The 112,635-nt window shown below is 68.4% G+C and carries 108 protein-coding genes (2 of these 108 only partly in view); 61 read left to right on the forward strand and 47 right to left on the reverse strand.

All coding sequences use genetic code 11. The features are described 5' to 3' along the window. A protein-coding gene (locus ABZX92_RS00530) for a hypothetical protein (RefSeq protein WP_355551740.1) crosses the window boundary here: on the reverse strand, window positions 1–243 show its start. The gene continues 969 nt to the left of window position 1, outside the view; the window shows 243 of its 1,212 coding nt (coding positions 1–243); its start codon is at window positions 241–243; the stop codon falls past the left edge of the window. Further along, a complete protein-coding gene (locus ABZX92_RS00535; RefSeq protein WP_045313131.1) occupies window positions 234–722 on the reverse strand; it encodes a SigE family RNA polymerase sigma factor in 489 nt (162 codons plus the stop codon). Before ABZX92_RS00535 ends, ABZX92_RS00530 begins: the two co-directional genes overlap by 10 nt. A gap of 106 nt (window positions 723–828) precedes the next feature. On the opposite strand from ABZX92_RS00535, the gene ABZX92_RS00540 reads away from it, so the two are divergent. Together ABZX92_RS00540 and ABZX92_RS00545 are read left to right on the forward strand one after the other, a co-directional pair. After that, the gene (locus tag ABZX92_RS00540; RefSeq protein ID WP_355551748.1) at window positions 829–1,194 is read left to right on the forward strand and encodes a F0F1 ATP synthase subunit epsilon; all 366 of its coding nucleotides are present in this window, start codon (window positions 829–831) and stop codon (window positions 1,192–1,194) included. Between the two features lie 22 nt (window positions 1,195–1,216). After that, window positions 1,217–1,648 carry a DUF2550 domain-containing protein gene (locus ABZX92_RS00545; RefSeq protein ID WP_355551751.1) on the forward strand — a complete coding sequence of 144 codons (432 nt, stop codon included), beginning with the start codon at window positions 1,217–1,219 and terminating at the stop codon, window positions 1,646–1,648. On the opposite strand, the gene ABZX92_RS00550 is transcribed toward ABZX92_RS00545, so the two are convergent. Together ABZX92_RS00550 and ABZX92_RS00555 are read right to left on the reverse strand one after the other, a co-directional pair. Beyond that, a complete protein-coding gene (locus tag ABZX92_RS00550) occupies window positions 1,645–2,217 on the reverse strand; it encodes a cob(I)yrinic acid a,c-diamide adenosyltransferase (protein ID WP_045313157.1) in 573 nt (190 codons plus the stop codon). The genes ABZX92_RS00545 and ABZX92_RS00550 overlap by 4 nt on opposite strands. Before the next feature lie 10 nt (window positions 2,218–2,227). Continuing rightward, window positions 2,228–3,043 carry an SDR family oxidoreductase gene (locus ABZX92_RS00555; protein WP_355551754.1) on the reverse strand — a complete coding sequence of 272 codons (816 nt, stop codon included), beginning with the start codon at window positions 3,041–3,043 and terminating at the stop codon, window positions 2,228–2,230. An 87-nt stretch (window positions 3,044–3,130) separates the two neighbouring features. Here ABZX92_RS00555 and ABZX92_RS00560 point away from each other — a divergent pair, with 87 nt between their 5' ends. Together ABZX92_RS00560 and murA are read left to right on the forward strand one after the other, a co-directional pair. Next, the gene (locus ABZX92_RS00560; RefSeq protein ID WP_355551757.1) at window positions 3,131–3,538 is read left to right on the forward strand and encodes a MarR family transcriptional regulator; all 408 of its coding nucleotides are present in this window, start codon (window positions 3,131–3,133) and stop codon (window positions 3,536–3,538) included. Between the two features lie 29 nt (window positions 3,539–3,567). Continuing rightward, on the forward strand, window positions 3,568–4,830 hold the full coding sequence (murA, locus tag ABZX92_RS00565) for a UDP-N-acetylglucosamine 1-carboxyvinyltransferase (RefSeq protein WP_355551760.1): 1,263 nt from the start codon (window positions 3,568–3,570) through the stop codon (window positions 4,828–4,830). On the opposite strand, the gene ABZX92_RS00570 is transcribed toward murA, so the two are convergent. Further along, entirely contained in the window at window positions 4,827–5,114 is a 288-nt protein-coding gene (locus ABZX92_RS00570; protein ID WP_355551763.1) for a hypothetical protein, read from the reverse strand. The two genes, murA and ABZX92_RS00570, sit on opposite strands and share 4 nt — an antisense overlap. Window positions 5,115–5,216: 102 nt before the next feature. Between ABZX92_RS00570 and ABZX92_RS00575 the strand changes: the two genes are divergently transcribed. The 4 genes from ABZX92_RS00575 to ABZX92_RS00590 all read left to right on the forward strand — a co-directional run bounded on the left by ABZX92_RS00575 (window position 5,217) and on the right by ABZX92_RS00590 (window position 13,052). Continuing rightward, window positions 5,217–7,211 carry a protein meaA gene (locus ABZX92_RS00575; RefSeq protein ID WP_355551766.1) on the forward strand — a complete coding sequence of 665 codons (1,995 nt, stop codon included), beginning with the start codon at window positions 5,217–5,219 and terminating at the stop codon, window positions 7,209–7,211. A 73-nt stretch (window positions 7,212–7,284) separates the two neighbouring features. Then, window positions 7,285–7,587 (forward strand): trypco2 family protein, encoded by a 303-nt coding sequence (locus ABZX92_RS00580; protein ID WP_355551769.1) that lies wholly within the window; start codon window positions 7,285–7,287, stop codon window positions 7,585–7,587. Beyond that, window positions 7,584–12,284, forward strand: a complete 4,701-nt coding sequence (locus ABZX92_RS00585; RefSeq protein WP_355551772.1) for a trypsin-like peptidase domain-containing protein — start codon at window positions 7,584–7,586, stop codon at window positions 12,282–12,284. Before ABZX92_RS00580 ends, ABZX92_RS00585 begins: the two co-directional genes overlap by 4 nt. Before the next feature lie 9 nt (window positions 12,285–12,293). Next, on the forward strand, window positions 12,294–13,052 hold the full coding sequence (locus ABZX92_RS00590; RefSeq protein ID WP_355551775.1) for an enoyl-CoA hydratase-related protein: 759 nt from the start codon (window positions 12,294–12,296) through the stop codon (window positions 13,050–13,052). Here the strand turns inward: ABZX92_RS00590 and ABZX92_RS00595 are convergent. Further along, a complete protein-coding gene (locus ABZX92_RS00595; RefSeq protein WP_355551778.1) occupies window positions 12,967–13,821 on the reverse strand; it encodes a helix-turn-helix transcriptional regulator in 855 nt (284 codons plus the stop codon). The genes ABZX92_RS00590 and ABZX92_RS00595 overlap by 86 nt on opposite strands. 102 nt (window positions 13,822–13,923) lie before the next feature. Here ABZX92_RS00595 and ABZX92_RS00600 point away from each other — a divergent pair, with 102 nt between their 5' ends. Then, window positions 13,924–14,622 carry an SDR family oxidoreductase gene (locus ABZX92_RS00600; protein ID WP_355551781.1) on the forward strand — a complete coding sequence of 233 codons (699 nt, stop codon included), beginning with the start codon at window positions 13,924–13,926 and terminating at the stop codon, window positions 14,620–14,622. A gap of 8 nt (window positions 14,623–14,630) precedes the next feature. On the opposite strand, the gene ABZX92_RS00605 is transcribed toward ABZX92_RS00600, so the two are convergent. Both ABZX92_RS00605 and ABZX92_RS00610 read right to left on the reverse strand, forming a co-directional pair. After that, window positions 14,631–15,038: a hypothetical protein gene (locus ABZX92_RS00605; protein WP_355551784.1), complete on the reverse strand. Its 408-nt coding sequence runs from the start codon at window positions 15,036–15,038 to the stop codon at window positions 14,631–14,633. Further along, window positions 15,035–15,625 carry a DJ-1/PfpI family protein gene (locus ABZX92_RS00610; RefSeq protein ID WP_355551787.1) on the reverse strand — a complete coding sequence of 197 codons (591 nt, stop codon included), beginning with the start codon at window positions 15,623–15,625 and terminating at the stop codon, window positions 15,035–15,037. Before ABZX92_RS00610 ends, ABZX92_RS00605 begins: the two co-directional genes overlap by 4 nt. 106 nt (window positions 15,626–15,731) lie before the next feature. Here ABZX92_RS00610 and ABZX92_RS00615 point away from each other — a divergent pair, with 106 nt between their 5' ends. After that, window positions 15,732–16,655 carry a helix-turn-helix domain-containing protein gene (locus ABZX92_RS00615; RefSeq protein ID WP_355551790.1) on the forward strand — a complete coding sequence of 308 codons (924 nt, stop codon included), beginning with the start codon at window positions 15,732–15,734 and terminating at the stop codon, window positions 16,653–16,655. On the opposite strand, the gene ABZX92_RS00620 is transcribed toward ABZX92_RS00615, so the two are convergent. Next, the gene (locus tag ABZX92_RS00620) at window positions 16,652–17,188 is read right to left on the reverse strand and encodes an NUDIX hydrolase (protein ID WP_355551793.1); all 537 of its coding nucleotides are present in this window, start codon (window positions 17,186–17,188) and stop codon (window positions 16,652–16,654) included. The two genes, ABZX92_RS00615 and ABZX92_RS00620, sit on opposite strands and share 4 nt — an antisense overlap. A gap of 54 nt (window positions 17,189–17,242) precedes the next feature. On the opposite strand from ABZX92_RS00620, the gene nucS reads away from it, so the two are divergent. After that, on the forward strand, window positions 17,243–17,902 hold the full coding sequence (gene nucS, locus ABZX92_RS00625; protein ID WP_355551796.1) for an endonuclease NucS: 660 nt from the start codon (window positions 17,243–17,245) through the stop codon (window positions 17,900–17,902). On the opposite strand, the gene ABZX92_RS00630 is transcribed toward nucS, so the two are convergent. Then, window positions 17,854–18,099 (reverse strand): hypothetical protein, encoded by a 246-nt coding sequence (locus ABZX92_RS00630; protein WP_355551798.1) that lies wholly within the window; start codon window positions 18,097–18,099, stop codon window positions 17,854–17,856. The genes nucS and ABZX92_RS00630 overlap by 49 nt on opposite strands. 49 nt (window positions 18,100–18,148) lie before the next feature. Further along, window positions 18,149–18,763 carry a TetR/AcrR family transcriptional regulator C-terminal domain-containing protein gene (locus ABZX92_RS00635; protein WP_355551801.1) on the reverse strand — a complete coding sequence of 205 codons (615 nt, stop codon included), beginning with the start codon at window positions 18,761–18,763 and terminating at the stop codon, window positions 18,149–18,151. Between the two features lie 83 nt (window positions 18,764–18,846). On the opposite strand from ABZX92_RS00635, the gene ABZX92_RS00640 reads away from it, so the two are divergent. From ABZX92_RS00640 to ABZX92_RS00660, 5 genes are all read left to right on the forward strand, one after another. Then, window positions 18,847–20,022 carry an MFS transporter gene (locus ABZX92_RS00640; protein WP_355551804.1) on the forward strand — a complete coding sequence of 392 codons (1,176 nt, stop codon included), beginning with the start codon at window positions 18,847–18,849 and terminating at the stop codon, window positions 20,020–20,022. Window positions 20,023–20,142: 120 nt separating this feature from the next. Then, on the forward strand, window positions 20,143–21,834 hold the full coding sequence (locus tag ABZX92_RS00645; protein WP_355551807.1) for a sodium:solute symporter family protein: 1,692 nt from the start codon (window positions 20,143–20,145) through the stop codon (window positions 21,832–21,834). A gap of 11 nt (window positions 21,835–21,845) precedes the next feature. After that, window positions 21,846–22,079 carry a hypothetical protein gene (locus ABZX92_RS00650; RefSeq protein ID WP_355551809.1) on the forward strand — a complete coding sequence of 78 codons (234 nt, stop codon included), beginning with the start codon at window positions 21,846–21,848 and terminating at the stop codon, window positions 22,077–22,079. 247 nt (window positions 22,080–22,326) lie between these two features. After that, window positions 22,327–23,346 (forward strand): hypothetical protein, encoded by a 1,020-nt coding sequence (locus tag ABZX92_RS00655; protein WP_355551812.1) that lies wholly within the window; start codon window positions 22,327–22,329, stop codon window positions 23,344–23,346. 78 nt (window positions 23,347–23,424) lie between these two features. Further along, window positions 23,425–24,930: an aldehyde dehydrogenase family protein gene (locus ABZX92_RS00660; RefSeq protein WP_355551815.1), complete on the forward strand. Its 1,506-nt coding sequence runs from the start codon at window positions 23,425–23,427 to the stop codon at window positions 24,928–24,930. Window positions 24,931–24,952: 22 nt separating this feature from the next. On the opposite strand, the gene ABZX92_RS00665 is transcribed toward ABZX92_RS00660, so the two are convergent. Beyond that, window positions 24,953–25,945, reverse strand: coding sequence for an iron-siderophore ABC transporter substrate-binding protein (locus ABZX92_RS00665; protein WP_355551818.1), 993 nt, complete (start codon window positions 25,943–25,945; stop codon window positions 24,953–24,955). Between the two features lie 144 nt (window positions 25,946–26,089). On the opposite strand from ABZX92_RS00665, the gene dhaK reads away from it, so the two are divergent. From dhaK to ABZX92_RS00695, 6 genes are all read left to right on the forward strand, one after another. Continuing rightward, on the forward strand, window positions 26,090–27,082 hold the full coding sequence (dhaK, locus tag ABZX92_RS00670; protein WP_355551821.1) for a dihydroxyacetone kinase subunit DhaK: 993 nt from the start codon (window positions 26,090–26,092) through the stop codon (window positions 27,080–27,082). A 1-nt stretch (window position 27,083) separates the two neighbouring features. Beyond that, entirely contained in the window at window positions 27,084–27,710 is a 627-nt protein-coding gene (gene dhaL / locus ABZX92_RS00675) for a dihydroxyacetone kinase subunit DhaL (RefSeq protein ID WP_355551824.1), read from the forward strand. Further along, entirely contained in the window at window positions 27,707–28,399 is a 693-nt protein-coding gene (gene dhaM / locus ABZX92_RS00680) for a dihydroxyacetone kinase phosphoryl donor subunit DhaM (protein WP_355551827.1), read from the forward strand. The genes dhaL and dhaM overlap by 4 nt, the downstream gene beginning before the upstream one ends. A 340-nt stretch (window positions 28,400–28,739) precedes the next feature. Further along, window positions 28,740–30,515: a 3-hydroxybutyryl-CoA dehydrogenase gene (locus ABZX92_RS00685; RefSeq protein ID WP_355551830.1), complete on the forward strand. Its 1,776-nt coding sequence runs from the start codon at window positions 28,740–28,742 to the stop codon at window positions 30,513–30,515. Between the two features lie 44 nt (window positions 30,516–30,559). Then, window positions 30,560–31,141 carry a DUF3558 family protein gene (locus ABZX92_RS00690; RefSeq protein WP_355551833.1) on the forward strand — a complete coding sequence of 194 codons (582 nt, stop codon included), beginning with the start codon at window positions 30,560–30,562 and terminating at the stop codon, window positions 31,139–31,141. A 37-nt stretch (window positions 31,142–31,178) separates the two neighbouring features. Continuing rightward, window positions 31,179–31,547, forward strand: coding sequence for a hypothetical protein (locus ABZX92_RS00695; protein ID WP_355551836.1), 369 nt, complete (start codon window positions 31,179–31,181; stop codon window positions 31,545–31,547). Here ABZX92_RS00695 and ABZX92_RS00700 read toward each other — a convergent pair. Beyond that, window positions 31,486–31,683 (reverse strand): zinc ribbon domain-containing protein, encoded by a 198-nt coding sequence (locus ABZX92_RS00700; RefSeq protein ID WP_355551839.1) that lies wholly within the window; start codon window positions 31,681–31,683, stop codon window positions 31,486–31,488. The two genes, ABZX92_RS00695 and ABZX92_RS00700, sit on opposite strands and share 62 nt — an antisense overlap. 32 nt (window positions 31,684–31,715) lie before the next feature. Between ABZX92_RS00700 and ABZX92_RS00705 the strand changes: the two genes are divergently transcribed. Beyond that, complete coding sequence (locus tag ABZX92_RS00705; RefSeq protein WP_082115413.1) at window positions 31,716–32,009, forward strand: hypothetical protein; 294 nt, start codon at window positions 31,716–31,718, stop codon at window positions 32,007–32,009. On the opposite strand, the gene ABZX92_RS00710 is transcribed toward ABZX92_RS00705, so the two are convergent. Next, window positions 31,990–32,667 carry an alpha/beta fold hydrolase gene (locus ABZX92_RS00710; protein ID WP_355551841.1) on the reverse strand — a complete coding sequence of 226 codons (678 nt, stop codon included), beginning with the start codon at window positions 32,665–32,667 and terminating at the stop codon, window positions 31,990–31,992. The two genes, ABZX92_RS00705 and ABZX92_RS00710, sit on opposite strands and share 20 nt — an antisense overlap. Beyond that, window positions 32,667–33,212: a GNAT family protein gene (locus ABZX92_RS00715; protein ID WP_355551844.1), complete on the reverse strand. Its 546-nt coding sequence runs from the start codon at window positions 33,210–33,212 to the stop codon at window positions 32,667–32,669. Before ABZX92_RS00715 ends, ABZX92_RS00710 begins: the two co-directional genes overlap by 1 nt. A gap of 40 nt (window positions 33,213–33,252) precedes the next feature. On the opposite strand from ABZX92_RS00715, the gene ABZX92_RS00720 reads away from it, so the two are divergent. Then, the gene (locus ABZX92_RS00720) at window positions 33,253–33,777 is read left to right on the forward strand and encodes a histidine phosphatase family protein (protein ID WP_355551846.1); all 525 of its coding nucleotides are present in this window, start codon (window positions 33,253–33,255) and stop codon (window positions 33,775–33,777) included. Here ABZX92_RS00720 and ABZX92_RS00725 read toward each other — a convergent pair. Continuing rightward, a complete protein-coding gene (locus ABZX92_RS00725) occupies window positions 33,749–34,960 on the reverse strand; it encodes a chromosome segregation protein (protein WP_355551849.1) in 1,212 nt (403 codons plus the stop codon). The genes ABZX92_RS00720 and ABZX92_RS00725 overlap by 29 nt on opposite strands. A 36-nt stretch (window positions 34,961–34,996) precedes the next feature. After that, window positions 34,997–36,310: a crotonyl-CoA carboxylase/reductase gene (gene ccrA / locus ABZX92_RS00730; RefSeq protein WP_355551852.1), complete on the reverse strand. Its 1,314-nt coding sequence runs from the start codon at window positions 36,308–36,310 to the stop codon at window positions 34,997–34,999. Between the two features lie 166 nt (window positions 36,311–36,476). Between ccrA and ABZX92_RS00735 the strand changes: the two genes are divergently transcribed. Together ABZX92_RS00735 and ABZX92_RS00740 are read left to right on the forward strand one after the other, a co-directional pair. Continuing rightward, window positions 36,477–36,836 (forward strand): SPW repeat protein, encoded by a 360-nt coding sequence (locus ABZX92_RS00735; protein ID WP_355551855.1) that lies wholly within the window; start codon window positions 36,477–36,479, stop codon window positions 36,834–36,836. A gap of 61 nt (window positions 36,837–36,897) precedes the next feature. Then, complete coding sequence (locus ABZX92_RS00740; protein WP_355551858.1) at window positions 36,898–37,464, forward strand: TetR family transcriptional regulator; 567 nt, start codon at window positions 36,898–36,900, stop codon at window positions 37,462–37,464. Here the strand turns inward: ABZX92_RS00740 and mce are convergent. Then, a complete protein-coding gene (gene mce / locus ABZX92_RS00745; RefSeq protein ID WP_355551861.1) occupies window positions 37,427–37,873 on the reverse strand; it encodes a methylmalonyl-CoA epimerase in 447 nt (148 codons plus the stop codon). The genes ABZX92_RS00740 and mce overlap by 38 nt on opposite strands. 123 nt (window positions 37,874–37,996) lie before the next feature. On the opposite strand from mce, the gene ABZX92_RS00750 reads away from it, so the two are divergent. The 5 genes from ABZX92_RS00750 (at window position 37,997) to ABZX92_RS00770 (ending at window position 43,092) form a co-directional block, all read left to right on the forward strand. After that, window positions 37,997–39,187, forward strand: a complete 1,191-nt coding sequence (locus ABZX92_RS00750; RefSeq protein WP_355551864.1) for an acetyl-CoA C-acetyltransferase — start codon at window positions 37,997–37,999, stop codon at window positions 39,185–39,187. An 11-nt stretch (window positions 39,188–39,198) separates the two neighbouring features. Beyond that, on the forward strand, window positions 39,199–40,149 hold the full coding sequence (gene meaB, locus ABZX92_RS00755; RefSeq protein ID WP_355551867.1) for a methylmalonyl Co-A mutase-associated GTPase MeaB: 951 nt from the start codon (window positions 39,199–39,201) through the stop codon (window positions 40,147–40,149). Continuing rightward, on the forward strand, window positions 40,146–40,754 hold the full coding sequence (locus ABZX92_RS00760; protein WP_355551870.1) for a hypothetical protein: 609 nt from the start codon (window positions 40,146–40,148) through the stop codon (window positions 40,752–40,754). Before meaB ends, ABZX92_RS00760 begins: the two co-directional genes overlap by 4 nt. A 203-nt stretch (window positions 40,755–40,957) precedes the next feature. Then, the gene (locus tag ABZX92_RS00765; RefSeq protein WP_355551872.1) at window positions 40,958–42,448 is read left to right on the forward strand and encodes a GAF domain-containing protein; all 1,491 of its coding nucleotides are present in this window, start codon (window positions 40,958–40,960) and stop codon (window positions 42,446–42,448) included. Further along, window positions 42,439–43,092 (forward strand): response regulator transcription factor, encoded by a 654-nt coding sequence (locus ABZX92_RS00770; RefSeq protein WP_355551874.1) that lies wholly within the window; start codon window positions 42,439–42,441, stop codon window positions 43,090–43,092. The genes ABZX92_RS00765 and ABZX92_RS00770 overlap by 10 nt, the downstream gene beginning before the upstream one ends. Here ABZX92_RS00770 and ABZX92_RS00775 read toward each other — a convergent pair. After that, on the reverse strand, window positions 43,089–44,408 hold the full coding sequence (locus ABZX92_RS00775; protein ID WP_355551877.1) for a glycosyltransferase family 2 protein: 1,320 nt from the start codon (window positions 44,406–44,408) through the stop codon (window positions 43,089–43,091). The genes ABZX92_RS00770 and ABZX92_RS00775 overlap by 4 nt on opposite strands. A gap of 353 nt (window positions 44,409–44,761) precedes the next feature. On the opposite strand from ABZX92_RS00775, the gene wecB reads away from it, so the two are divergent. Genes wecB through ABZX92_RS00790 form a run of 3 tightly spaced genes read left to right on the forward strand, consistent with a single transcriptional unit; the run spans window position 44,762 to window position 48,470 of the window. Next, window positions 44,762–46,018: a UDP-N-acetylglucosamine 2-epimerase (non-hydrolyzing) gene (gene wecB / locus ABZX92_RS00780; RefSeq protein ID WP_355551880.1), complete on the forward strand. Its 1,257-nt coding sequence runs from the start codon at window positions 44,762–44,764 to the stop codon at window positions 46,016–46,018. Beyond that, window positions 46,015–47,796, forward strand: a complete 1,782-nt coding sequence (locus tag ABZX92_RS00785; RefSeq protein WP_355551882.1) for a polysaccharide deacetylase family protein — start codon at window positions 46,015–46,017, stop codon at window positions 47,794–47,796. The genes wecB and ABZX92_RS00785 overlap by 4 nt, the downstream gene beginning before the upstream one ends. Window positions 47,797–47,852: 56 nt before the next feature. Beyond that, the gene (locus ABZX92_RS00790) at window positions 47,853–48,470 is read left to right on the forward strand and encodes a hypothetical protein (protein WP_355551885.1); all 618 of its coding nucleotides are present in this window, start codon (window positions 47,853–47,855) and stop codon (window positions 48,468–48,470) included. Here ABZX92_RS00790 and ABZX92_RS00795 read toward each other — a convergent pair. The 8 genes from ABZX92_RS00795 to ABZX92_RS00830 form a co-directional block, all read right to left on the reverse strand. Further along, complete coding sequence (locus ABZX92_RS00795; RefSeq protein WP_355551888.1) at window positions 48,455–49,963, reverse strand: alpha/beta hydrolase; 1,509 nt, start codon at window positions 49,961–49,963, stop codon at window positions 48,455–48,457. The two genes, ABZX92_RS00790 and ABZX92_RS00795, sit on opposite strands and share 16 nt — an antisense overlap. 124 nt (window positions 49,964–50,087) lie before the next feature. After that, window positions 50,088–51,059, reverse strand: coding sequence for an alpha/beta hydrolase (locus ABZX92_RS00800; RefSeq protein ID WP_355551890.1), 972 nt, complete (start codon window positions 51,057–51,059; stop codon window positions 50,088–50,090). A 552-nt stretch (window positions 51,060–51,611) separates the two neighbouring features. Next, window positions 51,612–53,123 carry an alpha/beta hydrolase gene (locus tag ABZX92_RS00805; protein WP_355551893.1) on the reverse strand — a complete coding sequence of 504 codons (1,512 nt, stop codon included), beginning with the start codon at window positions 53,121–53,123 and terminating at the stop codon, window positions 51,612–51,614. A 210-nt stretch (window positions 53,124–53,333) separates the two neighbouring features. Beyond that, the gene (locus ABZX92_RS00810) at window positions 53,334–54,308 is read right to left on the reverse strand and encodes an ABC transporter substrate-binding protein (protein WP_355551896.1); all 975 of its coding nucleotides are present in this window, start codon (window positions 54,306–54,308) and stop codon (window positions 53,334–53,336) included. Between the two features lie 17 nt (window positions 54,309–54,325). After that, on the reverse strand, window positions 54,326–55,363 hold the full coding sequence (locus tag ABZX92_RS00815) for an ABC transporter permease (protein WP_355551898.1): 1,038 nt from the start codon (window positions 55,361–55,363) through the stop codon (window positions 54,326–54,328). Further along, on the reverse strand, window positions 55,363–56,127 hold the full coding sequence (locus ABZX92_RS00820) for an ATP-binding cassette domain-containing protein (RefSeq protein ID WP_355551901.1): 765 nt from the start codon (window positions 56,125–56,127) through the stop codon (window positions 55,363–55,365). Before ABZX92_RS00820 ends, ABZX92_RS00815 begins: the two co-directional genes overlap by 1 nt. Continuing rightward, on the reverse strand, window positions 56,124–57,155 hold the full coding sequence (locus ABZX92_RS00825) for a class I mannose-6-phosphate isomerase (RefSeq protein WP_355551904.1): 1,032 nt from the start codon (window positions 57,153–57,155) through the stop codon (window positions 56,124–56,126). The genes ABZX92_RS00820 and ABZX92_RS00825 overlap by 4 nt, the downstream gene beginning before the upstream one ends. Beyond that, complete coding sequence (locus ABZX92_RS00830; protein WP_355552124.1) at window positions 57,152–58,135, reverse strand: LacI family DNA-binding transcriptional regulator; 984 nt, start codon at window positions 58,133–58,135, stop codon at window positions 57,152–57,154. Before ABZX92_RS00830 ends, ABZX92_RS00825 begins: the two co-directional genes overlap by 4 nt. A gap of 245 nt (window positions 58,136–58,380) precedes the next feature. Here ABZX92_RS00830 and ABZX92_RS00835 point away from each other — a divergent pair, with 245 nt between their 5' ends. The 8 genes from ABZX92_RS00835 to ABZX92_RS00870 all read left to right on the forward strand — a co-directional run bounded on the left by ABZX92_RS00835 (window position 58,381) and on the right by ABZX92_RS00870 (window position 69,780). Further along, entirely contained in the window at window positions 58,381–59,835 is a 1,455-nt protein-coding gene (locus ABZX92_RS00835) for a glycoside hydrolase family 47 protein (RefSeq protein ID WP_355551907.1), read from the forward strand. A 363-nt stretch (window positions 59,836–60,198) separates the two neighbouring features. Continuing rightward, window positions 60,199–61,446 (forward strand): DUF222 domain-containing protein, encoded by a 1,248-nt coding sequence (locus ABZX92_RS00840; protein ID WP_355551910.1) that lies wholly within the window; start codon window positions 60,199–60,201, stop codon window positions 61,444–61,446. Between the two features lie 523 nt (window positions 61,447–61,969). After that, the gene (locus ABZX92_RS00845; RefSeq protein ID WP_355551913.1) at window positions 61,970–64,180 is read left to right on the forward strand and encodes a GH92 family glycosyl hydrolase; all 2,211 of its coding nucleotides are present in this window, start codon (window positions 61,970–61,972) and stop codon (window positions 64,178–64,180) included. 28 nt (window positions 64,181–64,208) lie between these two features. After that, window positions 64,209–66,467, forward strand: a complete 2,259-nt coding sequence (locus ABZX92_RS00850) for a LuxR C-terminal-related transcriptional regulator (protein ID WP_355551916.1) — start codon at window positions 64,209–64,211, stop codon at window positions 66,465–66,467. 83 nt (window positions 66,468–66,550) lie between these two features. Then, window positions 66,551–67,345: a hypothetical protein gene (locus tag ABZX92_RS00855; protein ID WP_355551919.1), complete on the forward strand. Its 795-nt coding sequence runs from the start codon at window positions 66,551–66,553 to the stop codon at window positions 67,343–67,345. 79 nt (window positions 67,346–67,424) lie between these two features. Then, entirely contained in the window at window positions 67,425–68,336 is a 912-nt protein-coding gene (locus ABZX92_RS00860; RefSeq protein ID WP_355551922.1) for an ABC transporter ATP-binding protein, read from the forward strand. After that, entirely contained in the window at window positions 68,333–69,376 is a 1,044-nt protein-coding gene (locus tag ABZX92_RS00865) for an ABC transporter permease (RefSeq protein ID WP_355551925.1), read from the forward strand. The genes ABZX92_RS00860 and ABZX92_RS00865 overlap by 4 nt, the downstream gene beginning before the upstream one ends. Before the next feature lie 80 nt (window positions 69,377–69,456). Then, window positions 69,457–69,780, forward strand: coding sequence for a DUF3817 domain-containing protein (locus ABZX92_RS00870; protein ID WP_355551928.1), 324 nt, complete (start codon window positions 69,457–69,459; stop codon window positions 69,778–69,780). On the opposite strand, the gene ABZX92_RS00875 is transcribed toward ABZX92_RS00870, so the two are convergent. Genes ABZX92_RS00875 through ABZX92_RS00890 form a run of 4 tightly spaced genes read right to left on the reverse strand, consistent with a single transcriptional unit; the run spans window position 69,752 to window position 73,429 of the window. Continuing rightward, window positions 69,752–70,792, reverse strand: a complete 1,041-nt coding sequence (locus tag ABZX92_RS00875; protein WP_355551931.1) for a phosphotransferase — start codon at window positions 70,790–70,792, stop codon at window positions 69,752–69,754. The two genes, ABZX92_RS00870 and ABZX92_RS00875, sit on opposite strands and share 29 nt — an antisense overlap. After that, window positions 70,789–71,838, reverse strand: coding sequence for a phosphotransferase (locus tag ABZX92_RS00880; RefSeq protein WP_355551934.1), 1,050 nt, complete (start codon window positions 71,836–71,838; stop codon window positions 70,789–70,791). The genes ABZX92_RS00875 and ABZX92_RS00880 overlap by 4 nt, the downstream gene beginning before the upstream one ends. Beyond that, the gene (locus ABZX92_RS00885) at window positions 71,835–72,899 is read right to left on the reverse strand and encodes a phosphotransferase (protein ID WP_355551937.1); all 1,065 of its coding nucleotides are present in this window, start codon (window positions 72,897–72,899) and stop codon (window positions 71,835–71,837) included. The genes ABZX92_RS00880 and ABZX92_RS00885 overlap by 4 nt, the downstream gene beginning before the upstream one ends. 32 nt (window positions 72,900–72,931) lie before the next feature. Next, on the reverse strand, window positions 72,932–73,429 hold the full coding sequence (locus ABZX92_RS00890; protein WP_355551940.1) for a MarR family transcriptional regulator: 498 nt from the start codon (window positions 73,427–73,429) through the stop codon (window positions 72,932–72,934). Window positions 73,430–73,479: 50 nt separating this feature from the next. Here ABZX92_RS00890 and ABZX92_RS00895 point away from each other — a divergent pair, with 50 nt between their 5' ends. The 4 genes from ABZX92_RS00895 to ABZX92_RS00910 are packed head-to-tail and all read left to right on the forward strand — an operon-like array spanning window position 73,480 to window position 77,439. After that, window positions 73,480–73,785, forward strand: a complete 306-nt coding sequence (locus ABZX92_RS00895) for an MTH1187 family thiamine-binding protein (protein ID WP_045317373.1) — start codon at window positions 73,480–73,482, stop codon at window positions 73,783–73,785. Between the two features lie 57 nt (window positions 73,786–73,842). Further along, window positions 73,843–75,639 (forward strand): hypothetical protein, encoded by a 1,797-nt coding sequence (locus tag ABZX92_RS00900; RefSeq protein ID WP_355551944.1) that lies wholly within the window; start codon window positions 73,843–73,845, stop codon window positions 75,637–75,639. A 10-nt stretch (window positions 75,640–75,649) separates the two neighbouring features. Beyond that, window positions 75,650–76,474 carry a hypothetical protein gene (locus tag ABZX92_RS00905; RefSeq protein WP_355551947.1) on the forward strand — a complete coding sequence of 275 codons (825 nt, stop codon included), beginning with the start codon at window positions 75,650–75,652 and terminating at the stop codon, window positions 76,472–76,474. Beyond that, window positions 76,471–77,439 (forward strand): tetratricopeptide repeat protein, encoded by a 969-nt coding sequence (locus tag ABZX92_RS00910; RefSeq protein ID WP_355551950.1) that lies wholly within the window; start codon window positions 76,471–76,473, stop codon window positions 77,437–77,439. The genes ABZX92_RS00905 and ABZX92_RS00910 overlap by 4 nt, the downstream gene beginning before the upstream one ends. Window positions 77,440–77,459: 20 nt before the next feature. On the opposite strand, the gene ABZX92_RS00915 is transcribed toward ABZX92_RS00910, so the two are convergent. Beyond that, complete coding sequence (locus ABZX92_RS00915; protein WP_355551953.1) at window positions 77,460–78,107, reverse strand: response regulator transcription factor; 648 nt, start codon at window positions 78,105–78,107, stop codon at window positions 77,460–77,462. Next, window positions 78,095–79,309 (reverse strand): sensor histidine kinase, encoded by a 1,215-nt coding sequence (locus ABZX92_RS00920; protein ID WP_355551956.1) that lies wholly within the window; start codon window positions 79,307–79,309, stop codon window positions 78,095–78,097. Before ABZX92_RS00920 ends, ABZX92_RS00915 begins: the two co-directional genes overlap by 13 nt. A gap of 133 nt (window positions 79,310–79,442) precedes the next feature. On the opposite strand from ABZX92_RS00920, the gene ABZX92_RS00925 reads away from it, so the two are divergent. Further along, window positions 79,443–79,835 (forward strand): hypothetical protein, encoded by a 393-nt coding sequence (locus tag ABZX92_RS00925; protein ID WP_355551959.1) that lies wholly within the window; start codon window positions 79,443–79,445, stop codon window positions 79,833–79,835. Here ABZX92_RS00925 and ABZX92_RS00930 read toward each other — a convergent pair. Further along, window positions 79,812–80,606, reverse strand: a complete 795-nt coding sequence (locus ABZX92_RS00930; RefSeq protein ID WP_355551961.1) for a metalloregulator ArsR/SmtB family transcription factor — start codon at window positions 80,604–80,606, stop codon at window positions 79,812–79,814. The genes ABZX92_RS00925 and ABZX92_RS00930 overlap by 24 nt on opposite strands. A 33-nt stretch (window positions 80,607–80,639) precedes the next feature. Then, window positions 80,640–82,082: a neutral zinc metallopeptidase gene (locus tag ABZX92_RS00935; protein ID WP_355551964.1), complete on the reverse strand. Its 1,443-nt coding sequence runs from the start codon at window positions 82,080–82,082 to the stop codon at window positions 80,640–80,642. Window positions 82,083–82,264: 182 nt separating this feature from the next. Between ABZX92_RS00935 and ABZX92_RS00940 the strand changes: the two genes are divergently transcribed. From ABZX92_RS00940 to ABZX92_RS00955, 4 genes are all read left to right on the forward strand, one after another. After that, a complete protein-coding gene (locus tag ABZX92_RS00940; protein ID WP_355551967.1) occupies window positions 82,265–82,858 on the forward strand; it encodes a DUF6230 family protein in 594 nt (197 codons plus the stop codon). Then, window positions 82,849–83,271, forward strand: a complete 423-nt coding sequence (locus ABZX92_RS00945) for a DUF6114 domain-containing protein (protein ID WP_355551970.1) — start codon at window positions 82,849–82,851, stop codon at window positions 83,269–83,271. The genes ABZX92_RS00940 and ABZX92_RS00945 overlap by 10 nt, the downstream gene beginning before the upstream one ends. Continuing rightward, complete coding sequence (locus tag ABZX92_RS00950; protein WP_355551973.1) at window positions 83,268–83,993, forward strand: hypothetical protein; 726 nt, start codon at window positions 83,268–83,270, stop codon at window positions 83,991–83,993. The genes ABZX92_RS00945 and ABZX92_RS00950 overlap by 4 nt, the downstream gene beginning before the upstream one ends. Window positions 83,994–84,096: 103 nt before the next feature. Next, on the forward strand, window positions 84,097–85,293 hold the full coding sequence (locus tag ABZX92_RS00955) for a cytochrome P450 (RefSeq protein ID WP_355551976.1): 1,197 nt from the start codon (window positions 84,097–84,099) through the stop codon (window positions 85,291–85,293). A 219-nt stretch (window positions 85,294–85,512) separates the two neighbouring features. Here the strand turns inward: ABZX92_RS00955 and ABZX92_RS00960 are convergent, their stop codons facing one another. From ABZX92_RS00960 to ABZX92_RS00985, 6 genes are all read right to left on the reverse strand, one after another. Further along, window positions 85,513–86,886: a neutral zinc metallopeptidase gene (locus ABZX92_RS00960; protein WP_355551979.1), complete on the reverse strand. Its 1,374-nt coding sequence runs from the start codon at window positions 86,884–86,886 to the stop codon at window positions 85,513–85,515. Between the two features lie 534 nt (window positions 86,887–87,420). Next, window positions 87,421–87,573, reverse strand: coding sequence for a hypothetical protein (locus ABZX92_RS00965; RefSeq protein ID WP_355551982.1), 153 nt, complete (start codon window positions 87,571–87,573; stop codon window positions 87,421–87,423). A 61-nt stretch (window positions 87,574–87,634) separates the two neighbouring features. Then, window positions 87,635–89,890: a 1,4-alpha-glucan branching protein GlgB gene (gene glgB, locus ABZX92_RS00970; protein WP_355551985.1), complete on the reverse strand. Its 2,256-nt coding sequence runs from the start codon at window positions 89,888–89,890 to the stop codon at window positions 87,635–87,637. A gap of 4 nt (window positions 89,891–89,894) precedes the next feature. Then, the gene (locus tag ABZX92_RS00975; protein ID WP_355551988.1) at window positions 89,895–91,205 is read right to left on the reverse strand and encodes an aminoglycoside phosphotransferase; all 1,311 of its coding nucleotides are present in this window, start codon (window positions 91,203–91,205) and stop codon (window positions 89,895–89,897) included. Window positions 91,206–91,210: 5 nt separating this feature from the next. Beyond that, window positions 91,211–93,019, reverse strand: a complete 1,809-nt coding sequence (gene treS, locus ABZX92_RS00980) for a maltose alpha-D-glucosyltransferase (protein ID WP_355551991.1) — start codon at window positions 93,017–93,019, stop codon at window positions 91,211–91,213. 85 nt (window positions 93,020–93,104) lie between these two features. Further along, window positions 93,105–95,081, reverse strand: coding sequence for an alpha-1,4-glucan--maltose-1-phosphate maltosyltransferase (locus ABZX92_RS00985; RefSeq protein ID WP_355551994.1), 1,977 nt, complete (start codon window positions 95,079–95,081; stop codon window positions 93,105–93,107). Between the two features lie 240 nt (window positions 95,082–95,321). Here ABZX92_RS00985 and ABZX92_RS00990 point away from each other — a divergent pair, with 240 nt between their 5' ends. Next, window positions 95,322–96,887, forward strand: coding sequence for a protein kinase (locus ABZX92_RS00990; RefSeq protein WP_355551996.1), 1,566 nt, complete (start codon window positions 95,322–95,324; stop codon window positions 96,885–96,887). On the opposite strand, the gene ABZX92_RS00995 is transcribed toward ABZX92_RS00990, so the two are convergent. Further along, entirely contained in the window at window positions 96,862–97,215 is a 354-nt protein-coding gene (locus ABZX92_RS00995) for an Imm1 family immunity protein (protein ID WP_355551998.1), read from the reverse strand. The genes ABZX92_RS00990 and ABZX92_RS00995 overlap by 26 nt on opposite strands. A gap of 116 nt (window positions 97,216–97,331) precedes the next feature. On the opposite strand from ABZX92_RS00995, the gene glgP reads away from it, so the two are divergent. The 3 genes from glgP (at window position 97,332) to ABZX92_RS01010 (ending at window position 101,333) form a co-directional block, all read left to right on the forward strand. Next, window positions 97,332–99,917 (forward strand): alpha-glucan family phosphorylase, encoded by a 2,586-nt coding sequence (gene glgP, locus ABZX92_RS01000; protein WP_355552000.1) that lies wholly within the window; start codon window positions 97,332–97,334, stop codon window positions 99,915–99,917. A 302-nt stretch (window positions 99,918–100,219) separates the two neighbouring features. Next, window positions 100,220–100,768 carry a hypothetical protein gene (locus tag ABZX92_RS01005; RefSeq protein ID WP_355552003.1) on the forward strand — a complete coding sequence of 183 codons (549 nt, stop codon included), beginning with the start codon at window positions 100,220–100,222 and terminating at the stop codon, window positions 100,766–100,768. Between the two features lie 241 nt (window positions 100,769–101,009). Continuing rightward, a complete protein-coding gene (locus ABZX92_RS01010) occupies window positions 101,010–101,333 on the forward strand; it encodes a hypothetical protein (protein ID WP_355552006.1) in 324 nt (107 codons plus the stop codon). A gap of 327 nt (window positions 101,334–101,660) precedes the next feature. Here ABZX92_RS01010 and ABZX92_RS01015 read toward each other — a convergent pair whose 3' ends face one another. The 3 genes from ABZX92_RS01015 to ABZX92_RS01025 are packed head-to-tail and all read right to left on the reverse strand — an operon-like array spanning window position 101,661 to window position 103,807. Then, window positions 101,661–102,782: a hypothetical protein gene (locus ABZX92_RS01015; RefSeq protein ID WP_355552009.1), complete on the reverse strand. Its 1,122-nt coding sequence runs from the start codon at window positions 102,780–102,782 to the stop codon at window positions 101,661–101,663. 51 nt (window positions 102,783–102,833) lie between these two features. Continuing rightward, window positions 102,834–103,223: a rhodanese-like domain-containing protein gene (locus ABZX92_RS01020; RefSeq protein ID WP_355552011.1), complete on the reverse strand. Its 390-nt coding sequence runs from the start codon at window positions 103,221–103,223 to the stop codon at window positions 102,834–102,836. Further along, window positions 103,220–103,807 carry a cysteine dioxygenase family protein gene (locus tag ABZX92_RS01025; protein ID WP_355552014.1) on the reverse strand — a complete coding sequence of 196 codons (588 nt, stop codon included), beginning with the start codon at window positions 103,805–103,807 and terminating at the stop codon, window positions 103,220–103,222. Before ABZX92_RS01025 ends, ABZX92_RS01020 begins: the two co-directional genes overlap by 4 nt. A 263-nt stretch (window positions 103,808–104,070) precedes the next feature. On the opposite strand from ABZX92_RS01025, the gene ABZX92_RS01030 reads away from it, so the two are divergent. Further along, a complete protein-coding gene (locus tag ABZX92_RS01030) occupies window positions 104,071–104,883 on the forward strand; it encodes a PIG-L family deacetylase (protein ID WP_355552017.1) in 813 nt (270 codons plus the stop codon). Here ABZX92_RS01030 and ABZX92_RS01035 read toward each other — a convergent pair. Next, window positions 104,876–106,057, reverse strand: a complete 1,182-nt coding sequence (locus ABZX92_RS01035; protein ID WP_355552020.1) for an L-tyrosine/L-tryptophan isonitrile synthase family protein — start codon at window positions 106,055–106,057, stop codon at window positions 104,876–104,878. The two genes, ABZX92_RS01030 and ABZX92_RS01035, sit on opposite strands and share 8 nt — an antisense overlap. Before the next feature lie 120 nt (window positions 106,058–106,177). Between ABZX92_RS01035 and ABZX92_RS01040 the strand changes: the two genes are divergently transcribed. Next, window positions 106,178–107,056 carry a helix-turn-helix domain-containing protein gene (locus tag ABZX92_RS01040; protein ID WP_355552023.1) on the forward strand — a complete coding sequence of 293 codons (879 nt, stop codon included), beginning with the start codon at window positions 106,178–106,180 and terminating at the stop codon, window positions 107,054–107,056. 7 nt (window positions 107,057–107,063) lie between these two features. Here ABZX92_RS01040 and glgX read toward each other — a convergent pair whose 3' ends face one another. Then, on the reverse strand, window positions 107,064–109,178 hold the full coding sequence (glgX, locus tag ABZX92_RS01045; protein ID WP_355552026.1) for a glycogen debranching protein GlgX: 2,115 nt from the start codon (window positions 109,176–109,178) through the stop codon (window positions 107,064–107,066). Window positions 109,179–109,412: 234 nt separating this feature from the next. Here glgX and ABZX92_RS01050 point away from each other — a divergent pair, with 234 nt between their 5' ends. The 4 genes from ABZX92_RS01050 to ABZX92_RS01065 form a co-directional block, all read left to right on the forward strand. Next, window positions 109,413–110,180: an ABC transporter ATP-binding protein gene (locus ABZX92_RS01050; protein ID WP_231114787.1), complete on the forward strand. Its 768-nt coding sequence runs from the start codon at window positions 109,413–109,415 to the stop codon at window positions 110,178–110,180. Between the two features lie 189 nt (window positions 110,181–110,369). Further along, window positions 110,370–111,149: an enoyl-CoA hydratase-related protein gene (locus ABZX92_RS01055; protein ID WP_355552029.1), complete on the forward strand. Its 780-nt coding sequence runs from the start codon at window positions 110,370–110,372 to the stop codon at window positions 111,147–111,149. Next, a complete protein-coding gene (locus ABZX92_RS01060; RefSeq protein ID WP_355552032.1) occupies window positions 111,139–112,095 on the forward strand; it encodes a class I SAM-dependent methyltransferase in 957 nt (318 codons plus the stop codon). Before ABZX92_RS01055 ends, ABZX92_RS01060 begins: the two co-directional genes overlap by 11 nt. Window position 112,096: 1 nt before the next feature. Further along, a protein-coding gene (locus ABZX92_RS01065; RefSeq protein ID WP_355552035.1) for a class I SAM-dependent methyltransferase crosses the window boundary here: on the forward strand, window positions 112,097–112,635 show its start. 622 nt of this gene lie beyond the right edge of the window; 539 of the gene's 1,161 nt are visible here — the first part of the coding sequence; its start codon is at window positions 112,097–112,099; its stop codon lies beyond the right edge, outside the window.

The raw sequence follows: 112,635 nt of genomic DNA on the forward strand, positions 1-112,635 counted from the left end.
GCTGGACGCCAGGTCGCCTTTCGTGGCCGCGGTGAGCCGTTCGTCGCCCGTGTGCGGCGGGTCGGAGGGATGGCGAGTCAGCACCACCCCCGTGACGACGCCCGCGATCAACGCCAAGGCAGCGGTCACGGACAGGAGCTTGCGCGTGTGTCGTCGGCGCGCGCCGAGCATGACGTCCCCTACGAATCCCGGCCGCACGTCCAGGTCGGCGGTGGCGGCCTCCATTGCTTCCTTCAGTTCCACGTCAGCACCTGCTCACCCATCAGCTCCCGCATGCGGGCCAGACCGCGCGAGGTCTGGCTCTTCACCGTGCCGATGCCGCAGCCCAGCGTGCGGGCGGTCTCGGCCTCGCTGAGGTCGTCGAAGAACCGCAGCACCAGCACCGCGCGCATCTTCCGAGGCAGCTGCCCCAACGCGCGCACCACGCTGTCCGCGTCCACGACCTGTTGTTCGTGCCCCCGAGACGTGGGTACCGCCCCCAGTTCCAGCGGTGCCTCCGGTTTGCGGGACCGCCTGCGCCAGCGGTTCGCGGCGGCGTTGGCCAGTGCTGTGCGCGCGTAGGCTTCCGGCGAGGTCCTGATTCGGCGCCACTTGCCGTACATGCTCATGAGGACGTCCTGCAGAATGTCCTCAGCGGCGCCTTTGTCGCCGCCGCACAGCAGGTAGGCGGTGCGCAACAGAGCCTGTGAGCGCAACGCCACGAAGTCCTCGAAGTCCTGCATGTCCCCCCTTCGGCGGTTGTCGAAGGTACTGACACCGGGCGGGGCGGCAAGGTTGTCAGGCGACCGTTTAGACTCAGATCGACTCCAGACGACGAGGGAGATACGCGTGGCCGAGATGACCGTTGAACTGGTCGCCGTTGAACGCCGCCTGTGGTCCGGCAAGGCCACCTCAGTTTCGGCGCAGACGACCGAGGGCGAGATCGGCATCCTGCCCGGTCACGAGCCCGTTCTCGGTCAGCTCGTCGAGGGTGGTGTGGTCCGCATCCGCACGACGGACGGTGGCCTGGTCACCGCCGCGGTGCACGGGGGCTTCCTCTCCGTGACCGGCACCGGCGTATCGATTCTCGCCGAGGACGCCGAGCTCGCGGGTGAGATCGACGTGACCGCGGCGCGGACGGCGCTGCAGGACGCGGACGACGCAGAGCGCGCACGTGCGGCAGCGCGCGTGCGGGCCGTGGAACAGTCGGCCTGAGACCGGGCGCGAGGGCCCAGCCGTGTGGATCACCGAGATTGCCGGACTGATCCTGCTTGGCGTGGCGATCGTCATCGCCTACTTCGCCTGGCGCCGGATCCGGTTGCTGCGTGAAGGTGGCGTCCACGTGGCGCTGCGCAGTCAGTTCGACGATCGCGGCCGTGGCTGGCACCTGGGCGTGGGGCACTACCGGGGCGACTCGTTCGCCTGGTTCAGGGTGCTGTCGCTCGGGTCGAGGCCGGACCAGATGATCGCCAGAGATGGCCTCGAGATCGACGCACGCCGCGAGCCCACCGGCCCGGAGGCGTACGCGATGCCGACGGGCGCGACAGTGCTGCGCTGCCGGTCCGCCGGCGGTGAGATCGAGATAGCGATGGGCCCGGACGCGCTGACAGGATTCTTGTCCTGGTTGGAGTCAGCGCCTCCGGGCCGCACCATTCCCTGGGCTTCCTAAGCGTTCTCGCCCGGCTGCCAGAGGACGTCGCCGTCCGGGTTCGCCACGCGCGCCAGGATGAAGAGCAGGTCCGACAGCCGGTTCAGGTACTTCGCCGTGAGCACGTTGGTGTGCTCGGCGTCGGCCTCGATGAGCGACCACGCACGCCGTTCCGCGCGGCGGGCGATGGTGCGGGCCTGGTGCAGGAGAGCCGCTCCCGGGGTGCCGCCGTTCAGGATGAACGAGTCGAGCTTGCCCAGGCGTTCGTTGAACGTGTCGCAGTAGCCCTCCAGGCGGTCCACGTAGGCCTGGGTGATGCGCAGCGGCGGGTACTTCGGGTCCGGCACGATCGGCGTGCAGAGGTCCGCTCCGACGTCGAAGAGGTCGTTCTGCACCTTGCGCACGACCTCGAAGACGTCAGGAGCCAGCTGACCGAGCGCCAGCGCCACGCCGAGCGCCGCGTTGGTCTCGTCGACGTCCGCGTACGCCTCGATGCGAGGCGAGGTCTTGGGGACGCGCGAGAAGTCGCCGAGGCCGGTCGTGCCGTCGTCGCCGACCCGCGTGTAGATCTTCGTGAGATGTACCGCCATGAACCGAACTCTAGGAGATCCACCCCGAAGTCAGCTGCTGCACGGCCGAACCGTCGAGGTCGGCGAGCTTCACGCCGGTGAACTGCTTCGCCCAGTCGGACGTCTGCACGCGGAACGACGGCTGCTCGGCGGTGAGGGCTTCGAGGATCGTCGCTGCGGCCTCGTCGGACGTCTGCGCTCCGGAGAAGGACGCGCTCGTGCGGCCGACGTAGGCCTTGAGCTGCGGCGCGTACGGGCCGGCGTCGTCGAACATGGTCTCGCGGTTCACGCCCACGTTGGCCACGAACTCGCTGGCGACGGCGCCGGGCTCCACAACGGTGACGGTCACGCCGTGCTGCGCGGCGACCGGCGCGAGGCTCTCCATCATGCCCTCGACCGCGAACTTGGCCGCGCAGTAAGCCTCGTTGAACGGCTGGCCCACGACACCGCCGACGCTCGTCACGGTGATCAGGCGGCCGCGTGCAGCGCGCAGGTGCGGCATCGCGGCCTTGGTGACCTGCACCACGCCGAAGAAGTTGGTCTCCATGACCTTGCGGAAGTTGTCGACCGAGTCCGTCTCGACCGTGCCGAGGTGGCCGGCGCCCGCGTTGTTGACCACGGCGTCGAGACGGCCGTAGTCGCGGATCACGCCGTCGATGGCCGCGGTGACGGAGTCGCTGTCGGTCACGTCGAGCTGCCTGATGTCGATCTCCGGGCTCGCGGCGCGCAGGGCGTCGGCGCGGGAGGTGTCGCGCATCGTGGCCACGACCTGGTGACCGGCTTCGGCGGCCTGGACCGCGGCGGAGAGACCGATGCCGGACGACGTGCCGGTGATCAGGACGATCATGATGCTCCTCAGTTCATGTCCATAATAGTTATTGACATGAACTAGTGTGCCTCGAAATAGTTCATGACGTCAACTATGATGCTCGTCATGGACAAGGTCAGCTCGGAGGTCGTGTCGCTGCTCGCGCGGATCGTGCAGCGCTACACGAAGGAGTACGAGCAGGCCGCCGCCGCGCAGGAGCTGACGTCTGTTCAGGCGAAGGTGCTGGTGGCGCTGGACGAGCCGCAGCCGATGCACTGGATCGCCGACAAGCTCGGGTCCGAGCGGTCCAACGTCACCGGGATCATCGACCGGCTGCAGGCGCGCGGGCTGGTCGAACGGCGGCCCGGTGAGCAGGACCGGCGGGTGAAGTACATCGTCGCCACGGACGAGGGGCAGCGGCTGGCGCGCGAGTTCCAGGCGGCTCTGCAGTTCGCCGCCGAGCCGCTCGCCTCGCTGGGCGCGGCTGATCGTCGGCAACTCAGGGATCTGTTGCAGCGCATGCTGAGTGACTAGGTCTGTGCGCAGGTACGTAGGATTGCCGCGTGAGCGAGCATTTCCGAGTACACGGTGGCGCACGTCTGGTCGGCGAGGTTGATGTCGTCGGCGCCAAGAACAGCGTCCTCAAGCTGATGGCCGCAGCTCTGCTCGCCGAGGGCACAACAACTCTCACCAACTGCCCCGACATCCTCGACGTGCCGCTGATGGCGGACGCGTTGCGCAGCCTCGGGTGCGAGGTCGAGCTCGAAGGTGACGTGGCGCGCATCACGACGCCACAGGAGCTCAGCTACCACGCCGACTCCGAGGCGATGGGCAAGCTGCGGGCGTCGATCTGCGTGCTGGGGCCGCTGGTCGGCCGGTGCAAGCGCGCGGTCGTGGCGCTGCCGGGCGGCGACGCGATCGGCTCGCGGCCGCTCGACATGCACCAGAGCGGGCTGGAGAAGCTCGGCGCCAAGACGTGGATCGAGCACGGCTGCATCGTCGCCGAGGCCGAGGGGCTGCACGGCGCGCAGATCTGGCTCGACTTCCCGAGCATGGGCGCCACCGAGAACATCCTGATGGCGGCCGTGCTGGCCAACGGCACGACGGTCATCGACAACGCCGCGCGCGAGCCCGAGATCGTCGACCTCTGCCTGATGCTCACGCAGATGGGCGCGCGGATCGAGGGCGCGGGCACGTCCACGCTGACCGTGCACGGTGTCACTGAGCTCAAGCCGACCGAGCACCGCGTGATCGGTGACCGGATCGTCGGTGCCACCTGGGGTTTCGCCGCCGTCATGACGCGCGGCGACGTGCGGGTGCGCGGGGTGAACCCGCACCACCTCGACCTGGTGCTGGAGAAGCTGCGCATGGCGGGCGCCGAGGTGACCGTCTACGAGGGTGAGGACGAGGGCTTCCGGGTCGTCATGGAGGGGCGGCCCAAGGCGGTCGACTTCGTGACGCTGCCGTATCCCGGTTTCGCCACGGACAACCAGCCGTTCGCGATCGCGCTGTCGGCGGTGTCCGAGGGCACGTCGATGATCACGGAGAACCTGTTCGAGGCGCGGTTCCGGTTCATCGACGAGATGACCCGGCTCGGGGCCGACGCGCGCACGGACGGTCACCACGCGGTGATCCGCGGCGTCGAGCAGCTGTCGAGCGCACCGGTCTGGGCTTCGGACATCCGCGCTGGTGCCGGGCTCGTGCTGGCCGGTCTGTGCGCGGACGGCGCCACCGAGGTCTACGAGATCTTCCACATCGAGCGCGGTTACCCTGGGTTCGTGGAAAACCTCCGCAAGCTCGGGGCCGACGTGGAGCGCGTCTCCTAGGTCTTGAGCACCAGCTTCGCGTTCGCGACGTCCGCCGGGAACACCATCACCTGGTAGGGCGCGTTGCGTGAACGCGTGGCGCGCACCCCGTTCGCCTTCAGCTTCCGCACGAGGACGTTCGCCGCCTCTTCCGTCGGCACGACCGCCACCTCGCTCAACAACCCGAAGTCCGTGCCGTCCCAGTCCGGCACGGGCCGCTTGTCGTTGCCCACGAAGTACCTCAACGCCAGAGCCAGCAGTCCGAGCACCCCGAACACGATCGCCGTCTGGTAAATCGCCGTCACCTCTTCATCATGCTCTTGCGGTCACGATTCAGTGAGCAAGCGCACGCGCAGCAATGGTTACCGGCCAGTACGCTCCGATGAACGACGATGTGGGAGGTTGCTGTGCCGTACCCAGCTGACCGCGAACGCGACCGCCCCTGGGTGATGCGCACGTACGCGGGTCACTCCTCGGCCGCGGCTTCCAACGCGCTCTACCGCCGGAACCTCGCGAAGGGCCAGACGGGGTTGTCGGTGGCGTTCGACCTGCCGACGCAGACCGGTTACGACCCGGATGACGAGCTCGCGAAGGGCGAGGTCGGCAAGGTCGGTGTGCCGATCAGCCACATCGGCGACATGCGGCAGCTCTTCGACCAGATCCCGCTCGCCGAGGCCAACACGTCGATGACGATCAACGCGACGGCCATGTGGCTGCTCGCCATGTACGTCACCGTGGCGGAGGAGCAGGGCGCGGATCCTTCGGCGCTGGCCGGCACCACGCAGAACGACATCATCAAGGAGTACCTGTCCCGCGGCACTTACGTGTTCCCGCCGGGACCGTCGCTGCGGCTGATCACGGACATGGTCGCGTGGACCGTGTCGAACGTGCCGAAGTGGAACCCGATCAACATCTGCAGCTACCACCTCCAGGAGGTCGGCGCGACGCCGGCGCAGGAGGTCGCGTACGCGATGTGCACGGCGATCGCGGTCCTCGACTCGGTGCGCGACTCCGGCCAGGTGCCGCAGGAGAAGTTCGGTGAGGTCGTCGCCCGCATCTCCTTCTTCGTGAACGCCGGTGTGCGGTTCATCGAGGAGATGTGCAAGATGCGCGCGTTCGCCCAGCTGTGGGACGAGATCACGCTGGAGCGCTACGGCGTCGAGAACCCGAAGCACCGCCGGTTCCGCTACGGCGTGCAGGTCAACTCCCTCGGCTTGACCGAGGCCCAGCCGGAGAACAACGTCCAGCGCATCGTGCTGGAGATGCTCGCGGTTTCCTTGTCCCGCAACGCTCGTGCCCGCGCGATCCAGCTGCCGGCGTGGAACGAGGCGCTGGGTCTGCCGCGTCCGTGGGACCAGCAGTGGGCTCTGCGCATGCAGCAGGTGCTGGCTTACGAGACGGACTTGCTGGAGTACGAGGACATCTTCGACGGTTCGCCGGTGATCGAGGCCAAGGTCGACGAGATCCTGGCCGGTGCGCGCGAGGAGATCGACCGCGTGCAGGCGATGGGCGGTGCGGTCGCGGCCGTCGAGTCCGGCTACATGAAGTCGAACCTGGTGTCGTCACTCGCAGATCGCCGCCGCCGGGTCGAAGCGGGCGAGGACATCGTCGTCGGCGTCAACAAGTTCGACACCACCGAGCCGTCGCCGCTGCAGGCCGAGGGCGCCAACGCGATCGAGACCATCGACCCGATCGTCGAGATGCACGCGGTCGAGGCGATCCAGCAGTGGCGCGCTTCCCGGGACAACGCCGCGGTCGCTGAGGCCTTGGACGCACTGCGTGAGGCCGCCAAGACCGACCAGAACCTCGTCGAGGTGACGCTGGGCTGTGCGCGCGCCGGCGTGACAACGGGCGAGTGGTCGCAGGCGTTGCGTGAGACGTTCGGCGAATACCGTGCGCCCACAGGCGTTTCCGGTGCTTCAGCGTCGGGTGAAGCGGGCTCGGAGATCGCCCGCGTGCGGGACCGGGTGCGCGGAACCGGCGAGGAGATCGGCGAGCGGCTGCGCATGCTGGTCGGCAAGCCGGGTCTCGACGGCCACTCCAACGGCGCCGAGCAGGTCGCCGTGCGCGCCCGCGACGTCGGCTTCGAGGTCGTCTACCAGGGCATCCGCCTCACGCCGTCGCAGATCGTGTCCGCCGCCGTGCAGGAGGACGTGCACGTCGTCGGCCTCTCGATCCTGTCCGGCTCGCACCTCGAAGTCGTGCCCGCGGTGGTCGACGGGCTGCGCGCGGCCGGTGCCGGGGACATCCCGGTGATCGTCGGCGGCATCATCCCGCCGGACGACGCCGCCAAGCTGCGCGAGCGGGGCGTGGCGCGGGTGTTCACGCCCAAGGACTACGAGCTGACCGAGATCATGGACGAGATCGTCACCGTGATCCGCGAGGTGCACTCGCTGGGCTGATCGGCTCGTAACGTCCGTCCGGCCGGTGTAGAAACTCCCCGTAGATCGTGTTCACGCGGGGAGGGGAACTGGCATGGCGGTGGAGCTCGCCGACCTGATCGGTCAGCTGCGTTCCGAGCTGACCGAGGCGATGCAGGCGGGGGAGAACGAGGACCTGCGCTTCGAACTGGGCCCGGTCGAGCTGGAGCTGACGGTCGCGGTCACCAAGGAGGCCAAGCCCGGCGCGAAGGTCAAGTTCTGGGTCGTCGAGCTGGGCACCGACGCCACCCTCTCGTCGGCCACGACGCAGAAGATCAAGCTCACGCTCGATCCGCGCCGCCGCGGCCAGACCGGCAAGGTCGAGATCTCCGGTGCCGAGACGGCTGACGAGAAATGACCGGTGCGCCGCTCGACCGGCCGCGGGTGGCGGAGCTGATCGTCACCCGCGCTGGTGAGCGGCAGCGCGGCTCCGGTTACCGGGTGCGTGCGGACGCGGTGCTGACCGCGGCGCACGTCGTCGTCGGCGCTTCTTCCGTGCGCGTCCGGTTCGAACCCGACCTGCCCGGCGAGCGGGTCTTCGACGCGGTGTCGTGGTGGGCCGACCCGGTGTCGGACATCGCGGTGGTGACGATCGCACCGCACCCCGGGGAGACCGTCACCCCGGTGCGGTTCGGGCGCATCGAGGACCGCGCGGCAGTGCTGTCCGTCGAGGCGGTCGGGTTTCCGCTGTGGAAGATGCGCACGGACGCGGAAGGCAAGCGGTACCGCGACTCCGTGCACGCCCACGGCACCGTCGCGGTGTTGTCCAACTGGCGCGAGGGCACGCTGGAGGTCGTCGTCGAACCCGCGACCGCAGAGGCCGTGCAAGCCTCGCCGTGGCAGGGGATGTCGGGCGCGGCGTTGTGGGCCAACGGGTGCGTCGTCGGCGTGATCGCGAAACACCATCCCGGTGACGGGCTCGGCCGCCTCACCGCGTCCAGAGTGGACCTCGCGCTCGACCGCGCCGATCCTTCTTCCGGCGCACCGTTGCGGGATGCGCTCGGCGTTGTCGCGCCGTTGGCCGACGTGCTGCCTCCGGCTCGCACCGCCCTGACTACCAGTGCCTACCAGGCGTTGATCGCCGAGGTCGCGCCAGAGCACCTGCACGGCCGCGAACGGGAGCTCGGCGAGCTGGCCAGGTTCTGCGCAGGCGACGAGCCGTACCTGTGGTGGCAGGCCGGTCCGTGGGCGGGCAAGTCCGCGCTGCTCGCGTGGTTCGCGCTGCACCCGCCGGACGGTGTCGACGTGGTGTCCTTCTTCATCACCGGCCGGTGGGCGGGCCAGTCCGACAGCGACGCCTTCACCGAGGCCCTGCTCGACCAGCTCACCGCTCTCGTCGGCGAACCGCCGGAGCTCACCGCGGACACCCGCGCACGCCGGGGGCACCTGCTGCGCCTGCTCGACACCGCCGCCGTGAGGAGCTCGGAGTCCGGTCGCACGCTGCTGCTCGTGGTCGACGGACTCGACGAGGACACGGGCGCCGTCGGCCGGTCGAGCATCGCGAACCTGCTGCCCCGGCGCCCGCCACCGGGCCTGCGCGTCCTCGTGGCCAGTCGGCCCCACCCGGACCTGCCGGACGACGTCGCCTGGAACCATCCACTTCGGACGGTCGTGCCCCGCCTGCTCTCCGCGTCGCCCCACGCGAGGAACCTGGAGGGCGAGGCGAAGCACGAACTCACGACGCTACTCGGCACCCCCGGTCCGCAACGCGACGTGCTCGGCCTGATCACCGCGTCCGGCGGTGGCCTCACCCAGGCCGACCTGGGGGAGCTGACCGGCCGTCCGCCCTACGAGCTGGACGCGCTCTTCAGCGGCGGGCTCGGCCGCAGCGTGGCGGTCACGGCCTCCGAACGCGTCTGCCTCTTCACCCACGACACCTTGCGCGAGCAAGCCGAACGTGCTTACGGCTCCGGTCTCGTGGCCTATCGCGCGAAACTCCACGAGTGGGCGGACAGTCACCGTGCGGCCGGCTGGACCGAGCACACACCGACCTACCTCCTGCGCGGATATCCCAAGCTGCTCGCCGCTCTCGGCGACGTGCGGCGGCTGGTGGCCTGCGCGCTCGACCGTCCGCGCCACGACAGGATGCTGGCCTCGACCGGCGCGGATGCGTTGGCGCTGAACGAGAACCTGTCGGCGGCCGGCCTGCTCGCCCTCGCCCCGGAACCGGATCTCCTGGCACTGCTGAGGATCGCCGTCGCCCGCTCCGAGCTCGGCGAGCGCAACGTCCACATCCCTTCGGTGCTGCCCGGCGTCTGGGCGCGGCTCGGCGAGGTCGACCGGGCCGTCGCATTGGCCAACAGCCTTGCGGAGGACCTCTCGCGCGCCATGGCACTGACCGAGGTCGTCAAGGCACTCGCTGAAACCGGTGATCGTGACGGCGCGCTGCGCGTCGCGGAAGAGGCCGAACACGCCATCGCGCGGCTCGGCGACCCGAGCTTCCGCTGGGGGCAGCTGATCGAACTGGCCGACGCGGTGTCCGGGAGCGCGGAACCGGAGCGGTCCCGCCGGTTGCTCGCGGAGGTCGAGGAGGCCGTGCCGCACGTCGGCGACGCTTATCACCGGGAGAAGTTGCTGACCGAACTCGCGCGCCGGGCGCTGGCGGAGGGGCGCGACGAGGACGCGCTGCGGTTCGCGCTGGCGTGCCGCGACGGCTACTACCAGGCGGAGGTGTTGAAGGAGCTCGGCGACGAGGTGCGGGCCGAGGCCGGGCGGGCGCTGCGGTTCTTCCAGCTGATCGACTACCACGACGAACGCGAGGGCTTGCTGCGCGGCCTGGCGGAGGACGCGGTGGCCGCAGGAGACGATGACGGCGCATTGAGGGCCGTTCTGGAGATGCGGCGGCCCGACGAGCTCCTCAGTGATCTGGCCAGCGCGGCGACGGCCAGAGGTGAGCTGGGCCGGGCGGGCCGGTTCGCGTTCGGGATCGGGACACCGCACGTTCGCGCGAAAGCCTTGTGCGCACTGGCTCACGCACACCCGGACGCCACGCAGACGGCGGGGCTCGCCGTGGCGGCGGAAGCGTTGCTGCCCCAGATCACGGAGCCCTACGAGCGGGCTCAGGTGCTGGCCGAGCTCGCGCTGGTCGTGCCCGGCCGCACTGCGGAGCTGTGCCGTGACGCGGTGGACATCGCAGGCCGGGTCGACCACAAGCCTTTCGCTGCAAGGGTTCTGGGCCAGATCGCGGCAGTTGCGGCTCGCGGCGGTGACCAGGAGCGGTTCGCCGAGCTCGCGGATCTCGCCGAGCGCTGGGCGGAAGGCTCCCCTGCTTCGCTGGTGGAGCTCGCCCACTGCGCGGCTGCCGCAGCCGACCACCAGCGAGCCAGGAGGCTGCTCGACGTCGTGGTGGACACCACGACGGACGAGAACCAGGAGTGGCTGCTCGAGGAGATCCCTCGGCTCGCCGCCGAGATCGGGGCAGCGGACCTGGTGCTGCGAATGGCGCGCCTCAACTCGAGCGCGGCAGATCTGGCCGATGTCCTCGCCGCCGCACTCGACGCGCACGACCACGAGCGCGTGCGCCGGATCGTGGCGGAAACAGCGCCAAGCCTGCGGTGGATCGAGGAGCCCAGTCGTCAGATTCCGAACCTGGTGCAGCTGGGCGAGGACGACAGGGTGCTCGCGCTCGCGGCCGGTGTCGAAGATCGGTACCACAACGGTTATCTGCTGCAGGGTGCGGCGGAGATCGCAGCGGCCGCAGGCGAGGACGACCGTGCGCGACTCTTCGCGCGGGCCGCCAAGTCTCCGAGTCAGCGCGACGACATCTGGTGGCGGTTGTGCTATTCCCTGACCGACCAGGGCGATGTCGACCGGGCCGAATGCTTCGCGGATGAGATCAGCGAGGCCGGCAGGCGTGATCCGGCGCTTCGCATCCTCGCTCTCGCGGTGAGGGACCACGAACGCGCGCTCGGCTTCGTCGCCAGGATCACCAGCCAGGCGGAGCGGTCGTACTGCCTCGCGCGGCTCGCCGCCGCGTCGGACGACCCAGGTCACGCGCGGAAGCTCTGCGCGCAGGCCGAGGAGGTCGCGCGAGCCGCGGCGGGTCCGAAGGAGCACGAAGAACTGCGCGTCCAGGTGGTTCAGGCGCTGGCGTCGGAGAGCGACAGCGCTCTCGCGGAGCGGCTGGCCCGGACGATCACGGCTCCGGACCGGCGTCTGCAGGCGTTCATCGCGCTGATTCGCGGCGGACAGCCGGAACGAGCTCGCTTGATCACGGATGAGGTTCTCGCTGTCCCGCGCGAGGAGGTCGCGTGGCGGTTCGAGCAGGTCGTGGATGTCCTGCTGTCCAGGGGCGACCCGGCTACGGCGGAGCAGGTGGTCGCCGAGCTCCGCGTCACGGCGCGCGCGTGCGAAGACGACTTCCGCCGCGAGGAGCTCTTCGTGGCGCTGGCCGGTACGGTCAGCGGACTCGGCCGCCCGGCGGAAGGCTTGAGCTGCGTGGACAGGCTCGACAGCGAATGGAGCCGGCTCGACGCGCTGGCCGCGATTGCCGGTGGGGCATCGGACGGGCTGGTGTCCGACGAGGTGCGGCGCCGCATCCTGGCGCTGGTCGACGACCTGGTGAGAGAAGATCACCTGGGCTTCTGGCTGAGCAACGCCGTGGGCGCGTTGGCTGCGATTGGCTTCTTCACACGCGCGCTGGACCTGGTGCGTGACGAGCAGACACCGTCCTACCAGTCGGAGGCGCTTCGGAGATTGGCGAACGTCATCCCGGACGATCCCGAGGTGCGCGCGCGGTGGGAGTCGGTGGCACTGCAGCTCGCGGACGCCTACGACCGGGACGAGGCGTTGTGCGACTTCATCGCGATTCGTGACGGGGACGGCGCTCACGAGGACGCGCGGAGGCTGGCCGGGCTCGTCACCGACCCGGCGGCACGCAGCGAGGCGTTGCGGTACCTGCGGCTCACGGCGATCGCGGACGGCCGGGAGACCGTGGGCGCCCGGCGGTTCCTGGCGGAGGTGCTGGCCACGACCGAGTGGCGGCGGGCGTTGCCCGCGGTGGCGAAGGTCGACCTCCCGGCGCTCCAGCGGTTCGCGGACGAGGTTTTGGGTTAGCTTCTAGAGATGGTCGACGTTGCGCGTGAGGGCTCGGTTGTCCGGATCACGATGAACCGCGCGGCGAAGCGCAATGCGCTGTCCGCCGAGCACCTGACCGAGCTGCTGGAGGCGTTCCGGGAGGCCGGTTCGTCCGACGCGGCCGGCATCGTGCTGGCCGCCGAGGGGCCTGTTTTCAGCGCTGGGCACGACTTCGCGGATGTGCACGCCCGTGACGAAGAGGGCGTGCGGATGCTGCTGGAGCTGTGCACGGTGCTGATGAAGACCATTCAGGCCGTGCCGCAAGTGGTGATCGCGCGCGTGCAGGGGCTGGCGACGGCCGCCGGGTGTCAGCTGGTGGCGTCGTGCGATCTCGCGGTGGCGTCGCTGGATGCCGGATTTGCTCTGCCCGGTGGGAAAGCCGGGTGGTTCTGCCACACGCCCGCGGTGCCCGTCGCGCGGTCGGTGGGACGCAAGCGGTTGATGGAGATGGTGCTGACCGGCGACGTCGTGGACGCATCGACGGCCGTGGAGTGGGGGCTCATCAACCGCGCTGTGCCTGCTGAGGAGCTGGACACCGCTGTTGACGAGCTGCTGGCGCGGGCGACGCGGGGGAGCAGGGCGTCGAAGGCCGTGGGCAAGCGGACGATCTACGCGCAGCTGGACCGGCCGGAGGCCGACGGGTACGAGATCGCGCTGGCCGTCATGGCCGAGACGTCGCAGTCCCCGTCAGCCAAAGAGGGGCGGGCGTCGTTCCTGGAGAAGCGGCCGCCCGTGTGGCCCGACTAGTCGCGAGGAGCTTCAACGCGTCCGCGTTCGGGCCTGGCTCTGCCCGGTAGATCACGAGGAACTGGCCGGGTGCCTCGCGGACGTCGAACGAGTGGTAGTCCAGCTTCAGCGGGCCGACCGCGGGATGCACGAACTCCTTGGCGTCCTGGGTCTTCCCGCGTACCTCGTGCTGTTCCCACAGTTCCTTGAACGTGGGGTGCTGATTGAGCTCGGCCACCATCTGCCTGAGGCGCTGGGACTTCGGGTCCGCGGTCTGCCGCAGGTGCGCGACGGTGCTCTGGGCGACCCACTGCCAGCGCGGGTAGAAGCTCGTGGCGGCCGGGTCGAGGAACGTCATCCTGGCGGCGTTGTCGGCCGGGGTGAACGGCTCGTACAGGGCTTCTGCCAGTGCGTTCGTGGCGAGGATGTCGAGCAGCGAGTTCATCACGAACGCCGGCATGTCGTGCATTCCGCTGATGAGCTGCCGCAGTTCGGGGCTGACCACGTCCGGTGCATGGCCCTCGTCGGCGACGACCCCGGCGAGGCGGTGCAGGTGGGCTCGCGCGTCGGTGTCGAGCCTGAGCGCGCGGCTCAGCGCGTCCAGGACCTGCGCTGACGGGTTGGTCTCGCGGCCCTGTTCGAGGCGGGCGTAGTAGTCGGCGCTGACGCCGGCCAGTACCGCGACTTCTTCTCTTCTCAGGCCTTTGACCTTGCGCTGGGTGTGGCTCGGCAGGCCCGCGTCCTCCGGGTTGATGCGGGCGCGGTGGGCTTTCAGGAACTCTCCGAGCACGTCTCCGAGGTTATTCGGCCGCGCTGATTTTTGCCTGGGTGTGCCACACCTAGGCAGAAGGTGTCCTGGCTGGCGTTGTTTCCGCTGGTCATCGTTGTGGCCATGAGCAAAGTCGTGTTGATCAGTGGAGCTTCCAGCGGTATCGGTGAGGCGACGGCCCGTGTGCTGGCCGCTGCGGGGCATCAGGTGTTTCTCGGGGCGAGGCGGGAGGATCGGCTGGTTGCTTTGGCCGCCGAGATCGGTGGTGCGCACGCGCCGCTGGACGTCACCTCGCGTTCGTCATTCCAGTCCTTTGTGGACGCAGCGGTCGCGCGGTACGGCCGCGTCGACGTGCTGGTGAACAACGCGGGTGTGATGCCGTTGTCCCTCATGGACTCGCTGAAGGTCGACGAGTGGGACCAGATGGTGGACGTGAACATCAAGGGCGTGCTGAACGGCATCGCCGCTGTGCTGCCGCGGTTCAACGGTGGTGGTCACGTCGTGAACGTCGCTTCGGTCGGCGCGCACATGGTCATGCCCACCGCGGCCGTGTACTGCGCGACGAAGTACGCGGTGTGGGCGCTGTCCGAAGGGCTGCGGCAGGAGCGCGACGACCTGCGGGTCACCGTGATCTCGCCCGGCGTCACGGAGTCCGAGCTGGCCGACACCATCACCGAGGACTTCGCTGCCTCGCTGATGGAGGACTTCCGCAAGATCGCGCTGCCGGCGTCGGCGATCGGTGACGCCATCGCGTACGCGATCTCGCAGCCCGCGGAGGTCGACGTGAACGAGATCGTGGTGCGGCCGGTCTCCCAGAGGTAGACACAGCGTCAGGCGCCCGTCGTCGAGCCCGGCCGGAGGATCATCAGCACGGTCACCGTCGCCCACAGCAGGTTGAAGAGGCCCGTGTACACGGCCAACCCCTTGAGGTCCTCGGTCTTGAGCGCCTTCTCTTGGCCGGGCAGGACTTTGAGGGCGAGCAGGAACGCGGCGGCGGTGGTGAGCGCGATCGACACGATCACCCAGGGGTGGCCGGTCACGCCCATCACGCCTGCCGTCGCGAAGCCGAAGACCGGTACCGAGATGCCGATCAGGGCGTAGACGCGGCAGATCCGGTGCAGGAGCTCGGGATTGCCGTTGTCCCTGACGGCCTTCGGGAACATGCTCGCGGCGACGGTGACCGGGCCGATGGCGATGATCGCGGCCAGGACGTGCAGCGAGAGGAACAGCTTGCTCACGCGGCCCTCCACGCGGTGCCGCGCCGTTCGTGGGCGAAGAGGGTCTCGACCTCGAGCGCTTTCTGGGCACTGACCTCGCGTTCCACCAGGTACAGGCCCAAGTCGATGCCGGAGGTCACCCCGGCGGCGGTCACGAGGTCGCCGTCGTCGACGATTCTCGCGCGGATGGTGTTGACGCCCATGGACTCCAGCGCGTGCAGCCCGAGATGGTTGGTGGTGGCGGTGCGGCCGCCGATCAACCCCGCCATCGCCAGCACCAGGGAACCGCCGCACACGGTCGCGACTGTCACGCCGTCCTCGCCGAGTGCCTGCTTCATCGGCTCGGCGACGGTGTTCGCCGCCTTGGCGAGCAGCGCCACGATCTCGTCCTCCGTCCGGCCCGCGGCGCCGGGGACCAGCACGATTCCGGCTCGGTCGGGGGCGAGCGCGGCGGTTGCTCTCAGGGACAGCCGTGCCCCGCTCTCCACCTCGCGCGGACCTTCCGCGGACACCAGTTCGGTGTGAATTCCGCCTGATGCCAACGTTTCGTACGGGCCGATCGCGTCCAACGGGTCGAACCCGTCGAACAACACCACCTGAGCGAGCATCCGCCCCTCCTTCGTCGTTGATCACGACGGTAGGGGCGGCAGGGCGAAACGAGAACTGGCTGGAATGCCATGTTCCAACGGATTCTCGCCAGCTACCGTGAGCGTCATGCACGAGGTGGCGGTACTGGTGATGGACAGCGTCGTCCCGTTCGACTTCGCGGTCGGGGTCGACGGCTTCAGCTGGACCGGGCGATATCGGGTGCGCGTCTGCGGTCCTAAGAGGACGGTGAAGACCGAGCTGTTCGAGCTGAAGGTGCCGCACGGCCTGGAGTTGCTGTCCGAAGTGGACACGATCATGCTGCCCGGTCACGATCCGAACCTGGTCGTCCCGAAGCAGGTCATCGAGGCGCTGCGTCAGGCCGCCGCGAGAGGAACGAGGATCGCGTCGATCTGCACGGGCGCGTTCGTGTTCGCCGCGACCGGTCTGCTGGACGGGCTGCGGGTGACGACGCACTGGCTGGGGGCCGAGGAGCTGCAGGCGCGGCATCCGGAGATCGAGGTCGACCCGGACGTGCTCTACGTGGACAACGGGCAGTTCCTGACGTCCGCGGGTGCCGCGGCCGGGCTGGACCTGTGCCTGCACATGATCCGGCGCGATCACGGTTCGGCGGTGGCGGCGGACGCGGCGCGGCTGGCCGTGATGCCGCTGGAGAGGGAAGGCGGGCAGGCGCAGTTCATCGTGACCCCGCCCGCGACGCCTCAGGGGGCGGAGCTGGAGCCGGTGCTGCGGTGGATGGAGGCCAACGCGGCGCGCGACCTGACGCTGGTCGAGATCGCCGGCCGGGCGGGGATGAGCACGCGGACGTTGAACCGGCGGTTTCGCGAGCAGACCGGCACGACGCCGTTGCAGTGGCTGCACCGGGCACGGATCAGACAGGCGCAGCACCTGCTGGAGACCGGCAAGGACTCGGTGGAGCTGATCGCGAGCAAGGTCGGGTTCGGGTCGGCCACGGCGTTCCGCGACAGGTTCAAGCGGATCGCCGGCACCTCACCGCAGCACTACCGCGCGGCTTTTCAAGGCCAGAACTAGGGCTGAGCGTGCTCGTGCAGCAGCAGGAGCGTGTAGGCGGCGATCGACTGCGCGTCGGTGATCTCGCCCTTCGCGATCATCGCCTCGAAGGCGGCGCGCGGGAACCACGCCGAGCGCATGTCCTGCTCCTCGTGCTCGCGCTCGTGGAAGCCCTCGGCCAGCTCGGTGGCGAGGAACACCCGGCCGCGCTGCGACGACATGCCCGGCGCGGCGTCGATCACGCCCAGTTCGGTCATCTTGCCCGCCTGCAGGCCGGTCTCCTCGCGGAGTTCGCGGACGGCGAGCGCGAACGGGTCGGCGGAAGCGCGGTCCGGAGCCGTGCCCTGAGGGAACTCCCAGCGCCGCATCCCGATCGGGTACCGGAACTGCTCGACGAGCCGCACGCGTTCGCCGTCGAGCGGGATGATCAGCGCGAAGTCCGGCTTGTCGATGACGCCGAAGATGCCGGTAGTGCCGTCCGCGCGCCGGATCTCGTCCTCGCGAACGGTCATCCACGCGTTTGCGTACACCTCACGGGTGCCGAGGCTCTCCACGCCACGGACCGTACCTAACGTCTTGTTTCTGGACACACCCCGTAGCCTGTCGCGGTGCGTCTCGTCATCGCTCGCTGCCAGGTCGACTACGTAGGCCGACTCACCGCCCATCTGCCGATGGCTCAGCGACTGCTGCTGATCAAGGCCGACGGTTCGGTGTCGATCCACTCCGACGACCGTGCCTTCAAGCCGTTGAACTGGATGAGCCCGCCCTGCTGGCTGATCGAGGACCCGGACATCTGGACGGTGCAGAACAAGGCGGGGGAGAAGCTGATCATCACCCTCGAAGAGGTCATGCACGACTCCAAGCACGAGCTCGGCCCGGAACCCGGCCTGCAGAAGGACGGCGTCGAGGCCGACCTGCAGAAGCTCCTCGCCGAGCACGTCACGACGCTGGGCGAGGGCTGGACCCTGGTGCGCCGCGAGTTCCCGACCGCCATCGGCCCGGTGGACCTGATGTGCCGCGACGGGTCAGGTGTCTCGGTCGCCGTGGAGATCAAGCGCCGCGGCGAGATCGACGGCGTGGAGCAGCTCACCCGGTACCTGGAGCTGCTGAACCGCGACCCGCTGCTCGCGCCGGTGCAGGGTGTGTTCGCGGCGCAGCAGATCAAGCCGCAGGCTCGGGTGCTGGCCGAGGACCGCGGGATCCGGTGTGTGGTGCTGGACTACGACGCGTTGCGCGGCATCGAGCCGGACGAGTTCCGCCTGTTCTGACAGGCCACCATGAGCGTGTAGTCCCACGAATCGAGCCGGCTGTGGTCGAGTTCCCGCAGCCGCTCGATCGCGAGCCACACGGCGCCCGCGTCGGCCATCGCGCCGACCTCGTCCCGGACGGCCTGTGGGAGCGCTTCCCAGTCCGGTCGCGCCTGGCAGATGTCGCAGACCTCGGCGTTGTCGCCAGGGCCGATCACCGCCCCGCGGCACAGCGGGCACGATTAGATCGTCTGCGCGGCCACCGGGTCAGTCTCGGGTGCCGGATGTCCGCTCGCACCTGGTTTTCGCGCCCTCGATCAGCAACATCAGGCCGTGCTCGAAGTCGGCGTCACGGTCCTCCATGCGCAGCACGACGGCGGCTTCCTTGAGCAACGGCACGTCGTCGAGGTCGGGGTAAAGCGGCTCGTGGGCGTTCTGCAGCCACGCCTGTTCCTCGGTCACCCACCCCATGAGGTAGCGCTCGACCGCGAGCAGCAGCCGCAACGCGTCGAGCGGTGTGAAGCCCTCGTCGCAGAGCGCGCGCACCTGTGACTCGATCGCCGGCAGTTCGGCAGCCGTCGGCACCGTGCCGTGGTGTACGCGCGCGCCATCGCGATAAGCCAGCAACGCCTTGCGTTTGGCGCGCGCGTCGGCGGCCAGCCACACGGTCCAGTCGTCGCTCGGCCGGCGGTCCGGGGGCAGGGCCTCGGCCTGCATCGCCTCGGCCATCAGGTCGAGCAGCTCGCGCTTGTTCTTGAAGTGCCAGTACAGCGCGGGCGACTGCACGCCCAGCTCGGCGGCCAGCCTGCGGGTGCTCAGGCCGTCGATGCCCACCTCGTTGAGCAGCTTCAACGCCGTGCGGACGACCTCGTCCTTCTGCATCGGGCACCTTCCGCGAAAAACCTGTTGGCACCTGTCACCTTATCGCCGCTAAGTTCTCCTTATCACTGATAAGGAGAACTGACGTGGACCTACGTCCGTTGCGGCAGCGGGACTTCCGGCTCGTCTGGTGGTCCGGAGCGGTCACCATGCTGGGCAGCGTCTTCACCATGACCGCCGTGCCGTTGCAGATCGCGGCGATCACCGGGTCGCCGCTCGCGGTCGGCGCCGTGGGGATGGTCGAGCTGGTGCCGGCGATCTGCTTCGGGCTCTACGGCGGCGTGCTCGCGGACCGGTTCGACCGGCGGACCATCGCGCTCGGCACGGAGATCGCGCTGGCGGCGGTCGTGGCGTTGCTGCTGATCAAACCCGGCAGTCTGGTCCTGCTGTTCGGGTCGGTGGCCGCGGTCGCCGCGATCTACGGGCTGCAACAGCCCGCGTTGGAGGCGATGATCCCGCGCTTGGTGCCGCGTGATCAGCTCGTCGCGGCGGGCGGGTTGCTCGGACTGAGGTGGGGAGTAGGCGGCATCTTCGCGCCGGCGGCGGCCGGGATCGTGATCGCCACGGCCGGGGCGCGCACGGCGTTCGCGTTCGACCTCGTCACGTTCGCGGTGTCGGTGGTGTTGCTGGCGCGCGTCCGGTCCGTGCCGACCGCCGCCGACGCGGAGTGGCCGAGGTTCGCCGACGGTGCGCGGTACGTCGCGGGCAGGCCGGACCTGATCGGCACCTACCTGGTCGACCTCGCGGCCACCGTGCTGGCGTTGCCGACCGCGCTGTTCCCGTTCCTGGCGGCGGAGAAGCCCTGGGCTGTCGGGTTTCTCTACTCGGCGTCGGCGCTGGGTGTGCTCATCGCCGCCACGACCGGCGGCTGGACCAGCCGCGTGACCAAGCACGGACGACTCGTGCTCGCAGCAGCCGCGCTCGTGGGCGTCGCGATGATCGGAGTGGCACTGAGCGAGAACATCTGGCTGGTGGTGGCGTTCCTCGCGCTGGCCGGGGCGGCGAACTGGCTCGGCGACACGTTCCGCGGCGCCATCTGGAACAGCACGATCCCCGACGAGTTGCGGGGAAGGCTCGCGGGCATCGAGATGCTCGTGGGATCGGTGGGCCCGGCACTCGGCGATCTCCGTGCGGGTGTGATGGGCGCGCGGTTCGGCATCAGCAAGACGGTGGCCATCGGCGGTGTGGCGTGCCTGTCGTCAACGGCCGTGCTCAGTGCTGTGTTGCCGTCCCTTTGGCGCTACGAGGCGCAACTTCAGTGAGCGCCCCAAGTCAGGTCGTGGTTTCGTGATCAAGCCGATTGGGTAACAAGGCGCGCACCTGGAGTAGTGTCCTCTCCTGGGCGTTGATGTTCGACTTTGTGGAAGTCTGGGAGGTGGGCGGTGTCGGTGTTGGCCGGGGCGGACCTGCGGCTTGATGCGGGACCGATCGACTACGCGTTGCTCGTCATCTACTTCGCGGTGGTGCTCGGCATCGGCGTGATGGCACGACGATCCGTCTCTTCCAGTCTCGACTTCCTGCTGTCCGGGCGATCACTGCCGGCCTGGGTCACCGGACTCGCGTTCATCTCCGCGAACCTCGGCGCGCTCGAGCTCATGGGCATGACGGCCAACGGCGCGCAGTACGGCATGGCGACCGTGCACTACTACTGGATCGGCGCCATCCCCGCGATGGTGTTCCTCGGTCTCGTGATGATGCCGTTCTACTACGGCTCCAAAGTGCGCAGCGTTCCCGAGTTCATGCGCCGGCGGTTCGGCAAGCCGGCTCACCTCGTCAACGCCATCAGCTTCGCGGTCGCGCAGATCCTGATCGCGGGCATCAACCTGTTCGCGCTCGCGGTGATCATCGACGCGCTGCTCGGGTGGCCGCTGCCGGTGTCGATCGTCGTCGCGGCACTGGTGGTGCTCGCGTACACGACGCTCGGTGGCCTGAGTGCCGCCATCTACAACGAGGTTCTGCAGTTCTTCGTCATCGTGGCCGCGCTCGCGCCGCTCACGATCGTCGGCCTGATCAAGGTCGGCGGGTGGCAGGGCCTGGTGCAGAAGGTGACGGACCAGGAGCAGCTCAGCGCGTGGCCCGCGACCGAGTTGACCGGCATCGAGAACCCGGTCTGGAGCGTCGTCGGGTTGGTGTTCGGACTCGGCTTCGTGCTGTCGTTCGGTTACTGGACGACGAACTTCGCCGAGGTGCAGCGCGCGATGAGCGCCAAGTCGATGTCGGCGGCCAAGCGCACGCCGATCATCGGTTCGTACCCGAAGGCGCTCATCCCGGCGATCATCGTCATTCCCGGCATCATCGCCGCGGTGATCGTGCCGGAGATGGCGCAGCTCAAGGCGGGTGACACGAGCAGTGGCGTGGTCTACAACAACGTGCTGCCACTGCTGATGCGCGACCTTCTGCCCAACGGCATCCTCGGCATCGCGATCACCGGTCTGCTGGCCAGCTTCATGGCCGGTGTCGCGGCGAACGTCAGCTCGTTCAACACGGTCTTCACGTACGACCTGTGGCAGGACTACATCAAGAAGGACCGGCCGGACGAGTACTACCTGCGCGTCGGGCGGCTGGCCACGGTCGCGGCGTGTGTGCTCGCGATCGGCACGGCGTTCATCGCGGCGGCGCTCGGCGGGTCCAACATCATGGACTACATCCAGGCGCTGTTCTCGTTCTTCAACGCACCGCTGTTCGCGACGTTCATCGTCGGCATGTTCTGGAAGCGCATGACTCCCACCGCCGGATGGGTGGGTCTGCTCGCGGGCACGCTCACCGCGATGTTCATCTACGCGATCTCGGAGCCGTCGTTCGGCATCAAGTGGCTGGACCTGCCCGGCCAGGGCGCGAGCTTCCTCGGTGCGGGCCTGGCGTTCGCGGTGGACGTCGTCGTTTCGGTCGCGGTCAGCCTCGTCACGCGGCCGAAGCCGGACAGCGAGCTCGTCGGGCTGGTCTACAGCCTGACGCCCAAGGAAGACCGCTCGCACTCCACCACCGGTGAGGACGCGGGCTGGTACCGCTCGCCCGCCCTGCTCGGCGGCGGAGTGCTGGCGCTGACGACCGTTCTCTACATCATCTTCGGCTGAGGGAGGCCGTCATGAGGTTGTTCGACCTGCGATTGATCATCGCTTTCCTCTTCGGCCTGTACGGCGTTGTACTGGTCGTCATGGGCGTCGGGTTCACGTCCGACGCGGACCTGAAGAAGGCCGAAGGGGTCAACATCAACCTGTGGGCCGGCATCGCCATGGTGGTGCTGTCGGCGGTGTTCGCCGCGTGGGCGACGCTGCGGCCCCAGTTCGCGGACAAGAGCAAGCCGCTCAAGGAAATGTGAACTCAGGACTGTGCCTATGACTGGGGACGACCTGGGTAAACAGGGTTGAAGGCCTCGATCGTCCACGCGTCGAGCCAGTTGAATGCGCGGCGAATTCGGTTAACCACGTCTCTCCTTCTCTAGGGGTCTTCACCAAGTACATCGCGTTGATCTTCTGAATCGTTCCCGTAGCGCTGGGTGACATGTGCCACGGGGGAAGTCGGGGTACCGCCCACGAACGCCTGTGAAGGTCGCTACCGTGCACGTCGTGCTCCGTTTTCGTGCCACGGCCGTGGTCGCCGCCGCCGCTCTGCTGATGGCCGGCTGCGCGACCGGTCCCGGTCTCGCCAAGACCCACTCGCCGCGCCGCACCGTGCAGGCGGGAGCCGACGCGAGCTCGACCGACCCGTCGACCAAGCCGTCCGCGTCCGCGCAGCCGAACAAGCCGGTCGACCCGGCGTTCGCGGCGGAACGGTTGCGGCTGGTCAACCCGTGCGCGTTGATCGACAAGGACGTGCTGCAGACGGTCGGCACGCCGTCGAAGTACACGAGCGGCAACTACACGCGCTGCTCGAACTACATGAAGGACAAGGCCGGCAAGACGCTCAACATCAGCTTGGACGTCGGCTACACGTTGACGTCCACGGATCTGAAGAACGCGAACAAGCAGCTCGCCGGTCTCAAGAGCAGCGAGCAGAAGCTGACCACGTCGTGCTTCGTCACCGCCGTCACGCAGGAGAACCCCGGTCAGGCTCTGCGGATCCAGGCGAACACCGGCAGCGGCAACGAGGCGGTGGCCGACGTGTGCGAGCCTGGGCGCAAGGTGCTCGAGGGTGCCATCCGCAAGGCCAGGGGCAACCCGCAGAAGTACACCCCGCTCAAGGGTTCGCCGGTCGAGGTCGACCCGTGCACGATCGTGGACAGGGCGACGCAGGCGCCGGTGGTCGGTGCCTCGCCGCGTTCCCTGGCGTTCGGCCTGCACCAGTGCTCGTGGTCCGGGCAGGGCGCGTCGATGCAGCTCGAGTTCAAGACGGCGCGCATCCCGAAGGACGGCAAGTTCGACCGGGACTCCGCCGAGGTCGACCTCGGTGGCGTGAAGGGCTACCAGGTGCTCAAGGACGGGCCGTTCCCGACCTGTGAGCTGATCGTCGTCCGCACCAAGGACTCGAGCGATGCCGGCGAGATCGCGGAGTTCCAGGTGGGCGCGACGAAGGACAAGGCGATGGACCGCTGCCAGGCGGCGCAGGCGTTCGCCAAGGCGGTGCTCCCCGGCCTGCCCAGCGCCTGACGGGGCCAGGCGGGGGCTGAAAGTTCTTCAAGTACGGGTTAGTGTCGAGGTTACTGGCGAGTACCCGGGAGGGCCCCAATGACGCAGACCGCTTCGGACAGCGTGCTGTCAGCCGATGGCGAGCAGCGGCGGTTCGCTTCACTGGACCCGCGCACAGGCGAGGTCGTCGCGCATCACCCGATCCACACGGCGGCCGAGGTCGAGGACGCGGTGTCCTCGGCGCGCGAGGCCTCCGCGTGGTGGGCCGGCCTCGGTTTCGAGGGGCGCAAGACCAAGCTCGACGCGTGGCGCAGGGTGCTGTCGAAACGTGCCGACGAGTTCGTCGCGTTGATCAGCGCGGAGACCGGCAAGCCCGCCGACGACTCCCGCGTCGAGATCGCCCTGGTGCTGGACCACCTGCACTGGGCGGCGCGTCACGCGGGCCGGGTGCTGGGCAGGCGCAAGGTCTTCCAGGGCATGCTGATGTTCAACCACAGCGCGACGGTCGAGTACCTGCCGTTGGGCGTCGTCGGTGTCATCGGGCCGTGGAACTACCCCGCGCACACGCCGATGGGTTCGATCTCCTACGCGCTGGCCGCCGGCAACGCCGTGGTGTTCAAGCCCTCCGAGTTCACGCCCGGCGTGGGCACGTTCCTCGCGTCGACGTTCTCCGAGGCCGTGCCGGAGTACCCGGTGTTGCAGGTCGTCACGGGCCTGGGTGAGACAGGCTCCGCGTTGTGCAGTTCCGGTGTCGACAAGATCGCCTTCACGGGCTCCACGCGGACCGGCAAGAAGGTCATGGCCGCGTGTGCCGCGACGCTCACGCCGGTGCTGGTCGAATGCGGTGGCAAGGACGCGCTGATCGTCGACTCCGACGCCGACCTGGTGGCCGCCGCCGAGGCCGCTGTGTGGGGCGCGGTGTCGAACGCCGGTCAGACGTGCGTGGGCGTTGAGCGCGTGTACGTGGCCGAGGACGTGGCCGACAGGTTCATCGAGCTCGCGGTGAAGCGGGTGCGCAAGCTCAAGCCGGGCGGCGAGCCGACCGCGGACCTCGGGCCGATCACGATGCCGTCGCAGGTGGAGGTCATCCGCGAGCACGTGCAGGACGCGCTGGACCGCGGCGCCAAGGCGCTCGTCGGTGGGCCGGAGTCGATCAGGCCGCCGTACGTCGAGCCGGTCGTGCTGACGGACGTGCCGGAGGACTCGCTCGCGATCACCGAGGAGACCTTCGGGCCGACCGTGGTGATCAACCGCGTGCCGAACGCGCTGGAAGGTGTGCGGCTGGCGAACCAGTCGAAGTACGGGCTGGGTGCCGCCGTGTTCTCGAAGGCGCGGGGCGAGGAGCTGGCGCGGGAGCTGCGGGTCGGCATGGTGTCGATCAACGCGGTGCTGGCCAGCGCGGCGATTCCCGGGATTCCGTTCGGCGGTGTGGGCGACTCCGGGTTCGGGCGCATCCACGGCGACGACGGGCTGCGTGAGTTCACGTTCTCCAGGGCGGTGACGAAGCGGCGGTCGAAGGCGCTCGTCGAGATGGCGACGTTCGACCGGTCGTCGCTGGCGGGCAAGCGGGCGCTGCGGCTCGCGCGGATGCTCTTCGGTCGCTGAACGAGCACCCGCGCGGCTGGGGTCAGGCGCCGAGCTGGGTCTTGAGGTCGTCGAGGACGACGTTCGCGGCGAGCACGCCGAGGCCGAGGAAGTAGGTCTCGTCGAGCACCGGCTTGGCCTTGCCCGCCTTCACGGCGTTCAGGCCGCTCCACAGCGGGCCGCCGAGGACGCCTGCCTGCGCGGTCTTGGCCGGGTCGCCGTAGGTGGAGTAGACGATGAAGTCGCCGTCGGCCTTGCCGATCTGCTCCGCGCTGACCTCGGCGGCCAGGTCGTCCACCTGGGACGGGGTCGGCTGGCCGATCTTGGCGTCGATCAGGATCGTGCCGATGAAGGACTTCTTGGCGTACAGCCGGATCTTGCCCGGCATGAAGCGCAGAGCCGTGACGGTCGGGCGCACGCCGAGCTTCTTCTCGATGGCGTTGCCGGTCTCGGTGGCCTTGTTGGTGTAGTCCTCGAGCATCTTCGCGGCGTCGGCCTGACGGTCGAGCGCGGCGGCGTTGAGGAGGAAGTTCTCCTTCCACACGTAGCCGGGGCGCACGGAGAAGACGGTCGGGGCGATCGCGGACAGCTTCGGGTAGAGCGACTCGGCGCGCAGCTGGCTGCCGAGGATCAGGTCCGGGTTGAGCTTGGTGATCGCTTCGAGGTTCAGGTTGTTGGTCGTGCCGACGTTCTCCGGCTTGCCGCCCTTGTCGCCGATGTAGGACGGCATGGTCGGCGAGCCGTCGGTGTAGGCGATGCCGACGGGCTTGATGCCGAGGGCGACGACGTTGTCGAGCTCGCCGGTGTCGAGCACGATCACCCGTTCGGGCTTCTTCTCCAGCTTGGTCTCGCCCATCGCGTGCTTGATGGTGCGGGGGAACACGCCCGGCTTCTCCTTGGTGCCGAAGCCGTTGCTCAGTTCGTACGCCTTGCCGAAGTCCTCGCCGCCCTGGGCGACGGTGGGCTTGTCCGGCGCGCTCGAGCACGCCGTCAGGGTCAGGGCGACTGCGACGAGCAGAGCTGCTCTCTTCGACACGACGTTGTTCCTCCGCTACTTGCAGTGATGTTGACCTGCATTTCTTAGGGCAGGCTAACGGTACCGGGGTCCTTTGCCCGTTCCGAGTGTCAGACCCCCGGAGTAAGAAGGAACACGGTCACCGCCGATCGGGAGGGCTCTTCGATGAAGAAGATCATCAATGATCCGGAAACCGTGGTTCAGGACGCGCTGCGGGGCATGCAGGCCGCCCATCCCGATCTGCTGTCCGTGCACCACGACCCCGCTGTCGTGGTGCGCAAGGACGCCCCGGTGCAGGGCAAGGTCGCGATCATCTCCGGCGGCGGGTCCGGGCACGAACCGCTGCACGGCGGGTTCGTCGGGCGGGGGATGCTCGACGCGGCCTGTCCCGGCGCGGTCTTCACCTCGCCGACGCCGGACCAGGTCGCTTCGGCGGTGTCGCTCTGCGATGGTGGCGCCGGCGCGTTGCTGATCGTGAAGAACTACACCGGCGACGTCATGAACTTCGAGATGGCCGGCGAGCTGGCCGAGTCCGAGGTGCGCTCGGTGGTGATCGACGACGACGTGGCCGTGCAGGACTCGCTGTACACCGCCGGGCGCCGCGGGGTCGGCGGCACGGTCCTGCTGGAGAAGATCGTGGGCGCGGCGGCCGAACGCGGAGACTCGCTGGACGCCTGTGTCGCCCTGTCCGAGCGGGTGATCGCGTCGGTGCGGTCGATGGGTCTCGCGTTGACCGCGTGCACGGTGCCGCACGTGGGCACGCCGTCGTTCGAGCTGGCCGACGACGAGATCGAGATCGGCATCGGCATCCACGGCGAGCCCGGCCGCGCGCGCAGGCCGGTCGGGTCGGCGTCCGAGATGGTGTCGGCGCTGCTCGACCCGATCCTGGAGGACCTGCCGTTCGCGGCCGGGGATCGGGTGCTGCTGTTCACGAACTCGATGGGCGGGACTCCGTTGATCGAGCTGTACTTGGCGCACGGGATCGCGGAGCAGTTGCTGGCTGATCGGGGGATCACGGTGGAACGCAGGCTCGTCGGGCCGTACATCACCAGCCTGGAGATGCAGGGCATGAGTCTCTCGTTGCTGAAGCTGGACGACGAGATGGTGTCGCTGTGGGACGCGCCGGTGCACACCCCCGCGCTGCGGTGGGGGGTCTGAGGTGGGGTGCACGGCATCCGACGTGGTGACCGCGTTGCGCGCAGCCGCTCTCGTCGTCCAGGAGCACCGCGACGAGCTCGTGCGCCTGGATCAGGCGATCGGCGACGGGGACCACGGCGAGAACATGCGGCGCGGCTTCACCGCGGTCCTGGCCCGTCTGGACAGCGACGAGCCGGCCTCTCCCGGCAAGGTGCTGAAGCTGGTGGCCACCACGTTGATCTCCACGGTGGGTGGGGCGGCTGGGCCGTTGTACGGCACGGCTTTCCTGCGAGCGTCGGCCGCGGTCGGGGATCTTGAGGAGCTCGACTGCGAGGCGGTTGCCCGTGCCCTGCAGGCCGCGCTCGACGGGGTGGTGGCGCGGGGCAAGGCCGTGGTCGGGGACAAGACGATGGTCGATGCGTTGACGCCTGCTGTGGCCGCTGCTGCTTCGGTGGACGGGTCGGTGGCTGCTGTGTTGTCCGCTGCGGCTGATGCGGCTGCTGAAGGGGCCGAGTCGACGGTGCCGATGGTGGCGCGGAAGGGGCGGGCGTCCTATCTGGGGGAGCGGAGTGCCGGGCATCTGGATCCTGGGGCTCGCTCCACCGCGCTGTTGTTGCGGGCGTTCGCTGATGCGGCGGCCAAGGCATGAGCGGGCGGGTCGGGCTGGTGATCGTTTCGCACAGCGACATGCTGGCGAACGGGGTTGCCGAGCTGTCCGGGCAGATGGCGCCGGACGTTTCTGTGCTGCCTGTTGGGGGGACGGAGGAGGGCGGGCTCGGGACTGACTACGGGTCGGTGGTCGAAGCCCTGGCTGATGCGGATTCTGGCGCTGGCGTTGTGGTGCTCTACGACTTGGGCAGCGCGAAGATGACTGCCGAGATGGCGGTGGAGTCTGCGGATGATCCGTCTCGGTACACGGTTGTGGATGCGCCACTGGTCGAAGGTGCCGTTGCCGCGGCCGTTGCGGCTCAGGGCGGGGCGTCTCAGGCCGATGTCGCTGCTGCTGCTGAGGGGGCGTCCGGTGACACGCCGGTTGCCACCCCGTCTCGCCCCAACCTGCATTTGGTGCAGGAGGCCGTGTCTGCGGAGGTGTTGTTGACCAACGAGGTCGGGCTGCATGCTCGGCCGGCGGCTTTGTTGGCTCGGACTGTTGCGGAGCTGGATGCCGATGTTGTTGTTCGGTACGGGGACGAGGAGGCTTCCGCGGCGAGTGTGCTGGCGTTGATGGGGCTCAGTGCGCCCGGGGGGAAGTCGATCACTGTGGTGGCTACTGGGAAGGATGCCGGGGAGGCGGTTCGTCGTATCGAGGAGTTGGCGGAGAGGGGGTTTGACGACTAGCCGGTTGATTCCAGGGGCGCCTCGTGGACCAGCCAGACCGGGCACGGTTGTTTACCGAGAGCGCCCTCCTGCTACGGCTCTCCCTGCTTGGGCGCCGTTGGTGGGCGAGTTCCCTGCCGCGCTCTCGCCGTCTTCTCCTTTGCGGGGCCCCGGATGGCTCAACTCCTGGTTCCTCCACCTGGGTTGAGCTGGTGCGATGCTGGTTCTAGGCGTTTGCTAGACCGATAACTGTTTCGATCCTGATGGCGAAGCTCACGGCGCCGGGGCGTGCTGGGAGTGGCATAGTCGCCCGCAAGTTACTCCTTGGTAGCCCACGATTCACCTCGCAGGGAGGTCTGCAGTGGCGCGCGAAATCAACACCGTCGGTGTCGTCGGCTTCGGAACCATGGGCGCGGGGATCGTGGAGGTACTCGCGCGCACCGGGCTTTCGGTGAAGGTGGTGGAGGTCGACGCGGCCGGCGTTGAGCGGGGGCTTGGGCACCTCGAGCACTCGACGTTGCGGGCCGTTAAGCGCGAGAAGCTCACTGAGGACGAGAAGAGCGCCCTTCAGGGGCGCGTTTCCACGTCGCTTGAGTTGAGCAGCCTCTCGGACTGCGATCTGGTCATCGAAGCGGTGCCGGAGAGCGTCGAGCTCAAGACTCGGATCTTCAAGGCGCTTGATGAGGTGCTGAAGCCTGAGGCGATCATCGCGTCGAACACCTCGTCGCTGTCGATCACTGAGATCGGGGTGGTGACCAGGCGGCCCGGGAAGGTCGTCGGGTTGCACTTCTTCAACCCCACGCAGGTGTTGAAGCTGGTTGAGGTGGTGCGCACGGTCGTCACGGAGCCGGACGTGATCACGGACGTGGTGGCGTTCACCGAGCGGCTGGGCAAGTCGCCGGTCGTGATCGGGGATCGGGCTGGGTTCATCGCGAACGCGTTGCTGTTCCCGTATCTCAACCACGCGGTGAAGATGCTGGAGTCCAAGTACGCGACGCGTGAGGACCTGGACGCCGCCATGCGTTACGGCTGTGGTTACCCCATGGGTCCGTTGGCGTTGCTGGACCTCATCGGTCTCGACACCGCGTACGAAATCCTCGACACGATGTACCACCAGTCGCGCAACCGGTTGCACGCCCCGGCGCCGCTGCTCAAGCAGATGATCACGGCTGGGCTGCTCGGCAGGAAGACCGGGCGCGGCTTCTACACCTACGACGGGCCGGACTCGCCGGTCATCGTCAAGGACGCGCAGACACCGTCCGAAGTGGACGCCACCACCCAGACCCGTGAGATCCAACGGGTCGGTGTCATCGGCACGGGCACGATGGCTACGGGCATCGCGGAGGTGTTCGCGAAGCGCGGGTACGACGTCGTGTTGCGTGCTCGCAGCCTGGACAAGGCCGAGACGGCGATCGGTCTGGTGCGGAAGTCGTTGGACCGCGCGGTGTCCAAGGGCAAGCTGGCGGAGGCCGACCGCGACGCCACGCTGGCGCGGATCGCGCCTGCCGTCGAGTTCGTGGAGTTGGCGGACTGCGATCTGGTGGTCGAGGCGGTTGCCGAGGAGATCGGGATCAAGAAGGAGGTGTTCGCGGCGCTCGACGAGGCTTGCAAGCCCGGGGCGGTGCTCGCGACCACCACTTCGTCGTTGCCCGTTATCGAGATCGCGGCGGCCACGAGCAGGCCTGAGGATGTTGTCGGCCTGCACTTCTTCAACCCCGCGCAGATCATGAAGCTGGTCGAGGTCGTCGAGACGATCTCCACGCGGGCGGACGTGGTGGCGACGGCGCGGAAGATCTGTCTGGATCTGGGCAAGCATCCGGTGCACTGCGGTGACGTGGCCGGGTTCATCGTCAACGCGCTGCTCTTCCCGTACCTCAACGACGCGGTGAAGATGCTGGAGGCCCATTACGCGGAGGCCGACGACATCGACAACGCGATGAAGGTCGGTTGTGGGCTGCCGATGGGGCCGTTCGCGCTGCTGGACGTGGTGGGGCTGGACGTGTCGCTGGCGATTCAGCGGACGCTCTACAACGAGTTCCGGGAGCCCGGGTTCGCGCCGGCGCCGTTGTTGGAGCACCTGGTCACGGCTGGGCGTCTTGGGCGGAAAACCGGCAAGGGATTCCGCGACTACTCGTGAGCCGCTAACAGGAGCACCATGTGTCGTCTGGCATGGTGGTGGCCATGCGGCGAATGGTGCTCCTGTTGGCTGTCCTCGTGCTCGTTTCCGGCTGTGCCCGGACGACCGTCGGGGGCAGTCCTGTCGCGCAGGCGCCGCTCGATGCGGGGTCGCCGTTCGACCAGGAGGGTTCCACCGACCCGAGTTCGTCGGAGGACCCGTCGAGCGCGCCGATCGACGGCGAGGTGCAAGGGGTCTGCGCGAAGCTCAAGTGGACGGACCTGCCGTATCCCGGAGCCAAGGCCGAGACGCCGCCCACGCAGATCAACTACGACTCGACGTTCGACCAGTCGTGCCGGTGGACGACGAAGATCGACAACGTTGAGGTCGGGGTGTCGCTGCGGTTCCGGGAGGGACGGCAGATCACGATCGAGCGGACCACCGGCGACTGGGACGTGAAGGGGCACAAGGTCACGTACCTCGACCGCACCGGCGAGCAGGACGTCGAGCCTTCGTGTGTGCTCGTGGTGCCGTATGCCGGTGGTGGGCTCGGAATCATCATCATCGACTCGTCCGGCAAGTTCGGGACCGTGTGCGACCAGGGCCGCAAGGTCGCCGAAGTGATGATCGACCGCGAGACGTCCTGACCGGTCACGTTCCGGGCGGCTGTCTCGTCAGATGGTCATGAGACTTCTGGCTACGACCGTCGCCCTGCAGACCGCGTTGATCTTCGTGCAGTCGATCACGGCTGGGCTGAGGATGACGCTCCCGGACGGCCACGTTTTCCACAGTGCGGGCTCGTACACGTTGTGGGTCGTGACGGTGGCGCACGTCGTCGTCGCTCTGCTCACGCGGCGTGCGCAGGCCGTTTGGTACGCGCTCGGTTTCCTGGCGCTGATGACCGCTCAGGTGTTCCTCGGGCTGTTGCACCTCGCGGCGCTGCACGTGCCGCTGGCCGCCGCGTTGCTCGTGGCGAGCCTGCTCTACCTGCTCAAGATCCGCAGCAGCCGCCACCGCAGCAGCCGCCCTGCTGTTGCTGCTGGGTCCCGCTGATTCCGGCCATCGACAGCAGCTTCACCGTGTCGGGGTGGCCGTCGGGGCAGTGGGCGGGAGCGGACGACTCGCTCATCGGGCGCTGCAGCTCGAAGGTGTCGTCGCAGGTTCGGCAGCGGAACTCGTAGGTCGGCACGGGCTCATTCTAGGAGCGGTTACCGTGTTGTCGTGCCTCGTCGTAACGCGCCCAAGAACGAAGACCCACGGCCCCTCGGTGGCGGCGTCGGCTGGGCGCGCGCGGAGTCGGGGCCGGACGGTGAGTGGCTGGTGCGGGCCATCTCGGGTGCGCAGGCGCAGAAGACCTACCGCTGCCCCGGCTGCGACCACGAGATCCACCCCGGCACGCCGCACGTCGTCGCCTGGCCGGCGCAGGAGACCGGCTCGGTCGAGGAACGTCGTCACTGGCACCAGGGTTGCTGGGACTCCCGTGGTCGCCGCGGCCCTACCGCACGGCGCTGGTGAGCCAGCGCTCCAGTTCGTGTCGGAACTGCTCCGGCTGCTCGACCGGTGGCAGGTGGGCGACGCCGGGCATCTCGACGTAAGTGCTGCGCGGCAACACATCCGCCAGCTGCCTGGTGATCTCCGGCGGCATGAGCGGGTCGAGCTCGCCCGCGAGCACGAGCGCCGGGACGTCCGCTTTGCCGAGCACGTCAGCGGAATCGGGACGCTTCGCCATCGCGCGCTGCCACCACGCCACGTCCTCCGGGCGTTGTTCGAGGATCATGGTCCTGGTCAGCTCGCGCGCTCGCGGTGAGGCGTTCGGGCTGAGCAGGTTCGGCAGCATGGCGTCCACGAGCCACTCGCCGACGCCTTCCCGTTCGACCCGCTCGGCCATCGTCAGCCGGTTCAGCGCCGCTTCCGGAGTGTCCGCCGTGTGCTTGGTGTCCACGAGGACCAGGCCCTGCACGCGTTCCGGCGCGCGCCTGAGCACGGCCATCGCGACGTAGCCGCCCATCGAGCACCCGCCGAGCACCACCTCGTCGCCCACTTGGTCGAGGACTTGCTGCGCGAGCGTGTCGAGGTCCGGTTCGCCGTGCCCGTTGAGGTTCGGCGTCAGCGCGCCCGGCACGTCCCACATCCGCGCGTCGAGCGGAAAGGCGTGCAGCAGCACCAGTTCCATCAGCTCTCCCACTCCGGCGCCAGCACCGACCACACCTCGAGGTCCTGCCGGACCCCGCGGTACTCGAAGTACTTGCGCAGCACTCCGTCCTTGACCATGCCGAGCCGCCGCGCGACCGCGATGCTGGGCGCGTTCGCCGACGACACCCGCCACTCAACCCGATACACCCCGCGCTCGCGAATCGCCCAGTCGATGAGGATCTTCGACGCCCTCGTGATCAGTCCTCTGCCCGTCGCGGTCGGTTCGAGCCAGCACCCGACCTCCGCCAGGCCCTGCGGAATGTCCATCGCCCGGAACAGCACACCGCCGACCAGCTTCTCGTCGAGCCAGATTCCGTAGATGCGCGCGGTGTCCCTGGCCGTGTTGTCGGCGTACTGCTGCAGCAGGGCGCGTGCGCTCTCCAGGTCTTTCGCCTTGTCCGCGAACGCGATGTGCTGCGCGATGAACTCGCGGCCGCGCTCGATGTGCGCGAAGAACTCCTCTGCCTGCCACGGTTCCAACGGGCGCAGCTCAGCGCCGTCGGCCAATGACCTCACGAACATCATTTCCCCCATGATGAGTGGTATGCCGACTCGAATCGTATTCGTGCGCCATGCACAGTCCGTGCGGCCGCAGTTCGGAGTGCCCGACTCCGATGAACGGCCGCTGCGGGCGGACGGGCTGGTGGCGGCATCCGAGTTGGTGCCACGCCTGGTTTCGTTCGCGCCTGTCGCGGTGTTGTCGAGTCCGCAGTTGCGCGCGGTGCAGACGGTCGCGCCGACCGCGCAGGCGCTGGGGCTCCAGGTGATCACCTGGCCGGAGTTGCGGGAGTGGAGGTCAGGGCTGGTGCCGAGCGCCGACTACGTGGCGCAGTACGAGCACAGCTGGGCGAATCCCGGCTCGGCGCACGGGGACGGCGAGAGCCTTGACGAGCTGACCGCGCGGGCGAGCAAGGCGCTGGCGCGCATGGCTGAGGAGTACCCGGATGCGACCGTGCTGGTGGGGTCGCACGGGATGTTCGTGTCGCGCGCGTTGATGGCGACAGGGCATCACGCGGACATGGAGTTCATCCGCGTGATGCCGATGCCGGCGATCTACGAGATCACTTCTTCGCGGGTTGCGGGCGAGTGATCTTGGCAGTGGGGCCGTCGGTCTGCGGCGCCTCAGCGGGCTTGGCCGGTGCGGCCTGCCCAGCGGTGGGCTGTGCCGGAGCCGCCTGAGGCGGGGCAGCGGGAGGCGCGGGCTGCGGAGCAGGTGCGGGCTGTGCGGGTACCGGTGCGGAGCTCTCTGCCGGAGCCGCCGCGGGCTCCTTCTCCTCCTCCACCGGGTCGAGCAGCGGCACGACGTCCTGCAGCGCCGTCCGCACGCCGTGGAGCTGGTGCGAGAGGCGGTTGCGGAGGTTGCGGAGCTGGTCGACGCGCTGGGTGGCGGCGGTGGTGCGGCGGTTGGCTTCCTCGGTGGCCTCGCGGACTCGGCGGTTCGACTCCTCCGTGGCTTCCTGGATGCGCGCGGTGGCCTCGGTGATCGAGTCGTGGCGGCGGCGGTTGGCCTCTTCGGTCGCCTCGCGGACGCGGCGCTCGGCCTCGGCCTTCGACGACGTCTGCTCGGCGGCGATTGCGGCGCGAACGCGAGCGGCTTCCTCGGCGGCTTCGCGGACGCGGCGGTCGGCCTCGGCCTTTGAGGTCGCTTCCTGCTGGGCGAGCGTGGCCATCGCCTCGGAGCGGCGGGCGGCCATCGCGATCTCGAAGTCCTCCTCGACGGTCACGCGGCGCGCCTCGGACTCGTCGGCGATCTTGCGGGCCGCGGACTCGGCCTCCGAGACGATCTTCTCGGCCTCGGCGCGCGCCTTCTCCAGCACGCCCTTGTGCTCGGCCTCCATGGCGGCACGGCGCTCGTCCAGCTCGAGGATCAGCTTCTCGTAGCGCTGGCGGAGCACACCCGCGTCGGCTTCCGCCTTGGCGCGGATGTGCCCGCCTTCTGCTTCGGCACGGGCTTTGATCTCGTTGGCCTCGTCCTGGGCCAGCCGCAGCATGCGCTGGAGGCGCTCGGAGAGCCCCTCCAGCGTCGTCGGCGGCAGTGACAGGCGCTCCACCTGGTTGCGCATCTCGGTGATCTCCGAGCGTGCGGCTTCCAGCTGGCGCGCCAGGTCGGACGTCTGGGACACGGCGGCATCGCGGTCCGCGGCCAGCAGCCGCAGGTCCGAGTCGAGGCGTTCGAGATGATCCTCGACCTGGGCGCGGTCGTAGCCGCGCTTGACGATGTCGAAGCCGGATCCCAGAGGGACGAGGTCACGGTCGTCGGCGAGGGGGCCCATACCCCTCACGCTACCCGTTCGGGTAACCCCAGAAGGTCACACACCCCGGAATCGGTTGATGGCCGTGAGGTGCTTCGCGCGCATCTCGTGATCGAGAACACCCAGACCCTCTTCCGGCGCAAGGCACAGCACGCCGACCTTGCCCTGGTGCGCGTTGCGGTGGACGTCGTGCGCGGCCTGGCCCGTTTCGTCCATTGAGTACACCTTGGACAGAGTCGGGTGGATCTTTCCCTTGGCGATCAACCGGTTCGCCTCCCACGCCTCGCGGTAGTTCGCGAAGTGGGAGGAGAGGATGTGCTTGAGGTTCATCCAGAGGTAGCGGTTGTCGTACTGGTGCATGTACCCGGAGGTCGACGCGCACGTCACGATCTTGCCGCCCTTGCGCGCCACGAACACCGAAGCGCCGAACGTCTCGCGGCCGGGGTGCTCGAACACGATGTCCGGGTCCTCGCCGCCCGTCAGCTCGCGGATCTTCGCGCCGAACCGCTTCCACTCGCGCGGGTCCTGCTCGTGCTCGTTCTTCCAGAACTTGTAGCCCTCGGCGGAACGATCGATGATCAGTTCGGCGCCCATCGAACGGACGATCTCCGCCTTCTCCGGCGAGGAGACGACGCAAACCGGCGTGGCGCCACCGTTCAACGCGAACTGCGTGGCGTACGAACCCAGACCACCGGACGCGCCCCAGATCAGGACCGTGTCGCCCTGCTTCATGTTCGCGCCGTTGGTCGACACGAGCTGCCGGTACGCGGTGGAGTTCACCAGGCCCGGCGACGCGGCCTCTTCCCACGTGAGGTGCTTCGGCATGGGCATGAGCTGGTTCGACTTCACCAGCGCGAGGTCCGCGAGGCCACCGAAGTTCGTCTCGAAGCCCCAGATCCGCTGCTGCGGGTCGAGCATCGTGTCGTTGTGCCCGTCCGGCGCCTCCAGCGGCACGTCCAGACAGTGCGCCACGACGCGGTCGCCCGGCTTCCACGCGGTGACGCCGGGACCGGTGCGCACGACGACGCCGGCCAGGTCGGACCCGACGACGTGGTACGGCAGGTCGTGGCGGCCACCCAGCTTGCGCAGGAAGCCGAACGTGGACACCGGCTCGAAGATCGAGGTCCAGACGGTGTTGTAGTTGATCGCGGAGGCCATGACGGCCACGAGCGCCTCACCCGGACCGAGCTCCGGCGTGGCGACCTCGTCGACGTGCAGCGACTTGCGCGGGTCCTTGTCCCGCGTCTCGAGGCCCGAGAACATGTCGGCCTCGTCCGCGTGCACGGTCACGCCCCGATAGCTCTCCGGAACGTCCAAGGAACCGATCGCGTCCAGCTCATCAGCCAGGATCGCGTCAAGGATCTTCTGCACGGCGGCATTCCTTCCCGAGTAAAGGGATAGTCGCAGGTTGCCGGAGGTTACTCAGGAGTAACCGATTCAGAATCGCGCTTGTGAGGGATTCCACTCAGAAGAGTTGACCGGGCGGCCAACCAAGGAGGAGCATCGAGGGTGTTCCGAGAAGGAGGAGGTGGTGGAGATGACCAAGGCGTGGACCAGGTGGCAGGACTGGGCCGAGGTGGCGATCGGCGTGCTGGTGCTGCTGTCTCCGCTCGCAGTGGACACCTCGAACGCGGCCATGTGGACGATGATCGTGCTCGGCGCGCTCATCGCGATCGACGGACTCGTCGACCTCGCCATGCCCGCGATGATCTACGGGGAGTACGTGCAGATGGTGCTCGGAGCACTGCTGTTCATCTCGCCGTGGGTGATGAGCTACACCGACATGACGGGCGCCTCGTGGGCGTCCTGGATCGGTGGCGTCCTCACCGTTGCCGCGGGGGCACTGGCGATGCCCGCCGCGAATGCCGCACACTCGGCCGCGGCGCAACCGCACTGATCAGTCGAGGAAACCTGTGGGCCCAGGAGCTTCCCGGGCCCACACACCCGTGGAGGAACGCGTGGAGGACTCGGCCAAGGAGCGCATCCTTGCCGCGGCCGAGGAGCTGTTCGCCGACTCCGGCTTCGACGCCACCCCGACCTCGCGCATCGCCGAACGCGCCGGCGTGCCCAAAGGCCTGGTGCACTACTACTTCAACCGCAAGCGCGACCTGCTGGCGGCGCTCGTCGCCCGACTGCCGGACAGCACGGTCGACCACCGCCGGGTCGTAGTGGTGGGAGACATCGCCGAATCGCTCAGAAGGCTGGTCGCGGCCCTTGACGCGCGCTTGAACGCCTCACCGCTGCTGTCGCACCTGCTGTGGCGTGAAGCGGATACGCATTCGGCTGTCCGCGATGCCATGCAGGCGCGTTACGAGAACGTGGCGGCGCAGATCAAACAGGTCATCCTCGCCGCCGGTGGGGCAGCGGTGGCGATCAAGGACGTCGAGGCGGCCGCGGCACTCCTCGCGCTGGCCGTGAGCTACCGGCACTCGGTGGCACGGCACAGCGACGAGGACGATCCGATCGACCGCGAGCTGTCGTTCGTGGCTAGTGCGCTGATGCCGCGGGTTCGACCAGCTCAATGAGCACGCCGCCCGCGTCCTTGGGGTGCACGAAGTTGACGCGGCTGTTCGACGTGCCGCGGCGCGCCTTGTCGTAGAGCAGGCGCAGGCCCTTCTCCCGCAGCACGTCCGCCGCAACGTCCACATCGGACACCCGGTAGGCGAGCTGCTGCAGGCCGGGACCCGAGCGGCCGATGAACTTGGCGATCGTCGAGTCCTCGTTGAGCGGCGCGAGCAGCTGGATCGCGGTGCCGTCGTGGTCGCCGGGCGCGTGCAGCATCGCCTCGCGCACGCCCTGCTCCTCGTTGACCTCTTCGTGCGCGACCTCGAGGCCGAAGTTGTCGCGGTAGAACGCGATGGCCACGTCGAGGTCGGGCACCGCGATGCCCACATGGTCGATCGCGGTCACGAATCGAGCGAGTTCTGCGTTCATAGCGGGGAGGGTATCTACTCGATCGGTGCAGGTGCTCCTGTGCGGGGTCTCACACGATTACCGCCCAGTAGCCACAGGTATGGTGCCTAGTTAACGACCGTTCGCTCTTCCATGGAGGCAGCTGTGTCCGGTTCCGTGATCGTCGCCGGGGCGCGCACCCCGATGGGGCGACTGCTCGGATCGCTCAAGGATTTCTCCGGCGCCCAGCTCGGCGGCGTCGCGATCAAGGCGGCACTGGAACGCGCGGGCGTGGCTCCCGAGCAGGTGCAGTACGTGATCATGGGCCAGGTGCTCACCGCCGGCGCGGGCCAGATTCCGGCCCGCCAGGCCGCGGTGGCCGCCGGCATCCCGATGAGCGTGCCCGCGCTGACCATCAACAAGGTGTGCCTCTCCGGCATCGACGCCATCGCGTTGGCGGACCAGCTGATCCGCGCCGGTGAGTTCGACGTCGTCGTGGCCGGTGGCCAGGAGTCGATGACCCAGGCGCCGCACCTGCTGCCGAAGTCGCGCGCCGGGTTCAAGTACGGCGACGTGACGCTGCAGGACCACATGGCGCACGACGGCCTGTTCTGCGCGTTCGACCAGGTCGCGATGGGCTCGTCGACGGAGAAGTACAACGGCCGCTACGGCGTCACGCGCGAGGAGCAGGACGCGTTCTCCGCGCGTTCGCACCAGCTCGCCGCCAAGGCCATCGGGAACGGCGTCTTCGCGCAGGAGATCGCGCCGGTCGCGATCCCGCAGCGCAAGGGCGACCCGGTCCTGTTCGACACGGACGAGGGTGTGCGTGCCGAGACGACCGCCGAGTCGCTCGGCAAGCTGCGCCCGGCGTTCGCCGCGGACGGCACCATCACCGCGGGTTCCGCGTCGCAGATCTCGGACGGCGCTGCTGCCGTGGTCGTGATGAGCAAGGCCAAGGCCGAGGAACTGGGCCTGGAGTGGATCGCGGAGATCGGCGCCCACGGCGTCGTCGCGGGTCCCGACGCCTCGCTGCACGAGCAGCCGTCCAACGCCATCAAGGCCGCGTGCGCCAAGGAGGGCATCTCGCCCGCCGACCTCGACCTGGTCGAGATCAACGAGGCGTTCGCGGCGGTCGGCATCGTGTCGACCCGTGAGCTCGGAATCTCCGAGGACAAGGTCAACGTCAACGGCGGCGCCATCGCGCTCGGCCACCCGATCGGCATGTCCGGCGCCCGCATCGCCCTGCACCTCGCTCTTGAGCTGCAGCGGCGCGGCGGTGGCGTGGGTGCCGCGGCTCTGTGCGGTGGTGGTGGTCAGGGCGACGCTCTGATCATCCGCGTGCCCTCGAAGGCCTAGGGTCTTCGTTTGTGGCCAAGGCTGTTGACGTAGCAGGACTGGTCGACCGCGCGCGTGACGGCGAACCGCGCGCGGTCGCCAGGCTGATCTCCCTGGTGGAGCAGGGGAGTTCGCAGCTGCCTGAAGTGGCGGCGGCGCTGGCTCCGCACACCGGCAACGCCCAGGTCGTCGGCATCACCGGCGCCCCCGGTGTCGGCAAGTCGACTTCCACCAACGCTCTCGTGCGTGCTTATCGGGAGCAGGGCAAGCGCGTCGCGGTCGTCGCCGTCGACCCGTCCAGCCCGTTCTCCGGCGGCGCGCTGCTCGGTGACCGCGTCCGCATGGGCGACCACGCGACCGATCCAGGCGTCTTCATCCGTTCGATGGCCACGCGTGGGCACTTGGGCGGGCTCTCCTGGGCGACTCCGCAGGCGTTGCGCGTGCTCGACGCGGCCGGGTTCGACGTGATCCTCGTGGAAACGGTCGGCGTCGGTCAGTCCGAGGTGGAGATCGTCGCGCTCGCCGACACGACCCTGGTCCTGCTCGCGCCGGGCATGGGCGACGGCATCCAAGCCGCCAAGGCAGGAATCCTGGAGATCGCGGACGTGTTCGTGGTCAACAAGGCAGACCGCGACGGCGCGGACCAGACCGCCCGCGACCTCAAGTACATGATCTCGCTGGGCCGCCGCGACCGCGAGGGGCCGCTGTGGCGCCCACCGGTGGTGAAAACCGTGGCCGCGCGCATGGAAGGCCTGGACCGCGTGGTCGAGGCGATCGCCGAGCACCAGTCGTGGATGGCGTCGCACGGCGAGCTCTTCGAACGCCGTCTGCGCCGCGCGGGCGCCGAGATCGAGGCGATCGCAGTTGAACGTGTGCGAACGCGATTCGGCCCGGTGGACCAGCTGGCCAAGCGCGTGGTGTCCGGCGAGCTCGATCCGTTCGCCGCGGCGGACCAGTTGATCAGCGGTAACCTGCCGTCATGACCGCTTGGGGAGCGCCTCCGCCCGTCGTCATCGACCTCGGCAAGAGCGCCACCCGCAAAGTCCTGACAGGCGGCTCGGTCGCCGGCATCCTCGGCATCCTCGCTCTGGTCGGCTCTGTTTCCGCTTTCGCTGGTGGGGAGCCGGTCGGCGGGATCATCGCGGGCGTCATCGGCATCGCCTTCACGGGCATCGGCGTGATGGCGGTCGTGAAGTGGAAGACGATCTCCCGGCCGCGCAAGCTGATCATCGAACAGCAGGGCATCCGGCTCGACGACCCGCAGGGCATGCCGTGGGCGGTGGGCTGGCAGGAGCTGGGCGCCATCTCCATCTCCCGGACCCAGGAACGCGCTGTTCAGCTGGCAGACGCCCTGGTCAGGCGCACCCTGGCCCGCGTGGACCTGCACCCGCGCGACCCTCAGCGCTTCCGTCCGGCGCACCCGGCCATGGAACCCCTGTGGGAGTTCCACCGCGTGCAGAACGGCTACCGCTTACCGCTGGGCGACTCGGCCGGCTTCATCGCCCCGATCGACCACGCCCTCCGCACGTTCGCCCCGCACATCTACCGCGGCGTGCTGGACGAGGGCTTCACCGTAGGCCTCCACTGACCGCACGCGGGGCCCTTTCGTGCGGTCCTGCCAGACGAAAGCGCCCCGCGTGCGGTCATCAATCGGACGTGCTGAGACGTCCCTCTACTCTCAGTAGTCCCGAATCTCACCGTTTGCAGTGATGGTCTCCCCCTTGACTACTCTGGGGAGTTACCCTCAGTCGTTCGTACGGTGTCACTTCTCTCCCCCCAAGGGGTGAAGCCGTGGGCGGCAACGTGAGCACAGAGCAGCGCGTGCTGGACGTTGTGCTGTCCTTCGCCGAAGACGACACCATCCCGGACCTGTTGCACCACGTGGTCGAATCCGCCTGCGAGCTCATCGGGGCCCCGTACGGCGCGCTGGCCGTGCTCAGCGACCACAAGGAGCTCCTGGAGTTCACCCAGACCGACGGCGAGCCCCAGATCACGACCGGTGACCCGCGCTCGATCGGCGTAGCCGACTTCCTGGGCGCCCAGATCAAGGTCCACGACGAGACCTTCGGCAACCTCTTCCTGTCCGGGAAACCCGAGTTCACCGACCAGGACCAGGACATCCTCAACGCACTCGCGACGGCCGCGGGCTCCGCCATCGGCCACCTCGACCGCTACGAGCGGACCCGCAAGCGAGAGGCATGGCTGAGGGCCGCGACGGAGGTCACCACCAACCTCCTGACCGGCACGACGGGCAGAGACGCCCTCTACCAGGTGGCCACCACCGCGAGGCAGACGGCCGACGCGCACTTCGCCGCCCTGGCCCTGCCGGACCACCACGGCGACCTGGTCATCGAGGTCGCGGACGGCGGCGCCTACGACGCCGAAGGCATGAAGGTGCCGCGAGAAGGCTCGGTCAGCTACCGCGTCTACGAGTCGGGTCAGGCCGAGTGCCACGACGAGGGCACCGTGCCGACCGTGCCGGGGCCGTGCGCGGTGGTGCCGCTGGCCGTGGGCGACCGCACGATCGGCGTCCTGATCCTCGCCCGGCGCCGGGGCGAGCCGAAGTTCGACGACAAGGACCTGGCCGAGGCCTTCGCCGCGCAGGCGGCGCTCGTTCTCGAGTTCACCAGGGCCCAGGGCGACACCGAACGCCTGGCGGTGCTGGAGGACCGCGACCGCATCGCCAGGGACCTGCACGACCTGGTCATCCAGCGACTCTTCGGCCTCGGGCTGGGCCTGCAGGGCCTGACCAGCACGAACGCGAAGATCAGCGGGTTCGTGGAGGAGGTCGACCACACGATCCGCGAGATCCGCCGCACCATCTTCTCCCTGCAGGAACCGCCGTCGGGCAGCACGAGCCTGCGCGGCCAGCTGCTCAACGCCGTCCACGACTCCGCCAGGTTGCTGGGCTTCGAGCCGGACGTGTCGCTCGAAGGCCCGCTCGACACCGTGGTGCCGGACAAGCTCAGGCCAGATCTGCTGGCCACGCTCCGAGAAGCGCTAACGAACGTGGTGCGGCACGCGAGAGCGCGGCATGTCGCGGTGGCCGTGAGCGTGAACCGCACGATGACGCGGCTGGAACTCACGGTGAAGGACGACGGGCGGGGGTTGCCGTTGACTGACGATTCCGGTGGCGCGCCCCATCACGCCGGGGGACTGGCGAACATGGCGGCTCGTGCGCGGCGCCATCACGGTGACTGTGCGGTGGACTCGATCCCCGGTGCGGGCGTGAGCATCACGTGGTTCGCCCCGCTGGTGCTGCAGGAGGCGACATGGCGATAGCAGTGCTGTTGGTCGACGACCACGAGATCGTGCGGCGCGGGCTGGTGCAGCTGCTCGCGCAGGCCGACGACATCAACGTGGTGGGGCAGGCGGACAGCGCCACGGCCGCCATCGCGCTGGCGCCGAGGCTCAAACCCGACGTGGCGATCATCGACGTCCGGCTGCCCGACGGCGACGGGGTGACGGTGTGCCGGGAGATCAGGAGCCTGCTGCAACCGCCGCCGGCCTGCCTGATGCTCACGTCCTATTCGGACGATGAGGCGTTGTTCGGGGCGATCATGGCCGGCGCGTCCGGCTACATGCTGAAGGAGGTCAGCGGCAACGATCTCGTGGCTGCGGTCCGGACGCTCGCGACCGGTGGCTCGTTGCTGCACGCCGGAGTCACCGCGACCGTCCTGCAACGGCTGAGAGGCGGCCCAGAGGAGGATCCGCGGTACGCCACGCTCAGCCCGCAGGAACGCCGGATCCTCGACCTCATCGCCGAGGGCATGACGAACCGGCAGATCGCCAACCGGTTGTTCCTCGCGGAGAAGACCGTGAAGAACTACGTGTCGTCACTGCTGCACAAGCTCGGCTTCGATCGCCGGACCGAGGCGGGCGTCTACGCGGCCCGACGCAGACGCACCCACCCCGGCGCGTTCTAGGCGATCTTCGGCACCGGCTTCGAAACAACCGGAACTTCCTTCTCCGCCAGCCGTTCTGTCTTCGCCCAGGCGTTGCGCCCCGCGAAGTGGCGGTACAGCGCGCGCAACGTCGAGATCGAGCCCAGGATCAGGAATCCCGGATACGCGAGGCCCACGGCGAGGCAGCGCCACAACGGTTCGTCGCCGTGCCTGAGCCGGTGCACCACGCCCCAGATCAGGCCGGGCAGCACCAGTGCGACGAGCCAGATTCCCAGTGCCAGCACCGTGGTCGACGTGTTCGTCGCCATGCCGCCGAAGTCGTGGCCGCTGAGCTGAGCGTAGAAGCCGAAGCCCACCAACGCGGTGATGAGCAACGTCATCGGCGCGACCAGCCACGGCGTCAGCAGGTACTGCAGGAACTCCAGCAGCGCCACGGATCCCACGTTCTTGGCCCTGACCAGCTTCGGCACGTAAGGAAGGCACTGCAGGTTGCCCTGACCCCACCGGGTTCGCTGACGCAGCAACCGCTGAACGTCGGTCAGGCCCTGCTGGGTGATCGTCGCGTGGGTGGCGTACCGGATGCGCTGGCCCGTCAAGTGCACGCGCAGGCCCAGTTCCAGGTCCTCGACCAGGCAGGCGGACCACGGCGCGTCGCCGAGCCCCGTCAACGTGGCGAGCCGCACGAACTGGCCATTGCCGCCGAGCCCGACCGTGCCGACGACGTCGCGCAACGACTGCGAGGCGTCCACGACACAGCTGAACTCCAGGTCCTGCAGGAACGCCAGCAGGTTGGTGCGGTTGTGGATGCGCACGCGGCACTGCACGGCGCCCACGTCGCGCTGCCCGAAGTACGAGGTGATCTCGGAGAGCATGCCGGGCTCACCCCGGCCGTCGCCGTCGATCACGCCGATGATCGTGCGGTGCACCGTGCCGGCGGCCTCGGCGATGCCGCGGATGTAGCGGAAGGCGTGGTTGAGCGCCTCACCTTTGCCCTTCCGGGCTTCCGGCGGGTTGCGCCGCAACACGTGCAGGCGGTGGTCGTCGATCTCGGCGAGCACGTGCGGCGTGCGGTCGTCCGAGCCGTCGTCCACGACGACGACCTGGACCGGTGTGCGCGCGCCGTCCAACGCGAGCGCGGAACGCACCGTGTTGGCCACAACGCGTTCCTCGTTCAACGCGGGAATGATGATCCAGTACTGCAGCGGATGCCGTGAAGGCACTTCCGGGCCACCCGGTTTCGGGCGCCACCAGACGAACAGTGCGAGCACCAGGTTGTAACTGGGCCAAAACACGAGCAGGACGAGCATGAACGTCGCGAATTGTGTCGTGTCAGTCATGACACAAACCTGTCTACAAAAGCGGTTGCAGGGACAACCACAACCATGCGGATGTGAAGTTGGGTCATTGCTGGCTCCTGGTAACGAAGCGCTGGGCCGGTGCGAGATACCAGACAGCAAGGCCAGGAGCTGGTGTTCGAGGCGAGACTAAGGGCTGGCAGAGCGGAGCGTCAACCGGCCATATCGGGTACGAATGGAGCTTCGTTACACGAAGTTCGCAAAGCTAAATCACCGATCTGGCGGTACCTGTGCGAGGCGGGTACCAATTGATTGTCAGCGATGATCGAGTCGCTGTCCGCAGAAGGCGCGCACGTTCGCCGCACGTGCCTGGATAGAGTCCAAAGAGGTAGAAGATGGGACCAAGTGCCCTGGTGCCCGGCCCTAGGCAGTTCTCTCGGGGAGAAGTGCCCGAGGTCTTTCTCGTGGCGGGAACTCGTCCGGAAGCAGTGAAGATGGCACCGGTTGCCGCCGCGATGTTCGCGGGCGGGCGCATCCGGCCCGTCGTGGTGAACTCAGGGCAGCACCCCGAGATGGTCGACCAGGCCCTGGAGTCGTTCGGCTTCGCGGCGGACGTCACGCTCAAGCTGAACCGCGTCACGGGCGGCCAGGCCGAGCTCACCAGCCAGCTGATCGAGGAGCTCGACCGGCTCTTCACCGAACGCGCGCCGGCCGCGGTGCTCGTGCAGGGCGACACGACGACGACGCTCGCGGGCGCGCTCGCCGCGTTCTGGCAGCAGATCCCGGTCGTGCACCTGGAAGCAGGCCTGCGCTCGCACGACCTGACCTCGCCGTTCCCCGAGGAGGGGAACCGCAAGATGGTCGGCCAGCTCGCGTCGTTGCACCTGGCGCCGACGGCGGACGCCACGGCGCACCTCGCCGCGGAGTCGTTGCAGGGCAACAAAGTCCTGACGATCGGCAACACCGTCGTGGACGCGGTGCTGGACGTGGCCGCCCGGCGCGCGCCCTACGGCGACGCGAGGCTGCAGGAGATCGAGAACAGAGTCCACGCCGGACAGTCGCGGCTCGTGCTGGTCACCACGCACCGCCGCGAGTCCTGGGGCGAGCCGCTCGACCGGGTGCTGCACGCCGTGGCGGACATCGTCGAGGCCCGGCCGGACGTGGAGATCGTGCTGCCCGCGCACCCGAACCCGGCTGTGCGGCAACAGGTGATGGACGTGCTGGGTGGAGTCGGCCACGTCACGATCACCGACCCGTTGCCGTACGCGCAGATGGCCAGGCTGCTCGCGCAGTGCACGCTGGTGTTGTCCGACTCGGGCGGCATCCAGGAGGAGGCGCCGTCGTTCGGGGTCCCGGCACTGGTGCTGCGGGACGTGACCGAGCGGATGGAGGCCGTCAACGCGGGCTGCGCGGTGCTCGTCGGCACCGACCGCGAACGGATCATCGACCTCACCGTCCAGTTGCTGGACAGCCCGTCCGCGCGCGAGGCGATGACCGCCGAGGGCAACCCGTTCGGCGACGGGCTCGCCTCCGTGCGCACCGAACAGGCACTGGCCTGGCTGCTGGGCCTGCAACAGCAGCGACCCGTTGAGTTCGCTCCGTACGCCGGCAGCGCGACGTTGCGCATGTCGGGAGAGGTGGATGTGGCATGAAGGCCAGAGTTTTCAAGGTGGCCGTCGGGGTTGCCCTCGCGGTCTCGATGGTTCCCGCGCCCGCTCAGGCCGCGGATCTCTCGCTCGGCCTGAACCTGGGCGAGATCACCGAGAACCTGCTGCCCGCGCCGCCCAAGCCGCCGGCCACGCCGTCGACGACGAGCACGCGCGTCCAGAAGCGCACCAGCCAGCCCGGTGTGATCTCGACGGTGCTCGGCACGCTCGGCCTCTCCTCGACCGCGCAGGCCGCCGCGACCGGCACGAACGGCGGCGGCGCACCCGGTGCGAAGACGGGCCAGAAGACGTTGGTGCTGTACGACAACACCGGTCAGTGGGCGTGGCTCGGCGAGGCGTACGCGGTGGAGGCGGCCAACCTCGTCTCGCACGGCAGCTCGTACGTCATGCACCCCGTCGGCGGGTACACCGCCGGTGAGATATCGGGCTACACCGGCGTCGTCTACATCGGATCAACGTACGACGAGCCGCTCCCCGTGGCGTTCCTCGACGACGTGCTGGCGACCACGAAGCCGGTGCTGTGGATGGCGCACAACATCTGGCAGCTCACCGCTCGCGCGCCGGACTTCGCCGGGACGTACGGCTGGAACTGGGCCGGCTACGACTTCGGTGCGGCGACCACGGTCCGGTACGAGAACACCGACCTCGGCCGCGACCCGCTGGCCACGCCGTCCGGTCTGATGGTCACCACGATCTCCAACCCGGCGATCGCGTCGGCACCCGCCATCGCGACGGGCTCGGCGGCCGGGCCGATCAACTGGGCCACCAAGGCCAAGAACCTGACCTACATCGGCGAGATCCCGTTCAGCTACGTCGACCACGGCGACCGCTACCTGGCCGCCGCGGACCTGATCAGCAAGGTCTCGAACCCGACGATGGCCGACCGCAAGCGGGCGCTGGTGCGCATCGAGGACGTCGGCCCCGACGCCGACCCGAACGAGCTGCGCGCGGTCGCGGACTACCTGTACGCGCAGAAGATCCCGTTCTCCATCGCGGTCTACCCGCGCTTCGAGAACCCGCTCGGTGCGGACAACAACGGCGTGCCCGAGGCGGCGAACCTCTCGCAGCGGCCGCAGGTCCTCAACGCCTTGCGCTACATGACGCAGCGCGGCGGCACGATCCTGATGCACGGCTACACGCACCAGTTCATGAAGGCCATCAACCCGTACGACGGCCGCAGCGGCAACGACTTCGAGTTCTACATGGCTCACGTCGACGCGAACAACAGCGTGATCTACGACGGCCCGGTGCCGGGTGACTCGGCCTCGTACGCGCAGGGCCGGATCAACTCGGCGACGACCCAGTTCGCGCTGGCCGGTTTCGCGAAGCCGGCCATCTTCGAGCCGCCGCACTACGCCGCGTCCGCGGTGGACTACCAGGTCATCCAGCAGAACTTCGGCAAGCGCTACGACCGCGGCCTGTACTTCGGCGGGTACTGCCCCGGTGGCGCGTGCGGCACCGGTGCGCCGGACTACGGCAAGATCTACGGCCAGTACTTCCCGTACCTGGTCCGCGACATCTACGGCTCCGTCGTGGCGCCGGAAGCGGTGGGCAACGTCGAGCCCGAGCCGTTCAACAACCACCCGGCCAGGCTGCCCGCCGACCTGATCAAGACGGCGCAACAGCTCAAGGTGGTCGATGATGGTGTCGCGAGCTTCTTCTACCACCCGTACCTGGGAACCGGGTACCTGCAGCAGACCGTTCAGGGGCTGAAGAGCGCGGGCTACACGTTCGCGTCCGTCGCCACGGTGATGGCCGGCTGATCTGAAAGAGAGGCCGGGAGATCTCACGGGATCTCCCGGCCGTCCAGGAGGTTGTCGTGCGCTGGGCTCTCGTGCTGGTGGTCCTGGCTCTGGCCGGGTGCTCGTCCTCTGGCACCGGTTCCGCGCCTCCGGCCACTGACGAAGGCTGGCAGGTCACCGTCTACTACACGGCGGTCGAGTCGTTCCACAGTGGACCATCAGTGCCCGTGCACGGGTGCCAGGTCATCGACTGCGAGAACGGCAAGGACCTGCTCGGGAACTTCCCGCAGTCGTTCGCGAAGGCGGTCAAGGACGAAGGTACCGGCCGGACTTCCTCCGGCCGGTACCTCAACTGGTCCCACGACAAGGGCTACTGGCTCGACACCGAGCCTCGCGACTCGTTCGGCAAGGCGCTGAAGCCCTTCGTCTCCGCGGCTGCCGACGGGTTGAAGACCGGGTCACGGATCAAGCTCGTCTCCTGTGGACAGACGCAGGAGGGGACGAACGTCGACGCCGCGGTGTGCCAGAAGCTCGCGTCCTCGTCGTGGGAGATCACCGACGAGTTCACGCCGGGCCTCGGCGGTGACCGGCACATCGATCTCTACCTGGGCGAGGAAACCGGGCCCGGGTTCACCGAAAGTGCCTGGTACACCACGTTGGCCGAGGCGGTGCTGGAGGTTCACCAGCCGAGCTGAGCAGCCAGTTCGCGCGCCTTGGTGAGCGGGTTTCCACTGCCCTCACCGGGAGCGGGCAGCGGTACGCCGGGACAGCTCAGGTCCTTGCCGGGCGCCACGCCGTCGACCAGATAGCTCTCGACGACGCCGCCGACGCAGTCGTTGCCGAACCCGTAGATGCCGTGGTCACCCTCGTCCTGCACGGTGAGCATCCGCGAGTTCGCGAACTTCCGGTGTGCCCGTTGAGCGCCTTCGTAAGGCGTCGCGGGGTCGCGCACCGACTGCACCATCAGCACGGAGGAGACGTCCTTGCCGGTGGGGCGCTTGAGGTGCACGTCCGGCCGGTCCCACCACGCGCACGGGCCGGTGATCTGGTAGCCGCCGACGAGCGAGTACAGCTTGACGTTCCGGTTGCCCTGGCGCTCCAACGACTTCCGGCCGCCGTGGAACGGAGTGTCGTTGCACAGGATCGACATCTGCGTGCCCATCACGTAGTCCGGGTACTGCTTGGGCGCTTGTGCCTTGGCCAGCGACGGTCCGCCCGCCAGCTGCGCCCACAGGAGCGTGGTGGGCTCGAAGGAGTCCTTGTCGTACAGGCCGGCGAAGATCAGGGCGTCCAGCAGGACCGGCGTCACGACGGTGCCGTCCGGCAGGGTGACGGGCTGCTCGGCGAGCTTCGCGCGAGTCCGCTCGTAGGCCTGCCGGACCTCCTCCGCGGTCTTGCCGAGGTGGAACACGTTGTCGTACTTCGCGACCCACGGCAGGTAGTCGACGCGGAACCGGCGTTCGACCCCGGCCGGGAGGTTGTCGAAGACCTGCTGCCACGACTCGGTGAACTCGGTGTTGGAGTCGAGGACGACCTTGTCGAGCGTCTTGGGGAAGTAGGTGGCGTAGTAGGCGCCCATCCAGCTGCCACCGGAGTACCCGAGCCAGCTGACCTTCTCGCGCCCCATGACCTGGCGCAGCAGGTCGAGGTCGCGCACGGTCTGCTCGGTCGTGATGTAACGGCCCAGTTCGCCGGACTTGGCCTGGCAGAACTTCGCCTGCAGTTCCATGCCTCCGTACAGCAGATCCAGACCGGCCTTGCTCCGATCACGCCAGTCGGTCGCGAGCCGGTGCTGGTAGCCGCCGCACGTGACGTTGTCGCTGGCCCCGGTACCACGAACGTCGATGCCGACGATCTCGGCGTTCTCGCTGAGCTTCGGCCGGTTCAGGTAGATCAGCGGCAACGTGCGGCCCGCGCCGCCCGGTCCGCCGGGGTTCGTGAAGACGGTGGTCTTCGCGTTGCCGTGCAACGGAACCGTGCGACTGACCGCGATGGTGATGGTCTTGCCGTTGCCGGGATCGTTCCAGTCCATCGGCGCGGTGAAGCTGCCGCACTGCAACCGCTCGAATCCGGGCTGATCGGTGCACTTCCGCCAGTTGATCTGTTGCTGTGCAAGCGAAGCCGAAGCCTGCGGTACGACGATCAAGCTCGCCGCGACTGCCGTGACGATCGCCAAGGGCGTTCTCATGTCGTTCCCCCTTCTGGTGTGCCCGAAGCTCACCAGTTCCGGTGGCCGGGGACATCGCCAGAAGGGGGACGACGTGGTGCTACTCAAGGCTTACGCCAGGTCGTGCAGTGGCCCGTGACAACTGTCACCAGCCGACGCGAACCGCCAGTTCACGGGCCTGCTCCAGCACGCCTGCCTGCTGCTGGCCCGGTTCGGGCAGCGGCACACCGGGGCAGGTCGAGTCACTCGTCGGGTTCACGCGGTCGACGAGGTAGCGCTCGACGACGTCGTTCACACAGGCGTTGTCGAGCCCGTAGATGCCGTGGTCACCCTCGTCCTGCACCGTCAGCATCTTCGAGTTCCGGAAGCTCTGGTGGGCTCGCTGCGCGCCTTCCAGCGGCGTCGCCGGGTCGCGCACCGACTGCACCATCAGCGTCGAGTCCACGCCGCTTCCGTTGGGGTGCTTGAGCTGCACGTTCGGCCGGTCCCAGTACGCGCAGGGGCCCATGATCTGGTAGTAGCCCATCAGCGGCCACTTGGCGCCGTCCTGGACCGCGTCGCGCTCCAGGTACCGGCGACCACCGTGGAACGGCGTGTCGTTGCAGATGATCGAGTACAGGGTGCCGTTCGAGGCGTCCGGGTAGCTCGCCTGCGCCTTCAGCCCCGTCGGCACCACACCCGCCAGCTCGGCGAACTTCCGCGCCACCGAGTCGAAGGAGTGCTTGCTGTACTGCCCCTGGAAGAGCAGGAGGTCCAGCCTGACCGCGTTGTAGGTGCCTTCAGGCAGGGTGACCGGCTGCTGCGCGAGCTTCGCGCGAGTCCGCTCGTAGGTCTGCCGCACTTCCTCCCCGGTCTTGCCGAGGTGGTAGATGCTGTCGTACTTGGCGACCCACGGCGTGAAGTCGACGCGAAAACGCCGCTCGAAACCCATGCCCCAGTCGTCGAAGACGGGCTGCCACGGTCCGGTGAACGCGGCGTTCGAGTCGAGCACGATCTTGTCGAGCGACTTCGGGAAGTAGGTCGCGAAGTACGCGCCCATCCAGGTGCCGCCGGAGTAGCCGAGCCAGTCGACCTTCTTGCGGCCCAGCACCTGCCGCAGCAGGTCGAGGTCCTTCACCGTCTGGCCTGGGAGACCGGCCGAGCTCGCCGGACTTGGTCTGGCAGAACTTGGCGTGCAGTTCCATGCCCTGGTAGAGCAGGCCCAGGTTGGCCTTGCTGCGGTCGCGCGGGTCCGTCGAGCCGAGCGTGTCGTACATGCCGCACGTGACGTTGCTGCTGGCGCCGGTGCCGCGCACGTCGATGCCGACGATTTCGGCGTTCTCGCTGAGCTTCGGCCGGTTCAGGAACGCGATCGGCAGCGTGCGACCCTCGCCGCCGGGTCCGCCGGGGTTGGTGAAGACCGTGGTCTTCGCCGTGCCGTGCAACGGAACCGTGCGGCTGACCGCGATGGTGATGGTCTTGCCGTTGTTCGGGTGGTTCCAGTCCATCGGAGCCGTGAACTGGCCGCACTGCAGCCGTTCGAAGCCGGGCTGGTCGGTGCACTTCTGCCAGTTGATCTGCTGCGCGGCGAAGGTGCTCGCCTGCGCCTGTGGTGCGATTATCAGCGATGTTGCCGTCGCCACGGCCAGTGCCGCGGCGATCTTCTTGCGGTGCATCGGTTTCCCCTCTTCTACCAACCGAGCTGTTTGGCGAGCTGCTGTGCCGTCGGCGCCGCGGTCTCACCCGGTGCGGGCAGCGGAACCCCTGGGCACGTCAGGTCTTTCGCGGGCGTCACGCCGTCGACGAGGTAGCTCTCCACGATGTCGTCGACGCACTTGTTGCCGAACCCGTAGATGCCGTGGTCGCCCTCGTCCTCAACGGTGAGCAGCACCGAGTTGTTGAAGTTGCGGTGTGCTTTCTGCGCGCCTTCGAGCGGCGTCGCCGGGTCGCGCACCGACTGCACCATCAACGTCGGCGCGACGCCGACACCGTTGGGGTGCTTGAGGTTCACGTTCGGCCGGTCCCAGAACGCGCAGGGCCCCATCACCTGGAGGTAGCCGCCGAGCGGCCACTTGGCGCCGTCCTTCGCGGCGTCGCGTTCGAGGTAGCGCCGGTCGCCCTTGAACGGCGTGTCGTTGCAGACGATCGAGTACGCCGTGCCGTTCTGGGCGTCCGGGTAGCTCGCCTGCGCCGTCAGCTGCGGCTGTGCGGTGCCCGCCAGTTCGGCGAAGACCTGCGCGCCGAGGGCGAACTGGCCCTTGCGGTACAGGACACCTCGCAGCAGACCGTCGAGCGACTGCGGGTAGTAGACGCCTTCCGGTCGCGTGACGGGCTGGTCCTTGAGCTTCGCGCGCGTGCGTTCGTAGGACTGCCGGACCTCTTCAGCGGTCTTGCCGAGGTGGTAGATGTTGTCGTACTTCGCCACCCACGGCAGGAAGTCGACGCGGAACCGGCGTTCGAAGCCCATGCCCCAGTCGTCGAAGATCGGCTGCCACGGCCCGGTGAACTCGACGTTGGAGTCCAGCACGATCTTGTCGAGCGTCTTCGGGAAGTAGGTGGCGTAGTAGGCACCCAGCCAGCTGCCGCCCGAGTAGCCGATCCAGCTGACCTCGGGCTTGCGCAGGATCTGCCGCAGCAGGTCGAGGTCCCTCACCGTCTGGTCGGTGGTGATGTACCGGCCGAGCTCGCCGGACTTGTTCTGGCAGAACTTGGCCTGCAGCTCCATCGCGCCGTAGAGCAGGTCGAGGTTGGCCTTGCTGCGGTCGCGCTGGTCGGTGATGCTCTCGGCGTTGAAGCCGCCGCAGGTGACGTTGCTGCTGGCGCCCGTGCCGCGCACGTCGATGCCGATGATCTCGGCGTTCTCGCTGAGCTTCGGCCGGTTCAGGTAGACCAGCGGGATCGTGCGTCCCTCACCGCCCGGCCCGCCGGGGTTGGTGAAGACCGTGGACTTCGCCGTGCCGTTCTTCGGCGTGAGCCGGCTGACCGCGATGGTGATGGTCTTGCCGTTGCTGGGATTGTTCCAGTCCATCGGCGCGGTGAAGCTGCCGCACTCCAGCCGTTCGCCGCCCGGCGGAAGTCCTGGTGGCGGGGTGTCGAAGCACTTCTGCCACTGGATCTCCTGCAGTGGCTGGGCTTGTGCCTGTGGTGCGATGAGCGATGTTGCGGTGATGACGGCCAGCGTGGCCGCGACTTGCTTGCGCATTCGGGTTCCCCCTCCGATGTGCTCCTAGCTCATCGGTTCTGGGGGTCCCCGGGCATCCGCCGGAGGGTGACTCGCTCGTACAACTCTGGTCGTACGCCAACCCGGGCAAATGCCCCGAACGGCCGAAGGGCCGCCCCCTGGGAAACGATGAAGGGAACCTTCGTCCACCTCAGGCGGATGAAGGTTCCCTTCGTCGTTTGCCCAGCTGGGTCAGCAGGACTGCTTGTAGAAGTACTTCGAGTTCTTGTCCGCGTCGGCCTTGGTGATGGCGACCAGGTCGGTCTCGATGTTGCGCTTGTTCGTCTTGCCGTCGATCGCGGCCACGGCCTGCTCGACGCCCTGCTTGCCGATCGTGCCGGGGTCCTGGGCGATCAACGCCTGCACGGTGCCCGCCTGCAGGTCCTTGACCTGGTTGGGCGAGGCGTCGAAGCCGACCAGGTTCACCGAGCCGGTCTTGCCCGCGTTGCGCAGGCCGGTGGCGGCACCCTCACCGCTGTTCAGGTTCGTGGCGAACACGCCGATCAGGTCCGGGTTCGCGGCGAGCGTCGCGGTCACCTTCGAGGCGGCGGTGGCGGCCTCGTTGTCGGTGTACTGCTGGCCGATGTACTTGAGGTTCGGGTAGGCCTTGATGGCGTCCTCGAACCCCTTGGCGCGGGCGTCGGTGGTCGACGTGCCGGCCTTGGTGTTGAGCACCAGCACCGAGCCGGACTTGCCGGCCGTCAGCTTGTTGATCGTCTCGGCGGCCAGCTTGCCGCCCTGCTCGTTGTTGGACGAGATGGTGGAGGAGGCGATCGAGGTGTCCTGCAGCTTGGTGTCGACCTCGATGACCTTGATGCCCGCGTCCTTGAGCTGCTTCATCGGACCGGCCATGGCCTTGTCGTCGGTCGGCGCGATCAGCACCGCCGCCGGCTTGTCGGCCAGGATGCCGGTGACGATCGGGGTCTGCTGGGCCGCGTCGAACTTCGCCGGTGCCTGGGTCTTGGCCTCGTAGCCCGCGGCCTTGGCGGCTTCCTCGAAGCCGCACTGCATGGAGATGTAGAACGGTTCCGCCGAGATGCCGGGAATCAGCACCAGCTTCTTGTTCGCGGCGTTGTTGCCCGAACCCGAGTCACCAATCTGCCCGCCTCCGCCACACGCGGCGAGCAGGAATGCGGCCGACACGGCCACTGCGGAGCGGATCTTCATTGGTCCAGCACCTTTCCCTAACGTTGGTTGCGCGCCCGCCGCCGTGTCTGGTCCAGCCACACGGCGGCCACCAGCACGATCGCGACGGCGATCGGCTGCCAGAACTCCTCGACCCCGATGATCACGAGGCCCTTCTCCAACACCGCCGGGATGAACACGCCGAAGATCGTGCCCACTACCGAACCCACGCCGCCGAAGATGCTGGTACCACCCAGGACGACGGCGGCGATCGCGTTCAGGTTGTCCGTCTCGTGGCCGGTGACGACCGCGACCCGGAAGAACGCGTTGCCCATGAACCCCGCGAGTCCCGCGAGGGTGCCCGCGAGCAGGTACACCTTCGTGAGGTGGTTGCGCACCGAGATGCCCACCCGTCTCGCCGCCTCCTCGTTCGACCCGACCGCGTAGGTGTAGCGGCCGAAACGCGTGGTGGACAGGAGAAGCGCGCCGAGAGCGGTGACGATCGCGGCCACGATCACGATGTTCGGGATGCCGAACCACGTGCCGGAGCCGAACGTCGTGTTGAGCTTGTCCGGGATGCCGGACACGTTGGAACCGTTGTTCAGCAACAGAGCCGCACCCTGTGCCGCGCCGAACGAACCCAGCGTCACGATCAGCGGCGGGATCTTCGCGCGGGAGATCAGCAGGCCGTTGAGCAGACCCCACACCGCGCCGCTGACGACCGCAACGAGCAGACCGAACGCGATCACGCCCCAGCCGGCGTTCGTCGCGTCTCCGCCGGACACCTTGTTCATCGCCATCGCGGACAACACGCTCGCGAACACCAGCACCGAACCCACGGAAAGGTCGATGCCGGACGTGATGATCACGAACGTCATACCCACCGAGAGCACCAGCAGCACAGCGGTTTCCGCGAGCAGGAACTGCAGCGTGGTCACCTGGAACACGGCGTCCGGTCGGATCGCCCCGAACACCGCGACGAGAACCAGCAGCACCAGGCCGATCCACAGCGTGTTCGCGCCGGTCAGTCGCTTGAGGAGCGGGGTGCGCGCCTCGTCGGGCTGAGTAGACAACGTTGTCTCTTCAGTAGTGGTCATCAGGCCGCGTCCTCTTGAGACAGTGCACCGGTCATCGCGCCGACCAGCTCTTCGACGGTGGTGTCGGCGGCCTTGAAGCGGGCCACGCGACGGCCGAGGCGCAGCACCTCGACCCGGTCGGACACCGACAGCACCTCGGGCATGTTGTGCGAGATCAGCACCACGGCGATGCCCTCGTCGCGGACGCGCTTGATCACGTCGAGCACGCGTTCCCGTTGCACCACACCGAGTGCGGCGGTCGGCTCGTCCATGAACACGAGCTTCGACGCCCACGCCACGGACCGCGCGACGGCGACCGACTGGCGCTGGCCACCGGACAGCGACGCGATCGGCACGTCGATGCTCTGCAGCGCCGCGCCGAACCGGCCGAAGTGCTCGGAGGCCTGCCTGCGCATGGCCTTCTTGTCCAGCACGCCGAGGAACCCGAGGATGCCGGGCTTGAGGATCTCCCTGCCCAGGAACATGTTCGCGGCCGGGTCGAGGTCCGGCGCGACCGCGAGGTCCTGGAACACCGTCTCGATGCCGCGGTCGCGGGCGTCGTTGGGGGAGTGCAGCCTCAGCGGTTTGCCGTTGAACAGCAGGGTTCCGCTGGTCGGCTGCTCCACCCCGGACAGGCACTTCACCAGGGTGGACTTCCCCGCGCCGTTGTCGCCGATGAGCGACACGACCTCGCCGGGGTAGGCGGTGAACGAGGCACCGCGAAGAGCTTCCACGGTGCCGTAGTTCTTCGTGAGATCACGAGCCTCGAGCAACGGCTCGCTCATGGCGACACATCCTCCACTTTGGACAGAACGGGCGGTCGGCAGCGGATCGCCACCAGGTCACCGGACAGCCCGAGCTCGCCCGCCGCGTGCGGCACGACGACGGTGCTGCCCTTGTGCACCTCCAGCTCACCGAGCTGGCCTGACCCCTCCAGCACCACCAGCACGGCGAACGACGGCTCCAGTGCGAAGGAGCCCTCCACGTGCAGGCGGTCGGCCTGGAAGAACGGGTCCGCGTCGTGGCCGAGGAGATCGACCGACGGCGCCCACTTCTCGGACGTCTGGCGCACGAGCTTGTCCAGGTTGTTCGCCCAGCCGTGGCGGTCGACGCAGTCCAGCGCGACGTCGTAGCCGAGACCGAGGTGGCCGATGTCCGCGTTGGCCAGGAAGCCCTGCCACTCCAGCGTCACCGAGAAGTCCGTCGGCTGCTGCAGTTCGACGATGAAGACGCCCTCGCCGATCGCGTGCGGCACCCCGGCGGGCACGTAGACCGTGTCGCCGGGCCGGACGCAGACCGGGTTCAGCGCGTCGAGCATCGCCGTGGTGTTCTGCGTGGCGACCCAGTCGGCCACCACGTCCGCCGGCACGTCCTCGCGGAATCCGATGTAGACGGTCGGGTCGCTGCCGGTCGTGCCGACGACGATCCACGCCTCCGTCTTGCCGTGCCGGCAGTTCAGGTGCGAGGACGCGAAGGCGTTCGACGGGTGGCAGTGCACGGGCAGGCGCTGGCCCGCGTCGAGCAGCTTCACCAGCAACGCCGTGTCCGCGCCGAACTTCGCCACGTGGTCCGCGCCGAGCCATCCGAGCGGGTCCGCCTCGACGGCGTCGCGCAACAGCACGCCGTTCGGCAACGTTGTCAACCCGGCATCGCTGCGTCCGTACAGCGTCGTCGTCGAGGCCACCCAGTCCTCGGGCCCGAAGTCGCCGCTCGTCCCGCCGCGCAACGCGGCGATCGCCTCGCCGCCGCGGTAGAACTGCTTCGGCTGGTTCGCCGGCAGGTTGACAGGCTGGTGGAGCACACCAGAACTCACGCGTGGACCTCCCCGGATCCTCGTGGCACCAAGCGCACCGGCAGCACGACGCGGCGCGGTGGTGAGTTGTCGCCGTCCAAGCGGGCGAACAACAAATCGGTGGCCGCCTTGCCGAGCGCGCTCGCGTCGTGCGCGATCACGGTCACCGGCGGCGACAACAGGTCGGCGAGCTCGAAGTCGTCGAAGCCCACCAGAGCGGGCCGTTCCGCGACCCCCGCGAGCGAGCGCAGGATGTTGACGGTGATTCGGTTGTTGCCTGCCACGATCGCGGTGGCGGGCTCGCGCAGGCTTTGCAGTCGTTGCAACGTGGTCGCGACGCTGCTGTCGTCGTGCGGCCCCATCGCCACGAGCTCCTCGTGGTACCCGATGCCCGCTCTGACGCAGCCCTCGCGGTAGCCGCGCAGCCGCTCGTTGGCGGTGAAGATGTCCGGCGCGTCCCCGAGGAACGCGATGCGGCGGTGCCCGTGTGCAGCCAGATGGGTGACGGCCTCGACGGTGCCGCCGATGTTGTCGACCAGCACGGTGTCCGCCACGACGTCGCCCGCGGGCCGGTCCAGGAACACCACGGGCGTGCCCGCGCGCATCTCCGGCACCAGATAGCTGTGCTGCAGGCCGGCGGGCACGATGAGCAGCCCGTCCACGCGCCTGCTGCAGAACTCCAGCGCCAGCTCGCGTTCTCTGCCTGGGTCCTCGTCACTGGACCCCGAGATCACCTGACGGCCGCGCAGTCGCGCGATTTCCTCGACAGCGCGGGTCACGCCGGAGTAGAACGGGTTGCCGACGTCCTCCAGCACCAGCCCGATCGTGCCGGTGGACGAGCCTCGGCGCAGGTTGCGGGCACTCAGGTTCCGCCGGAACCCGAGCTGGTCGATGGCCGCCAGCACGCGCTCGGCGGTCGACGGGTGCACACCCGGCTCGTCGTTCACCACGCGCGAGACGGTCTTGATGCTCACGCCCGCCAGCCGCGCGACGTCGTTCATCGTCGCGCGACGGACCTTGCGCTGACCGGCAACAGGGCCACTGGGGGACAACGTTGTCATAGTGGCCGTATCTCACCCCGGCTTCACGCCCTTGTCAACCGTTCCGGAACCGGTCAAGCGGCTCTTCATTTTCTCGTTTGGTGTCCTGAACAGGACAAGTGGCGTCGGTGGTATTGACCAACGCTGTGTGCGCTCCGCAAGGATCTGATGACAGACAGCGTTGTCAGCCAGAGGGGAGATCAGCCATGCGTGACCTGCCACGCCGAAGCGTTCTCAGCCTCCTCGGAGCCGCCGGCCTTGCCGGCGTGCCCGATGTTGCTGCCGCTCAACCATCTCCGTCCGCGCCACCTCCTTCTGCTTCGTCGGGCGAGGCTCCTTCCGCAGGCGCTCAAGCCCTCGCGCCTCCTCCTGGTGGCTGGCGCGCGGTCGCCGAGGACGTGCGCTCCGAGGTCCGCTGGGCCTGGCGGTCCTATGTGGACCGCGCGTTCGGCCACGACCAGATCAAACCCGTCTCGGGCGGCTCGGAGGAGTTCTTCGTTCCCGGACATCCGATGGGCCTCACGATCGTCGAAGCCCTGGACACCTTGTGGCTCATGGAACTCGACGCCGAGTTCGCCGAGGGCGTCCGCTGGGTCAAGTCTCATCTGTCCTTCGACGTGGACGCCTCCTTCCAGGTCTTCGAGACCAACATCCGCATGCTGGGCGGGTTGCTGTCCGCCTACCACGTCAGCGGCGATGGTGCGCTTCTGGCTCTGGCGCGCGACCTGGGCGACCGGTTGCTGCTCGCGTTCACCAAGTCTCCGACCGGAATCCCGTATCGCTACGTCAATCTGCGCACGGGAGCCGTCTCCTCACCCGAGACGAACCTCGCCGAAACCGGCACCTACATCACGGAGTTCGGCTCGCTCTCGAAGTGGACCGGCGACCGCAAGTACTACAACGCGGCCAAGAAGGCCTTCAAGTACACCTTCGACCGCCGCACGTCCCTTGGTCTGCTGCCGTGGGACGTGCACGCCGAGACCGGCGCCTGGCGCAACCGCCTCGCCACCATCGGCCCGCCCGCGGACTCCTACTACGAGTACCTGTGGGACGGCTGGCACCTCTTCGGCGACCGCGACCTCAAGGCGTGGTGGGACGTCCTGATCCGCGCGATCCTGCGCTACCAGTCCGACGTCGTCTCGGGCCGTCTCTGGTTCGCCCAGGTCGACGCTTTCACGGGTCGGCGGGATGCCCGGACCCAGAGCGAGCTGGCGGCGTTCTTCGGCGGGTTGCTGGCGGAGAGCGGCGATGTGGCTCGTGGCCGGGCGTATCACGACTCGTGGACGGCCGTTCAGGATCGCTACGGGGTTCTGCCCGAGGGCATCAACTACACGTCCTTGCGGCCGACGTCGGTGGGCAACCAGCTTCGGCCCGAGTATGCGGACGGGGCGCTCTTCCTGTGGCTGGCTACGCGTGAGGAGGTCTATCGCGAGCGTGCCCACCGGCACTACCAGGAGATGAAGCGGACCTCTCGCACCAACTACGGGTACACGATCCTGCGGGACGTCACCACGGGTGCCCAGGGCGACTTCTGTCCTGGCTACTGGTGGTCGGAGCAGCTGAAGTACTACTGGTTGATCTTCAGTGACTCGCGTCGGTTCGACTACACCAGCCATTACCTGTCCACTGAGGGCAACATCTTCCTGGGGGCTCGGCGGTAGCTCCTGCGAACTCCGGGTCTGAGCGCCGTAACTTGGCGGCGGCGGTGCTCAGATCCGGTCCTGCCTGGGCCGGGGTGTTTGGCGGCGGCACCCCGGTCCAGCCTTTGGTTCGCTTACGTTCCATGTCCGTAGTTGGCTGGGTTCCGTAGTGAGAGTCCCGTTGCGTGCTTCCCCTTGGGGACGCTGCCCCCAAACCCGCGCCAATCTGATCGGGGGGCCCGTGCCGCACGCGGGTTGATGGCACGCCTGTTGTTTTGCTTCGCCTTCGGGTCGCCTCGCCGGTGGCATCAGCGTTGTCGGCTCACACTTTTGTGTATGGTTTTACCTGCGTTTATGTTGTGATCTTGCGGTAGATTAGAACACGTGAGCGACACCCGACTTCTCCCCACCGACGAGCTGCTGCGCAGCTTTGTCGACCTTGAGAGGGAGAGCAGGGCTCGTGACAATGAGAAGATGCGTGTGATTGCCGAGTTGGATCGGCGTGGGGCTGCCGCTGAGCTTGGTTATAGGGATTTGGCGAATGTGTTGCGTGATGTCGTTCGCTGGGATCTCAAGGCAGCTCGGAAATGGGTCGCCAATGCCGCCCTGTTGAGCAGCACGGTCACTCCGACCGGCAGCGAGCTGGCTCCCGAGCTTCCGGTGACCGCTGAGGCGGTGGCCGAGGGTGTGCTGTCGGTTGAGCATGTCGGGGCGCTGGCGGAGGCGATGAAGTACCTGCCCGCTGAGGCCGAGGCCGCGATGGTGGACTTCGCTCGCGAGCACCCGCCCGCCGCGGTGCCCAAGTTCGGCAAGGAACTGGCGTACCTGCTCTACCAGGACGACCCGGAACCGCGTGATCCCGAGCCTGAGCCGCTGGTCAACCAGCACTTCAAGCGCTGGACGAAGAACGGGCAGCTCGTGGTCAAGATGCTGCTGGACACGGTCACCGGCGCCGCCTACGAGGCGGTGCTCGACCCGCTGGCCAAGCCCCGCCCCGACACCGGCGAGGGTCCGGATCTGCGTTCGCCCTCCGAGCGTGAGGGCGCTGCGTTCGCGGAGCTGGTCAACTTGATGCTGCGGACCGATCAGCTGCCGGAGCATGGCGGTGAACCGGTGACCCTGGTGGTGACGATGAGCTACGACGACCTCGCCGCCCAGGTCAGGCACGGCATGCTCGACAGCGGTGAGCGCGTCCCGGCCAGCCAGGTCCGCCGGCTCGCCTGCAACGCCGGGATCATTCCGCTGGTGCTGGGTGAGAAGTCGCAGTCGATGGACATCGGCCGTAAAGCCCGGTCCTTCCCGGCCGGAATCCGCCGGGTCCTGGTCGCGAGAGACCGAGGCTGCGCCTTTCCCGGCTGCGCCCGGCCACCGCGGCATTGCGATGCCCACCACATCCATCACTGGGCCGACGGCGGCAAGACCTCCGTCGACAACGCGGTCCTGCTGTGCCGTCATCACCACACGCTGATTCACCAGAGCGAGTGGGAAGTGAAACTGGCGGCCGGTATCCCGATGTTCTATCCGCCTGCGTGGCTGGACCCGGACCGAAAACCGCGACGCAACCTGCTCCACTCACCCGCCAAATTCGCGCCAACCAGGTCGCGCGAATTGGTTGACGCCTGCCCGCGGTGACGCCGAACGCGAACTCCGCATGGCTATCGTGCGATGCGAAGCGAGCAGTACTTGAGGCTCGACAAATCAGAGCAAGCGGTCATGACGTAACCACCGCGCGATTGGGGCTTGACTTTGAGTGCGAGATGCTACCGTGTTCGGATCGGCCGAGCGCTTTACCAGCTCGGCTTTTGCCGGCCGACAAGCATCTCGCAAGAGGCTCAAAGTCAAGCCTCAATCGCAATCGTCGCGAAGCGGCGATGACTGGCACCGGCCCGTATGCGACCTACGCGCCTACCTGCGCAAGGTGACCTGAGCGCATTGGCGACCCCTCCGCTGGAACGTGACACGCCAACGCAAGCCGACCACCACCCGGCCAAGGTGCGCCAGCCTGAGCAAGCCCGACCATCGCATGGCGCGTGGGCGCCCACCCCAGCAAGGCAAGGCGCCAGCCGCCGCCCTCGCGGGACCACCCACGGGACCACCCAACCGGACCACACCTCGCCCCCAGAAATCCCCGGGAGATCCAACTAGGCTGGACCACGTGGACGATCTGGATCCCATTGAGTCGGTAAACACGTTCATCGGCACAAAGGACGAGGGCAACACGTTCCCCGGCGCGTCCATGCCCTTCGGCAAGGCCCACTCCAGCCCGATGGGCTCCCACTACGCGGGCTACCGCTACGACGACCCGATGATCCGGGGTTTCGGCCACTTCTTCCTGTCCGGCGCCGGGTGCTGGGAACAAGGCGGCCTCGTCCCGATCCTTCCCACGACGGGCCCGATCCCCACCACCCTGGACCACAAGCGCTACGCCACCGGCTACACCCACGACGGCGAGATCGGCAAGCCCGGCTACTACAAGGTCAGGCTGGACCGCGACATCACCGTCGAGTGCACCGCCACCACCAGAGCCGGCGTGGAGCGCTACACCTGGCCCAGCGGTACCAGTGGCACGCTTCTGATCAACACAGGGCAGGCCAACGACCACGAGCCGGTCAGTGCCAGCAGCGTCAAGGTCGTCAACGACCGCACCATCACCGGAACCGTGGAAACACAAGCGTTCTGCGGTGGTCGTCCGTACCTGACCTACTTCACCACGACCTTCGACCGGCCCTTCCGGAACTTCGGCACCTGGTCTCCGACCGGAGCCAAGCCAGGTCAACGCGAGTCAGCGGGCGGCGCGGGTCTCAGGGGTGCGTGGGTCACCTTCGACCCCGGGCCGGTGACGGCGTGCACCGCACTGTCCCAAGTGGACGAACAGGGCGCCACGAACAACCTGACGAAGGAAACAAGCGGCAAGTCCTTCGACGACATCCGCAACGAGGCCCAAGACGCCTGGCGCAAGGAGCTCGGCTGCATCGAGATCGAAACCGAGGACTGGGACGAGCGGGCGGTTTTCTACACCGCGCTGTACCACGTGCTGCTGCAGCCGCTGACCGGCAGCGACCACGACGGCCGGTATCGCGGTTTCGACAACCAGATCCACCAGGCCGACGGCTGGACGTACTACGAGTTCTACTCGCTCTGGGACACCTACCGGGCCCACAACCAGCTCCTGGCGCTCCTCCGGACAAACCGCGCCAAAGACATCGCGCAGAGCGTCCTCAAGATCCACGAGCAAGGGGGCTGGCTGCCGCGCTGGGCCTACGCCAACCAGGAGACCAACTGCATGACCGGCGACCCGGTCACGCCGTTCCTGGTCGACCTGTGGCGGTTCGGGCACCTCAAGGGCTTCGAAGAGCAGGCATACCAAGCGCTGTTGCAGAACGTCGACGGGGTGCCGCCACAGCAGTCGCGTTTCCAGGGCCGGTCGGGCAACCCGAGCTACCTGAAGAACGGCTTCGTCCAGTACGACAAGAACTTCCCCAAGAAGGGGCAGGACACCGACCCGCACCACGGCGCGTCCGCGACCCTCGAGTACGCGCTGGCCGACGCCACGCTGGCGATCATGGCCGAAGCGCTCGGGCACGAGGAAGACGCCGAGCGTCTCAGGAAGCGCGGGCAGAACCACCGCGTGCTCTGGGACAACAGCGTCACGGATCGGGGCTTCACCGGCTTCCCGCGGCCGAAGCTGGGCAACGGCGCGTGGCTGAACCCGTACACGCCACAGGGTCCGGAAGGGTTTCACGAGGGCACGGCCTGGCAGTACCAGTGGCTGGTGCAGCACGACATCAACGGACTCATCACGGCAGTGGGCGGCAAGGCGGCGGCCGAGGCCAGGCTCGACGACTTCTTCGCGTACCAGGATCTGCTGAAAGACCCCGCGAGGACTGTGCGGGAGAAGTGGGTCGTCGGGCCGTACGACTACTACAACCAGTTCAGGTACAACCCGAACAACGAGCCGGACCTGCACGCGCCGTGGATGTACGCGCTGATCGGCAAGCCCGAGAAGACGTCGGTGGTCATCAGGGCCGCGCAGACGTTGTTCGTGAACGGGCCCGCTGGCGTAACGGGCAATGATGACCTCGGCACGATGTCGGCCTGGTACGTGTTCAGCGCGCTCGGGATGTATCCCGCGGTGCCGGGAAGTGGCGAGTTCGTGCCACACGCGCCCAAGTTCCGCAAAGCCGTGGTCCACCTGGAGAACGGCAAGGACATCGTGATCAAGGCCGAGGCCGCGGACATCACGAAGACGCAGGTCGTGGAGCGGATTCGGAGCGGGTGGCTCGGCAGGACGCGAGACCGGATCGAGCTCGCGGAGCTCCTGAACGGGACCACCCTCGAGGTCGACCTTCACACACTTTCCAATTGAGACGCGAAAACGGTCGTACGCTCGTGGGATGGGCACCTGCGCGAGCTGTGGCACGGAATTCGCGCCCCTGCCGTCGCGGGCGCGGTACTGCTCGAACGCGTGCCGTCAGCGTGCCTATCGCCAGCGGTCCGCGGGTACGTCCACTGTGGTCGCCGAGCTGCCTGGTTACGACGACGCGTTCGTCGGCAGGGAAGCGGAGCTGGCGGAGCTGCTTTCGTTGCTGCGCAAGCACAGGATGCTCACGCTCGTCGGGTCGGCCGGGGTCGGCAAGACGCGGCTCGCGGTCGAGCTGGCCAGAAGAGCGCGCAGGACCGAGGTTCGCACGGTCGAGCTGGGGAAGCTGAGCCGGCCGGATCAGGTGGTGCAGGCGTTCGCGGAAGCCGTTGGGGTGTACCAGCACGCGGGTGTCGCACTCAGGACGACACTGCTCCAGGACCTCGCGAACCGCAGGATCCTGCTGCTCGTCGACAACTGCGAGCACCTCGTCGAGGAGTGCTGCGACGTCGTGGACGCGCTCTTGTCGCGCTGTCCAGGAGTGCAGATCCTCGCCACCAGCCGGGAGGCGCTGCGAGCCATCGGCGAGGCCGTCTACCCGGTGCACGGTCTGGACGAGGACGCCGTCCGGCTCTTCGCCGAACGCGCGGGCATCCAGGGCGACCAGGAAGCGATCGCGGCCATCTGCGCGCGACTGGACGGTGTGCCGCTCGCGGTCGAGCTCGCGGCCAAACTCTCCAAGTCCGTGCCGCTCCACGACCTCGCCGACCACCTCGACCAGCGGCTCGACCTGCTCAGCGACGCCGACGAGCAGACCCGGCACCAGAGTCTGAGAGCGGCCATCGCGTGGAGCCACGACCTGCTGACCAAGCACGAGAAGGAACTCTTCCGACGACTCGCGCTGCTGCCCGGCGGGTTCGGGCTGGACATCGCGCAGGTGGTGCAGGGCGGACCGGTGATCGGGCTGCTCAGCGCGTTGCAGGCGAAGTCGTTGGTGGTGCGCGAGAACGACGGCCGCTTCCGGATGCTCGAGTCCGTCCGGCTCTACGCGGAGGAACGCCTCAGCGAGCAGGGCGAGTACTCGGTGACGGCGGAGCGGATCATCGAGTGGCTGTGCGAGAAGGGTGAACCCGGTGTCACGTCGTCGATCCTCTCCCCGGAACAGGTGAAGGCGCAGCACCAGGAGTACGACAACGTGACGTACGCGTTCGCCCATCTGGTGGCACCGCAGGACGAACGCCGGCTGCTGCTCGCCACGATGCTGCTGCGGGTGTGCTTCGACCGCGGCTACTTCGCCGAGGCCGGCGCGGTGCTGATGCAGGTGCTGCACCAGTCCGCCGCCGACGCGCGTTACCGGATCCTGGCGCTGGAGTACGCGTCTCTGCTGGCGGACCACGAGGAACGCCACGACGAAGCCGTGAAGTACGCGATGGAAGCCGTCGACACCGCGGAGGCCGGCGGTCAGCAACTGATCATGTGCCGGCTCTACCGGACGTTGGCGGGCGCTTACGACGGAGCCGATGATGCGCCGAACACCGCATGGGCGTTGCGCCAGTCGATCCAGCACGGCGTACGCAACGGCAACGACGTGAGTGTTGCGGTGTCGAGTCAGAACCTCGGCTGGCGGCTGCTCGTGCAGGGTGACGCCGACGCCGCCGCGATTCTGGTGGAAGGCGCCTTGCCGGTGCTGAGAGCGCACGCCCGGCCGGACGTCGTGGCCGTCGCGGTGCACACGTCGGGCTGCATCGCGTTGGAACGCGGTGATCTCGCCGCCGCGGGGGCACGGTTCGCTGAGAGCGCTCGCATGTCCGCTCACCTGCCGAGAGCGGTGCTGGAGTCGGTCGAGGGCCGCGGCCTGGTCGCGATGCTGTCGGGACGGCACGAGCTCGGCGTGCGGTTGCTGGCCGCCTGCAATCAGATGCGCACGACGTGGGTTGTCCCGTCGGAACCGTGGTGGCGGCGGAAGATGGACGACGCGCTGGACCAAGCACGAAAATCCTTGTCCCAGGCGGCATTCACCAGAGCCCTCAACGCCGGCCGCGCGATGGACGTGCGCCATGCCGTGGAAACCGCGCTGGACGAGGAAATCGTGCAGGACGGGGTGCTGAGCGACCGGCAGCGCGTGATCGTCGAACTGGTGGCCCAGGGCATGACGAACGCTCAGATCGCCGCCAAACTCGGGATTTCGCACCGGACCGTGGAGTCCCACGTGCACAACGTGAAAGCGGTGCTGGATCTTTCGACTCGCGCGCAGCTGGTGGCCTGGGCCCAATCGAACCAACGGTCCAACTGAGACGTAACGCTGCGGTTCATCCGGATGACTTCGCGCTTCCCGCCGTTCATTGTGAGTACAACCAACGGAGGGGAGGGGGCGACGTGGAACCGTTCCGTCTGCTGCACCCCGACCTCGTGCCGCAAAGACGTGAGTCGTTGCAGCACGCTGCGTCCATGCTCGTCCAGATGGGGTTGGACGACACGGTGCTCTCGGCGTCGCCCGTGCACCAGCGGCTCGCCCGCGTGGTGCTCGCGAGCAGCGACGTCATCGAGTGGAAACCCGGCTACGGCACCGGTGACGCGAGCCACGACGACCGTTTCGGCATCGTGCGGGTGGGCGGCGACCGCGGCGGCGTGTTCCTGTCCAGCGTCCTGATCGCCTACCTCGACGTGCTGGAGAACGCCGCGCGCATGGGCACCTCGATCAGCGAGGACTCGTGGCGCACCCTGCTCTGGGCGCCGACCGCGCTCTTCGACCACGTGCTGCGCCGCCCCCAGGTCGGCATGACCGTCGTCACACCCGGCCCCGGCACCGAGTACCTGCCGCATGAACGCACCCAGGCCGGCCAGCGCCTCTACCTCGCGCTGATGCAGGCCGTGCGGTTCGCGGTCAGCGGTGTCGTGCGGGCCCAGGGCGACCGCCCGCTCGTCGAGGACTGCGTGACGCTCGCGACGGCGTGTCTGCGGGCCGCCACGGTCGCGCTCGCGTTCGCCTGCGACGTCCGCAACGATCCGCCGCTGCCGGTCATGGAGTCGTCCGAGCACCGCTACCTGTGGCAGATGATCAGCGAGGTGCGCGCGGCCGTGCCGCGGGCGCGCTTCGACCAGTTCGCCTCGGCACTGCGCCGGCTCAACGACATCTACACCGCGAGCCCGCTGCTCGTGTCCGGCTGCTGACCTTCGAACGTCTCGACTTCACGGCGACTTTCGTCGTTTCGCCACGCGAACGACCCCCTGCTGACCTAACGTCCCGGCCATGACAGAGGAACGGTCGGCGGTCGTGGTGCGGGACATCCGCAAGAGCTACGGCGAGCTGAAAGCGGTGGACGGCGTCTCGTTCACCGTGGCCGAGGGCGAGTTCTTCGGCATCCTGGGGCCCAACGGCGCGGGCAAGACCACCACGCTGGAGATCATCGAGGGCCTGCGCAAGCCCGACAGCGGCGAGGTCGCGCTGCTCGGCGAGAACCCGTGGCCGCGCAACGTGAAGCTGTTGCCCCGCATCGGCGTGCAGCTGCAGGCGACGGCGTTCTTCGACAAGCTGACCGCCAAGGAGCAGCTGCAGACGTTCGGCTCGCTCTACGGCGTGAGCCCGGGCACCGCGGCCGACATGCTGGAGCTGGTCGGCCTCGCGGACAAGGCGAACGAGCAGGAGAACAAGCTCTCCGGTGGGCAGCGGCAACGCCTCTCGATCGCGTGCGCGCTGGTGCACGACCCGGACATCGTGTTCCTCGACGAACCGACCGCGGCGCTCGACCCGCAGGCCCGGCGCAACCTCTGGGACGTGCTGCGCGCGATCCAGGAGCGCGGCAAGACCATCGTCTACACCACGCACTACCTCGACGAGGCCGAGATCCTCTGCGACCGCGTGGCCATCATGGACACCGGCAAGATCCTCGCGCTGGACCCGCCGGCGGTGCTGGTGCGCGGTCTTGACGCACCGACGCACGTGACGCTGCAGAAGGGCGCCATGTCCGTCGTCGACGCGTCCGCTTTGGACGGTGTCGAGGAAGCGCACGAGGACGAGGTGTCGCTGACGATCTCCACCCGCCGCCCCGCTCCCGTGCTCTCGGCTTTGGCCGAACGCGGTGCGCTGGACGGGCTTCAGGTCCGCACGGCCACTCTCGAAGACGTCTTCCTCAACCTGACCGGGCGGGAGTACCGCGCATGACCGCGTTCAAGACGCTCTCGCTGGCGATGTTCAAGGGGTTCATCCGGGACAAGGTGACGTTGTTCTTCACCTTCCTGTTCCCGTTGATGTTCCTGGTGATCTTCGGGCTGATCCTGCGCGACGTCGGCGCGGACAAGACCAAGATCGCGGTGGTCGGCGACGGCCCGATCGTCAGCGCTCTGCGGGACAGCGGTGCGCTGGAGCTGGAGTCCTACAACGACGAGAACTCCGCCGTGCAGAAGGTGAAGGACGGCGACCTCCCCGCGGCGCTGATCATTCGCGGGAAGCAGCTCGATGTCCGGTTCGCGCAGAGCGACCAGGTGAAGTCCGCGACCGTGCTCGGGATCATCAACGGCTTCGTGGACAAGGCGAACCTCACCGCGACCGGCCAGCCGCCGACGTTCACGTTCGCGGCGGAGAAGGTCGAGGACGCCTCGCTCAAGCCGATCCAGTACCTGACGCCGGGCATCCTGTCCTGGGGTGTGGCGGTGTCGGCGGTGTTCGGTGCCGCGCTGACGCTGGTGTCGTGGCGGCGGAAGCAGGTGCTGCGCCGGATCCGGCTGGCACCCGTGTCCGCGGGTTCCGTGCTGTCGTCCCGAATCCTGGTCAGCGCCGGGGTCGCGCTCGTGCAAGGTGCGATCTTCATCGGCATCGCGTCGCTGCCGGTGTTCGGGCTCAAGCTCTCCGGGTCGTGGTGGCTCGCGATTCCGTTGCTGCTGCTGGGAACCATCGCGTTCTTCGCGCTCGGCATGCTCGTGGGTGCGTTCGCCAAGACCGAGGAAGCGGCTTCGGCGGCGGCGAACATCGTCGTGCTGCCGATGGCGTTCCTGTCCGGCACGTTCTTCCCGGTGGACCAGGCACCGGCGTGGCTGCAGACCGTCTCGAAGATCTTCCCGTTGCGGCACATGAACGACGGCATGCTCGACGTCCTGGTGCGCGGCAAGGGGATCGAGGCGCTCGTGGTGCCGTCGTCGATCCTCGTCGGGTTCGCGCTCGTTGTCGGGTTCATCGCGAGTCGCGTCTTCAAATGGGAGGAATAGACAGTGTCCGATGGCCGCGCCTCCGGCGCGGACGTGCCCGGTAGTCGTGTGCTCCCCGTCACGGTTCATGATGGGGAGCCATGACGTTCTCCAGCGTGGCCGGGCGGTTCCGCATCTTCGCGCTCGCCGAGGCGATCTCCTGGGCGGGCCTGCTGCTCGGGATGTTCTTCAAGTACGTCGTGGTCCAGAACGAGATCGGCGTCAAGATCTTCGGCCCGATCCACGGCGTCGTCTTCGTCGGCTTCGTGCTCGTCACGCTGATGGCGAAGGAACCGCTGAAGTGGGACGCGCGCACGCTCGTGCTCGGCCTGTTCTCCAGCATCCCGCCGTTCGGCACGATCGTGTTCGAGCGCTGGGCCAACCGGACCGGCCGTCTCAGCGAGGCAGCTCCCGAGCAGCTCTGAGCTCGTCCTGCGGATCGCCCTCGTGGTAGATCCGCTCCGAGACCTCGATGTTGTCCAGGAACTCCTGGTACTTCACCGCGTTGTGCAGGTGTGACGCGCGGCGGCCGACGTCGAGCGCTGCGAGCGGCTCGCTGTCCGGGCGGTGGGTCAGCCACGCCTCGCTCCACACCTGCCGGATGTGGTCGTGCAGCTCGGGCGGGCTGTACTCCAGCACCCGGCACGCGTCGAGCGCCGGGTGCCCCCACACCGCGTCGGACCAGTCGATGACCTCGCCGCTCCGGCGCCAGTTGCCGGGGTGGAAGTCGCCGTGCGTGAGGGTGTCCGGCAGCCCGAACGACGGCATCGGCACCACGCTCGACGGCAGCTGAGGATCGCCTGCCAGCGCGTTCTGCACGGCCACCCAGCGCGGGATGATCAGCTCGACGTGCTCGGGCGTGATCGGCCGGCACTTGTCACCGGGCGCGTCCGCGAGCAGCACGCGGTGTGGCGCCGACGCGATCACCTCCGGGACCAGCGTCGGGTCGTGCGCGGCGACCATCTTGATCACCGAGCCCTCGTCGGCGAAGAACGACGGGATGGCCTTCAGCCAGACCGGGCCGCGGGCGGTGGGCAGCCGGTGGACCGTCGAGAGGTTCCAGGTGCGGACCTGCACGGCCGGCCCGGTGCGTTCGATCTCGGCATCGGCCCACGCCAGCAGCTCGGCAGGCCCGCCCAGACGTGCGTAGGGCGCGCGGAACGGGGCGTCCGCCTCGGGTTCGGCCGCGGGGTGGAGCTTCGATCGATCGGGTTCGCCGTGCGCTTCGACGTGATAGGTGACCAGGCCGCCCTGCATCATGCCGCCGTTCTCGACGGAGATCAGCCGCAGCACGCTCGTGGGCACGCCGAGCAGCTGTTCCAGCGCCTCGTTGACGGGCTCGACGTGGTTCCAGTCGAGCGTGGGGACCGCAAGGGCGTCCGTGCGGCCCGCGAACCCGCTCGGTGTGCTGACGAGCGCGATGATGGTGCGGTTCATCGGGCCATCTCCCTCGCGGCGCGCAGCGCGATCTGGACGCCACCGTGGTGGTAGATCCGCTCGGACCACTCGATGTTGTTGATGATGTGCTGGAGCTTCACCGCGCTGTGCAGCTGGTACGAGAGCCGCGCGACCTCCAGCGCCTGGAACGGCTCGCTGTCCGGGCGGTGCCGCAGCCACGCCTCGCTCCACACGCGACTGATCAGGTCGTGGTGCTCGGGTCTCGCGACCTCCAGCAACCGGCACACGTCCAGCGCGGGGTGGCCCCACACGGCGTCGGACCAGTCGATGATCTTGCCGCTCGCCCGCCAGTTGCCGGGGTGGAAGTCGCCGTGCACCAGCGTGTCCGGTAGCCCGAAGGACGGCATCGGCACCGGAGTCGGCCGGACCCGCGGCTCACCGGCCAGCGCGTGCTGCACCGCGACCCAGCGCGGCACGATCGACTGGACGTGCTCCGGCGTGAGCGGCCAGCAGGAGCCACCGGGTTCGTCGCGCAGCAGCACGCGGTGCGGGGCCGCGGCGACGAGATCGGGGACCAGCGTCGGATCGTGGGCGCCGACCATCTCGATCAGCGTGCCCTCGTCGCACAGGAACGGTGGCGCCGCCTTGAGCCACGTCGTGCCGTCGGTGGTCGGGATCCGGTGCACGCTCGACAGGTTCCAGGTGCGGATCTGGAGCGCGGGCCCGGTTCTGGTGATCTTCGCGTCCGCCCAGCCGACCAGCTCGGCCGGTCCGCCCGGCTGTGCCCACGACCGCCGGAACACGGCGTTGGGTTTGGCTTTGGGCTCCTCGGCGGGACGCAGGTGCGTGCGGTCGGGTTCGCCGTGAGCTTCGACGTGATAGGTGACCAGGCCGCCGGCGGGAGTCCTGCCGTCCTCGACCCGGACCAGCCGCAACACGCTCGTCGGCACCCCGAGCAGCTTCTCCAGTGCCGCGTTGACCCCGTGGACCTGGTTCCAGAACGGCGACTTCACCGGAATGGGGTCGGTGCGGCCCGCGAACCCGCTGGGTGCGCTGACCAGGGCGATGATCGACCGTCGTGTCATGGGGTGTGCACCAGCCGCATGACGGAACCGAGCCAGTTCGTCGGGTAGTCGCGGTGGTAGATCCGCTGGGAGTCCTCGGCCTCGTCGACCACCTCCTGGTACTTGACCGCGCTGCGCAGGCGCCCGGCGCGGCGTCCGGCGTCGAGGGCTTCGAGCGGGCGGCTGTCCGGGCGGTGCCGCAGCCACGCGTCGCTCCACACCTTCGCGACGTGGTCGTACAGGGTGGGGTGGTGCCGGCAGTAGTCCAGCAGGCGGCCCACGTCGAGCGCGGGATGCCCCCACACGGCGTCGGACCAGTCGATGATCACGCCGCTCGTCAACCAGTTGGTGGGCACGAAGTCGTCGTGCACCAGCGTGTCCGGCAGTCCGAACGACGGCATCGGCACCGCTGAAGGCCGTAGCGCGGGCGGACGCTCGCCGGCCAGCGCGTGCTGCACCGCGACCCAGCGCGGCACGATCAGATCGATGAGCTCGGGCGTGAGCGGCCAGCAGCCGTCGCCGGGAACCTCGCCGAGCAGCACGCGGTGAGGTGCCGCGGCGATCACCTCGGGCACGAGAGAGGGGTCGTGCGCGGCGACCATCCCGATCACCGTTGCCTCGTCCGCGAGGAACGGCGGGATGGCCTTGAGCCACGCGGTACCCCCGGTGACGGGAAGCCGGTGCAACGACAACAGGTTCCAGGTCTTCACCTGGACGGCCGGTCCGGTGCGGTCGACGTGGGCGTCGGCCCACGCGATCAGCTCCGCGGGACCGCCCGGCTTCGCCCACGGCATCCGGCGCGGGGCGTCGGCTTCCGGCTCCTCGGCCGGGCGCAGGCGGTGCCGGTTCGGCTCGCCGTGCGCCTCGACGTGGTAGGTGGCCACGCCTCCCCAGTACCCGTCGCCGTCACCCTCCTTGGAGATCAGCCTGAGCACGCTCGTCGGCACGCCCAGCCGTTCCTCGAGTGCCCGGTTGACCGTTTCGGCGTCGTTCCACCGCGAACCCCTGACCGGGATGGCGTCGGTGCGGCCCGCGAACCCGCTGGGGCCGCTGACCAAGGCGATGATCGACCGTTGCACCACGCGACCATCATCGCCGCGGGCTCAACCGGATTTCAGTCCTCGAAGTCGCCGCTCGCCCGGCGCACCTTGGCGAGCAGATCGGTGAGCTGCTCGGTCTGCCGGTCGGTCAGTCCCTTGAGGCCGAGGTTGACCTCGACGACCGCGGCGGTGGCCGCTTCACGGCGCTGCAGACCCGCGTCGGTGATCTCCACCAGCGTGGTGCGGCGGTCGGTCGGGTGCGGGGTGCGGCGGACCAGGCCGTCGCTCTCCAGCCTGTCGACGATGTTGGTCACCGAAGTCGGGTGCAGCTGCAGGCGCTCGCCCATGACCCGCATCGGCAACGCGCCCTTGCGCGAGAAGTACAGCAGCACCAACGCCTCGTAGCGCGCGAACGTGAGTCCGTGCGGCTTGAGGGCTGCGTCCACGGCGGACTGGATGATTTGCTGGACCCGCATGACGCTCGTGACGGCCGCCATCGACGTGGAGGAACCCACCCGGTCGTCCCACAGTTCGGCCGCGCGGGCGATCGGATCGAACGGCAGCGGTGTCATGGGGACCGAAGCTACCAGTCAGTACGTCAGAGGATCATCAGGAGGCTCGTGTGCTTGTCGCGTTCAGCGTTGCTCCGTCCGGTTCGGACTCGTCGGGAGGCGTCGCCAAGGCCGTCGCGGAGGCCGTGCGGATCGTGCGGGAGTCCGGCCTGCCCAATGAGACGAACGCGATGTTCACCTTGATCGAGGGTGAGTGGGACGAGGTGATGGACGTGGTCAAGCGCGCGACGGAAGCGGTGCAGGCCAGCGCCCCGCGGGTGTCCCTCGTGCTCAAGGCGGACATCCGGCCCGGCTACACCGGTCAGTTGCGCGCGAAGGTCGAACGGGTTGAGGAGCACCTCGCCGACACGCCATGATCGTGCTCCGCCGCTGACCTTTTTGGTCGTTGAGCGGAGGCGCATCCCGTGAGATTCGTGATCACCCTGTTGGCCGCGCTGCTGGCGGTCGTGCCGTCAGCACATGCCGGGCCGTCCACCAGGTGGGACAACATCGGCCCGAACGGTGCGGGCGGCTACCTGGCGTTCGCACGCGACGTCGCCTACGTGCTGCCGGGTGCGGGCCAGCAGGTGTTCCGGTCCGACGATCGGGGACGCAGCTGGCGGCAGGGGCGGTTGTTCCCGGAGATGCGCGGGAACGGGCTGGCGGCTGATCCGTCGCGGCCGGACACCGTGCTGGTGGCCGGGTACGAGGGCGGTGGCGGCGCTGGGACCGTGCTGCGTTCTGTGGACGGTGGGACGTCCTTCAGCGTGGCGTTGCGGACGCCTTCCGAGGTGCAGGACGTGGCTTTCGGGGCTGCGGGTGTGTCGTACGCGGCCTCGGCCGAGGGTGTCTATCGCGGGGCCGGCGGGCGCGGGTGGTCGTTGCTGCCCGGATCGCCTCGTGATGCCGAGGACGTGCAGGTCGTGGGATCCAGCGTCGTGGTGGCCGCTGGTGGGGTCGTGCACGTGCTGCGGTCGGGGAAGTGGTCGGCGTCCGACGTTCCTGCCGACAAGATCACGTCGCGTGGCTCTGTCGTGGTGGCGCGGAAGTTCAGCGGTGGGGTGCACCTTTCCTCGGATGGTGGCGCGTCCTGGCGTGAGGTCTCCGGGCCGTGGACATCGTCGTGGATCTTGTACGGCGGCATCACGGCCAACGGCTGGATCCAGGTGCAGACCTTGGACGGGCACTTCATCAGCACGGACCTCGGCGGCTCCTGGAAGCGGACGGACGCGCTGTCGACGGTCGACGTCTACACCGAGATCGGCAGCTTCCCGGACATGCCGGACTGGCAGTGGGTGTACGGGTCCGGCGGGGTTTACGCGACCTCTGACCACGAGCACTTCAAGCGGGTCGGGGTGCCTGGGGCGCACGTGCTGTCGCTGGCGATTTCGGGGCGGAACCTCATCGCCGGGACGATGCAGGGGTCCTATCGGGCCGACCTGCCCGTGGCCTCGCAGGAGTGGGACTTCGACGGGTCCGCTCCGCCTGCCATCGGGAACCGGATCGGGGCGCTGGCGGCTCGGGACGGGGTCGTGCTGCGTGGGCGGAACGGGTATCGCGGGTCGCAGGACACGATCTTCGTGGAGCGGTCGCCGGACGGGGGTTCTTCGTGGGTCACCACGGCTGAGATGCCGGGCAACACGCGGTCTCTGGTGTTCGATCCTGTGCTGCCTGGCCGGGTGTATTTGGGTGCGTACCTGATCAACGCGTTCTACGTGTCCTCGGACGGTGGGTTGTCGTTCGTGCAGCGGGTGCACGCTTCGTTGCGCGGGATCAAGACGATCGCGGCTGATCCCGGTGGCATTTGGCTCGCTGACGCCGGCGGGCTCTACCGGTCGACGGATGCCGGCGTTTCGATGCGGCAGGTGTTGCCCGGACGGATGAACTCCGTGCTGGTGGATCCGCGCGACTCACGGCACGTGGTGGCCGTTGGGCAGAACTCGGTGTTCGTGTCGTTCGACGGTTCCTCTTTTGTGGAGGTGCCTAACGTGTCGGCTGAGCAGCTGTCGGCGATCGCGATGGCGCCCAACGGGACGCTGTACCTGGGCTCGATCGCGTTCTCCGGTTCCAGCAAGGGCGTGCTGCGGTCGGTGAACGGCGGCCGTTCGTGGACCGTGTTCGGCGGCCCGGCGGTGGAGCGCGGTGTCGAGTCTCTGTTGGTGTCCCCGGATGGCCGAACGCTCTACGCCGGCACGGTGAGCGGATCCGTGCACCGGCGTTCACTGGGTTAGCGTGTCGGGCGTGGACGCGAGGCAACTGTGGTTGAGGTTCGAGCCTTACCACGACGTCACGTACTTCACGCCCGAATCCCGCGCGGCGACCGACGCGCTGGGCTGCAAGGGCGGCTGGATGGGCTACTTCGGCATGCGCGCCGCACCCCTGGGTGCCGCGTCCCCGGAGCTGGTGACGGCTGTCTTCTACAACTTCGCCCCGCGCATGGTCGCGCGCGCTCTGCCGGACGCGTGGGCGGTTGCCTCTCCCAGCGCGTTCTTGGATGTGCGGTTGGAGGGTGTCGACGGCGCGTTGCGTCGCCTGCTGGGTGACGTCGCGACGCCCGAGATCGTCGAGGCCGCCTCGTTGGCTCGGGATGCCGCTTCGGCTGTTTGTGTCGCGGGGCGTCCGTTGGCGGCCGCGAACCTGGCACTGCCGTGGCCTTCTACGCCGCATCTGGCCTTGTGGCACGCCTGCACGATCCTGCGCGAGGCCCGCGGTGACGGTCACGTCGCCGCACTGGTCGCTCATGGGGTGGGTCCGTGCCAAGCGCTTGCGCTCTACGCCCGCGAGCATTCCCTCGATCCGGCATACATGCGCGCCGCGCGTGGTTGGACCGAGGCGGAATGGGAAGCCGTTTCGGATCTGCCCGGCGACCTGGCCGCGGTCGAGCGTGCAACTGATGCTGCAGCTCTCGCGCCGTGGGAGGCGTTGGGCGCCAGTGGTACGTCGCGGTTCATCGAGCTGATGACACCGCTAGCACTACGCATCGCGTCGGCCAACGAGGCGATGCGCGTCAACCCGATGGCCCTGGACCCGGTCCGGGAACTAGCCGTGCCAGGATGGAACACGTGACAAGGCCTGATCCTCGCAAGACCGCCGCACTGTCCGCCGCTCTCTCCGGCGCCGTCGACTTGGGCGCCCTGAAGGCGCGAGCCGACGCTGCCCGCCAGGCCGCGGTGTCGCCCGCCGCCGCAGCCTCCCCGTCTGCCGACAACGGCTCCGCGCCGTGGATCGTGGACGTCACCGAGGCGTCGTTCCAGGCCGTGGTCGAGCAGTCCCTGCAGGTGCCCGTCGTGGTGCTGCTGGGTGCCTCGTACTCGCCCGAGTCGCAGCAGCTGGCTGCGTCGCTGACTCGGCTGGCTTCGGCCAATGGCGGGTCCTGGATTCTTGCTCGGGTCGATCTGGAGCAGGCGCCTCGGATCGGGCAGGCGTTCGGGGTTCAGTCGGTGCCGACGACGGTGGCTGTTGCCGCTGGTCAGCCCATTGACGCGTTTGCCGGGCCCATTGACGATGCCGAGTTGTCGGCTTGGGTCGCTCGGTTGCTGGATGCGTTGCGGGATCGGTTGCCGGGGATTCGGGCCGGCGAGGCTCGGGCCGGGGTTCCGGTCGCTGAGGAAGACGTTGCCGAGGATCCTCGGATCGTTGCGGCTGAGGAGGCGTTCGAGCGGGGGGATTACGCCTCTGCTCAGGGGTACTACTCGGAGATCCTTGCTTCTGAGCCGGCTAACGAGCTGGCCAAGGAAGGGCTGGCTCAGGCTCGGTTCGCCGAGCGCGCCGAGTCGGTCGACCCAGCGGTGATCGCCAAGGCCGACGGGGCGTTGGACGACATCGACGCCCAGTTGGCCGCGGCTGACGCGCAGGTGGCGTTGCAGCAGGTCGACGAGGCGTTCAAGCGTCTTGTCGACACTGTCCGACGGGTGTTCGGGGATGATCGGGATCGGGTTCGGCAGCACCTCGTGGGGCTGTTCGAGCTGTTCCCGGCTGATGATCCTCGGGTTGCCGCGGCTCGGCGGAACCTGGCTTCCGCGTTGTACTGAGAGCCGTTCCACGCTCGCCGTCAGGCGCCCACTCCCAGGAAGTGCAGCACTGCCAGCACTCGGCGGTGGTCCGCGTCCGCTTTCGGGAGATCCAGTTTCGCGAGAATGCTGTTGATGTGTTTGGCGACGGCGCTTTCGCTGACCACCAGTTGCGCGGCGATGCCCGCGTTGGAGCGGCCCTCGGCCATGAGGGTCAGCACCTCTCGTTCGCGTGCGGTCAGGCGGTCCATCGGGGTGCTCGGGCGCCGTACCAGGAGTTGGGCGACCACCTGCGGGTCCAGTGCGGTGCCGCCGTTCGCCACTCGGCGTAGCGCCTCGATGAACTCCTCGACATCGGCCACGCGCTGTTTCAGCAGGTAGCCCACGCCGCTGGTGTTGGTGGCCAGGAGGGTGGTGGCGTAGCGCTCCTCCACGTACTGGGAGAGCAGGAGCAAGGCGGTTGACGGGTGGGTGCTGCGGATCGACAGGGCGGCGCGCACTCCCTCGTCGGTGTAGTCAGGTGGCATTCGGACATCTATCAGGGCCAGGTCGGGGTGGTGCTCCTCGATGGCGGTCAGCAGGTCCTGGGCGTTGCCTGTTTCGGCGGCTACTTCGAAGCCGGCCATTTCCACGATCTTGACCAGGCCTGTTCGCAGCAGCACGGAGTCTTCGGCGATCACTGCGCGCATGGCAGCTCCACGGTCATGGTGGTCGGTCCACCGGCCGGACTGCTCAGCCGGAACGTTCCGTCCACCGATCGCACGCGTTGGGCCAGGCCTGTCAGGCCGCTGCCCTTGCCAGGGGCGGCACCGCCCAGGCCGTCGTCGGTGATCACCAGGCGGAGTATGTCGGCCAGCTGGATGACGGTCGCGTCCGCCTTGGTTGCGTCGCGGGCGTGCTTGGCGATGTTCGTCAGGGCCTCGGAGACCACGAAGTAGGCGACTGCCTCTATCTGTGGGGGCAGGCGTTGGGGAAGGTCCACCTTCAGGCGTACGGGTAGTGGGGCACGGGCTGCCAGGCCGGAGAGGGCCGCGTCCAGGCCCCGTTCGTCGAGGACGGCCGGGTGCAGGCCGCGGACCAGGTTGTTGAGTTCCTCGATTGCCTCCTTGGCCTCCCGGTGGGCCGTGTTGATCACCTCCCGCGCTTCTGGGGTGAGGTCGGTCAGGGTCGCTTTGGCCAGGCCCAGATTCAGAGCGAGTGACACCAGGCGTTGTTGTGCGCCGTCGTGGAGGTCTCGTTCTATGCGGCGGCGTTCCGCGTCCGCGGCGTTCACCGCGCCTGCTCGGCTCTCGGTCAGGTCCTCGACTTGCCGGGCCAGGGCCTCCGCTCTGCTGGGGCCCAGCAGAGTCGGGGACGTGCGGCATTCCAAGCGCACCAGGGCGGCGGTCAGGCTCGGGACGGCGGCCAGCACGGCCAGGGCTGCTGAGGCGAAGTAGATCGCCTGCGTGGAGCCGGCCAGGTGCTCGACCCGCCACTGCCAGGGCAGCGCGTAGATCCACAGCGGTGACAGTGCCGCGGCCACGCCGGCCAGCAGCAGGGCGACCACCAGCGTTTCGAGCGTGCCGAACAACGCTCCGGTCATGCTGTGGTAGCCGAGTTGGCGCCACGGGTGCCGCCAACTCGGGCGGGGGATGCGGACTCCCAGCAGCTGCCGGAAGCGCCAGCGCTGGGCCGCGGTCAACGCTGGGACGCAGAGTGCGGTCAAGGCCACCAGGAAACCGAGGATCACCGGTGCACTGGCCTCGCCACCGTCGATGATCGCCCAGATCGAGCCGAAGATCACGAAGAGCAGGAAGCCCGTCAGGAGGTGCAGCGGGGCCCCCAGCGCGAGGAAGGCCGTGTCGCGGGGGAAGCGGGTCAGCGCTCGCCGCAGCCGGGGAAGGATCTTCATGGATCGACCGTAGGCGCTGGCCGCGTGGGCTGCCATGAAGATGGCATCCGGAAAGGGCTGCAACTGGTACCACCCCCAGGACGGTCAGTGGTGCTACAGATTTGCGAAGGCGGAGATCGCAGGGTTGGTCACCATGGCCTTCATCGCGATTCCCCGCTGTTCGCCCGCTTTCGCCGAGCTCTCCAACGCCAGCCGGTGGCGTGGCCGTGTGTTCACGGGTGCGGGCCTCGCCCTGCTGCCGTGGCTCGGGTACCTCGCGGGCACGTTGCCGCCCGCCGAGGCCATGGGCTGGGTCGTCCTCGACGGACTGGAAGCCGTCGCGTTGCTCTCCGCTGGGACTCGTTTGCTGCGCGGCGATCCCCGTTACCGCGCGCCCGCCGCCGCCGCGGGTGCGCTGCTGCTCGCCGATGCCTGCATCGACGTCGCCACCTCAACCGGGCAGGAACTGGCTGTTGCTGTTGTCCTGGCGGTGGTGGTGGAACTTCCGCTTGCCGTCTTGTGTTTACGGGCGGCGGCGTTCCAATAGGACGGTGTCTCGCCATTCGCCGTGGTGCTGGGCGATTCGTTCGCGGACGCCCACGGTTCGGAAGCCTGCTCGGTGGTGCAGGGCGATGCTGGCGCGGTTCTCGGGGAAGATCACGGCTTGCAGGGTCCACAGGCCGTCGGCGTCGGCGGCGGAGACTTGGTGGTGCAGCAGGGTTTTGCCCACGCCTCGGCCCTGGTGCGAGGCGCTGACGTAGATCGAGGTCTCGGCCACACCGGAGTAGCACTCGCGGGCGGAGACGGGGGCTGCGGCTGCCCAGCCCGCGATCGTGCCGTCCACCAGGGCGATCCAGCGGTGGTCTGGGAGCCACTTGGATTCGAGGGTGCGGCGGGAGGGGACGTCGGTTTCGAAGGTGGCGTTGCCGGTGGCGATGCCTTCGCCGTAGATGCGGCGGACATCCGCCCAGTCGGAAGCTGTCATCGCGCGCACGACCACGCCGGAGACCGGGGTGACCGAGCCGGAGGTCAATGCGCCCATGACGGCGTCGGCGGCGTGGGGGAGGCCCGTGCAGCACGCCGGGTTGACGGTGACGAGGGTGGTGGTGCCTTCGCGTTGGACTTTGACGAAGCCGACCTCGGCCAGTTTGCGGACGTGGTGCGAGCAGGTGGACTGGCTCACGCCCAGAAGCGTCGTCAGTTCGCCGACGGTCACCGCACCAGGGGCTGAGGCCACGTGGTGGAGCAGGCGGACGCGGGTCGGGTCGGACAGGGTCGAGAACCACGAGGCGTAGGTCGCGGCTTCATCGGTCAGCACGACACCGAGTATCGACGGGCGTCGATAGAAGAATCAAACTGAATACTTTTTGACGCAGTAGCCGGAGCCTCGGTAGAAGCCGTCGCCGAAGGCTTCCACGCGGGCGAAGCCGGAGGGGACGGCTTTGCCGTTCACGTCGGCAGCGATGAGGCTGTGGTCGGCCAGGAGCTCGGCCACGGCTTCGTCGAGATCGCCGGGTGAGAGCTTGAGGCCCGCTGCGGCGTCGGGGCGGTTGGTGAGGCCCGCCCAGGCTCCGGTCAGGCAGGCGGTGCGCTGGCCTGCTGCGTCGTCGTCGAGTTTGAAGCCCGTGGCGTGCTGGATGGAGAGCGAGAACCGCGAGGCGATCACGGCGAAGGCCGCGAAGTCGCCGATGCCGCCCTTGGAGCCCTTCTTCGGGGGCGTGCCGATCTTCACCAGGGACGGGAGGTCCAGCTGGACCTGGTTCAGCGACGGGCAGTACGTGGCGGGAGAGGTGGTCTGGGCGTCGGGGCAGGGCTTGATGCCCGTCTTGTCCCAGGCCGGGAAGGCGGCGCCGCTGGCCTTGTAGGCGTCCCGGAGTGACTCTTCCAGGGCCTTGAGGTACTTGTCCTGGTTGATCTGGGCGTTGCCGCGGCCCTGGCCCTGGTCGGAGTCGGAGAGGTCGAACGGGCGCTCGGTGATGCGCTTGTTGATCTCGGCCTCGTTCATCTCGGCGCAGCGGGAAGCCCCGCGCGTGAAGCCGAACTGGAACGACGAGACCCGATCGAAGGCGCTGCCGTGGGCGCCCTGCTTCTCGAACGACGAGCCGGCGGCGTCGCGGATGAAGAACATCGTCTGCAGGACCTGGTTGAGGCCCTCGCCGGTGCTGAGCTCGAAGTGCTTGGACTTGTTCTCGGCGATCCAGCGCATGAAGACGCCGGTGTAGCAGTCGGCCTGCTGCTCCTTGACGATCGACGGGGTGTTGGCGCCGATGTTGGAGGCCGGGCCGAGCTTGTACTGGACGGCGTGGCCCATCTCGTGGGCCAGGACGGTCACCACGGCCATCGGGCCGAAGGAGTCCTTGAGCATCGGCAGCAGCTCGCCGCGGTCCCAGGTGATGCTGTCGTCGAGGGCGCAGTAGAACGCGTTGGCCACGCCCGCGGTGTTCTGCTTGCAGACCTCGACGCCCTTGCCGTTGGAGTTGTAGGAGATCAGGCGCTTCACCGGCTCGAACGTCTTCCCCGCGAACGACCGGGGAATCTCGGCCTTCCAGAACTCCTGGACGTCGGCGAGCGTGTTGATCGCGAGGCGGTCCATCTCGCCGCCGTCGCCGTTCTCGACGCTCAGGTCCGCGTCCGGGACGCCCTGCTTCAGGCCCGAGGGGCCGTTGGAGATCTCCAGGCCCGCGACCTTGGTGGGATCGGGGCGCTCGCCCTTCGGCTCACCCTCGACCACGGAGGCGCAGGCGGTGAGCGCTGCGGTCGCGGCCAGTGCGACGGCGATTCGTCCGATCCCCATGAGCCGGAACCCTACTAACAGCGGTTCACGTCCGTGACGCAAGGACCAGGGGCGAAACGTGAAACAGCCTCACCCCCTGGGGTGATTTCAAGACTGCGCGGACTCGTTTTCGTTGTCCCACCGATGTTTCGGAGCGCACAGTCCAGCCCTGCAAGCCTTCGGTGTGGAAGGAGTTTGGCGGTATGGGTAGAACGCGCTGGGCACGGTTCGTCGGGGTGCTCGGTATTGGTGCCGTGGGTGCTGGTGTCCTCCTCTTCGGCATGTCCCAGGGAGCGCTGGCCGCCTCGTTCGCGGTGTCCGGCACGAGCTTCAAGGTGGGCGCGGAGAACTTGACGGGCAAGGGCTTCGTCCAGTTCGGCGGTGTGGACGCGGGCGCGAACGGGCAGGTGCACGTCGTCGCGGTCAGCGGCTTCAAGACCGCGACGCTCGACAAGTTCTGCCAGTCGGTGTTCGTGCCCAACATGCCGATCGTCGGTGACGTGACGATGCGCATCACCGCGGCCGACGTGGGTGGTATGTCCGCGGACAACCTGGTCGTCGGCCTGACCGACCTCAATGGTGACCTGGTGCTCGGCAACCCCGACATCGGCGTTGACGCGAGCAAGGTGACCAAGGGACCGGACGGCCTCAGGGGTCTGCCGGGTTCGTTCGGCCTGCAGGCTGACACGGCGAACATCGGCAACCTGCAGCAGACGGCCTGGTCCACGACTGCTCAGACCATCAGGTTCAAGGGCATGAACCTGACCATCCGCCAGGGGAAGCAAGAGTGCTTCTGAGGTTCTGGCGCGGCTTCACCGCGTGGCGACGTGGCCGGCCCTTCTGGGCCGGCCTGTTCGTGGCCCTGGGCGCGCTCATCATCCTGTTCCCGCCGTACGCCGGCCTGAAGCTCGGCGACATGGTCATCTCGATCCAGACGCTCGGTGGCGTGTCCGCGCTGCTGATCGGCTCGTTGCTGGTCCTCTGCGCGGTGTCGTTGTGGGTGGCGCCCAAGTTCCGGCTGGCAGCGGGCATCGTCACGGTGCTGCTGTCGCTGGTCGCGCTCGTCGTGACCAACCTCGGCGGCTTCCTGGTGGGCACCATCCTCAGCCTGCTCGGCGGCGCGCTCGCCGTGGCGTGGACGGACAACCCCAAGGAGCCCAAGAAGGCCAAGAACGGCACCGAGCCCACCCAGAGGGTCCAACCCACATGATGCGAACACAGCCGATGGCCGCGGTCGCCATGATCGCGGTCCTGGCGCTGCAACCGCCGTCGAGCACCGAGCCGCCGCTTTCCAGCAGCAGCTCACCGGTTCCGACGACCAGCTCGGAGCCACCCCCTGCGTCCAGCAGCAGCGCCACTCCACCGCCGGCGTCGTCGTCCGTGCCGACTCTTCCGCCCAGCACGGAGCCGCCTTCGTCGTCGGCACCCCCGCCACCGGCCCCTGCCCCGGTGGCGGAGGGAGGGCGCTCCTGGACGCTCACGGCGTCCCGGCTCGACCTCAACTTCCTCAACTTCGTCGGGGTGACCGACTCGGTGGTGAACGGCCAGGTCGTCAAGGTCCTGAAGTTCACGACCGAGGAAATGAAGATCAAGGACCTGGTGCAGACCGCGGACGTGCAGCCGGGCTTCAAGCTCGTCACCGCGGCGCGGGCCGGCTCCACTTCCACCGTGGACCGCAAACCGGTGAACGGCCAGGAGGTGCCACCGCCGCTCATCGAGCTGTACACGGTGCAGCTCAAGGGCAACCTGAACTTCCTCGGGCTCAAGATCCCGGTCAACTACACGGCCGCGAGCCCGCCTCCCCTGAACGTGCCGTTCGTGACGTTCACCGAGGTCACGGTGCGCAACACCGACCTCAAGGGCGGCAACCTCACGATTCCTGGCGCACGGATCTCCATCGTGTCCGACCAGGCGCCGGTCGAACGGCGCTGACCGAACGTCACTGAGGGCGCCACCTGATCGGCTCAGCTGTGTGCACCGGTGTCCGTGTTATCTGTTGTCGCGGACACCGGGATCACGGAACGGGGAGCGCGCGGTGGGGGAAAGCCTCGAAGATCGGATCCGTGGTTTCGACCACCACGACCAGGCTGTCGTGCCGACCATTCACGAGCTGCTCGCGGACCTGCGCAACGAGTGCCCGGTCGCCCGCAGCGAGGCCTACGACGGGTTCTACGTGGTGTCGAAGCAGGACGACATCGTGACCGTCGCCAAGGACGGCGAGACCTTCAGCGCGGCCGTGCAGGGGCTGGGGGCGGTGGCGATGGTGCCGGACGCCGAGACCACCCGCGCGCCGCTGTTCGAGTCCGATCCCCCGGAGCATTCCGGCTGGCGGGACGTCCTCCAGCGCTTCTTCACACCACCGGCCGTGCGCGCACACGAGCCGTTCATCCGGCAGGTCACCGATCAGGTCGTCGACGAGGTGGCGCCGCGCGGACGGTGCGAGGTGGTGGGTGAGCTCGCCGCGCGCATCCCGTCGTTGGTGATCGCCGAGGTCATGGGTGTGCCGCGAGACCGCCAGCACGAGCTCGCCGCGTTGACGCGCGACCTGGTGGCGCCCACGTCGGTGGAGGACGCGCATCGCGCCGGTGCCGGCCTGGTCGAGTTCCTGCGCAACGAGATCGCGGAACGCCGCACCCGCCCGGACCAGACGGGCGACGTGCTGTCCGCGGTCGTCCACGCCGAGGTGGACGGACGAATCGCGACCGACGCCGAACTGCTCAAGCACGCGTTCCTGATGGTCAGCGCGGGCTTTCTGACCACCGTCGACACCATCTCCAGCCTGATGCTGCAGCTCGCCGAGGACCACGCGACCCGGCGCCAGGTCACCGCCGCCCGAACGCTCGTGCCGAGGCTGATCGAGGAGATCGTGCGGCACGAGTCCGCGGTCGCCGCGACCGGACGCACCGTGCTCGCCGAGACCACGCTCGGCGGTGTCGACCTGCGTCCCGGCGACCGGCTGCTGCTGGCGTGGGGCTCGGGCACGCGCGACGAGCAGTACGTCGACGACCCCGCCGACTTCCGGCTCGACCGGCAGCAACGGGGACGCGACCTCGGCTGGGGCTCCGGCGTGCACCGGTGCCTCGGCATGCACCTGGCCCGCCTGGAGCTCGGCATCGTGTTCGACAAGATCCTGACCGCGATCCCGGAGTTCGAGGTCGAACCCGGCACCGAGCCCGAACGCACCTACGGCGTCCTACGCGGCGTACGCCACCTGCACCTGACGTGGCACTAGACGGTTGATTCCAAGGCGTTGGCTCTGTTGGCGTCTGCGAGTACCACCAACTCTTGATCAAATCGCCGCTGACCACACCCAACCGGCCTGGAACCGGCCGTCGCCGACGCCCCGTGGCGCGGCCAGCCCGGCTTGCGTCATGGACGTGGGCCGAGGCTCGGTACTTGCAGACGCCGTGGCCACCGGGCGGGCGTGAGGCGCGCCCTTGGAATCAAACGTCTAGAGGCCGCACTTCTTCGGGCCCTCGAACACGCCCTCCCGGAACCGCGCCACTCGCGCGAACCCCGGATCCACCGCGTCCTCACCCTTCACGTCCCGCGCCGCGTAGTCGAACTTCAGCAGCACGGTCACGGCCTCGTCGAAGTCACCCGGTGACAGCCCGAACTGGCTGCCCTGCCGCTGGAACACCGCGCCCGTGTACGCCCCGGCCAGGCACAGGGCGGACGCGGAGGCCTGCTCGCCCTCGGTCGGCTTGCCCAGGACGGCCAGCTCGGCCATGGCGTACCGGGTCGCGATCAGCGTGCCGGTCGCGTAGTCGCCGAGCTCCTTGTGCAGCAACGGCAGCTCGTCCTTGGTGTCGATCTTGATCGTCTTGTCCGCCGGGCAGTACGCCACCGGCCCCTGGTCGCCGGAGCAGTCCGGCTCGGTCTGCACACCCTCGGCGCGCGGGGACGGCCAGGTCTTGCCGGCCGTGGTGGCCAGGGTCTTGAAGTAGCCGTCGAGGTCGGGCGTCACGGACTTGAGCATGTCCGCGAACGGCAGGTTGCCGCCGTTCGCGCGGTCGGCGGTCGTCGTGAAGGCGCGCTGGGTGAAGGTGCGGTTCTGCACGGACATGGCCCCGCAGAACTTCGTGCCCTGCTCGTAGCCGTCCTGGAACGCCGCCACGCGGTCGAACGCGCTGCCGTGCGCCTGCTCGTCCTCCGGGGAGGTGCCGACCGGGTCGCGGAACGTGATCAGCGCGCCCAAGGCCTTGTCCAGCGAGTCCGCGTTGATGTCGAGGCGAGCGGACTTGCCGTCGGTCACGTTGCGCACGAACGAGCCCGCGAAGCAGTCGGCCTGGGCCTCGGTGAGGATCGTCGGGTACTTCTCCGGCTCGCGGCGCTCGGCCTCGGGCGTGATGCCCATGCGGTTCTGCACCGCGTGGCCGATCTCGTGGGCCAGCACGACGACCACGGCGGCCTCGCCGAAGCGGTCCTGCAGCACCGGGAGCAGCGACGCGCGGTCCCAGGCGATGGCGTCGGCTGCCGGGCAGTAGAAGGCGTTGCCCTCGACGTCGGCGGCCTTCTGCGTGCACGGCGGCGGCTTCGCGGAGGCGTCGGCGGTGTCGACCGAGTAGTAACCGCCGGTCAGCGACTTCCACGGCTTGTTGAACGACGCCGGGAACGCCTGCTTCCAGAACTCGTCGATGTCGGTGAGGGCGGTGGCGGCCAGCTTGTCGATGGGGCCGTTGTCCGTGCCCCTGACCTGGATGGTCTCGGAGGACGCCTCCTTCTTCACCACCTTCGCGGCACGCGGGCGACCGGGGACCTGGGCCGTGCACCCCACCGCGAGCAGAGCGGTGAGGACGACCAGCGCGATGCTGCGGAGCGGCATGAGGCCATTGTGCCTGTCGGTCGGCTTGAGGGGCGTCCTACTCGTCGAACTCAGGCGCATACAGAAGCCAACGTGCCGCGGACTGATCAGGTTCACCGGGCTGAAGTCCATCGGCGGACTTACATTTCCAAGCGTGCGCGAATTCCTGTTCGCCGCGTTGCTCCTCCTCGGCCCTCCCACCGGGGCCGATCCGGTCATGCCCGGCTGCCTCGGAGGCATCGCGCCGAACCCGCGCACCGGCATGATCATCGGGCCTGGCCAGGTCAGCTCAACCCTCGACGCCATCCCCGGCGGCATCTACGACCTGTCCGTCTGGGCGGGCAGCAAGCGACCGGGACCCGCGACCGCGATCGGGCTTGAGTTCGAGGACCAGGCCAATGTCCAAACCGGACGGACGTACGCCCGCTGGCCACAACAGGACAAGCGGTACAACACGTACGGCATGATCGCGCCGCAGAACGCCGCCACCGTCCGGTTCTTCGCGACGACGACCACCGAGGTCCACTGGACCTGCGTGTTCCTCAGAGTGTCCGCCTACGACCTCAAGCTCGAAGCCGCGCGGAACACCCTGACGATCACCGTCACCAACACCGGCAGCGTGCCGCTGACCGGCCTGAAGCTCACCGGCTGCCCGGACACCACGCCGTTCGACCTGGTGGACCAGGTCGTCCGCAGCTGCCCCGGCACCGCACCGGCGACCGCGACGGTGTCCGGCGCGCTCTACTGGAACGGAGCGCTACCGGACAGGTCAGTCAGCCTTGATCACCGGCAGGGCCTCGGTCACAGAGTCGGACGCGGAATCGGACACAGCCTCGGTCGCGGAATCGGACACAGAATCGGGCGCGACCTCGGCGGCGGGGTCGGGAACCAGCCACAGCACACCGGACGGCGGCAGCTGCAGCAGAGCGGAGTACGGCCGCCCGTGCCACGGCTTGGCCTCGGCCTCGACGCCACCCAGGTTGCCCACACCCGAACCGCCGTAGTGCACGGCATCGGTGTTGACGAGCTCCTTCCACCGCCCGGCGGAAGGCAGCCCGACCCGGTAGTCGTGGTGCGGCATCCCGGCGAAGTTCGCCACGCACGCCAGCGTTGACCCGTCCTCACCCACGCGCAGGAACGACAGCACGTTGCCCGCGGAGTCGTTCGCGTCGATCCACTGGAACCCCTCCGGCGTGACGTCGTGCGAGAACAACGCCGCCGCCGTCTTGTACACCGAGTTCAGATCCCGCATCAAGGACTGGATGCCCTGGTGCAGGCCACCCTGCTCGACGAGGTGCCAGTCCAGCGAACGGGACTCCGACCACTCCTGCCGCTGCCCGAACTCGCCGCCCATGAACAGCAGCTGCTTGCCCGGATGCGCCCACATGAACGCCAGCAGCGAACGCACGCCCGCGGCCTTGTTCCAGTCGTCGCCCGGCATCCGCTGCCACAGCGAGCCCTTGCCGTGCACCACCTCGTCGTGCGACAGCGGCAGCACGAAGTTCTCGCTCCACGCGTACACCAGCGAGAACGTCATCTCGTTGTGGTGGAACGACCGGTGGATCGGCTCACGCGACAGGTAGTGCAGCGTGTCGTGCATCCAGCCCATGTTCCACTTGAACCCGAACCCGAGCCCACCAAGATGCGTCGGCCGCGTCACGCCCGGCCACGCCGTCGACTCCTCGGCGACCATCACGACACCGGGGTGCCGGCGGTACACGGTCGCGTTCAGCTCCTGCAGGAACCGCACCGCGTCCAGGTTCTCCCGGCCGCCGTACTCGTTGGGCAGCCACTGACCTTCCGGCCGTGAGTAGTCGAGGTAGAGCATCGACGCGACGGCGTCCACGCGCAGACCGTCGAGGTGGAACTCCTCGATCCAGAACAGCGCGTTCGCCACCAGGAAGTTGCGGACCTCGTTGCGCCCGAAGTCGAAGACGTACGTGCCCCAGTCGAGCTGCTCACCACGGCGCGGGTCGGCGTGCTCGTACAGCGGCGTGCCGTCGAACTTCGCCAGCGCCCAGGCGTCCTTCGGGAAGTGCGCCGGCACCCAGTCGACCAGCACGCCGATGCCGCGCTGGTGCAACGTGTCCACGAAGTACCGGAAGTCGTCCGGCGACCCGAACCGCGAGGTCGGCGCGTAGTACGAGGTGACCTGGTAGCCCCACGAACCGCCGAACGGGTGCTCGGCGACGGGAAGCAGCTCCAGGTGCGTGAAACCCATGTCCTCGCAGTAGTCCGCGAGCTCGACGGCCAGCTCCCGATAGCCCAGACCGGGCTTCCACGACCCGAGGTGCACCTCGTAGATCGACATCGGCGCGTTCGACCACTGGGTGGCCTCGCGCCGCGCCTCCCACTCCGCGTCCTGCCACTGGTACTCGGACCGCGTGACGACCGAGGCGGTCTGCGGCGGCTTCTCCGTCGCGAACGCCATCGGGTCGGCCTTCTCGTGCCACACGCCGTGCGCGTCGAGGATCCGGAACTTGTACCGCGTGCCCGCGGGGACGTTGGGCAGGAACACTTCCCAGACGCCGGAAGAACCCATGGAGCGCAAGGGATTCGCGCGCCCGTCCCAGCCGTCGAAGTCACCCGTCACGCGCACACCGCGCGCGTTCGGTGCCCAGACCGCGAACGAGACACCGGTGACGTCACCGGAAGCTGTTTCGTACGAACGGATGTGCGCGCCGAGCACGTCCCACAGCCGCTCGTGCCGGCCCTCGCCGATCAGGTGCAGATCGAGCTCGCCGACGGTCGGCAGCCATCGGTACGGGTCGTCGACCTCGACCGTGCGGTCGCCGTAGGACACGAGCAGCCGGTAGTCGCCGGGCGCCTCGGGCAGCTCGCCCTCGAAGAGCGCGTCCGCGATGCGTGGCAGCTCGACCTGCTTGTCTCCCCACGACACCGCGACCGACGTGGCGCCGGGCCGCAACGCCCGTGCGATCACCTGGTCGCCGACGGTGTGCACACCCAGCACCGAGTGCGGGTCGTGGTGCGCACCGGACAGGAGCCGGTCCAGATCGGCCTTCACGTTTCTACTCGCCTCCGCTGGTCATCCGGGCGATCGACGACAGCGGAACCGTCAACCACTCCGGCCTGTTGGCGTGCTCGTAAGCGACCTCGTAGACCGCCTTGTCCAGTTCGAACGCGCGCAGCAGGTGCGCGTTGTCCCGCGGGTCGGCCGCCACCTCGGCGTACCCGTCGCAGAACGCCGCCCGGTTGCGCTTCGTCCACTCCATCGCGCGGTAGGCGAGCTGGTCGTCGTCGGGCTGGCCGACGAGCAGCTGCCGCGCCGCGTAGTCGAACGACCTCAGCATCCCCGCCACGTCCCGCAACGGCGACTTCAGCATGGTGCGGGTCTCGACGCTCGCCGCGGGCTCGCCCTCGAAGTCGATCAGCAGCCAGCCGTGCACGGTCCGCAGCACCTGGCCGAGGTGGAGGTCGCCGTGGACGTGCTGGATCGGGATCTGCCCCAGGTGTTTGCGCGCGTCCTCGAACGTCGCCCGCAGCGGCTCCTCGTACCGGCTGAGCTCCGGCACCGCCTGCAGCGTGGCGTCGAGACGTCGTTGCATGCCCGCGATGGCACGCCCGACCGCGTCGTCGTCCGCGAGCCGGGTGCCGAGTGCTTCCGCGAGGTCCGCGTGCACCTTGGCCACGGCGTGGCCGAGCCGCCCGGCCTCACCCGCGAAGTCGCCGCCGACCTCGTCCGCGTGGAGGTCGGCCTCGGCCATCAGGTCGCGCACCGACGTGGTGGCCATGGCCCAGCCCTCGACCGCGTCCGGCAGGAACTCCTGCAGCATCGCGAGGGTGACCGGTTCGCCGTCCAGCACGGTCGAGATCGACCCGAGCGGCTGCGCGATGTGCTCGCAGCCGACGGACCGCAACGCCCGGTGCAGCACCAGGTCGCGGTTCTCGCCGCGGGCGAGCTTGCGGAAGATCTTCAGGATGTACTGCTGGCCGTAGATCAGCGACGTGTTGGACTGCTCGACGCCGATCGGCCTGCCGCGCAACGAGGTGCGCAGCTCGACACCCGGCTCGTGGGCGAACGTGATGTCACCCACGCGGTCCCCGGCCGCGATCTTGGCCAGCAGTAAGCCGTTGCGTTCGGGATCGGCCGTCGCGTCGAAACCGTCGGAGTGCTCGCTGATGAGGAGCTGGTACTCCTCGGTGCGGCCGGGCTGCTCGACGTCGACGATCACGTGGACCAGGTCGTCGGACAGCGCCGTCGTCCGAAGTGGACGGACGGCGGTGATCGGCCGGTCCTTGCCGCCGAACCAGCGCAGGGTGGGCAGAACGTCGGGCAGTGTGGAGACCAGCTTGTCGGTGAGCTCGTCGGGATCGATCACGCGGTTCACCTCATCTCGCTGTCGTCGCCCGCCTCTACCAGCTGGAACCAGTAGAAACCGTGACCGGGAAGGGTCAGCAGGTACGGGAGTTCCCCGATCGAGGGGAATTTGACACCTCCGGTGAGCTCCAGCGGCGTGTAGTCGCGGTGCTCGGAGAGGTCGAGCTCGACCGGTTGCGGGAAGCGTGACAGGTTGTTCACGCAGAGCACGATGTCCTCGCGGCCGTCGGGGCGCTTCCACAACCGCTTGAACGCCAGCACGCTCGGGTTCGAGCCGCCCAGTTCGCTGAAGTCGCCCTCCGCGAACGCGTGGTGCTGCTTGCGCACCTCGATCATCCGGCGGGTCCAGTTGAGCAACGACGACGTGTTGTTGAGCTGGGCCTCGACGTTCAGGCCCTGGTAGCCGTAGACGGGGTCCATGATCACCGGCAGGTAGATCCGGCCGGGATCACAACTGCTGAAGCCCGCGTTGCGGTCCGGCGTCCACTGCATCGGCGTGCGCACGGCGTCGCGGTCCTGCAGCCAGATGTTGTCACCCATGCCGATCTCGTCGCCGTAGTACAGAACGGGCGAGCCGGGCAGCGAGAGCAGCAGTGCGGTGAACAGCTCGTGCTGGTTGCGGTCGTTCTCCAGCAACGGGGCCAGGCGTCGGCGGATGCCGATGTTCGCCTTCATCCGCGGGTCCTTCGCGTACTCCGTGTACATGTAGTCGCGCTCTTCGTCCGTGACCATCTCGAGCGTCAGCTCGTCGTGGTTGCGCAGGAAGATGCCCCACTGCGCGTTCTCCGGGATCGACGGCGTCTGCGCCAGGATCTCCGAGATCGGGAACCGCGACTCGCGCCGCACCGCCATGAAGATGCGCGGCATCAGCGGGAAGTGGAACGCCATGTGGCACTCGTCGCCGCCGATCTCCGGGTCACCGAAGTACTCGACCACGTCCGACGGCCACTGGTTCGCCTCGGCGAGCAGCACCCGGCCGGGGAACTCGTCGTCGACGACCTTGCGGCACTTCTTCAGGAACTCGTGCGTGCGCGGCAGGTTCTCGCAGATCGTGCCTTCCTCCTCGAAGAGGTACGGCACGGCGTCGAGGCGGAACCCGTCGATGCCGAGGTCGAGCCAGAAGCGCAGGATGTCGAGCATCGCCTCCTGCACCTCCGGGTTCTCGTAGTTGAGGTCCGGCTGGTGGCTGAAGAAGCGGTGCCAGAAGAACTGGCCGCGCACCGGGTCGTACGTCCAGTTCGACGACTCGGTGTCGACGAAGATGATCCGCGCGTCGGCGTAGCGCGAGTCGTCGTCGCTCCACACGTAGTAGTCGCCGTACGGGCCTTCCGGGTTCTGCCGCGACTCCTGGAACCACGGGTGCGCGTCGCTGGTGTGGTTGAGCACCAGGTCGGTGATCACCCGGATCCCGCGCCGGTGCGCCTCCTCCAGCAGGTACACGAAGTCCTCGACGGTGCCGAACTCCGGCAGCACCGCGCGGAAGTCGCTGATGTCGTACCCGCCGTCGCGCAGCGGCGAGGCGTAGAACGGCGGCAGCCAGAGGCAGTCGACGCCGAGCCACTCCAGGTAGTCGAGGCGGGAGGCGAGTCCTCTGAGGTCACCGGTCCCGTCGCCGTTGGAGTCGCTGAACGCGCGGACGAGCACCTCGTAGAAGACCGCGCCCTTGAACCAGCTCGGGTTCGCCGACGCCGGCTGGGCTGACTTGAAGTCCTCGGCCTGAGGCTCGACCAGCATTCCCTGGTCGTCGACGGCCTCACCGGTGTGCGGAACGCCTTCCAGCCCCAGCGCCGCGTCGGGACGGGTGTCTTCACTCATGATTTCCCACCTCGTCGGGGGTGTAGTGGTTCTCGATGAACGGCGCTTTCGTTCACCTCAGGTGTGCGAATGCGTCGTTCATCGATCAGCTGAAGCGGCGCTGCAGGCTGACGACGTGTGCGGTGGCACGCCAGGGCTCGAGCTTGACGTAGTTGGCCTGGCCCCAGTCCCAGGTCTCGCCGGTGACCTCGTCGTGCGCGATCACCCGTTCGTGCCAGTCGAACCCGAGCTCCGGCAGGTCGAGGTACAGCGTCCCCTCCTGCGCGTTGTGCGGGTCGAGGCTCACGACCACGACGACCGTGTCGCCCGTCTCCGGATCACGCTTGGAGAAGGCGACCAACGCGTCGTTCTCGATGTGCTGGAACTTCAGCGTGCGCATCTGCTGGAGTGCGGGATGCGCCTTGCGGATGTGGTTCAGCTTGCGCAGCCACGGTTCCAGCGAGCGCCCGTCCGCCAGTGCACGGGCGTAGTCGCGTGGCCGCAACTGGTACTTCTCGGAGTTGAGGTACTCCTCGCTGCCCGGCTTCACCGCTTCGTGCTCGAACAGCTCGTAGCCGCTGTACACACCCCAGGTGGGGGAGAGCGTGGCCGCGAGAGCCGCCCGCAGCCCGAACATGCCAGGGCCGCCGTGCTGCAACGACTCGTGCAGGATGTCCGGCGTGTTCACGAAGAGGTTCGGCCGCGCCTCGTCCCAGTGATCGCGGAGGTCCTCACCGAACTCGATCAGCTCCTGCTTGCTCGTCCGCCACGTGAAGTACGTGTAGGACTGCGTGAAGCCGAGCTTGGCCAGACCGTAGAGCCGCGCCGGACGGGTGAAGGCCTCGGACAGGAACAGCGTGTCCGGGTAGACCTCCTTGACCTTCCAGATCAGCCACTGCCAGAAGTCCGGTGGCTTGGTGTGCGGGTTGTCGACCCGGAAGATCCGCACCCCGTGCTCGGCCCAGTGCAGGACCACGCGCAGCACCTCGTGGTAGAGGCCCTGCGGATCGTTGTCGAAGTTGATCGGGTAGATGTCCTGGTACTTCTTCGGCGGGTTCTCCGCGTACGCGATCGTGCCGTCCGGGCGGGTGGTGAACCACTCCGGGTGCTTGAGGACCCACGGGTGGTCCGGCGCGCACTGCAGGGCGAAGTCGAGCGCCACTTCGAGGCCGAGCTCGTGAGCCCTCTCGACGAGCGCGTCGAAGTCCTCGATCGTGCCGAGCTCCGGCGCGATGGCGTCGTGCCCGCCCTCGTCCGCGCCGATGGCCCACGGCGAACCGCAGTCCTCGGGGCCGGCGACGAGTGTGTTGTTGGGGCCCTTCCGGTTCACCCGCCCGACCGGGTGGATCGGCGGGAAGTAGACGACGTCGAAGCCCATCGCCGCGACCCGGTCGAGCTCCTTGGTCGCGGTGGCGAACGTGCCGTGCACCGCCTGGCCGGTCTCGTCGATCCCGCCGGTGCTGCGCGGGAAGAACTCGTACCAGGACCCGAAGGCGGCCTTGCGCCGGTCGCACCAGATCTTGTGCGTCTTGCCCTTGGTGAGCAGCTCGCGCACGGGGTGCTCGAACATGATCTTCTGCACGTCGGCGGCCATGGCGGGCGCGACGCGTTCGTTCAGAGGCCGGTCCTCGTCGCGGAGTGCTTCCGCCGCAGACATGAGAAGTGCTCGCTCTTGCCTGCGATCGGGTCGCCTTGCCACCCGATCGAGTAGAAGTGCGCCGAGTTCGAGATCGTTCGCGAGATCACCGGGACCCTGTCCCGCCGCGATCTTCACCTCGACGGCGTGGTTCCAGGTGCCCCAGGGGTCACTCCACGCGTCGATCCGGAACGTCCACGCGCCTTCGTGATCGGGAACGACCGTGGCTCCCCAGCGATCGAGGCCGATGCCGACCTCGTGCATTCTCGTCTGCCTGGCGACTCGGTCGTTCGGTCCGCGCCACGTGACTGTCGCCGCGAGCTTGTCGTGCCCCTCGCGCCACACCGTGGCCTCAACCGGAATGTGTTCTCCCACAACGGCTTTGGCTGGATACCTGCCAGCCGACACCACCGGGGATACGTCGTCGATACCGAGCCGTCCACTCATCGGCAGCGCCCTTCGCCGTGTCGCTCCGCGTTGCCCGTAATCCTGCCTTGCTCGATCAAGCGGCCTGTCAGCGGGTTACCCCATCCAGATCCGTACCCCGCCGATGTCGATCGCACACCTTGAACACTGTTCGTGTCCAGGGTCACTCGGCATCAGGTGACCACTTCACGTCCTTCCTCCAGTGGACCGTTCCCAGGCAACTCACATCGTTGCGAACGTGCTACAGGTAGCCTCCCGCGCGTGAACAAGCTTGGCGACCGCTACGTCCTGCTCGACCAGCTCGGCGCCGGCGCGATGGGCGTGGTGTGGCGAGCACGCGACGAGCTCCTGCACCGGGACGTCGCGGTCAAGCAGATGCTCCTGAACGACGTGCAGCCCGCGGAGGCGCACGAGGCGGTGCAGCGCGCGATGCGGGAAGGCCGGATCGCCGCCCGCCTGCAGCACCCGAACGCGATCGCCGTGTACGACGTCGTGCTCGACAACGGCAAGCCGTGCCTGGTGATGGAGTTCCTGCCGTCCAAGAACCTGTCCGCGATCCTGGACGAGCGCGGGCCGATGCCTCCCCAGGAGGCCGCCCGGATCGGGTCGCTGGCCGCCTCGGCGCTCGCCGCCGCGCACAACGCCGGGATCGTCCATCGCGACATCAAGCCCGGCAACGTCCTCATTGGACGCGACGGCCTGGTGAAGATCACCGACTTCGGCATCTCGCGCGCACTGGGCGACGTCGCGGTGACCAAGACCGGCATGCTCGCCGGCACGCCCGCGTACCTCGCGCCGGAGCTCGCCCGCGGTGCCGACCCCGCGCCGCCGTCGGACGTGTTCTCGCTCGGCGCGACGATCTACGCGATGACCGAGGGCGAGCCGCCGTTCGGCAAGAGCACGAACGACCTCGGCCTCCTTTACAAGGTCGCGCGCGGCGAGACCCGCCCGCCGATGCGCTCGGGCCCGCTCACGCCGCTGCTCGTGCGCATGCTGGCCAACGAGCCGTCGCAGCGGCCCACCGCGGCCCAGGCGGCGGCGGAGCTGAAGGCGATCTCCGAGGGGCAGGTCGTCCCGGCCACCGCCGTGATCCCGCCGCGCCCGATGACGCCGCCGTCCGGCACCGCCGTGATGGGTTCGGGTCCGGGTACCCAGGGGCCGCGCTCGATGCCGCCGCAGGCCCCGCGCACCCGCCCGCCCGCGCCCCAGCCCGCGTACGACGACTACGACGACTACGAGCCCGAGCCCGCGCCGAAGAAGAGCCGGGGCCTCGCGATCGCGGCCTCGATCCTCGCGGTGCTGCTGATCGCGGGCGTGGCGTACGCGATCATCCAGACCCAGGGCAAGAAGGACAACAGCACGGCGGGCCCCAGCACGTCGGCCTCGAAGACGACCTCGCAGACCAAGCCGCCTTCCAGCGCGACCTACGAGTCGCCGACGAAGACGAGTGACAAGCCGACGCAGACGACCGAGCCGAGCAAGCCGCCGTCGGCACCGCCCGCGACCAAGTTCACCAAGGCCCAGGTCGCCGACTTCGTGAAGCAGTACTTCGCGAAGCTGCCGCAGAACGCCGCCGAGTCGATCGAGGACTGGGACCCGGAGACCGCCCCGACCGAGAACGCCGAGAAGTCGTACTGGGGTGACTACACCAAGCTGGTGCTCAAGGGAAACCCGCTGGTCACGGCGTCCGACGACGGCACGTTCCAGGTGGCACAGGCCGCGGACCTGACCGAGTCGGAGACGAACAAGACCAGCCGTGAGGAGTTCACGCTCAAGATCTCCGGCAAGGGCGACAAGCTGCTCATTCTCTCCTTGAAGCGGCCCTGAACGACGCCCACCCGACGTCACTGGAGCGGTCCGCGTGCTCGACGAACCGCTCCAGCACGCCGATGATCACCTCGATCGGGTGCTCGCAGCCCGCGGGGAAGTCCTCGGTGGTGTCTTCGTCCGTTTCGTACGTGACGGGATCCTCGTTGAGGCCACCGGTCGTGATCCATTCGGTCCCGTCCGTCCACAGTGCGAACCCCACGCCGGGCCCGAGGCCGAGCGTCAGCGTCACCTCGCCACGCGTGTACGACCAGCACTCACGTTTGGCTGAGCGGTCGTTCGCACGCGTGTGGACGTACATCAGGAACTCGCGCGCCAACTCGGACATGATTCCAGTATCGGCTGTTCACGGGCGGTCCCCGTCTTGACCGGTTCTGCAAGTCGTTGCAGGTGTGACCGGGAACGTTGTCAGGGCCGCAGGGGTGGCAGGTAAGTTCGCTCGTCATGCGAGCACTTCGCCGGTTCACCGTCCGAGCCAGCCTGCCGGAGCCCCTGTCCGCGCTGAGCACGCTCGCCACCAACCTGCGCTGGACGTGGCACCCGCCCACGCAGGAACTCTTCGCCTCGATCGACCCCCGCGTCTGGTCCGAGGTGGGTGGCGACCCGTTGCGCCTGCTCTCCGTCGTCGACGCCGGGAAGCTGGAGTCACTCGCGAGAGATGAGCAGTTCCTCCTGAAACTGCACGCGCTCGCGTCCGACCTGGAGCGATACGTCGAGGGGCCGCGGTGGTACCAGCGGCGCCAGGACGAGATCGCCCAGCGCCGCGAGCACGGCGCGCCTGACACGCCGTTGCCCACGAGCGTCGCGTACTTCTCGATGGAGTTCGGCGTGCACGAGGCGCTGCCGAACTACTCGGGCGGTCTCGGCATCCTCGCCGGCGACCACCTCAAGGCAGCGTCTGACCTGGGCGTTCCGCTGATCGCGGTCGGCCTGCTCTACCGGTCGGGGTACTTCCGCCAGTCGCTGTCGCTCGACGGCTGGCAGCAGGAGCACTACCCGTCGCTCGACCCGCGCGGGCTGCCGCTGGAGCTGCTCACCGAGCCGTCCGGGCTGCCGTTGCTCGTGCACGTGGCGATGCCGGGCGACCGGATGCTGCGCGCGAAGATCTGGCGAGCGCGCGTCGGCCGGGTGCCGCTGCTGCTGCTCGACTCCGACGTGGAGCAGAACGACGAGGACCTGCGCGGAGTCACCGACCGGCTCTACGGCGGCGACCAGAACCACCGCATCCGCCAGGAGATCCTCGCCGGAATTGGCGGTGTTCGGGCGGTTCGCACGTTCTGCGAGCTCACCGGTCACGCCCAGCCCGAGGTCTTCCACACCAACGAGGGCCACGCGGGCTTCCTCGGCCTCGAGCGGATCCGCGAGTACATCACCAACGACGGCCTCGACTTCGACCAGGCGCTGACGGCCGCGCGTGCCGGTGCCGTGTTCACCACGCACACCCCCGTGCCCGCCGGCATCGACAGGTTCCCGGTCGACCTGGTCCAGCACTACTTCGGCGCCGAGAACCTGGTGCCGGGTGTGAACACCCAGCGCATCCTCGCGCTGGGTGCCGAGGACAACCCCGGCATGTTCAACATGGCCCACATGGGCCTGCGGCTCGCCCAGCGCGCGAACGGTGTGTCCAAACTGCACGGTGAGGTCAGCCGGGACATGTTCCGCGGGCTCTGGCCGAGCTTCGACGCCACCGAGGTGCCGATCGGGTCGGTCACCAACGGCGTGCACGGGCCGACGTGGGCCGCGGCCGAGATGAGCAAACTGCTCGGTGGGTCCGAAGCAGACAACCAGAGCTCGGGACTCGGGATCGGCGCGTTCGAGCCGGTCACCGACGCCGGGCTGTGGGAGCTGCGCAGCATCCTGCGCGGCCGGTTGGTGCAGGAGGTTCGCCGGCGGCTGCGCGAGTCGTGGCTGCAGCGCGGCGCGTCCGCGCTGGAGCTGGGCTGGACCGACTCGGTGTTCGACCCGAACGTGCTGACCGTCGGCTTCGCCCGCCGCGTGCCCACGTACAAGCGCCTCACGCTGATGCTGCGCGACCCGGAGCGGCTGCGTTCGCTGCTGCTGCACCCCGAACGGCCCGTGCAGCTCGTGGTGGCGGGCAAGTCGCACCCGGCCGACGACGGCGGCAAGGCGCTGATCCAGCAGATCGTGCGCTACGCCGACGACGCGGGAGTGCGGCACCGGATCGTGTTCCTGCCCGACTACGACATGTCGATGGCCCGGTACCTGTACTGGGGCTGCGACGTGTGGCTGAACAACCCGATGCGCCCGCTGGAGGCGTGCGGTACCTCGGGCATGAAGGCCGCGTTGAACGGTGGCCTGAACCTGTCCATTCGCGACGGTTGGTGGGACGAGCTCTACGACGGGTCCAACGGCTGGGCCATCCCGACCGCGGACGGCGTCAACGACCCGATCCGCCGGGACGACCTGGAGGCCAACGCCCTGTACGAGCTGCTCGGCTCGCAGGTGGCGCCGCTGTTCTACGACCGCGGCCAGGACGGCGTGCCGACTCGCTGGATGTCGATGGTCCGGCACACGCTGGCCTCGCTCGGGCCGGTCGTGCAGGCCTCGCGCATGGTCCGTGAATACGTGGAGACCTACTACGCGCCGGCCGCCGCGTCCGCGCAGACCGTCGTGGGCGAGGGCTTCCGCGGCGCCAAGGAGTTGTCCGCGTACCGGCACCGGCTGCGCGCGTCGTGGACGCGGGTGCGGGTGCTCGACAGCGACCTGGTGCTCGGCGGTTCGTCCGTGCCGGTGCTGGGCGCGCCGGTCATCGTGCGGGCACGGGTCGAGCTGGCCGGGCTGGAGCCGTCCGAAGTGGACGTTCAGGTCGTGCTCGGCAAGGTGTCGAACGACTCCGACGAACTGAAGGACATCGTCACCGCGCCGATGAACTACGCGGGCAACGGCAACTACGAGGCAGAGGTGCCGCTGCCGCACGCGGGAGCGCTCGGCTACACCGTGCGCGTGCTGCCGCGCCACGGCCTGCTCGCGACCTCCGCGGAACTCGGCAGGGTCGTTCTGGCTGGTTGATCGCTTCACGAGATCAACACAGGGCATCCAGTTCGCCTTCAAACGGCGGGCTGGATGCCCTGATGTGTTCGTCTTCTTTGTTTCCTGTTCACTGCTCGTGACCTCGCTCAGGCGTGTGTTCGATTCAGGGGCTTCCCTCAATCGAATGAGCACTTTTTCGAGTGGGTGAATTCGCGATCTCCGCTGGTAGGGGCGGTTGAGCGGGCATACGCTCTGTCGCATGGAATGAACCGCACCAGAATTCCTGCAATGGTTTTTCCGGCGCGGCTCCAGCGAATTGCGCATTGAGGAAGAAGGTAGCCGTGAAGAAAACGATTACCGCACTCTCGCTCGTTGCAGCTCTTTTCACCGCGTCATCGACCCCGGCTGCCCTGGCGACGCCCGCCGCACCAGAACTGCCGGCCGCCTGCGCCGCGATCGTGACCGACCTCGCCGGGAAGCTCACGAAAGTCGTCAGCAGCCTCCTGCCACTGCCGAACGTCGGTGCGGTGACACCGTTGATCGGTGACCTGCTCGGCCTGGTGACCGCGCTGCAGAGCTCCGGCTGCCTGCCCGCGCTGCCGACCAGCGGGCTACCGGTGCCGGTCCCGGTGAAGGGCGTTGCCGCCTACTCCGGCCCCGTCGACCAGTGCCTGCCGGTCGTGATGAACCTGATCTCGACCATCGCGGGTCTCGGCGGCACGATCCTCGGCGCCGCGGGAGGCGGCCTGCCGGACGTCGGAAAGATCACCGGGATCCTGACGACACTGCTGAAGACCGTCACCGAGCTGCTGAGCAAGTGCGGTCTGCCGGCACCGCCCGGTGGCCTGCCGGCACTGCCCGGCCTGCCTCTGCCGGTCGAGCACAGCTGATCTCCACGCGGGGTGGGAAAGGGCCCGTCACCGATCTCGGTGACGGGCCCTTTCCCTGTGCGCGCTCCGTAGTATTCCGTACCCGCCGGAATAGTTGTGGCGACCTGCGCGGTCACCCATTTGTCGCAGCTCAAGCGCTTTTCAGAATTGCACACAATGGTGCGACCGATTCGGTTTTCCTCGGATGATGTGGTTAGCCTTCGATTGCTCGATCCGCTGCAAGCAGAACGGAAAACCGCAGATGATCAAGAAAGCAATCGTCCTCGGAGTCGCACTCGCAGGCATGGGCCTGTTCGCGTCCTCTGCCCAGGCCGCTCCCAGCCCGAGCAGGGATGTGCTGGACACGCAGCTGGTGGGTCCCATCACGATCACCGCGCTGTCGCACAACCCGTGGACCCACGGCAACGGCAACGTCACCGGGTCGGGCAACATCGGAGGCAATGGCAACAACGTCGGAAACAACAACAACGGCGGTATCGGCAACAGCAACGGCGGCGGCGGCAACAACGTCGGCGCGGGCAACTCGGGCGGGAACGGCAACAATTCGCCCGGTTTCCCCGGCTGATTCAGCCTGCTGATCTTCGCGAGGCTGATCTTCGAGGCGAGTGGCGTGGCCGGGGGCGTGACGGGCTGATTCTTCTCCCGGCACCATTCCGGCCACGCCGCCGGCTGATCATCGGGTGAGGGCGGGCAGGCTCTCGCCGCTGCACTCCGGTGTCGTGCGGTCAGCTGGTCGCTGGGGTGGGCGGCGAGCTCTCGCCGGGCGCTCTCCCGCCTCACGTGGCCAGTTGATCGCCAGGGTCCCGTCCGCCGCTCTCCACCCTCGCGGCCGGCCGATCCCCAGGGCGGGGGCCAGCAGGCTCCTGCTCGCCGCGCCTCCCACTTCACGCGGCTAGCTGATCTCCAGGCGGGCGCGGGTCGCCGCCACCCGCGGACTCCAGCCCGCGAGCTCGTGCGCTTCGGCCGTGAGCTCGCGGGCCTTCGCGTTGTTGCCGTCGGCCATCCACGCCCGCGCGATGGTGATCAGGTCGTCGGCCCGTCCCACGGCGTTCTCGCTGCTCTCGGCCGACCACTCGGCCAGCTGCCTGGCCTTCCCGGTCTCGCCCTCCAGCAACGCCATGATCGCGACCGTCCCGTGCGCGCGGTGTTTCGGGTAGCCCGCGTCGTAGGCGTTGCCGAGCATGTTGCGGGCCGTTTCCAGGCCGGCCTCCTCGGGGAACTGCCCGGCCTCGGCCGCCAGCACCGCGATGCCCGCCGTGGTCGCCATCACGAACGCCAGCTCACGGGTGCCGAGGTCGGTCCGCCCGCTCAGACCGAGCACGAGCTGCAGCGCGTCGAGGTACTTCTCGCGCGCGCACAGGGTGACGACCTTGAGGCCGACGACGGTGAGCAGATCGGGGTGGGCCCGCACCAGCTCGGCGTAGATCCGGTCGGACTCGTCGAGGTCACCGCGGTAGTAGGCGTCCATGCCCGCCGCCACCCGCGGCCGCGCCTCCAACTCGCCCAGCCTGCGTCCGGTGAGCTTCGGCAGCGAGAACAAGAACCAGCCCAGGCTGGTGTGGCCGGGCCGCTCGACCGGCACGAGCTGCAGCACGAAGCACGCCGTGGCGGCGAGCGCGAGCCCCTTGCCGAACGCCGGCCCGGTCGCGAACCAGCAAGCCGCCGCGACGACCGCGCACAGGACGGCCGAGAAGACTCCCGTGAGGACGGTCCGCCTGCGCACACCCGGCTTCAGCCCGGTGATGCCGATCGTCGCCAGCACCGGGATCTTGCGCAGCACGATCCGCCGGTTCGTGGTGGTCCACGCCTTGAGCTCGCCGCCGACGCCGATGATCACGTGGGTGATCCGGAGTCCGAAGAGGACAGCGCCCAGCGCCAGACCCACTTGCAGCGCCATGAGTTCCAGCAGCAGACCGGCCAGCGCTCCAGCCAGGCCGACGTACCACTCGGGGAGGGTCCAGGCGATCGTGCCGGCCACCACCAGGGCCGTCACGACCCAACGCACAACTGTCACGGTCTCCAGACGCTACCGGCGTGACAACGGTTCCACGCGCGGATCAGCGGATCAGACGACGGCCTGCGAGCCGCCCTCGCGGATCGGCAGCCCGGCCGCGCGCCACCCCCGGTACCCGCCCACGAGATCGGTCGCGTTGGCGAGCCCGATCCGTTGCAGATCACGAGCGGCCAGCGACGACGCCCAGCCCTCGTTGCACACCACCACGACGGTCGTGTCGGCGGTGAAGCCGGGCAGCCGCCAGTCGCCGACCGGGTCGAGGCGCCACTCCAGCACGATCCGCTCGACCACGACGGAGTTCTCGATCTCGCCCTCGGCCTGCCGGTTGTGGACCGGCCGGATGTCGACGATCAGCGCGTCCTTCAGCTCGTGCAGCTCGTGGGGTTCGAGGCGCTTCAGGTGCGATCGCGCCTCGTCGAGAATGGTGTCGACGTTGCTCACGGGCCCTCCAGGTCGGCCAGCTGACGCAGTTCGGACAGCGGCAGGCGCTGCGCGGGCAGTGGCGGGATCGAGTCGGGGATGTCGTGCAGCGAGGCGTACTCGCGGGTCGGCACGAGCGGCGGCGAGTAGGCGTGCACGGTCGCGGCCGGCGCTTCGAAGGGGTTCGTGACCTGGTGCGCTCGTCCGGAACCGAAGCCGAGCGCGTCGCCGGTGTTGCGGATCGCGGTGCGGATCGGGCCCGCCGGGTAGCGGTAGTCCTCGTTGAGCTTGCCGGTCAGCACCGTGAACGAACCCGCGGAGCCGCCGTGGTCGTGCGGCTCGGTGCCCTGACCCGGCAGCCACGACAGCAGCCACAGCTCGACGCCCTCGGTCAGGCCGAGACGCGCCCACCAGCGGTGTTCGGCCGAGTAGTCGAGGATCGAGAGCAGGCCGGTGGTCATCTCGCTCGCCACGAACGACGTCAGATCGCGCAGCTCGCGCGGCGTCCACAGCGACCGGGACGGATGGATCACGTCGCGCAGCAGTCGGCTGCTCAGCGCCGGGTGAAGGTCGAATTGATCTTGGTCGGCATAGGTCGAACTCACGCACTCGCTCCTGAAGGCCGCGTCGGTACGGGGGTAGCGATCAAGACGCGACGCAGGGCGCTCGGGTCAGCGCGTGCGTCGCGTCGAGCTACACCCGCACGACGCCACGAGTACGAGGTCGATCGTGCGGTCGGTCCAGCAGTAGACGACCACGAGCGTGATGGTGCCAGACGCGCTCGGAACGTGGCTAGAGCGTCCATTGGGTGGTCTGTGGTCTTTACCAAGAGTTGCTTCCACCTGATGGGACGCCGTACGCAGCAAGGATGGAGCTAAGTCGCCGAAAGGCGCTCGCACTCGGTGCCGCCGCAGCCCTGCTGCCCACGGGCACCGCGCAGGCCGCCGCACCACCCGCGATCTTCTACTCACCGCACCAGGACGACGAGTCGCTCGCGATGGCCGGATCGATCCGCGAGCACAAGGAAGCCGGCCGCCGGGTGATCCTCGTGTTGCTCACGAGAGGTGAGAACGGCGGGTTGCTGGACATCATGAACGGCACCGCGGACTGTCCGTTGGGGACGGATTGCCCCGGCGGTGGCTCACACAGCTTCGGCCTCGTGCAGGACGACATCGTCCGCGGCCGCACCGCCGAGTTCACCGCCGCCGCGCGCCGCCTCGGTGTCGACCAGATCGTGGTGCGGGACCGGCCGGACTCCGCGTGGACCGACTACGCCGGGTTCGTGCGGGAGGTCCGCGACACGATCCTGGAGTTCGAGGCCCGGTATCCGGGCGCCTCGCACAAGCTGGTCAACGGCTACCGCGACGTGATCTACGGGTATCCGCCGGACGACGCCAACCTCACGCACAAGGCGTGCCGGGAGGCGGCGGAAGGGCTGGCCCTGGATCTCCGCTTCTACTGGGTCTACGGCTACACCTGGCCGTTGGAGAAGCGTACTGCCGACTACGTGCTTCCGTTGAGCGACAAGCAGTTCGCGCGCAAACGGCAGGCGCTGGCCGAGTACTCCCGCTGGGACCCGAGGCACGGCAGGTACGCCCTCGGGTACCACAGCGTCGGCACGCTCATGATCGACCCGGCGGCGGCGGATCCGCACGAGTACATCGATCTGCCGTCTAGCTGATTTCCCGGTAGTAGTAAGGGAAGGGGTCGTTCGGGAGGTGCACCGGGATCGCGCCGTTCAGCTTGGCGTCGAGCTCGGTGCGCACCCGCCACTGGCCGTTCGGCTTCTGGACCGCGACTCCCTGCCACGGGAAGACGTTCGTGAACTTGTTGACCAGGTGGAAGCCCCACTGGCCGGGCTTCGGGTGCACGGTGCCGCGGATCGACTGCGGGTAGAAGCGCGGCACCATGTTCATGACGCGCAACGTGTAGAGCGTGAGCGTGAACCTGAGCGCGTACTCGTCGGCGCGCTTCAGGATGTGGTCGCCCACCGCGCGCATCTCGTCCGCCGCACCGGCAACGTCCTCACCGGCGACCGTGCGCGAGAGCACCTGACTGAGCAGATGCACGGCCTCGGCGTGTGTGTTCATGTTCGCCGTGAGGTTGCGGACGAGGTACTTGCGGTGCGCGTCGTCGGTGTTGTCGTGCCACCACCTGCGCACCTTGGGTTCGAGGCGTGCCTTCACGTCGTCGAACTCGTCCTGCACCGACGCCACGACGTCGTCCAGCATGTCGACCATCGTGATCGTCTTCTCGGCGTCGAGGTCGCGGATCATCCGCTCGGCGCCGGCCCGGTAGCAGCGCGCCTCGTGGTCGCTGACGCCGAACAACGGCCCGTAGATCATGCCGTCGCTGATCACGTGCATGACCGCGCCGGGCTCGTGCACGAGGCTGATCGCGTGGCTCAGCTCGATCAGCCGCCGCAGGTTCAGCAACTCGGCCATGTCGGGGGAGCGGCGGCGGACCTTCACCGGGTTCGGGATCTTGAACGGGTACGACGGCAGCGTCACCGGGATCGGCGTGCCCTGTTCGACGTGCAGGCGCAGGGTGTCCTGCCACAGCTCCCAGTTCTCGGTGAACCTGGTCTTCTCGACGCTGCCGGCCCGGTACCGCCCGCACGCCATGATCTCGAAGATCCGCCTGGCCGGGTCGTCGATCCGGTTCAGCTTCGGGCGGATCTTGCCGATGAACGTCTCCGCCTCGGCCAGCGCGGTCTCGCGTATCGCCGCGTGGTCGATCGACTCGACGACCTCGGGTTCGGGTTCGGCGGTTCCGAGTGCCACCACCCCGCCGCGCACCGGTTCCGTCGGGCTGAGCATCACGAACCACGGATCGACTGTTTCCACGTCGAGCACGGCAAGGCTCCCTCGCGGTTGGCGACAAACGAATGCGGCACGGATTCGTTGTTATTCTCGACAGGGTTCTCCGCTGCCGCCAAGAGGCGAAAATCGCCACCTGGGGGAGGGATCCTGCCAATGCGCAGAGTTGTCGTGTTCGTGTCCGAAGGGGTGGTTCTGCTCGATCTCGGGATGGTGTCCAGTGCATTCGAGGACGACCTGAGCGAAGGTGCGATCCAATACCAATTGAGATATGCCTGCCTCGACGGGAAAAGTGCGCGGACCTCGCATCGGCTGCGCATTGAGGCACATGGCGGACTTGAACTGTTCCGCCAGGCCCACACCGTTGTGGTGCCCGCTTTCACCAGCGTCAACCGTTCCGCCACACCTGCGGTGTTCGATGCGCTGAGGGCTGCTCGTGCGGCCGGCGCCCGCCTGGTCGGGCTCGCCACCGGCGCGTTCGTGCTGGCGGAGGCGGGTGTGCTGAACGACGGCGTCGCGGCCGTCAGCGTCGAGTGGTCAGACGTGTTCGCCCGCCGGTTTCCGCAGGTCGACGTCGCTTCCGGGGTGCCTTACGTCGACTGGGAGGGTGTTTCCACGTCGAGTGACTCGGCCGGCACCGTCGCGCTGCTGCGGCATCTCACCCGGCGCGACTCGGACGGCGTGAATGAAACCGACAGCTTGTCCGCATTGAAGGAATGGATTGTTCACAACCTCGAAAAGCCCTTGTCGTTGGATGCACTGGCCGGGCGCGCGCATCTCTCGCAACGCACGCTGATCCGAAGATTTCGTGCTGAGACGGGCCTCTCACCCGGCCAGTGGGTCCTCGCTCGCCGCATCGACGCCGCCAAGACGTTGCTCGAAACGACGCCGGACACCGTCGACCAGATCGCCCGCGCGGTCGGATTCAGTTGTGCGAGCACGCTGCGCGACCATTTCAAGCGGGTGACCGGAGTCACACCGTCGAATTACCGTTCCGTTGTCCTGAATGTGGACCGCGAGCTCAGGAGCAATTGAGACGGGATCAGCGCGGGACCCGCAGCAGCAACAGCGCGCGCGGTTCCAGCGTCAGCGTCGACCTGGGCAGCACCGCGCCCGGTGTGGCGGGGGAGCCGTCCGGTGTCGTCGTGTCGAGGAACGGCTCGTACGACGGCCCGTACCGCTCGTGCGGCATCGTCACCGTGACCGGGTCCGCGCCGGCGTGCATCAGCAGCAGCCACGAGTCGTCCGACACCAGCTCGCCGTCCCGCGTGCGCGACAGGCAGTTCGAGCCGTCGATGAACATGCCGAGCGTGCGGCGGCCTTCGTCGAACCAGTCGGTCTCGGCCATCTCGCGCCCGTCCGGCCGGAACCACACCAGGTCGGGGTTGCCGCTGGGCGTCGTGCGGCCCTCGAAGAACTCCGGCTGCCGCAGCGCCGGTGAGCTGGCCCTCAGGTCGATGACCTTCTGCGTGAACCCGAGCAGCGCCTTCCCCGCGTCGGTCTCCGTCCAGTCCACCCACGACACCTCGTTGTCGAGGCAGTAGGCGTTGTTGTTGCCGCCCTGCGTCCGCCACATCTCGTCGCCCGCCACCATCATCGGCGTGCCGGTGGACAGCAGCAGCGTCGCGAGCTGGTTGCGCGCCTGCCTGGCCCGCAGCGTGAGCACCTCGGGATCGGTCGTCTCGCCCTCGGCCCCACAGTTCCACGACCGGTTGTCGTTCGTCCCGTCGCGGTTCTCCTCGCCGTTCTCCTCGTTGTGCTTGTCGTTGTACGACACCAGATCCCGGAGCGTGAACCCGTCGTGCGCGGTGATGAAGTTGATCGACTGCCACGGCCGGCGCAGGTCGTCCGCGTAGAGGTCGCTCGACCCGCTCAGCCGGTACGCGAGATCGCGCACCGACGTGTGCCCGCGCCAGAAATCCCGGACCGTGTCGCGATACCTGCCGTTCCACTCGGCCCACTGCACCCCGAAGTCGCCGACGCGGTAGCCGTCGCCGGTCGCGTCCCACGGCTCCGCGATCAGCTTCGCCCGGCACAGCACCGGATCCGTCGTGATGGCGGTGAGCAGCGCACTGTCCCGGTCGAAGAAGCCGCCGCCGGGCCGGCCCATCGTCGAGGCGAGGTCGAACCGGAACCCGTCGACGCCCAGCTCGTCGGCCCAGTACCGCAGCGAGTCCGTGACCAGCCGCACGACCTGCGGCGACCCGGCGTCCAGCGTGTTGCCGCACCCGGTGATGTCGACCGTGCTGCCGCCACCCGCGTGCAGGTAGTAGCCCGGCGCGTCGAACCCGCGGAAGCAGATCGTCGGCCCGTCCGGGCCGCCCTCGCAGGTGTGGTTGTAGACGACGTCGATCAGCACCTCGATGCCCGCGGCGTGCAGCGCGGCCACCATCGTCCGGAACTCCTGGATCTCGTTGCCCGGCTCGCTCGCGTACGCGGCGTGGGGCGCGCAGTAGCCGAGCGGCGAGTAACCCCAGTAGTTGCTCGCGTTGCGCGCGATCAGCGACGGCTCGTCCTGGAACGCCTGGACCGGCAGGAGTTCGACCGTGGTGACGCCGAGCCTGGTCAGGTGCTCGAGCGCCGCCGGGTGCGCCAGCCCGAGGTACGTGCCGCGCAGCTTCTCCGGGATGTCCGGGTGGTTCTTCGTGAAGCCCTTGACGTGCATCTCGTAGATGACGGCCTCTTCGAACGGCACCTCGGGCTTGACCCCGGTGTCCGCGCCGCCGGGCGAGCTCACGACGCTCAGCGGAACGGAGCCGAGCGAGTCGATGGCGGACGGAGGGCCGTGCATCGGATCACCGACGTACCCGAGCGACGCCCTGAGGTTCGTGATCTTGCCGGTGATCTGCCGCGCGTAGGGGTCGACGAGGATCTTGGCGGGGTTGCACCGCAGCCCGCGGCCTGCGTCGTACGGCCCGTGCACCCGGTACCCGTACCGCTGGCCCGGCGTCACTCCTGGCACCAGCCCGTGCCACACCCCGAACGTCCGCTCGGTCAGCTCGACCCGTTTCTCCTCGCCGTCGTCGTCGATCAGGCAGACCTCGACCGCATCGGCGACATGTGACGTCACCGCGAACCGGACACCGCCTGCCTCGGCGTGTGCCCCCAGTGGGAACGGACGGCCTGCCAGCACCTCGGACTCGGGTCGCGTAGCCATACCTCCGATCTTGGCATCCGATACCGACAAAAAACTCGCGAGTTCACCGTGCCGGCCCAGCCCGCACTCCTATCGCCCGCTTGCCGGCCCGCACGCGGGGACGCTGCGTGCGCTCCTGACGAACGAAAGCGCCCCGCGTGCGGTCCGGGGACACCCCGATGGGGGGATGGGGAGAGGGGGTTCGGAAGAATGCGGGGCGTGGCGGACGTCGACGTGACAGATCTGGTCGTGCACATGGCGGGCGTGTCGGTCCGTCGTGGGAAGAACGTGCTGGTCGGCAACATCGACTGGAGCGTGGAGCTGGATGAGCGCTGGGTGGTGCTGGGCCCGAACGGCGCCGGCAAGACCACCCTGCTACGGCTCTCCAGCGCTGAACTGCACCCGACCAAGGGCAAGGTCCACCTCCTGGGCGAGCGGCTGGGCAAGACCGACGTCCAGGAGCTCAAGCCGCGCATCGGCCTGTGCTCGGCGGCGTTGAACGGCCGCGTCCCCGGCGACGAGACGGTCGTCGACCTGGTGGTCTCCGCCGGTTACGCGGTGCTCGGCCGGTGGCGCGAGGAGTACGGCAAGCAGGACACCGACCGCGCCCGTGAGCTTTTGGGCACCCTCGGCATCGAGCACCTGGCCGACCGTCTCTACGGCACGCTGAGCGAGGGCGAGCGCAAGCGCACCCTGATCGCCCGTGCTCTCATGACCGACCCGGAGATGCTGCTGCTCGACGAGCCCGCCGCAGGCCTTGACCTGGGCGGACGTGAGGATCTGGTGGCGAAGCTGTCCGAGTTGGCGCTCGACCCGGACGCGCCGGCGATGGTGCTGGTCACGCACCACGTCGAGGAGATCCCGCCCGGCTTCACGCACGCGCTGCTGCTCCGGGAAGGCTCCGTCGTCGCTCAAGGCCTGCTCGACGACGTTCTCACTGAGGAAAACCTCTCAAAGACGTTCGGTCAGGACCTCGAACTGCAAAAGTCGGGGGAGCGGTTCTTCGCCCGCCGGAAGGTCTGACAACTGTGCCGTCTGCCGCTGCTTCGCAGACGGCGGCGAGTTCGTCGAGAAGTCGGTCGTCCGGCCAATCGCCGGCACCGAATTGGGCTCCGCCGAATTCGGCACCGGCGGTTGACCGGACGACCGACACGAACTCGCAACTACCGCCCGGTAACATGCGGTCGGTCCCGTACTCATCGAGGAGGCAGTGTGGCTGAGTTCGTCAGGCTCGAGGTCGAGGACGGGATCGGCACGATCCGGCTGGATCGGCCGCCGATGAACGCCCTGAACCGCCAGGTGCAGACCGAGCTCCAGGCCGCCGCCAAGGAGGCCTCCGAGCGTTCCGACGTCTACGCGGTGATCGTCTACGGCGGCGAGAAGGTCTTCGCGGCCGGCGCCGACGTCAAGGAGTTCGCGCAGATCTCCCACGCCGAGATGACGCTGCGGGCCAAGAGCCTGTCGGACGCACTCGGCGCACTGGCGTCCGTGCCGAAGCCGACCGTCGCCGCGATCACCGGCTACGCGCTGGGTGGCGGCTTCGAGGTCGCGCTGGGCTGCGACCGCCGCATCGCCGGCGACAACGCCAAGGTCGGTCAGCCCGAGATCCTGCTCGGCCTGATCCCCGGCGGTGGCGGCACGCAGCGCCTCGCCCGGTTGATCGGTCCTTCGAAGACCAAGGACCTGCTGTACACCGGCCGGTTCGTCGGCGCCCAGGAGGCGCTCGAGATCGGCATGGTCGACGAGGTCGTCGCGCCGGACGACGTGTACGCCGCGGCCGTTCGCTGGGCCGAGCAGTTCGTCAACGGACCGGTGCTGGCGCTCGCCGCCACGAAGGCCGCTGTGGACGGCGGCCTCGACACCGACCTGGAGTCGGGTCTCAAGTTGGAGAGCCACCTCTTCGCGGCGCTGTTCGCGACCGAGGACAAGAAGGCGGGCGTCGAGTCGTTCATCGCGAACGGGCCCGGAAAGGCGAAGTTCAGTGGCAACTGACCCGGCACCCAACCCGCACGCGACCGCCGAAGAGGTCGAGGCGGCTTACAAGGACACCAAGCTCGCGCAGGTGCTCTACCACGACTGGGAAGCGGGCACCTACGACGAGAAGTGGTCGATCTCCTACGACGACCGCTGCATCACCTACGCGACGGACCGGTTCCGTGCGGCCGCCGGTGACGTCGGCCCGTACGAGCACGCGCTGGAACTGGGCTGCGGCACGGGTTTCTTCCTGCTGAACCTGATGCAGGGCGACGTGATCAAGAAGGGCTCGGTCACCGACCTGTCGCCCGGCATGGTCGAGGTCGCGCTGCGCAACGCTTCCCACCTCGGTCTGGACGTCGACGGCCGGGTCGCGGACGCCGAGCGGATCCCGTACGACGACAACACGTTCGACCTCGTCGTCGGCCACGCGGTGCTGCACCACATCCCCGATGTGGAGGCGGCGATGCGCGAGGTGCTGCGTGTTCTGAAGCCCGGCGGCAAGTTCGTGTTCGCGGGCGACCCGACGAACATCGGCAACTTCTACGCGCGCAAGCTCGGCCAGGCGACGTGGTGGCTGACCACCAACGTCACCAAGGCACTTCCGCTGCTGGGCTCGTGGCGCCGGCCGCAGGAGGAGCTCGACGAGTCTTCTCGTGCCGCGGCCCTGGAAGCCGTCGTCGACCTGCACACGTTCGACCCGGACCAGCTTGAAGCGACGGCTCGGCGTGCGGGTGCGGTGGGCGTGCGCGCGGTGACGGACGAGCTGTCGGCCGCGCTGTTCGGCTGGCCGGTGCGCACGTTCGAGGCCGCCGTGCCGCGCGAGAAGCTGGGCTTCGGCTGGGCGATGTTCGCCTACCGCACCTGGCAGAACCTCTCGTGGGTGGACCAGAACGTGTTCTCGAAGGTGCTGCCGCGCGAGGTGTTCTACAACGTGTCGGTCACCGGCAGGAAGTCCTCCTGAGTTGGGGTACGCGTTCACCTCGTCCGACGTGGCGTTCCTGCGGTCTGCTGCCGGAGTCGCCGCGTTGGCCTCGGTGGACGCGTTGCCCTTCACCGACTCTTCTCGGTTGCACGACGTAGGAGCTGCCCGCAAGCTGCTCGGCGCCTCGTTCGCTCCCGTCGTGGAAACCGTGCTGCTGCGCCGTCGTGCGATGTCCAAACTGGACTCTGCTGCGGGCTGGCTCTTCACCGACGACGCTCTCCAGCAGGCCACCGCTTCCGCGGTCGCCCGGCATCGGGCCGCTCGGTTCGCCGATCGGGATGTCCACGACGTCACGTGCTCGATCGGCGCGGATCTGTTCGCGTTGAGCGCGGTCGCTTCCCGGTGCGTCGGCTCTGACCTCGATCCGGTCCGGCTTGCCATGGCGCGCAACAACGTTCCCGGCCAGCTGGTCGTCCAGGCCGACGCGTTGCGGCCCGTTTCGCGCGCGGGGGCCGTCACTGCGGACCCGGCCCGTCGTGACTCGTCCGGCCGTCGCAAGTGGCACCCGCAGGATTTCGT

Origin of the sequence: Lentzea sp. NPDC006480, from assembly GCF_040611995.1 — a bacterium.
In the GTDB taxonomy this organism is placed as follows: domain Bacteria; phylum Actinomycetota; class Actinomycetes; order Mycobacteriales; family Pseudonocardiaceae; genus Lentzea.

Bases quoted from the DNA above. Each gene is read 5' to 3' on its own strand.
- ABZX92_RS00690 (WP_355551833.1), top strand. From the start codon at position 30,560: ATGCGGCGAATGGTGCTCCTGTTGGCTGTCCTCGTGCTCGTTTCCGGC.
- ABZX92_RS00760 (WP_355551870.1), top strand. From the start codon at position 40,146: ATGACCGCTTGGGGAGCGCCTCCGCCCGTCGTCATCGACCTCGGCAAG.
- ABZX92_RS00880 (WP_355551934.1), bottom strand. From the start codon at position 71,838: ATGACACGACGGTCGATCATCGCCCTGGTCAGCGCACCCAGCGGGTTC.
- ABZX92_RS00600 (WP_355551781.1), top strand. From the start codon at position 13,924: ATGAGCAAAGTCGTGTTGATCAGTGGAGCTTCCAGCGGTATCGGTGAG.
- ABZX92_RS00890 (WP_355551940.1), bottom strand. From the start codon at position 73,429: ATGACACCGCTGCCGTTCGATCCGATCGCCCGCGCGGCCGAACTGTGG.
- ABZX92_RS01030 (WP_355552017.1), top strand. From the start codon at position 104,071: ATGGAGCTAAGTCGCCGAAAGGCGCTCGCACTCGGTGCCGCCGCAGCC.
- ABZX92_RS00770 (WP_355551874.1), top strand. From the start codon at position 42,439: ATGGCGATAGCAGTGCTGTTGGTCGACGACCACGAGATCGTGCGGCGC.
- glgP (WP_355552000.1), top strand. From the start codon at position 97,332: ATGCGAGCACTTCGCCGGTTCACCGTCCGAGCCAGCCTGCCGGAGCCC.
- ABZX92_RS00535 (WP_045313131.1), bottom strand. From the start codon at position 722: ATGCAGGACTTCGAGGACTTCGTGGCGTTGCGCTCACAGGCTCTGTTG.
- ABZX92_RS00875 (WP_355551931.1), bottom strand. From the start codon at position 70,792: ATGAACCGCACCATCATCGCGCTCGTCAGCACACCGAGCGGGTTCGCG.
- ABZX92_RS00865 (WP_355551925.1), top strand. From the start codon at position 68,333: ATGACCGCGTTCAAGACGCTCTCGCTGGCGATGTTCAAGGGGTTCATC.
- ABZX92_RS00870 (WP_355551928.1), top strand. From the start codon at position 69,457: ATGACGTTCTCCAGCGTGGCCGGGCGGTTCCGCATCTTCGCGCTCGCC.
- ABZX92_RS00635 (WP_355551801.1), bottom strand. From the start codon at position 18,763: ATGCAGAAGGACGAGGTCGTCCGCACGGCGTTGAAGCTGCTCAACGAG.
- ABZX92_RS00915 (WP_355551953.1), bottom strand. From the start codon at position 78,107: ATGCGCGCAGTGATCGCCGAAGACTCCGTGCTGCTGCGAACAGGCCTG.
- ABZX92_RS00950 (WP_355551973.1), top strand. From the start codon at position 83,268: ATGATGCGAACACAGCCGATGGCCGCGGTCGCCATGATCGCGGTCCTG.
- ABZX92_RS00585 (WP_355551772.1), top strand. From the start codon at position 7,584: ATGACCGGTGCGCCGCTCGACCGGCCGCGGGTGGCGGAGCTGATCGTC.
- ABZX92_RS00985 (WP_355551994.1), bottom strand. From the start codon at position 95,081: ATGAGTGGACGGCTCGGTATCGACGACGTATCCCCGGTGGTGTCGGCT.
- ABZX92_RS00935 (WP_355551964.1), bottom strand. From the start codon at position 82,082: ATGGGGATCGGACGAATCGCCGTCGCACTGGCCGCGACCGCAGCGCTC.
- ABZX92_RS00815 (WP_355551898.1), bottom strand. From the start codon at position 55,363: ATGACCACTACTGAAGAGACAACGTTGTCTACTCAGCCCGACGAGGCG.
- ABZX92_RS00735 (WP_355551855.1), top strand. From the start codon at position 36,477: ATGACCAAGGCGTGGACCAGGTGGCAGGACTGGGCCGAGGTGGCGATC.
- ABZX92_RS00810 (WP_355551896.1), bottom strand. From the start codon at position 54,308: ATGAAGATCCGCTCCGCAGTGGCCGTGTCGGCCGCATTCCTGCTCGCC.
- ABZX92_RS00820 (WP_355551901.1), bottom strand. From the start codon at position 56,127: ATGAGCGAGCCGTTGCTCGAGGCTCGTGATCTCACGAAGAACTACGGC.
- ABZX92_RS01050 (WP_231114787.1), top strand. From the start codon at position 109,413: ATGGCGGGCGTGTCGGTCCGTCGTGGGAAGAACGTGCTGGTCGGCAAC.
- glgX (WP_355552026.1), bottom strand. From the start codon at position 109,178: ATGGCTACGCGACCCGAGTCCGAGGTGCTGGCAGGCCGTCCGTTCCCA.
- ABZX92_RS00555 (WP_355551754.1), bottom strand. From the start codon at position 3,043: ATGATCGTCCTGATCACCGGCACGTCGTCCGGCATCGGTCTCTCCGCC.
- ABZX92_RS00850 (WP_355551916.1), top strand. From the start codon at position 64,209: ATGGGCACCTGCGCGAGCTGTGGCACGGAATTCGCGCCCCTGCCGTCG.
- ABZX92_RS01040 (WP_355552023.1), top strand. From the start codon at position 106,178: ATGCGCAGAGTTGTCGTGTTCGTGTCCGAAGGGGTGGTTCTGCTCGAT.
- ABZX92_RS00940 (WP_355551967.1), top strand. From the start codon at position 82,265: ATGGGTAGAACGCGCTGGGCACGGTTCGTCGGGGTGCTCGGTATTGGT.
- ABZX92_RS00920 (WP_355551956.1), bottom strand. From the start codon at position 79,309: ATGAAGATCCTTCCCCGGCTGCGGCGAGCGCTGACCCGCTTCCCCCGC.
- ABZX92_RS00615 (WP_355551790.1), top strand. From the start codon at position 15,732: ATGCACGAGGTGGCGGTACTGGTGATGGACAGCGTCGTCCCGTTCGAC.
- ABZX92_RS00560 (WP_355551757.1), top strand. From the start codon at position 3,131: ATGGACAAGGTCAGCTCGGAGGTCGTGTCGCTGCTCGCGCGGATCGTG.
- ABZX92_RS00650 (WP_355551809.1), top strand. From the start codon at position 21,846: ATGAGGTTGTTCGACCTGCGATTGATCATCGCTTTCCTCTTCGGCCTG.
- ABZX92_RS00925 (WP_355551959.1), top strand. From the start codon at position 79,443: ATGGCCTTCATCGCGATTCCCCGCTGTTCGCCCGCTTTCGCCGAGCTC.
- mce (WP_355551861.1), bottom strand. From the start codon at position 37,873: ATGAACGCAGAACTCGCTCGATTCGTGACCGCGATCGACCATGTGGGC.
- ABZX92_RS00590 (WP_355551775.1), top strand. From the start codon at position 12,294: ATGGTCGACGTTGCGCGTGAGGGCTCGGTTGTCCGGATCACGATGAAC.
- ABZX92_RS00835 (WP_355551907.1), top strand. From the start codon at position 58,381: ATGCGTGACCTGCCACGCCGAAGCGTTCTCAGCCTCCTCGGAGCCGCC.
- ABZX92_RS00960 (WP_355551979.1), bottom strand. From the start codon at position 86,886: ATGCCGCTCCGCAGCATCGCGCTGGTCGTCCTCACCGCTCTGCTCGCG.
- ABZX92_RS00725 (WP_355551849.1), bottom strand. From the start codon at position 34,960: ATGGGCCCCCTCGCCGACGACCGTGACCTCGTCCCTCTGGGATCCGGC.
- wecB (WP_355551880.1), top strand. From the start codon at position 44,762: ATGGGACCAAGTGCCCTGGTGCCCGGCCCTAGGCAGTTCTCTCGGGGA.
- ABZX92_RS00610 (WP_355551787.1), bottom strand. From the start codon at position 15,625: ATGCTCGCTCAGGTGGTGTTGTTCGACGGGTTCGACCCGTTGGACGCG.
- ABZX92_RS00580 (WP_355551769.1), top strand. From the start codon at position 7,285: ATGGCGGTGGAGCTCGCCGACCTGATCGGTCAGCTGCGTTCCGAGCTG.
- ABZX92_RS00830 (WP_355552124.1), bottom strand. From the start codon at position 58,135: ATGAACGACGTCGCGCGGCTGGCGGGCGTGAGCATCAAGACCGTCTCG.
- ABZX92_RS00710 (WP_355551841.1), bottom strand. From the start codon at position 32,667: ATGGAACTGGTGCTGCTGCACGCCTTTCCGCTCGACGCGCGGATGTGG.
- ABZX92_RS00550 (WP_045313157.1), bottom strand. From the start codon at position 2,217: ATGGCGGTACATCTCACGAAGATCTACACGCGGGTCGGCGACGACGGC.
- treS (WP_355551991.1), bottom strand. From the start codon at position 93,019: ATGAGTGAAGACACCCGTCCCGACGCGGCGCTGGGGCTGGAAGGCGTT.
- ABZX92_RS00805 (WP_355551893.1), bottom strand. From the start codon at position 53,123: ATGCGCAAGCAAGTCGCGGCCACGCTGGCCGTCATCACCGCAACATCG.
- dhaK (WP_355551821.1), top strand. From the start codon at position 26,090: ATGAAGAAGATCATCAATGATCCGGAAACCGTGGTTCAGGACGCGCTG.
- ABZX92_RS00995 (WP_355551998.1), bottom strand. From the start codon at position 97,215: ATGTCCGAGTTGGCGCGCGAGTTCCTGATGTACGTCCACACGCGTGCG.
- ABZX92_RS00860 (WP_355551922.1), top strand. From the start codon at position 67,425: ATGACAGAGGAACGGTCGGCGGTCGTGGTGCGGGACATCCGCAAGAGC.
- ABZX92_RS00785 (WP_355551882.1), top strand. From the start codon at position 46,015: ATGAAGGCCAGAGTTTTCAAGGTGGCCGTCGGGGTTGCCCTCGCGGTC.
- ABZX92_RS00715 (WP_355551844.1), bottom strand. From the start codon at position 33,212: ATGATGTTCGTGAGGTCATTGGCCGACGGCGCTGAGCTGCGCCCGTTG.
- ABZX92_RS01010 (WP_355552006.1), top strand. From the start codon at position 101,010: ATGATCAAGAAAGCAATCGTCCTCGGAGTCGCACTCGCAGGCATGGGC.
- dhaM (WP_355551827.1), top strand. From the start codon at position 27,707: ATGAGCGGGCGGGTCGGGCTGGTGATCGTTTCGCACAGCGACATGCTG.
- ABZX92_RS00695 (WP_355551836.1), top strand. From the start codon at position 31,179: ATGAGACTTCTGGCTACGACCGTCGCCCTGCAGACCGCGTTGATCTTC.
- ABZX92_RS00795 (WP_355551888.1), bottom strand. From the start codon at position 49,963: ATGAGAACGCCCTTGGCGATCGTCACGGCAGTCGCGGCGAGCTTGATC.
- ABZX92_RS00775 (WP_355551877.1), bottom strand. From the start codon at position 44,408: ATGACTGACACGACACAATTCGCGACGTTCATGCTCGTCCTGCTCGTG.
- ABZX92_RS00660 (WP_355551815.1), top strand. From the start codon at position 23,425: ATGACGCAGACCGCTTCGGACAGCGTGCTGTCAGCCGATGGCGAGCAG.